90 protein-coding genes and 1 pseudogene (2 of these 91 only partly in view) are annotated in these 115,343 nt (G+C 63.0%); 33 read left to right on the forward strand and 58 right to left on the reverse strand.

Going from position 1 to position 115,343, the window contains the following annotated elements:
- The 10 genes from AC07UX_RS11085 to AC07UX_RS11130 all read right to left on the reverse strand — a co-directional run.
- On the reverse strand, positions 1–72 hold the 5' end (the start) of the coding sequence (locus tag AC07UX_RS11085) for a glycosyl hydrolase 53 family protein (protein WP_495192054.1). It extends 1,122 nt beyond the left edge of the window; only the first 72 of its 1,194 coding nucleotides appear in the window; the start codon lies at positions 70–72; the stop codon falls past the left edge of the window.
- 67 nt (positions 73–139) lie between these two features.
- Positions 140–895 (reverse strand): 2-dehydro-3-deoxy-D-gluconate 5-dehydrogenase KduD, encoded by a 756-nt coding sequence (gene kduD, locus AC07UX_RS11090; RefSeq protein WP_495192055.1) that lies wholly within the window; start codon positions 893–895, stop codon positions 140–142.
- A gap of 49 nt (positions 896–944) precedes the next feature.
- On the reverse strand, positions 945–1,784 hold the full coding sequence (kduI, locus tag AC07UX_RS11095; protein ID WP_495192056.1) for a 5-dehydro-4-deoxy-D-glucuronate isomerase: 840 nt from the start codon (positions 1,782–1,784) through the stop codon (positions 945–947).
- Between the two features lie 99 nt (positions 1,785–1,883).
- Complete coding sequence (locus tag AC07UX_RS11100) at positions 1,884–2,849, reverse strand: glycoside hydrolase family 43 (protein WP_495192057.1); 966 nt, start codon at positions 2,847–2,849, stop codon at positions 1,884–1,886.
- A gap of 52 nt (positions 2,850–2,901) precedes the next feature.
- Positions 2,902–4,410, reverse strand: coding sequence for an MFS transporter (locus tag AC07UX_RS11105; protein ID WP_495192058.1), 1,509 nt, complete (start codon positions 4,408–4,410; stop codon positions 2,902–2,904).
- 98 nt (positions 4,411–4,508) lie between these two features.
- Entirely contained in the window at positions 4,509–6,983 is a 2,475-nt protein-coding gene (locus tag AC07UX_RS11110; RefSeq protein ID WP_495192059.1) for a glycosyl hydrolase 115 family protein, read from the reverse strand.
- Between the two features lie 25 nt (positions 6,984–7,008).
- On the reverse strand, positions 7,009–8,124 hold the full coding sequence (gene bglB, locus AC07UX_RS11115) for a beta-galactosidase BglB (RefSeq protein ID WP_495192060.1): 1,116 nt from the start codon (positions 8,122–8,124) through the stop codon (positions 7,009–7,011).
- 154 nt (positions 8,125–8,278) lie between these two features.
- Positions 8,279–8,593, reverse strand: a complete 315-nt coding sequence (locus AC07UX_RS11120) for an L-rhamnose mutarotase (protein WP_495192061.1) — start codon at positions 8,591–8,593, stop codon at positions 8,279–8,281.
- Positions 8,594–8,668: 75 nt separating this feature from the next.
- Entirely contained in the window at positions 8,669–10,186 is a 1,518-nt protein-coding gene (locus AC07UX_RS11125; protein WP_495192062.1) for a rhamnogalacturonidase, read from the reverse strand.
- A gap of 5 nt (positions 10,187–10,191) precedes the next feature.
- Positions 10,192–11,394: a rhamnogalacturonan acetylesterase gene (locus AC07UX_RS11130; protein WP_495192063.1), complete on the reverse strand. Its 1,203-nt coding sequence runs from the start codon at positions 11,392–11,394 to the stop codon at positions 10,192–10,194.
- Between the two features lie 327 nt (positions 11,395–11,721).
- On the opposite strand from AC07UX_RS11130, the gene AC07UX_RS11135 reads away from it, so the two are divergent.
- On the forward strand, positions 11,722–14,673 hold the full coding sequence (locus AC07UX_RS11135) for a TonB-dependent receptor (RefSeq protein ID WP_495192064.1): 2,952 nt from the start codon (positions 11,722–11,724) through the stop codon (positions 14,671–14,673).
- Between the two features lie 200 nt (positions 14,674–14,873).
- Here the strand turns inward: AC07UX_RS11135 and AC07UX_RS11140 are convergent, their stop codons facing one another.
- Positions 14,874–15,656, reverse strand: coding sequence for an IclR family transcriptional regulator (locus tag AC07UX_RS11140; protein ID WP_495192065.1), 783 nt, complete (start codon positions 15,654–15,656; stop codon positions 14,874–14,876).
- 186 nt (positions 15,657–15,842) lie between these two features.
- On the opposite strand from AC07UX_RS11140, the gene AC07UX_RS11145 reads away from it, so the two are divergent.
- On the forward strand, positions 15,843–17,318 hold the full coding sequence (locus tag AC07UX_RS11145) for an MFS transporter (protein WP_495192066.1): 1,476 nt from the start codon (positions 15,843–15,845) through the stop codon (positions 17,316–17,318).
- A 204-nt stretch (positions 17,319–17,522) separates the two neighbouring features.
- On the opposite strand, the gene AC07UX_RS11150 is transcribed toward AC07UX_RS11145, so the two are convergent.
- Positions 17,523–17,780 (reverse strand): hypothetical protein, encoded by a 258-nt coding sequence (locus AC07UX_RS11150; RefSeq protein ID WP_495192067.1) that lies wholly within the window; start codon positions 17,778–17,780, stop codon positions 17,523–17,525.
- Between the two features lie 127 nt (positions 17,781–17,907).
- On the opposite strand from AC07UX_RS11150, the gene AC07UX_RS11155 reads away from it, so the two are divergent.
- Positions 17,908–18,588, forward strand: coding sequence for a CDP-alcohol phosphatidyltransferase family protein (locus AC07UX_RS11155; RefSeq protein ID WP_495192068.1), 681 nt, complete (start codon positions 17,908–17,910; stop codon positions 18,586–18,588).
- Between the two features lie 256 nt (positions 18,589–18,844).
- Here the strand turns inward: AC07UX_RS11155 and AC07UX_RS11160 are convergent, their stop codons facing one another.
- From AC07UX_RS11160 to AC07UX_RS11170, 3 genes are read right to left on the reverse strand one after another with little or no spacing between them, the layout of a single operon-like run.
- Complete coding sequence (locus tag AC07UX_RS11160) at positions 18,845–20,212, reverse strand: efflux transporter outer membrane subunit (RefSeq protein ID WP_495192069.1); 1,368 nt, start codon at positions 20,210–20,212, stop codon at positions 18,845–18,847.
- Complete coding sequence (locus tag AC07UX_RS11165; protein ID WP_495192070.1) at positions 20,209–23,376, reverse strand: efflux RND transporter permease subunit; 3,168 nt, start codon at positions 23,374–23,376, stop codon at positions 20,209–20,211. Before AC07UX_RS11165 ends, AC07UX_RS11160 begins: the two co-directional genes overlap by 4 nt.
- A gap of 10 nt (positions 23,377–23,386) precedes the next feature.
- Positions 23,387–24,517, reverse strand: coding sequence for an efflux RND transporter periplasmic adaptor subunit (locus AC07UX_RS11170; RefSeq protein ID WP_495192071.1), 1,131 nt, complete (start codon positions 24,515–24,517; stop codon positions 23,387–23,389).
- A gap of 354 nt (positions 24,518–24,871) precedes the next feature.
- On the opposite strand from AC07UX_RS11170, the gene AC07UX_RS11175 reads away from it, so the two are divergent.
- Both AC07UX_RS11175 and AC07UX_RS11180 read left to right on the forward strand, forming a co-directional pair.
- A complete protein-coding gene (locus AC07UX_RS11175) occupies positions 24,872–25,603 on the forward strand; it encodes a response regulator (RefSeq protein WP_495192072.1) in 732 nt (243 codons plus the stop codon).
- On the forward strand, positions 25,600–26,967 hold the full coding sequence (locus tag AC07UX_RS11180; protein ID WP_495192073.1) for an ATP-binding protein: 1,368 nt from the start codon (positions 25,600–25,602) through the stop codon (positions 26,965–26,967). Before AC07UX_RS11175 ends, AC07UX_RS11180 begins: the two co-directional genes overlap by 4 nt.
- Here AC07UX_RS11180 and AC07UX_RS11185 read toward each other — a convergent pair.
- From AC07UX_RS11185 to AC07UX_RS11195, 3 genes are read right to left on the reverse strand one after another with little or no spacing between them, the layout of a single operon-like run.
- The gene (locus AC07UX_RS11185) at positions 26,964–27,284 is read right to left on the reverse strand and encodes a DUF3325 family protein (RefSeq protein ID WP_495192074.1); all 321 of its coding nucleotides are present in this window, start codon (positions 27,282–27,284) and stop codon (positions 26,964–26,966) included. The two genes, AC07UX_RS11180 and AC07UX_RS11185, sit on opposite strands and share 4 nt — an antisense overlap.
- A complete protein-coding gene (locus tag AC07UX_RS11190; RefSeq protein WP_495192075.1) occupies positions 27,281–28,789 on the reverse strand; it encodes a PepSY-associated TM helix domain-containing protein in 1,509 nt (502 codons plus the stop codon). The genes AC07UX_RS11185 and AC07UX_RS11190 overlap by 4 nt, the downstream gene beginning before the upstream one ends.
- Positions 28,786–29,094, reverse strand: coding sequence for a ketohydroxyglutarate aldolase (locus AC07UX_RS11195; protein ID WP_495192076.1), 309 nt, complete (start codon positions 29,092–29,094; stop codon positions 28,786–28,788). The genes AC07UX_RS11190 and AC07UX_RS11195 overlap by 4 nt, the downstream gene beginning before the upstream one ends.
- A 371-nt stretch (positions 29,095–29,465) precedes the next feature.
- On the opposite strand from AC07UX_RS11195, the gene AC07UX_RS11200 reads away from it, so the two are divergent.
- From AC07UX_RS11200 to AC07UX_RS11230, 7 genes are all read left to right on the forward strand, one after another.
- Positions 29,466–30,944: a carboxylesterase/lipase family protein gene (locus AC07UX_RS11200; protein WP_495192077.1), complete on the forward strand. Its 1,479-nt coding sequence runs from the start codon at positions 29,466–29,468 to the stop codon at positions 30,942–30,944.
- A gap of 11 nt (positions 30,945–30,955) precedes the next feature.
- Complete coding sequence (locus tag AC07UX_RS11205) at positions 30,956–31,717, forward strand: SDR family NAD(P)-dependent oxidoreductase (RefSeq protein WP_495192078.1); 762 nt, start codon at positions 30,956–30,958, stop codon at positions 31,715–31,717.
- 204 nt (positions 31,718–31,921) lie between these two features.
- Positions 31,922–34,006, forward strand: coding sequence for a TonB-dependent receptor (locus tag AC07UX_RS11210; protein ID WP_495192079.1), 2,085 nt, complete (start codon positions 31,922–31,924; stop codon positions 34,004–34,006).
- A 4-nt stretch (positions 34,007–34,010) separates the two neighbouring features.
- Positions 34,011–35,414 carry an FAD-binding oxidoreductase gene (locus tag AC07UX_RS11215; RefSeq protein ID WP_495192080.1) on the forward strand — a complete coding sequence of 468 codons (1,404 nt, stop codon included), beginning with the start codon at positions 34,011–34,013 and terminating at the stop codon, positions 35,412–35,414.
- 44 nt (positions 35,415–35,458) lie between these two features.
- Entirely contained in the window at positions 35,459–36,781 is a 1,323-nt protein-coding gene (locus tag AC07UX_RS11220; RefSeq protein ID WP_495192081.1) for an MFS transporter, read from the forward strand.
- A 57-nt stretch (positions 36,782–36,838) separates the two neighbouring features.
- Positions 36,839–37,606 carry a helix-turn-helix domain-containing protein gene (locus tag AC07UX_RS11225; RefSeq protein WP_495192082.1) on the forward strand — a complete coding sequence of 256 codons (768 nt, stop codon included), beginning with the start codon at positions 36,839–36,841 and terminating at the stop codon, positions 37,604–37,606.
- Positions 37,603–38,322 carry a FadR/GntR family transcriptional regulator gene (locus AC07UX_RS11230; RefSeq protein ID WP_495192083.1) on the forward strand — a complete coding sequence of 240 codons (720 nt, stop codon included), beginning with the start codon at positions 37,603–37,605 and terminating at the stop codon, positions 38,320–38,322. The genes AC07UX_RS11225 and AC07UX_RS11230 overlap by 4 nt, the downstream gene beginning before the upstream one ends.
- 156 nt (positions 38,323–38,478) lie before the next feature.
- On the opposite strand, the gene AC07UX_RS11235 is transcribed toward AC07UX_RS11230, so the two are convergent.
- On the reverse strand, positions 38,479–39,564 hold the full coding sequence (locus AC07UX_RS11235) for a helix-turn-helix transcriptional regulator (RefSeq protein ID WP_495192084.1): 1,086 nt from the start codon (positions 39,562–39,564) through the stop codon (positions 38,479–38,481).
- 86 nt (positions 39,565–39,650) lie between these two features.
- Here AC07UX_RS11235 and cysD point away from each other — a divergent pair, with 86 nt between their 5' ends.
- The 5 genes from cysD (at position 39,651) to AC07UX_RS11260 (ending at position 47,112) form a co-directional block, all read left to right on the forward strand.
- The gene (gene cysD / locus AC07UX_RS11240; protein WP_495192085.1) at positions 39,651–40,562 is read left to right on the forward strand and encodes a sulfate adenylyltransferase subunit CysD; all 912 of its coding nucleotides are present in this window, start codon (positions 39,651–39,653) and stop codon (positions 40,560–40,562) included.
- A 101-nt stretch (positions 40,563–40,663) separates the two neighbouring features.
- On the forward strand, positions 40,664–42,589 hold the full coding sequence (cysN, locus tag AC07UX_RS11245; RefSeq protein WP_495192086.1) for a sulfate adenylyltransferase subunit CysN: 1,926 nt from the start codon (positions 40,664–40,666) through the stop codon (positions 42,587–42,589).
- Complete coding sequence (locus AC07UX_RS11250) at positions 42,586–43,368, forward strand: 3'(2'),5'-bisphosphate nucleotidase CysQ (RefSeq protein WP_495192087.1); 783 nt, start codon at positions 42,586–42,588, stop codon at positions 43,366–43,368. The genes cysN and AC07UX_RS11250 overlap by 4 nt, the downstream gene beginning before the upstream one ends.
- Positions 43,369–43,471: 103 nt before the next feature.
- Complete coding sequence (locus tag AC07UX_RS11255) at positions 43,472–45,124, forward strand: M28 family metallopeptidase (protein ID WP_495192088.1); 1,653 nt, start codon at positions 43,472–43,474, stop codon at positions 45,122–45,124.
- A gap of 89 nt (positions 45,125–45,213) precedes the next feature.
- Positions 45,214–47,112 carry a bifunctional sugar phosphate isomerase/epimerase/4-hydroxyphenylpyruvate dioxygenase family protein gene (locus AC07UX_RS11260; protein ID WP_495192089.1) on the forward strand — a complete coding sequence of 633 codons (1,899 nt, stop codon included), beginning with the start codon at positions 45,214–45,216 and terminating at the stop codon, positions 47,110–47,112.
- Positions 47,113–47,264: 152 nt separating this feature from the next.
- Here AC07UX_RS11260 and AC07UX_RS11265 read toward each other — a convergent pair whose 3' ends face one another.
- From AC07UX_RS11265 to AC07UX_RS11305, 9 genes are all read right to left on the reverse strand, one after another.
- The gene (locus AC07UX_RS11265; protein ID WP_495192090.1) at positions 47,265–48,566 is read right to left on the reverse strand and encodes a carbohydrate porin; all 1,302 of its coding nucleotides are present in this window, start codon (positions 48,564–48,566) and stop codon (positions 47,265–47,267) included.
- Complete coding sequence (locus AC07UX_RS11270; protein WP_495192091.1) at positions 48,563–49,456, reverse strand: shikimate dehydrogenase; 894 nt, start codon at positions 49,454–49,456, stop codon at positions 48,563–48,565. Before AC07UX_RS11270 ends, AC07UX_RS11265 begins: the two co-directional genes overlap by 4 nt.
- Before the next feature lie 24 nt (positions 49,457–49,480).
- Positions 49,481–50,833, reverse strand: coding sequence for an MFS transporter (locus tag AC07UX_RS11275; protein ID WP_495192092.1), 1,353 nt, complete (start codon positions 50,831–50,833; stop codon positions 49,481–49,483).
- A 165-nt stretch (positions 50,834–50,998) separates the two neighbouring features.
- Positions 50,999–51,919: a LysR family transcriptional regulator gene (locus AC07UX_RS11280; protein ID WP_495192093.1), complete on the reverse strand. Its 921-nt coding sequence runs from the start codon at positions 51,917–51,919 to the stop codon at positions 50,999–51,001.
- A gap of 61 nt (positions 51,920–51,980) precedes the next feature.
- Entirely contained in the window at positions 51,981–54,122 is a 2,142-nt protein-coding gene (locus AC07UX_RS11285; RefSeq protein WP_495192094.1) for a TonB-dependent receptor, read from the reverse strand.
- Between the two features lie 109 nt (positions 54,123–54,231).
- A complete protein-coding gene (locus AC07UX_RS11290) occupies positions 54,232–55,383 on the reverse strand; it encodes a hybrid sensor histidine kinase/response regulator (protein WP_495192095.1) in 1,152 nt (383 codons plus the stop codon).
- Positions 55,380–55,955 carry a chemotaxis protein CheB gene (locus tag AC07UX_RS11295; RefSeq protein WP_495192096.1) on the reverse strand — a complete coding sequence of 192 codons (576 nt, stop codon included), beginning with the start codon at positions 55,953–55,955 and terminating at the stop codon, positions 55,380–55,382. Before AC07UX_RS11295 ends, AC07UX_RS11290 begins: the two co-directional genes overlap by 4 nt.
- On the reverse strand, positions 55,952–56,791 hold the full coding sequence (locus AC07UX_RS11300) for a CheR family methyltransferase (protein ID WP_495192097.1): 840 nt from the start codon (positions 56,789–56,791) through the stop codon (positions 55,952–55,954). Before AC07UX_RS11300 ends, AC07UX_RS11295 begins: the two co-directional genes overlap by 4 nt.
- The gene (locus AC07UX_RS11305) at positions 56,776–60,219 is read right to left on the reverse strand and encodes a response regulator (protein WP_495192098.1); all 3,444 of its coding nucleotides are present in this window, start codon (positions 60,217–60,219) and stop codon (positions 56,776–56,778) included. The genes AC07UX_RS11300 and AC07UX_RS11305 overlap by 16 nt, the downstream gene beginning before the upstream one ends.
- A 230-nt stretch (positions 60,220–60,449) precedes the next feature.
- Between AC07UX_RS11305 and AC07UX_RS11310 the strand changes: the two genes are divergently transcribed.
- Positions 60,450–62,567 carry an ATP-binding protein gene (locus AC07UX_RS11310; RefSeq protein WP_495192099.1) on the forward strand — a complete coding sequence of 706 codons (2,118 nt, stop codon included), beginning with the start codon at positions 60,450–60,452 and terminating at the stop codon, positions 62,565–62,567.
- 76 nt (positions 62,568–62,643) lie between these two features.
- On the opposite strand, the gene maiA is transcribed toward AC07UX_RS11310, so the two are convergent.
- Positions 62,644–63,309, reverse strand: a complete 666-nt coding sequence (maiA, locus tag AC07UX_RS11315) for a maleylacetoacetate isomerase (RefSeq protein WP_495192100.1) — start codon at positions 63,307–63,309, stop codon at positions 62,644–62,646.
- Between the two features lie 192 nt (positions 63,310–63,501).
- Between maiA and ppk2 the strand changes: the two genes are divergently transcribed.
- Positions 63,502–64,419, forward strand: a complete 918-nt coding sequence (gene ppk2 / locus AC07UX_RS11320) for a polyphosphate kinase 2 (RefSeq protein WP_495192101.1) — start codon at positions 63,502–63,504, stop codon at positions 64,417–64,419.
- Between the two features lie 51 nt (positions 64,420–64,470).
- Here the strand turns inward: ppk2 and AC07UX_RS11325 are convergent, their stop codons facing one another.
- From AC07UX_RS11325 to AC07UX_RS11355, 7 genes are all read right to left on the reverse strand, one after another.
- Complete coding sequence (locus AC07UX_RS11325; protein ID WP_495192102.1) at positions 64,471–65,439, reverse strand: transporter; 969 nt, start codon at positions 65,437–65,439, stop codon at positions 64,471–64,473.
- A gap of 64 nt (positions 65,440–65,503) precedes the next feature.
- Positions 65,504–67,120, reverse strand: coding sequence for an inorganic phosphate transporter (locus AC07UX_RS11330; RefSeq protein WP_495192103.1), 1,617 nt, complete (start codon positions 67,118–67,120; stop codon positions 65,504–65,506).
- A 135-nt stretch (positions 67,121–67,255) separates the two neighbouring features.
- A complete protein-coding gene (locus tag AC07UX_RS11335; protein WP_495192104.1) occupies positions 67,256–67,750 on the reverse strand; it encodes a Csu type fimbrial protein in 495 nt (164 codons plus the stop codon).
- 11 nt (positions 67,751–67,761) lie between these two features.
- The gene (locus AC07UX_RS11340) at positions 67,762–70,068 is read right to left on the reverse strand and encodes a fimbria/pilus outer membrane usher protein (RefSeq protein WP_495192105.1); all 2,307 of its coding nucleotides are present in this window, start codon (positions 70,066–70,068) and stop codon (positions 67,762–67,764) included.
- A complete protein-coding gene (locus tag AC07UX_RS11345; protein WP_495192106.1) occupies positions 70,049–70,792 on the reverse strand; it encodes a fimbrial biogenesis chaperone in 744 nt (247 codons plus the stop codon). Before AC07UX_RS11345 ends, AC07UX_RS11340 begins: the two co-directional genes overlap by 20 nt.
- 25 nt (positions 70,793–70,817) lie before the next feature.
- A complete protein-coding gene (locus AC07UX_RS11350; protein WP_495192286.1) occupies positions 70,818–71,315 on the reverse strand; it encodes a Csu type fimbrial protein in 498 nt (165 codons plus the stop codon).
- A gap of 154 nt (positions 71,316–71,469) precedes the next feature.
- Positions 71,470–71,766 (reverse strand): hypothetical protein, encoded by a 297-nt coding sequence (locus tag AC07UX_RS11355; protein ID WP_495192107.1) that lies wholly within the window; start codon positions 71,764–71,766, stop codon positions 71,470–71,472.
- 272 nt (positions 71,767–72,038) lie between these two features.
- Here AC07UX_RS11355 and AC07UX_RS11360 point away from each other — a divergent pair, with 272 nt between their 5' ends.
- Complete coding sequence (locus AC07UX_RS11360; protein WP_495192108.1) at positions 72,039–73,055, forward strand: LLM class flavin-dependent oxidoreductase; 1,017 nt, start codon at positions 72,039–72,041, stop codon at positions 73,053–73,055.
- Between the two features lie 60 nt (positions 73,056–73,115).
- On the opposite strand, the gene AC07UX_RS11365 is transcribed toward AC07UX_RS11360, so the two are convergent.
- The 5 genes from AC07UX_RS11365 to AC07UX_RS11385 all read right to left on the reverse strand — a co-directional run bounded on the left by AC07UX_RS11365 (position 73,116) and on the right by AC07UX_RS11385 (position 80,508).
- Positions 73,116–74,045 (reverse strand): diguanylate cyclase, encoded by a 930-nt coding sequence (locus AC07UX_RS11365; RefSeq protein WP_495192109.1) that lies wholly within the window; start codon positions 74,043–74,045, stop codon positions 73,116–73,118.
- Complete coding sequence (locus tag AC07UX_RS11370) at positions 74,042–76,867, reverse strand: response regulator (protein WP_495192110.1); 2,826 nt, start codon at positions 76,865–76,867, stop codon at positions 74,042–74,044. The genes AC07UX_RS11365 and AC07UX_RS11370 overlap by 4 nt, the downstream gene beginning before the upstream one ends.
- Positions 76,864–77,103 (reverse strand): hypothetical protein, encoded by a 240-nt coding sequence (locus AC07UX_RS11375; RefSeq protein WP_495192111.1) that lies wholly within the window; start codon positions 77,101–77,103, stop codon positions 76,864–76,866. Before AC07UX_RS11375 ends, AC07UX_RS11370 begins: the two co-directional genes overlap by 4 nt.
- Before the next feature lie 290 nt (positions 77,104–77,393).
- Positions 77,394–77,927 (reverse strand): GAF domain-containing protein, encoded by a 534-nt coding sequence (locus AC07UX_RS11380; protein ID WP_495192112.1) that lies wholly within the window; start codon positions 77,925–77,927, stop codon positions 77,394–77,396.
- Between the two features lie 148 nt (positions 77,928–78,075).
- The gene (locus AC07UX_RS11385; protein ID WP_495192113.1) at positions 78,076–80,508 is read right to left on the reverse strand and encodes a membrane-bound PQQ-dependent dehydrogenase, glucose/quinate/shikimate family; all 2,433 of its coding nucleotides are present in this window, start codon (positions 80,506–80,508) and stop codon (positions 78,076–78,078) included.
- A gap of 373 nt (positions 80,509–80,881) precedes the next feature.
- Here AC07UX_RS11385 and AC07UX_RS11390 point away from each other — a divergent pair.
- From AC07UX_RS11390 to AC07UX_RS11420, 7 genes and pseudogenes are all read left to right on the forward strand, one after another.
- Positions 80,882–81,226: pseudogene (locus AC07UX_RS11390) on the forward strand (nicotinate phosphoribosyltransferase); the annotation flags it as partial.
- Positions 81,227–81,302: 76 nt separating this feature from the next.
- A complete protein-coding gene (locus AC07UX_RS11395; protein ID WP_495192114.1) occupies positions 81,303–81,890 on the forward strand; it encodes a hypothetical protein in 588 nt (195 codons plus the stop codon).
- The gene (locus AC07UX_RS11400) at positions 81,891–82,532 is read left to right on the forward strand and encodes a glutathione S-transferase (protein WP_495192115.1); all 642 of its coding nucleotides are present in this window, start codon (positions 81,891–81,893) and stop codon (positions 82,530–82,532) included.
- A gap of 206 nt (positions 82,533–82,738) precedes the next feature.
- A complete protein-coding gene (locus tag AC07UX_RS11405) occupies positions 82,739–83,602 on the forward strand; it encodes a methylenetetrahydrofolate reductase (protein ID WP_495192116.1) in 864 nt (287 codons plus the stop codon).
- 29 nt (positions 83,603–83,631) lie between these two features.
- Complete coding sequence (gene purU, locus AC07UX_RS11410; RefSeq protein ID WP_495192117.1) at positions 83,632–84,489, forward strand: formyltetrahydrofolate deformylase; 858 nt, start codon at positions 83,632–83,634, stop codon at positions 84,487–84,489.
- A gap of 3 nt (positions 84,490–84,492) precedes the next feature.
- Positions 84,493–85,350: a bifunctional 5,10-methylenetetrahydrofolate dehydrogenase/5,10-methenyltetrahydrofolate cyclohydrolase gene (locus AC07UX_RS11415; RefSeq protein WP_495192118.1), complete on the forward strand. Its 858-nt coding sequence runs from the start codon at positions 84,493–84,495 to the stop codon at positions 85,348–85,350.
- Positions 85,350–85,700 (forward strand): dihydroneopterin aldolase, encoded by a 351-nt coding sequence (locus tag AC07UX_RS11420; RefSeq protein WP_495192119.1) that lies wholly within the window; start codon positions 85,350–85,352, stop codon positions 85,698–85,700. Before AC07UX_RS11415 ends, AC07UX_RS11420 begins: the two co-directional genes overlap by 1 nt.
- Here AC07UX_RS11420 and AC07UX_RS11425 read toward each other — a convergent pair.
- The 5 genes from AC07UX_RS11425 to AC07UX_RS11445 all read right to left on the reverse strand — a co-directional run bounded on the left by AC07UX_RS11425 (position 85,697) and on the right by AC07UX_RS11445 (position 91,710).
- Positions 85,697–86,533: an HpcH/HpaI aldolase/citrate lyase family protein gene (locus AC07UX_RS11425; RefSeq protein WP_495192120.1), complete on the reverse strand. Its 837-nt coding sequence runs from the start codon at positions 86,531–86,533 to the stop codon at positions 85,697–85,699. The genes AC07UX_RS11420 and AC07UX_RS11425 overlap by 4 nt on opposite strands.
- Positions 86,530–86,982, reverse strand: coding sequence for a MaoC family dehydratase (locus AC07UX_RS11430; protein WP_495192121.1), 453 nt, complete (start codon positions 86,980–86,982; stop codon positions 86,530–86,532). Before AC07UX_RS11430 ends, AC07UX_RS11425 begins: the two co-directional genes overlap by 4 nt.
- A gap of 134 nt (positions 86,983–87,116) precedes the next feature.
- Positions 87,117–88,961: an acetyl/propionyl/methylcrotonyl-CoA carboxylase subunit alpha gene (locus tag AC07UX_RS11435; RefSeq protein ID WP_495192122.1), complete on the reverse strand. Its 1,845-nt coding sequence runs from the start codon at positions 88,959–88,961 to the stop codon at positions 87,117–87,119.
- Between the two features lie 5 nt (positions 88,962–88,966).
- Complete coding sequence (locus AC07UX_RS11440; RefSeq protein ID WP_495192123.1) at positions 88,967–90,568, reverse strand: carboxyl transferase domain-containing protein; 1,602 nt, start codon at positions 90,566–90,568, stop codon at positions 88,967–88,969.
- The gene (locus AC07UX_RS11445) at positions 90,565–91,710 is read right to left on the reverse strand and encodes an isovaleryl-CoA dehydrogenase (RefSeq protein ID WP_495192124.1); all 1,146 of its coding nucleotides are present in this window, start codon (positions 91,708–91,710) and stop codon (positions 90,565–90,567) included. The genes AC07UX_RS11440 and AC07UX_RS11445 overlap by 4 nt, the downstream gene beginning before the upstream one ends.
- Before the next feature lie 79 nt (positions 91,711–91,789).
- Between AC07UX_RS11445 and AC07UX_RS11450 the strand changes: the two genes are divergently transcribed.
- Together AC07UX_RS11450 and AC07UX_RS11455 are read left to right on the forward strand one after the other, a co-directional pair.
- Complete coding sequence (locus AC07UX_RS11450; RefSeq protein WP_495192125.1) at positions 91,790–92,650, forward strand: LysR family transcriptional regulator; 861 nt, start codon at positions 91,790–91,792, stop codon at positions 92,648–92,650.
- A 144-nt stretch (positions 92,651–92,794) separates the two neighbouring features.
- A complete protein-coding gene (locus AC07UX_RS11455) occupies positions 92,795–93,715 on the forward strand; it encodes an ROK family protein (RefSeq protein ID WP_495192126.1) in 921 nt (306 codons plus the stop codon).
- Positions 93,716–93,817: 102 nt separating this feature from the next.
- Here AC07UX_RS11455 and AC07UX_RS11460 read toward each other — a convergent pair whose 3' ends face one another.
- A complete protein-coding gene (locus AC07UX_RS11460; RefSeq protein ID WP_495192127.1) occupies positions 93,818–94,747 on the reverse strand; it encodes a LysR substrate-binding domain-containing protein in 930 nt (309 codons plus the stop codon).
- Between the two features lie 247 nt (positions 94,748–94,994).
- On the opposite strand from AC07UX_RS11460, the gene AC07UX_RS11465 reads away from it, so the two are divergent.
- The 4 genes from AC07UX_RS11465 to AC07UX_RS11480 all read left to right on the forward strand — a co-directional run bounded on the left by AC07UX_RS11465 (position 94,995) and on the right by AC07UX_RS11480 (position 101,839).
- Positions 94,995–98,192: an efflux RND transporter permease subunit gene (locus AC07UX_RS11465; RefSeq protein ID WP_495192128.1), complete on the forward strand. Its 3,198-nt coding sequence runs from the start codon at positions 94,995–94,997 to the stop codon at positions 98,190–98,192.
- Positions 98,185–99,378, forward strand: coding sequence for an efflux RND transporter periplasmic adaptor subunit (locus AC07UX_RS11470; RefSeq protein WP_495192129.1), 1,194 nt, complete (start codon positions 98,185–98,187; stop codon positions 99,376–99,378). Before AC07UX_RS11465 ends, AC07UX_RS11470 begins: the two co-directional genes overlap by 8 nt.
- The gene (locus AC07UX_RS11475; protein WP_495192130.1) at positions 99,368–100,780 is read left to right on the forward strand and encodes an efflux transporter outer membrane subunit; all 1,413 of its coding nucleotides are present in this window, start codon (positions 99,368–99,370) and stop codon (positions 100,778–100,780) included. The genes AC07UX_RS11470 and AC07UX_RS11475 overlap by 11 nt, the downstream gene beginning before the upstream one ends.
- A gap of 291 nt (positions 100,781–101,071) precedes the next feature.
- Positions 101,072–101,839 carry a Ros/MucR family transcriptional regulator gene (locus tag AC07UX_RS11480; RefSeq protein ID WP_495192131.1) on the forward strand — a complete coding sequence of 256 codons (768 nt, stop codon included), beginning with the start codon at positions 101,072–101,074 and terminating at the stop codon, positions 101,837–101,839.
- Between the two features lie 58 nt (positions 101,840–101,897).
- Here the strand turns inward: AC07UX_RS11480 and AC07UX_RS11485 are convergent, their stop codons facing one another.
- From AC07UX_RS11485 to AC07UX_RS11535, 11 genes are all read right to left on the reverse strand, one after another.
- Positions 101,898–103,769: a bifunctional sugar phosphate isomerase/epimerase/4-hydroxyphenylpyruvate dioxygenase family protein gene (locus tag AC07UX_RS11485; protein ID WP_495192132.1), complete on the reverse strand. Its 1,872-nt coding sequence runs from the start codon at positions 103,767–103,769 to the stop codon at positions 101,898–101,900.
- A gap of 21 nt (positions 103,770–103,790) precedes the next feature.
- Positions 103,791–104,663 (reverse strand): shikimate dehydrogenase, encoded by an 873-nt coding sequence (locus AC07UX_RS11490; protein WP_495192133.1) that lies wholly within the window; start codon positions 104,661–104,663, stop codon positions 103,791–103,793.
- Between the two features lie 71 nt (positions 104,664–104,734).
- Positions 104,735–107,692: a TonB-dependent receptor domain-containing protein gene (locus AC07UX_RS11495; protein WP_495192134.1), complete on the reverse strand. Its 2,958-nt coding sequence runs from the start codon at positions 107,690–107,692 to the stop codon at positions 104,735–104,737.
- Between the two features lie 198 nt (positions 107,693–107,890).
- A complete protein-coding gene (locus AC07UX_RS11500; RefSeq protein ID WP_495192135.1) occupies positions 107,891–109,189 on the reverse strand; it encodes an MFS transporter in 1,299 nt (432 codons plus the stop codon).
- Positions 109,186–109,644, reverse strand: a complete 459-nt coding sequence (locus AC07UX_RS11505; RefSeq protein ID WP_495192136.1) for a type II 3-dehydroquinate dehydratase — start codon at positions 109,642–109,644, stop codon at positions 109,186–109,188. The genes AC07UX_RS11500 and AC07UX_RS11505 overlap by 4 nt, the downstream gene beginning before the upstream one ends.
- Before the next feature lie 98 nt (positions 109,645–109,742).
- Positions 109,743–110,840, reverse strand: a complete 1,098-nt coding sequence (locus tag AC07UX_RS11510) for a hypothetical protein (RefSeq protein WP_495192137.1) — start codon at positions 110,838–110,840, stop codon at positions 109,743–109,745.
- Positions 110,837–111,355: a DUF3237 family protein gene (locus AC07UX_RS11515; protein ID WP_495192138.1), complete on the reverse strand. Its 519-nt coding sequence runs from the start codon at positions 111,353–111,355 to the stop codon at positions 110,837–110,839. The genes AC07UX_RS11510 and AC07UX_RS11515 overlap by 4 nt, the downstream gene beginning before the upstream one ends.
- Positions 111,356–111,360: 5 nt before the next feature.
- A complete protein-coding gene (locus AC07UX_RS11520; protein WP_495192139.1) occupies positions 111,361–112,965 on the reverse strand; it encodes a carboxylesterase/lipase family protein in 1,605 nt (534 codons plus the stop codon).
- Complete coding sequence (locus AC07UX_RS11525) at positions 112,965–113,960, reverse strand: alpha/beta fold hydrolase (RefSeq protein WP_495192140.1); 996 nt, start codon at positions 113,958–113,960, stop codon at positions 112,965–112,967. Before AC07UX_RS11525 ends, AC07UX_RS11520 begins: the two co-directional genes overlap by 1 nt.
- Positions 113,961–114,146: 186 nt before the next feature.
- Positions 114,147–114,803 (reverse strand): TetR/AcrR family transcriptional regulator, encoded by a 657-nt coding sequence (locus AC07UX_RS11530; protein ID WP_495192141.1) that lies wholly within the window; start codon positions 114,801–114,803, stop codon positions 114,147–114,149.
- Positions 114,804–114,920: 117 nt separating this feature from the next.
- Positions 114,921–115,343 carry the 3' portion of a TonB-dependent receptor domain-containing protein gene (locus tag AC07UX_RS11535; RefSeq protein WP_495192142.1) on the reverse strand. 1,542 nt of this gene lie beyond the right edge of the window, so the window shows 423 of its 1,965 coding nt (coding positions 1,543–1,965); its start codon lies off the right edge, out of view — the gene reads right to left on this strand; its stop codon occupies positions 114,921–114,923.

A 115,343-nucleotide genomic window follows, 5' to 3' on the forward strand; every position in this document is an offset into this window, starting at 1 on the left:
ATTCCTGGTCCTGCCAAAAAGCGGCTGCGGCAAGGCTATGCCTATCGCCGCAAGGCCGGTGGCGCTCAACATAGTCCGACGATCGGGCATGTCTCTCTCCTGTTGCTATGCGAAAAGGGGGTTGCTCCCCCGTCTTATGTCAGCGCGCGAGCCACCCGCCATCGACGGCCAGCACATGCCCATGGATATAATCGGCGGCGCTGGACGAAAGGAACACGGCCGCGCCGGCGATGTCGCTGGCCTTGCCCCAGCGCCCCGCCGGAATCCGCTCCTGTATCTGCCGGTTGCGCGTCTCGTCTGCCTGTAATGTGGCGGTATTGTTGGTCGCGATATAGCCCGGCGCGATCGCATTGACGTTCACGCCCTTGGCCGCCCATTCGTTCGCCAGCAGCTTGGTCAGCCCCGCCGCGCCGCTTTTGGACGCGGTATAGCTCGGCACCCGGATGCCGCCCTGAAACGAAAGCAGCGACGCGATATTCACGATCTTCCCGCTGCGTTGGGCGATCATATGCCGCCCCGCCGCCTGGCACAGGAAGAACAGCACTTTCAGGTTGGTATCGATCACCGCGTCCCAGTCCGCTTCGGTGAAGTCGATGCTGTCTGCGCGGCGGATGATCCCGGCATTGTTGATCAATATGTCGAGGCCACCCAGCTTCCCGACCGTCTCGTCCACCACCCGCTGCACCGGCCCGATACTGCTCAGGTCCGCCGAAATAATCTCCGCCCGGCGTCCAAGCGCGCGGACCTGTGCCACCGTCTCTTCCGCCGGGGTGCGACCCACCGCCGCGATGTCCGCCCCCGCAGCCGCCAGCGACAGCGCGATCGCCTGGCCGATGCCGGTATTGGCGCCCGTGACGATCGCCACCTTGCCGGTCAGATCGAAGATAGTGCTCATGTCAGGACTCCCCGGCCCCTCCCGCGCGCGCCGGAGGGGCGATAAACCGTTACGCCAGCTGGCAGATATCCAGCACATTCATGTCGGTATAATCCTGATTCTCGCCCGCCATCGCCCAGATGAAGGCATAGGCCTTGGTCCCTGATCCCATATGAATCGACCAGGGCGGCGAGATCACCGCTTCCTCGTTGGCCATGACGATGTGCCGCATCGCCTCGCCTTCCCCCATATAGTGGAAGACGCGGTCGCTCGGCCCGTCCAGCTCGAAATAGAAATAGACCTCGCTGCGCCGCTCGTGGATGTGCGGGGGCATGGTATTCCAAACCGAACCGGGCTTCAGCACCGTCAGCCCCATCACCAGCTGCGCGCTCTCGCAGATGCCGGGAATGACCATCTGGTAGATGGTCCGCTCGTTCGATTCCTCCAGGCTGCCCCGCTCCAGCGCGGTGGCATCGGCGACCGAGATCAACTGCGTCCTGAAGCCCTTATGCGCCGGGCAGGAGGCGAGGTAATAGCGCGCGCCGGCCCCTGCAAATGTCACATCCTTCGCGCCCATCGTCACATAGAGGCAATCCTTGTTGCCCAGCGTGAAGACTTCGCCATCGACCGTCACCGTGCCCTCGACATTGCCGACATTGACGATCGCCAGTTCGCGTCGCTCCAGAAAGGGGTGGCCCGCAGCCGAAGCCGGCTCGCTCTGATCGGGCAGCTTGACGGGCGCTTCCGCCACCGCCACGCCGCCGATCACGAACCGTTCGGCATGGGTATAGTTCAGCACGCATTCCCCGTCGCGGAACAGCCCGCCGATCAGATAGCGATCCCGCAACTCCTCGTTCGATACGCACTCCATCATGTCCGGGTGGGTCGCGTAATAGGTTTTGTCGAACATCGAAATCTCCTTGGGACTTTGCCCTTTTATAGCGCCCATACCATCAAAAGGAAGGATTTATTCCCTTAATGTGGAATGATGTCCTAATATGCGGTTATGTTATGGCGTCAGCCTGACATGCACCGGCGCCTCGCGATCCACGCTGATGATGCCGTCCTTTTCCGTCAGTTCGGCGATCTGCAACACGCTGCGCCGCTTCCAGTCGAAATCGGCCCTGGCCGCATCCTCGCCGTCCTGATGCACGAAATAAAGGATATAGGCGCGTTTCCCCGCAACGATGATATCGGGATGCTGCCCTTTGGCGCGATCGGTCGGCTGCGATCCCGGCGTCGCCAATATATGCCCCGGCTGCGTCGTCCAATGCGCCCCATCGTCGGATCGCATCACCAGCAACCCCTTCCACGCATCGGAAATCAGCCAATATCGCCCCTTCCATCGGAACGCCTTGGGCCCTTCGCCCGGCGTCCGGGTCAATCGATCCTTGACCGTCCAGTGGATCAAATCCTTGCTGTCGGCAGTGACGATGGCCTTGTTCTGCCGTTCGTCATTGAAGAACAGTCGATAACCGCCTTTCGGTAGCGCCAGCACGCTCGCGTCGATCACGCGATCGGACCCCAGCTCCAGCCGCTCGCCACAGGTCCAGCTTTTCAGGTCCGGGCTGGTCAGATGGACGATGAAGCGCGGCGCGTTCCAGTCGCGGAATATGCCCGGCACCACCGTCAGCCACATGTGCCACTGGCCCGCCAGCCATTGCACTTCGGGCGCCCACAGCGTTTCGCCGGTGCAGGCCCTGGGAATGGTGGCCGTCCCGCCATAGGCCCAATGCGCCCCGTCCTTCGACCGGGCGACGCCGATCGCCGTGCCATGGACCCAGCGCACATCCTTGGGGTCGTCCATCGGCAGGTCGGCGCGCCGATTGGTGTAGAACATCACCCACTCGCCCGTCTTGCGATCCCGAACGGTGGAGGCGTCGGCCGCCCCGTCATGCACCGGATCGCGGAACAGCGGTTTTGGCGCAATCGGCCCGTTCGCGGCGGCGGCCATCAACGCCAGCGCCGCAATCATCGCGGCACCCTCCGGTTGGACGCATGGGCTGGCATCCGCACGATCCCCTCGCTCATGCCGCTGACCGGGCGACCGGATTGTTGCCCCATAGCTGTTCGTAGCGCCAGCCGGACAGATCCTCGACCACCATGGCGGCGGCGGGGGAGGAGGGGGTGGTGGCGCCGCTGCGCAGATGCTCGATCTCGCGCATCAATATGTCATGGGTCGCGGGGCTCAGGCGGAAACGGCGCGAAATGAAAATGCCGAAGGCCAGGCAACCGACCGTCCCCACGCCCAGCAACAGCGCCATGGTCAAGATCGCACCATGGCTCTGCGCCTGTGCGCCCGACACGAACCCGCCGGCCTGCATGATGAAGCCCACGGCCACGACGGCGGCGGCCTGCGTTGCCTTGCGCACGAAGGTCATCACGCCGGCAAAGCTGCCCTCGCGCCGTTGGCCGGTAACGATCTCGTCCACGTCCGCCATATAATTATAGGTCGCCCAGGGAATGTAATTGAGCGCCCCGCGCCCCAGACCCACCAGCACGATCGGCAACCATATCCACGGTGACGTCGCCGGCACGCCCAGCAGCCACAGCGCCAGCAGCGCGAATACGCCCAGGGCGAAATCGGCGGCTGCGACCTGATAGGCCTTGGCGGGCGACGCGCGCAGCGCCAGGTTGATCGCGATGATGACCGCCACGAACTGCACGATATACATCGTGCCCAGCAATCCCGACGCGATCGCCATCGACCCCGACAGCGCGAAGATCACGAAGAAGGTGAAGGCCGCGTTGAAAATATCCTGGCTGATATAGCCGCCCAGATACATGCCCAGATGCAGGCGGAACGCCCGGATGCGCATGGTCGAAAACAGGTTGCGATACAGCGCCTTCAACGCCTGCCCAGCGCCGCCCGCACTCTTGCGCTCCGGCGTCGCGTCCACTCCTCCGGGCATATGCCGTTCCCAGCTGAACAGGTAGAGCAGCCCGGCCGTCACCATGAACAGCGCGGCAAAGATCAGGCCCATGTAGAAGAAGGTATCGGCGCTGTCCCGGCCCAGCGCGTTGATAAGCCACAGCGGCAGAAAGCCCGCCAGGATCGCCGACGCCTGCCCGAACAGGATGCGCGATCCTGCGAATTTCGCCTTGGTCCGATAGTCGGTCGACATTTCTGCGGCCAGCGTCTCGAACGGGATGATCTCCATCGCATAGACCAGCTCGAACAGCACATAGCTGACCAGATAATAGTAGAAACCCTGTCCCGGCAGCCACATCAGCGCGAAACTGGGCAAAAGGGGTATCGCGGCCAGAATGAAGAAGCGGCGCCGACCGAATTTCCGTCCCAGCCAGGTCGATCCGAAATGATCGGAGATATAGCCGATCATCGGCGAGGCAAAAGCGTCCAATATGCGCGCCACGGCAAAGATGGTCGCTGCCTGTCCGGCGCCAAGGCCGCAAAATTGCGTGTAGAAAATCAGCACCCAGCCGGAAATGACCGCCATGGAACCGGCGCCCAGAACGTCGTTGGAACCATAGGCGAGGTAATTTTGCAGGCGGACGGGTCGGGTTGTTTCAGGCACGTTCAATCTCATCCTCGCCTTGGATCGCGCCTGTGATCCTTATCCTTCGGCGCGGACATTAAATGCCACATAGTGGACGTTTATCACGCAATATGAAATTAATGCAAGGCGCCATCGGTCTCGGCTCGCAGGAACCGCACCGCCTCGATCATCACGCCGCTATCGTTGGCCGCCACCGTCAGATCATGCCGGCCACCCGCCAGTGCACCGGCTAATGTCAGGCTCAGCCGATTGTCCAGCACCCCCATCGCCCATGCCCGGCTACCCGTCTCGCGCGGAATGACCTGGGCATGATCCACGCCATCGACCCGCACCGTCAATCGCAAGGGGTCGCCATCGCGGTCGGCATAGGCAGGCAGCAGGTCCACCACCATCTGCCACTGTCCGGCGGGCAGGGTAACGGTGACCTTGGCCACGCCGCCCATGCCATTGACCGCCAATAGACTGCCCTGTCGTCCCAGCCCTTCGACCAATCGCCATCCCGTTTCGAAGGCGAAGTCGCGTGGCGCAACGACTGTCCAACTCGCTGTCTCACCGGCGGACCGCTTGCCGGCTCCTGGCGGCGCTACAGCATTGATCGGAGGCAGGATCGGCGGGATCAACCGGTAGCTGCGCCATTGCCCGTCGGCCGGTTCCACCGCCATCATGCCGCGCCATTTGCCACCCGCGACCACCCGATTATAGTGCCGGGTCAGCGCCCCGATCGCGGCATCGGCGTCATGCGCCGCCTGCGCCCGCCGCATCGCTTCGGCCAGGTCGCCGTCGCGCAACCGATCATGCGCCTCGGCCGCGAAGAAGCGCCGGTTCGCCGCCGCAGATGCCCGCACCGGATAAGCCACCAGTTCGAAAAATGCGTCCTGCCGTTCAGGTGCAACAAGAGGCTCGATCCGCCCCACCGCCTCTTCCATCGCCGCGAAGGCCGCCAGCCGCTTGTCCGCTTCGTCGATCGTCAACGGGCTTTGCCGCGCCTTCTCGCCCGGCAGATGATATTGCAGATGTTCCGGCCGTCGCTCGAAATTCAACCGATGATAATCGCGCAATATCCCCGCGATCGGCCGCGCTACCGCCGTGCCGATCATGTCTGCGGCCCATCGTTCGACCCACCGGCCGATCGGCTCGGCGCGCGTCCCGTCCACATCCCACGCCATGCGCAGGAAATAGTCTGTACCCAGTTCCGCCGGCTTCAGGTCGCCGACATTGACCACCCACATCGTCCGCGCGCCCTTGTCCCAGGCCCGGCCCATTTCCTGCCGGATCAGCGCGGGCGGCGTGGTCGACAGCCAGAGGTAGGAGAGCGGCGCGCCCAGATAGGAAAGATGATAATAGACGCCCGAACCGCCCTTGCGCGCGCGCTCGGCGGCATCGGGGAAATGGCGGATATAGCCGAAATTATCATCCGGCCACATCAGCGTCACATCGTCCGGCACCTTCAGCCCCGCCCGATAGACGTCCAGCACTTCCTTATAGGGCGTAAAAACCTGCGGCGCCCCGGAAATCCCCGCCTTGCCCAGCATCAGCCGCTGGTCGGCAAATATCCGTTCCAGCGTGCTGCGCCGCTCCTCGACCGTCTTTGGCCCCACCATCCCGCTGTCATGGATGCCCCGCATCCCCAGCGTCCAAACGCTTTCATATCGCGCGTTGGCCGTCACCCGTTCGCCCCAATAGCGACGCACGCCGTCGGGGTTCTTCAGATAGTCGAAATCCGCCGCCGGTGCGCTCCATTCCCCCACATTGTTTCGTAGCATCGGTTCGGCATGGCTGGATCCCATCACGATCGCATAGCGATCCGCCAACGCCGCATTGGCCGGGTCGGCGTTGAACGGCCGGGTCATCTTGTGCATCGCGGGCCACAGCAGATTGGCCTTCAACCGCAGCAATAGTTCGAAGACCTTTTCATAGCTTTTGGGCCCGAGCGGCTTTTCGCCGGGCGCATATGTGCCGGCTGCCCAGGGCACCAGCCCCCAGTCCTCGTCATTCAAAAATATGCCGCGATATTTGACCGAAGGCGGCCCGAACCGCTGTACGCCTTTCGCCACATACAGGGCATCCCGGTGCAGCGGCGCGACGTCCGCCCACCAGTGCCAGGGCGACACGCCGATCGCCCGTGACAATTCATAGACGCCATAGGCCGTACCACGCCGGTCGCTTCCTAAAATCACCAGCGCCTGCGATACGCCAGGCACCGGCCGATCGACGGTGACGATCAGGAAACTCTCCCACGCGCCCTTCAGCATGCCGGCGTCGATCCGCTTGGCGGCCACCAGTCGGTCGATCGCGGCATTATGCCCCAGCGTCCCGATCCATATTTGCGCCGTACCGCCTTCGGCCGCGCCGCTGACCGTGGCGATATCCCGGCGCAGGTCGGCAGCGGCGATCCGCACCACGGCATGGTCCGCCGCATCGGTGACCAGCTTTGCAGCGATCCCGTTAGCCGCCAGTATGAAATCGCCCGCCCGCGCCCGATCATGCACCCATTGTTCGGCCAGCGCCGGCGTCCCCAGCAAAAATGCCGCCAGCCCGATCAAGCCGGCGGCATTTTTGCGCAACAGGCGAAAGAGGCCCAGTCCTTCCACAGCCGTCCCCTTGTCACCCCTTGCCTCAGATATAGGTCCGCAAAAACTCGCCCAGCGCGCAGATGGCCAGGCTCTGGCCATAGGGCATGGAGGTGAGCGCAATATCCTTGTAGAATTGCTGGGTGTCGCCCATCGCGGTGCCGAAACTCACCTGCTGCAACTCGCCCGCCTCGTCGATATTGGCCAGCACGCCGCGCACCGCCTTGATCCCGACGTCCTCATAGTGGCGCGGCAGATAGCCCTTCCGCACGCCCTTCAATATGCCATAAGCGAAACCGGCGGTGGCCGACGCTTCCAGATAGCTGGTCGGATCGACGATCAGCGTGTGCCACAGGCCGGTTTCCGCGTCCTGCGTCTCGGCCAGCGTCTTCACCTGCGCCGTCAGCGTATCGATCAGGAAGGTGCGGAAGAAATCGCCTTTCGGCAGGTCCAATATCTCGATGATTTCCGGGATCGCGATCGTCACCCAGCAATTGCCACGCGCCCACAGCGCCTCGGCGAAATTGTGGCGACCGTTAAAGTCCCAGCCGTGGAACCAAAGGCCGGTTTTCGTATCGAACAGATATTTGATATGGACCAGGAACTGCCGCTTGGCTTCTTCGATATAGGCCGGGCGATCCAGCAGCAGGCCGATCTTGGCCAGCGGCAGGACTGACATCATCAGCGTATCGTCCCACATCTCGCCGGGATTTTCGTCGTTATAGACGATATGCTGGAACCCGCCTTCCTCGGTCTTGGGCAGGCCATCAGGCGCCATCAGCCATTCGGCCCATATGTCCAGATAGGGGATGTAGCGCGGGTCCGGCTCATATTCATACAGATAGGCCAGCGTGATGAATGGGGCCATCGTATTGATGTTCTTGGTCGGCGTGCCTTCGGCAAAGCGATCCTCGAACCACTGCTTGATGATCTCCAGCGCCTTGTAATCGCCGGTCTGCTCGAAATAGCGCCACATGCCGAACAGGCCGACGCCATGGGTCCATTCCCAACCGGCCCACCCCTTGGTGTCGATGATGCGACCATCGTCCAGATGGAGCAGGAATTCGCCCGTCTCGTCCTTGATATTGACAAGATTGTCCATCAGCCGGTCGATGGACAAGACGACCTCGCTGCGTGGGACATCATGATGGATAGCGGCCACTTACTTATTCTCCTTAAGGTCTGAAGGCATTTGGCGCGGCAACCATCTGCACTGGCAGACCGCCTTTCATCGGGATGGGATAGCGCGGCATGGGCGTTTTGGATCGGCATCGATCTTTGCCCTTTTGCCGTCCGCCATCAGCGCACGCATGGCGTCAGTCCATGTGGAACAGCATAGGGAGCGCCCATTCCTTGGGCTGGTTGCTCGCCTGCACCTCCATCAACGGCGCCATATAGTCCCACCAGCGCTGCATCACCGGATGATCGGGCAGCGTGTCGCGGCTGTTGTCGTCACGCAGCTTCAGCACTGCGAACAGGCTCAACGTCTCTTCGTCCAGGAATATGGAATAATCGTATATGCCCGATTGCGATAACAGGTCGGACAATTCCGGCCATATGGCGTCATGACGCTTGCGATACTCGTCCACCACACCGGGCTTCAGCTGCATCTTGAAGGCATGGATAGACATTTTTCCCCAATCCCAAATCATAGCCATATTATGGAACGCTATACCTATATTTGGTAGCATCGTCCCATATATGCGTCAACGCCAGAGCGGGCTGTTCCGCACCGAAAAATGGCGCACCTGTTCCATTGCAATGGGGGCGCGCAGATCGGGCGTCATTGTCTCGGCCGTCAGCCGCTCGATCGCCAGGCCGTCCACATGGCGCGCCCACAACGCCCAACTGGGCAGCACGCCGAACATGCTCGGTTCCGGATAGGCGTCAGGCAGCTCGGCCGGTACGCGCGCCGCGTCCGCCACCGTCCCGCCGCCCCGATAGGATAGATGCACGTCACGCAGCGTCACATCGCGGATCGGATGTCCCGGCAAACCCGCGATCGTGGCACAAAAGCGGTGATCGATCCCGCGCGCATCCACCTCGCGGATCGTCACGCCTTCGATCGCGCCTATTCCCGTGCCCGCCGGCCCCCGTCGCCGATCGCCCAGCCGCAGGAAGAGCGGCGCGGTGGTGACGTCGCGCATCGTCAGCCGCTGCGCCACCACATGCTCCATGACGCCACCGTCCACGGACTCCAGCGCCAGCCCCCTGCATCGGGCGAAGCGGCAATCCTCGATCCGCACATTGCGATATCCGCCGTTGCTTTCGGTGCCCAGCTTGATCCGGCCCGTCACCCGGTCGCGATCCGGAGCCATCTCTTGGCGGGTTCGTTTCGTGCCATCCACCAGCGATCCCATATCGTAACCGGACACATCGCAGTCACGGATCAGGATATTCTCCGCAGCGATCGCCCGACCCAGGGCAAGGCTGCTCTTCATCACGATCGCGTCATCATTGGGCGAATTGACCCGGCAGCGTTCCACCACCACGTCACGCACGCAGTCCAGGTCGATCCCGTCCCGCTCGGTATCGATCGTCAGCCCCTCGATCCGAAGGCCGCGCGTACCTGTCGCCAGGATCGCGAAATGCCCACCCTTCAATATCGTGAAGCCGGACAGATGGATGTCGCGCCCATTTTTGAACGCGATCGCCTTGTTGCCTTGCCCCTGCATCGCCGCAGCGGCAGGTTCCAGTTCCGCGATCTGCGCGTCGGTCATGCCCTGCATCGACAGCGGACGCTCGCCAGCTTGGCGTTTCCACCGCGCGCCCGGCCCGTCGCGGGTCAGGCCGATCCCGTGGATCAACCCCGGCCCAATAATCGCCACCTGCTCGACATCCTCGCCCCAGATCAGGCTGTTGTGCCAATGGCTGTGCCCGAAATCCTGATAAAGCTGGTCGATGCCACCTTCAGGAAGGTCGTACCGCCCGCCATGCCGGGCCGGATCGGCCGCCTCGATCACCGTGCCTTCGGCCAGCAACAAGGTCACCCGGCTCTTCAACCGGATCGAGAAGCAGAGATAGCGGCCACGTGGGAGAATGACGGTGCCGCCCCCGGCGCGCGACGCCGCTGCGATGGCCGCATTGATCGCGCCGCTGTCGATCGCGATACCATCACCCTTCGCGCCATGATCGCGCACATCGAACCGCCGTGCCGCATGCGCAGGAAAGACCGGCAGTACCAGCGCAGCGGCAGCGCCCAGCATCAGGTCGCGGCGGCCCATGCGCATCAATTTCCCGCCGGTCGCTGATTGCTGCGGATCAGGCTTGGAACGATCGCCACCCTGTCCAACTGCGGCCGACCCGGTACGAAGGTCGGGGCGACGACATGGCCAGCCAGCGTAGGCACCTGCGCCTTGATCCGCTCCGCCACCGCCCGCGCCAGCAACCAGGCACCGGCATTATTATGATGCGTCTTGTCCTTGCCGCCATCGTTGAAGATGGCTGGCGCCACATCGGGGCCCAGCGCCTCATAGATGGCCCGGCTGTCGGCATTCAGATCGATCAGCGGCACCTGCTCCTCGGCCGCAACCTTGCGCACTGCCGCCGCATAGGTGCCCAGCGTGTCCTTGATCCGCCCGGCCTCATCGAAATTGCGTCGTTCGGGCGACGTCACCAGAACCGGTTGCGCGCCGCGCCGTCGTGCTTCGGCAATATAGGCGCGTAAATAGGCGGGATAGGTCGTTGCGGCATCGGCGTAGGTCTGCGGCCATTCGGCTTTCTGGTCGTTATGGCCGAACTGGATGAACAGCCAGTCGCCCGAATTCATCCCCGCCAGCAATTTGTCGAAACGCAGATCGGTCAGGAAGGATTTGAGGGTGGCCCCCGATTTGGCATGATTGGCGACCACTACTTTATCGTCCAGCATCCCCGGCAGCATCTGGCCCCAACTAGCGGCCGGCTCGGCATATTGATCGGTCACGGTCGAATCGCCGGCGAGAAACACGGTCGCCGCATGGACGGTCTCTATCCGCACCGATCGGACGACCGGCTTTCCCAGAAACTCCAGCGTCAGCTTCTCGTCCCACGTATAGTCCTGAGCGTCGCGCGCATCGATCCGCACTGTGCTGCCGCCCGGCGCATTGGGCGGTGGAGGCGTGAGGGCTGGTCTGCGGATATTGACCAGGAAACTGCGCTCGACCGTCTCACCCCTGCGTGTGAGGACATGGTTCAGCATCAGCCGCCGCGCCTCCGCCTTGACCGTAGTGTCGCCTGCCTGCGCGCCGCCCAGTGTCAGCGTTACCCGATAGTCGCCCGCGGGCAAGGCGACGGAAAAAAGGAAAGCGTTGTTCGATGCACCCGGCTCCATACCATGGCCGCCTGCCTCATAAGGCTGTCGGCGTTCCGCCGACTCGGCGCGCAAATCAAAATCGGCCGACGCAGAAAGCGATGCCGCGGTCATCATCAGGACAAGGGCGGTGGACATCGGCATGCGGGCAACCATCCGATCAGGCATGAAGAAAAGGGGGAGCGCGACAGCGCCGTGGCGCTCCCCCAGATAGACCGCCCGTGCAGGGGCGGGTCGAACCTATAATCCCGTTAAATAGATTTATGATCCATATATAGGGACATAAATATTCGTCAATGGATTTCGTGGCGAAACGCCGCCGAAACGGTCCACAATATGGAATATAAAATCACATGATGATTTTTCTGGCTTTTGTCCGACCGCAGGGATAGGATGATACAAGAGTTCACATAGTGGAACCATCGATCGACCTCCGGGGAGGAGGCGGTCAGGACATTGGGGAGGATATTTATGCCTGTACGTTCCGCATTTGCCCGCCGCAGTTCGGCCCTTGCGATCGCTTCGACCCTATTGGTCGCCCTTCCTGCCATGGCGCAGGAACAGCCCGTCGCCGATCAGGCCGCAGCCGATCCGGGTGTCGCCGACATCGTCGTCACCGGTTTCCGCGCCTCGCTCAACAGCGCGCTCGGCATGAAGCGACAGGAAGCAGCCGCCGTCGATTCGATCGTGGCAGAGGATATCGGCAAGTTCCCGGACTCCAATCTGGCGGAATCGATGCAGCGCGTGCCCGGCATTGCCCTGGCCCGCGGCGATGGCGGCGAAGGGCGTAACATTTCCGTCCGCGGCCTTGGCGCCGGTTTCACCCGCGTCCGTATCAACGGCATGGAAGGCACATCGCAGACCGGATCGTCCGACATCTATGGCGCGGGGAATAACGGCCGCAGCTTCGACTTCAACGTCTTCCCGACCGAAATCTTTTCCGCCCTGTCGGTGCGCAAGACGACGTCTGCCGATGTCGAGGAAGGCTCGCTGGGCGCAACGGTGGACCTGAGCGCCCCCAGGCCGATGGATCAGAAGGAAGATTTCGTCCTCGCCGCCACTGCGCGCGGGGTCTATAACGAATTGTCGAAAATGGTCGATCCGCGCGCCTCGCTGCTCATCTCTAAGAAGTTCGGCGACAGTGGCTTTGGCATCCTGGGTTCGATCGCCTATCAGAAGCGCCATCTCCGCGAAGTCGGCTATTCGGCGGTGGATATCCTGTCGGCCAATGCCAATGGCGGCTTTTGCTCGCCGCTGGGCGCGCCTATCAACGCCGCCGGGCAAAATGCGGGCCAGCTCGCCTCGCGCGGTGTGACGGCGGCAAATTGCAGCACGAACAATCCTCGCACCAGCAACGCGGCCGCCTATCAGGCAATTCAGGATTTGCGTCGCGACGATCTGGCCGGCACGCCGGGCAGCGGCGCCTTCCTGCCGCGTCTCCCCCGCTATTTGAACAGCCAGCAAAATCAGGAACGCATCGGCGGCTCGCTGACGCTGCAATTCCAGCCGGATGACGCAACCGACATTTCGGTCGATTTCCTCTATTCGCGGTTTGAAGTCACCCGCCGCGACAATTACATCGCGGCTATCTCGTTCGCCCGCAACGCTTCCAATCTCGGACAGCCGATGACGTCGGTGCGGGACATCGAATTTGATGATAATGGATCGCTGCTCTATGGCCTGTTCGACGGGGTCGATGTCCGATCCGAAGGGCTGGTCGATCATTTCGTCTCGACCTTCAAACAGGCGAATGTCAACTTCAAACGTCAGTTGAACGACAGCCTGGAAGTCAGTGGCATCGTCGGCTTCAACCGTTCAATCTGGGACGGGAAGAAGCGGCTCCAGACCTTCATGGACGCGATCGACACCAACGGCTTCTCGATCGACTTCCGCGACGGTGGCAGCACGCCCAAGCTGGGCTTTGGCGTGGACGTCAGCGACCCGGCGAGCTTCAATTACGCGCCCACCCTGGCCAACGGCACCGTGCTGGGCGGCTTCAGCTTCCAGGGCAAGCCGTCCAAGAACACCACCGACAATATGACCGCCGAAACCAATTTGAAATGGACGGTCAGCGACGCTTTCTCCATCCGGGCGGGCGCCCAATATCGACGCAGCAACTTCCTCTCCACCTTCCTGCGTCCCTATAATGCGGATACGGTGGTCCGTGCCCTGCCGGCCGGCACCACGCTGGCGGATCTCACCACCACGATCACTGGTGTCGACAAGCTGTGGGGCAATGGTGCACCGTCCAGCTGGGCCGCGATTGATCCCGACAAATGGGCCAGCACCTTCGGTTTCGATGACGTCCGCTATTGCGGCGTGGAATGTGGCGCCGGGCGCAGCCGTGTCGTGGAAGAAGTTTCCAGCGGCTATCTGATGGCGAACTTCGATCTGGAGGAAGCGTTGGGCGTCTCCATTCGGGGCGACGCGGGTGTCCGCTATGTCAAGACGGACATGGTGGGATCGGGCTATATCAACATTGCCAGCGCGTCATCCCCCACCGGCCTTGCCGGCCAGTATAAGGCCGTCCGCAACAGCTATGACGACTGGTTGCCGTCGGCCAATATCGTGATCGAGCCGATCGATAATCTTCTGCTTCGTTTTTCTGGTGCAAAGGTATTGTCGCGGCCTGAACTGGGTGTGCTGACGCCCACGGTCACGATCAATCCCACCACCCGCGTCGGCAGCATCAGCAACCCGCTGCTCAAACCCATCCGGGCCAATACGTTCGACGCCGCGGTCGAATGGTATTTCCGGCCTGGCTCGCTGTTGTCCGCCGCATTCTTCTACAAGGATATCAAAAGCTATATCCAGAATGTGAACAGCCAGATCAACTTCAACGAGCTGGGTTTGCCGGACGCGCTCCTGATCGGCGGCACAGCCGTGCCCACCGATCCGTTCACCATATCGCAGCCGTTCAACACGCCGGGCGGCAAGCTGAAGGGTATTGAAATCAACGCACAGATCCCATTCACCTTCTTCAATGGCTTCTTGAGCAATTTCGGCCTTCTGGCCAACTACACCCACGTCACATCGAAGATTAACTACATTCTCGCCAGTACAGGTGGCGTCCCCACCGTAACCACCACCGCCGATCTGGTCGGCCTGTCGCCCAACACCGCGTCGGCCACGCTCTATTATGAGGATGACAAGTTCAGCATTCGCACGACCGGCAACTTCCGCGACCAGTTCATCCGTGGCATTCCGGCCTCGCCCGGCAGCGATCTTCAGGGCAATGCCAAGACCTTCTACATGGACGCATCGGCCAGCTATAACGTGACTGATCGCCTGAAGGTCATTCTGGAAGCGACCAACCTGACCGACGAACAAAACCGTCTCTATATCGATAGCACACGGCAGGACACGCTGTTCGAAACCCGGATCGGCCGCACCTTCACCTTCGGCGTCACCTACCGGATGTGATCTGAACCTTATCCTCTCCCCCAAACTGAAGGGCGCGGCCACTGCGGTGACCGCGCCCTCATTGTACCGGCCTGTCCTATTGGACATGGTTTTGATATCATGGTGCTACGCCGGATCGGAGCGCACCATAATTTCCCATTTTTGTTCGGAAATATCCGAATTGGCGGGAAATGTGCGAAGTTAAGCGCGCGATCTCCTATTCAGCGCGGCCCGCTATAGCCCACTGCACCGCTGATCAGCTCGGCCGATCGCATCACCTGCTCCGCCAGACCGGGGCGCAGGTCGTCGGTCAGATAATGCGCGGCGCTGGCGATCGAAATGGCGATGCAGATCTGTCCCTTGGCATCGCGAACCGGCACCGCGATCGACCGCACGCCGTCGCCCAGTTCGCTGTCATGCAGCACTTCGCCCCGCGCCTTGTGCCCGCGCATCTCCGCGACATGGGCCTGGATTTGCGCGGCCGTCACCTTGCCGTCCTTGGCTTCGACGTAGAGCCGCTCCCATGTCGCCTCATCTTCGTCCAGCAACAGCGCCTTGCCAAGACCCGTCTCCGCGATCGGACGGCGATCGCCTGGGGCCGTGGCGACGCGCAGTCGCTGCGTGCCGGTCACGCGGTCCAGATGGCGCGACCAATCGCCTTCGCGCTTCCCCACGAACACGCAGAAACCGGTCCGTTCGGACAGTAATTCCATAAAGGGGCGGGCGACCCGCACATAGTCGATCTGCTCGGTCGCCAAGACGCCTAGCTGCAACAGCTTGGGGCCAAGGGCAAAGCCATCGCGCGTCACCGACAGATAGTTGCGCGACTTGAGCGCCTGTACCAGTCGATGGGCAGTGGTCTTGCTCATGCCCAGCTTGCGGGCCAGGTCCGCGGCCCGGATCGGCCCGTCGATCACCTCATCCATGATGTCGAGGGCCCGCATCAAGGTCTGCGTCCCCTTGACGGTTTCGCCTCCCTCTTTCCTGTCGTCGCCGTCCTGCATATCAGCCTGCCTATCCTGCCGCCCCATATAGAGGGACGTTCCATATAGAGGAAAGCGTATCGGCTATATTGGACCTTTTGTCAGCCTCTTTGTTGATGTGTGCACCCGCAGGCGTATTCGTATGCACACTTGCCCGATCGACCCGGCCATGGCAGCGATAGGCACCAGGAGAGGGGACCAGCATTTATGGACAAGCCGAAACAGGGCTTTGCCGGTTTATGGAATATCAGCTTCGGCTTTTTCGGCATCCAGATCGGTTTTGCATTGCAAAATGCCAATATGAGCCGCGTCTTCCAGTCGCTTGGTTCCAGCATCGACAATCTGTCCGTCCTATGGATCGCCGCGCCCCTGACCGGCTTGCTGGTACAGCCCATCATCGGCCATCTGTCAGATCGCACATGGCTTGGTCGCCTTGGCCGCCGGCGCCCCTATTTCCTGCTAGGTGCCATCCTTTCCGCGTTGGCGCTAGTGGGCATGCCGCGGAGCGACAGTCTGCTGATGGCCGCGTTGCTGCTCTGGTTGCTCGATGCCAGCCTCAATATCTCGATGGAGCCGTTCCGCGCCTTTGTCGGCGACATGCTGCGCAAGGACCAGCATACGGTCGGTTACGCGGTACAGACCGCCTTCATCGGCGCGGGCGCAGTGGTGGGATCGCTCTTTCCCTGGCTGCTCGACCATCTGGGCGTCGCCAATGTGGCGCCAGCGGGGCAGGTGCCGGATACGGTACGCTTCAGCTTCTGGGCGGGCGGGGCGGCGCTGTTCGCAGCAGTGCTATGGACAGTGGTCACCACGCAGGAATATTCGCCCGACGACATGCGGGCCTTTGCCGATGCGGAAGAGGCGCCCGGAGCAGCGCCAGATCTGTCCACCCGCGCCGTTACGCCCTGCCTAGCCTGGATCGGTGCGGGGCTGATCGTCGCTTCGCTGGTCGACCATTGGGGCATGGAGAAGGAAGTCTATCTGCTGGCCGTGCTGCTCGCGGGCTATGGCACCGCCAGCCTGGCCGCGATCCTGCTGGCGCGGGCAGGGCGGGGCGCGAACATGCTGGCGCATATCGTCGGCGATATCGGTGGCATGCCGCCGATCATGCGCCGCCTGGCTCTGATCCAGTTTTTCAGCTGGTCGGCGCTGTTCATCATGTGGATTCATACCACACCGGTCGTCGCCCAATATATGTTCGGATCGGCCGATCCCGCCAGCGCCGCCTATCAGGCCGGGGGCAATTGGGTGGGGGTGTTGTTTTCCGTCTATAATGGCGTGGCTGCCGTCGCTGCGCTTACCCTGCTGCCCTGGATCGCGGCGCGGATCGGCCAGGCCCGCACCCATGCGCTCTGCCTGGTTGCGGGCGCCGCAGGGTTCGGCAGTTTCCTGGTGCTGCGCGATCCCCAATTGTTGCTACTCAGCGAAGTGGGCATCGGCATCGCCTGGGCCTCGATCCTCGCCATGCCCTATGCGATGCTGGCCTCCAGCCTGCCGCAGGCGAAGCTGGGCGTCTATATGGGCGTGTTCAACATCTTCGTCGTGGTGCCGCAACTGCTGGTTGCCACGGCCATGGGATCGATCATGAAGGCGTTCTTCCCCGGCGATCCCATCTGGACAATGGCCTTTGCCGCCGTGACGCTGCTGCTGGCGGCGCTGGCGACCCTGCGGATCAGGGGTTGAGGAGAACAGGACCGAGTCGCGCGATATGCACACCGGTCCAGCTCAGTTGGGATGCTTCTGCGCCTCGACACCTTACGCTACGGAAAGCGTTGCATTGCGCCACGCATGCAATTTTTGCAACTGCGAGAATCTTGTTCGCACTTGCGGGAAAAAGTCAGGTCGGTCACAAGGAACGTGCCTTTCAGGCATCCTCTCCTAAAAACTTTACGGGCTGGTCTTCGGATCGGCCCTTTTTTTGTCTGCGTCGGTCGGGCTATCGTCCAGCCCCTGCGGCATACGCCAGGTGACGCCTTCGTCCAGATAGGCCTCCAGTTCACGCCAATGCCGGTCCCAGCCGGGACCGCGCCGAGCAGGCGGCACTTCCTGCTCCACCATCAACCGCGCGCGCCGCACCGGATTGGACGGCCGCTGTTCCATGCGCGTGACTATGTCGCGTAGATCCTGGGGCCGGTCATTGCTCATGATATTCTCCGCGAGACTCCGATCCCGTAGGCCGCCTTTGCCCCCGAAGCAGCTTGAGAGGCAATGGTCTTGCCGCGTGCGATGCAACGAATATTGTTTTACTGTCATGCTTCCGTCATAAAGCCCCATGTCATTGCCATCCGGCCCAACGGCCCCGCCCATCGCCCGTATCCAGCAAAATGTGTTGGCCGTCGGGGAACGTCATCTTCTCAACTGGCTTTGCGCTCGCATGCCACGCTGGGTCACGCCCGATCTGCTGACCGCGTTCGGCATGGTCGGCGCCTTCGCCATCTTTGCAGGCTATGCTGCCAGCAACTGGGGTGTCGACTGGCTGTGGCTTGCCATCGCCGGCTATGCGATCCAGTGGTTCGGCGATTCCATGGACGGCAGCCTGGCCCGCCACCGCAAGATCGAACGCCCATCCTACGGCTATTTCATCGACCATAGCTGCGATGGACTTGCCACCTTGCTGATCCTGGCCGGCATGGGCGCCAGCCCCTATATTCGCATGGACGTCGCGCTGGTGGCGCTGGCCGGCTATCTGCTGCTGTCCATCCACGCCTATCTGTCGGCTCGCGTGCTGGGCGAGTTCAAACTCTCCTATCTGGCCGCCGGTCCCACGGAATTGCGGATTTTGCTGATCGGGCTGACCGTGGCGATGATGCTGCTCGGCTATGCGCCGGGCCTGTTCGGCGCGGTGTCGGGCTTCGACCTGTTCGTGGGTATCGTCGGCGCAATATTGGTGCTGCTCTTCATCAAGCAGACGCTGACGACGGCCAAGCGCCTGGCATTGGCCGAACGCCGCTGATCCAAGCCGATCCGGGCGGAGTCTGGCCGATCCATGCGGGATCGGCCGGCCTGCCGTCACGGGTGACGACGTTCCCGCGCGCCGCAGCGTGAAATCAACTGGTTAAGGCGCACTTCGTCCTGCGCGCCCGACGCAAATAATTGGCAAAACCAATCCAGACACCGTGCCAATAAAAGCATGGTTCCTCTCCCTTATTATCCGCGCAGCATAACAGATTCGCGGCGCCGCGAAAGAGGGAGAGAAATGTCGTAAATGCTTACTGATCGGCGCCGATCACCCGATAGAGCAGCACCCGATTGCTCACCAGCGCCAGATCCGTGGCGATGGCCGATTGCCGGGCGCTATAAAGCGAACGCTGACTGGTGAGTGCGGCCAGGAACGTGTCGATACCCGAACGATAGCGTTGATCGGCCAAAGCGTAAGCGCGTTGGCTGGCCGTTACCAGTCGGCGCTGCGCCGCCTGCTGGGCGTCGATGGTGCCGGCCCGCGCGAGGCCATCGGCGACTTCCTGAAATGCGGTCTGCACCGCCTTTTCATATTGGGCGACATAAAGGTCGCGCTGCGCCTTGCTATATTCCAGATTGCCGCGATTGGCGCCGCCGAAGATGGGCAGGCTGGCCGACGGGCTGGCCGACCAGGCAAATCCGCTACCGGTGAAGAGCGAGGACAGCGCCGAACTGGCCACCCCGATCGCCGACGTCAGGCTGATGGTCGGGAACATCGCGGCGCGCGCAGCGCCGATATCGGCGTTGGCCGCCTTCAACTGATGTTCGGCCTGCAACACGTCCGGCCGTTGCAGCAGAACGTCGGAAGTCAAGCCCGCCGGTACCTTCGCCACGCCCGCCATCAGGCTGTCGAGCGACTGGGGCAGCAATGCGTCCTCGACCGGCGCGCCGACCAGCAGGTCGAGCGCGTTGCGGTCCTGTGCGACCTGCGTGACATTCGCGGCGACATCCGACGCGGCCTGTTCCACCGTGGTTTCGGCCTGATAGACGTCCAGCTTTCCAGCCAGGCCAGCGACGTTGAGCGAGCGGGTGAGATCCAGCGTGCGCTGGGCGCTCGCCTGTGTCTCGCGCGACAGGGCCAGCAATTCCTGATCCGCCGCCAATGTCGCATAGGCAGTCGCGGTTTCGGCAATCAGGGCTATGCGCGTGGATCGCGCGCCTTCCTCGGTCGCCAGATAGGTTTCCAGCGCCGACTGCGTGAGGTTCCGCACCCGGCCGAACAGGTCAATCTCGAACGCGCTAAAGCCAAGATCGGCGCTGTAGCTGTTTTGACGATTGTCATTCTGGCGAGCGAAGCTGGCGGCGGCGTCAGCGGTAAGGGTCGGCAACTGGGCGGCCCGCTGCACCTTATACAGCGCTCGCGCCGACTGGACATTGGCGATCGCGGCACGCAGGTCGCGATTATTGGCCAGTGCCCGTTCTATGACTGTGTGCAGCCGCGTGTCGATGACCAGTTGCGTCCAGGGCAAACCCGCTTTTTCGGCGGTCTGCACCGGGGCATAGGCTGCTCCGCTCGGCAGCGCCGCCGGCACTGGCATCGCCGGACGGACATAGGTCGGCGCCATATTGCAACCGGCCAGCGCCAGCAGCGACGCGGCGGAAAGAAATGCGCGCATCATGCCGGAACTCCTGAGTCGGGCGCCGGGGCGGACGGCTTGGGGCCGGTGTCCCTATGCTGGGTCTTGTCGCTGCCGAACAGGCGGGCGATGGTGAGGAAGAAGAGCGGCACATAGAAGATCGCCAGCACCGTAGCCGTCGTCATGCCACCGATCACCGCCGTACCGATCGCGACGCGGCTCTGTGCGCCCGCACCGGTGGCGATCGCCAGCGGTATCACGCCGGCGATGAAGGCCAGCGACGTCATCAGGATCGGGCGGAAGCGCAGCCGTGCCGCCTCCAGCGCGGATGTCCATGCATCCTTGCCTTGCTTGTGCGCCAATTCGGCAAACTCGACGATCAGGATGGCGTTCTTCGCGGCCAGACCCATGGTGGTGAGCAGGCCGACCTGGAAGAAGATATTATTCTCCAGTCCCCGCGCCCAGACCGCAAGCACCGCACCGATCAGACCGAGCGGAATGACCAGCAGTACCGCCAGCGGGATCGACCAGCTTTCATAGAGGGCGGCGAGGCATAGGAACACGACCAACACCGACAGGCCGTAGAGAAGCGGTGCCTGGCCGCCGGATAGCTGCTCCTGATAGGACAGGCCGCTCCAGGCGTAGCTGGTGCCGGCGGGCAGTTGCTTTTGCAATTCGACCATGCGGTCCATAGCGTCGCCGGAACTGGCGCCGGTACCAGCCTGCCCTTGAATCTCGAAGGACGACAGGCCGTTGAAACGGGACACCGTGCTTGGCCCCATGGTCCAGTGGGTGGTCGCAAAGGCGGAAAAGGGCACCATTTCGCCGGTGCTGGTCGATCGCACCATCCAGTTGTCGATATCGGTCGGCAGCGCCCGATAGGGCGCATCGGCCTGCATATAGACCCGCTTCACGCGGCCACGATCCACGAAATCGTTGACATAGGTGCTGCCCCAGGCGGAACTCAGCACATCGTCCACATTGGCCTGGGTCAGGCCCAAGACAGCCAGTTTCTCATTGTCGATATCGACCTTGAGCTGCGGCGTATCCTCCAGAGAAGCTGCGCGCACGCCAGCCAGCAACGGGTCTTTCGACGCCGCCTCGATCAGCTGGTTGCGCAGTTCCAGGAAGCGCGCGCGGCTCAGGCTGCCATTGTTGAGCAGTTCAAAGGTAAAGCCGTTCGATTGGCCAAGGCCGCGGATGGCCGGCGGCGTCATGCCCAGCACCTTGGCATCGCGAATCGCGGCCAATTGCTTGGTCGCGCGACCGGAGATCGCAGTCGCGGTATTCGCCGCACCCTTGCGATCGTCCCATGGCGACAGGTTGATGAAGCCTTGGCCCACATTTTCACCCTGTCCCTGGAAGCTGAAGCCGGTCATGATGAAGGCGAAGGCGACATTGTCCTTCTCGTCATTCAGGAAATAATTCTGTACCTGGTCGATGACGGCCGCGGTGCGGCTGGACTTGGCACCAGCGGGCAGGGTGACCTGCACCATGACCTGCCCCTGATCCTCGACCGGCAGGAAGCTGGACGGCAGGCGCACGAATACCAGCACCAAAAGCGCCAATATCAGGACATAGACGCCCCAGAAAAGCTTTCGGCGGCCCATCACCTGCTCGGTACGTCGAACATAGCCGTTCGTCATCCGATCGAACCAGCGATTGAACTTGCCGGCCCAGCCCTTGTCGCGATGCTCCTCGCTCGTGGACTTGAGCAGGGTGGCGCAAAGCGCAGGCGACAGGATCAACGCGACGACCACCGACAAAAGCATGGACGATACGATGGTGATGGAGAATTGGCGGTAGATGACACCGGTCGAGCCGCCGAAAAAGGCCATGGGCAGGAGCACCGCCGACAGGACCAGGGCGATGCCGACCAGCGCGCTGCCAATCTCCTCCATCGACTTGATCGTCGCTTCACGGGGGGAAATTCCTTCCTCATCCATGATGCGCTCGACATTTTCGACCACGACGATCGCGTCGTCGACCAGCAGGCCGATGGACAGGACCATGCCGAACAGGGTCAGCGTGTTGATCGAATAGCCGAACAGGGCGAGGATGCCGAATGTGCCAAGCAACACTACCGGCACGGCAATGGCGGGTACCAGGGTCGCGCGCCAGCTTTGCAGGAAGACGAACATCACCACCACGACCAGCGCGACAGCTTCTAGCAGGGTCTTGATGACCTCCTCGACCGACAGCTTGATGAAGGGGGTGGTGTCGCGCGGATAGACGACCTTGTAGCCATGGGGCAGGCTGGACGAGAGTTCGGCAACCTTGGCCTTGACCAGTTCGGCGGTCTTGAGCGCGTCGGCGCCCGGCGCCAGCTGCAACGCGATGCCTGACGCCGGATGGCCGTTCAGCCGCGCTGCGGTCGTGTAACTTTCATTGCCCAGCTCAACCCGCGCCACATCGGACAGGTGGACGATCGACCCGTCGGTCTGGGTCTTGACGATGATATTGCGGAATTGCTCCGGCGTCTGGAGGCGCGCGCGCGCCGTCACCGTCGCGTTGATCTGCTGACCGGCGGGCGCGGGATCGGCGCCGATCTGGCCGGCGGACACTTCGACATTCTGCGCCGAAATCGCGCTCTGCACGTCGGACGGCATCAGCTTGACGGCGGCCAGCTTATAGGGGTCCAGCCACACCCGCATCGCATATTGCGATCCGAAGATCTGGGTCGCGCCGATGCCGTCGATACGGGCGATCGGGTCCTGGAAATTATTGACCAGATAGTCGGCGATATCGGCCTGCGTCGCCGTGTCGGTCTCGTCATATAGGCCGACCAGCATCAGAAAGTCGGTCTGCTGCTTGGTGACGGACAGCCCCTGTTGCTGCACGGCATTGGGCAGACGGCTCAACGCCTGCTGCACCCTGTTCTGCACCTGCACCTGAGCGGTGTCGGGATCAGTGCCCTTCTGGAAGGTGACGGTGATGCGCGCCTGCCCCGTCGCAGTGGACGAGGAGGAGAAATACATCAGGCCATCAATGCCGGTCAGTTGCTGTTCCAGCACCTGCGTGACGCTGGTTTCGACGGTTTCGGCCGACGCGCCGGGATAGGTGGCGCTGATGCCGACGCCGGGCGGGGCGATATCGGGATATTGGGCGATCGGCAGCGATAGCATCGCCCCCAGGCCCGCCAGCATGATGCCGATGGCGATGACCCAGGCGAAGATCGGACGTTCGATGAAATAGCGGCTCAACAAGGGACGGCTCCTACTTCGTCGATTTGACGGCGACGGGCTTGACGACGGCGTCGGGCTGCACCTTGTCGGTGCCCTCCACGATCAGCCGGTCGCCGGCCTTGAGGCCTGCCGTGATCAGCCATTTGTCGCCGATCGCCTGAGCGGCGGTCACGATGCGGCGTTCGACCTTGTTCGCCTTGTTCACGACGAGCGCGGTGGCATTGCCCTTGGGATCGCGGCTGATCCCCTGTTGCGGGGCCAGGATGGCGCCGGGCACTACCGACTGCGGCGCGACGACGCGCACGAACATGCCCGGCATCAGCATCCCGTCAGGGTTCGGAAAGCGAGCACGCAAAGTGACCGTACCGCTGTTCACGTCCACGATCGGCTCGGCAAACTCGATCCGGCCTTCCTGCGGATAATCGCTGCCATCGTCCAGTTTTAGCCGGATGGTCGCGCTGGCGGGTAAAGTCTTGCCCGCCGCCAGCGACCGGCGCAGCGCCAATATCTGCGAACTGGACTGGGTCACATCGACATAGATGGGGTCGAGTTGCTGGATCGTTGTCAGCGGATCGGTCTGGCTGGTCGTCACCAGCGCGCCGGGGGTGAAGAGCGTGCGACCGATGCGGCCGCTGATCGGCGCGCGGACCAGGGTGAAATCCAGATTGACGTTGTTCGTCTGAAGGCTGGCGCGCGCCTGCTGCACCGCCGCCTGTGCCTGCCGCGCGGTCGCGATCACATCGTCGCGATCCTGCGCGCTGACCGCTTCGGTGTCGCCCAGGGTGCGGTAACGCTGCGCCTTGGCCTGCGCCGCTGCCGCCGTTGCCTGCGCGCTCGCCAGACTGGCCTGCGCTTCGTCCCGCGATGCGCGATAGAGACGCGCGTCGATTTGATAGAGCGGCTGGCCGGCGGTCACCATCGCACCTTCGGTGAAGAAGCGCTTCTGGATGAGACCCGCCACCTGCGGGCGCACTTCCGACATCATCGTCGATACGGTGCGACCGGGCAGTTCGCTGGACACCGTGGTATTTTGTGCGGTCAGGGTCACGACGCCCACCTCCACCGGTCCTTTTTCCGGCGGCTTCTGCTGCCCACATGCCGCAAGGCTCAGGGCCAGGGCGATCGGTGCGACCCGAAGATTGTGCAGGGTGGCAATAGGCATGGTGTGACGCTTTTTCCTCGACGACGGGCCATATCGGCCCCTGCGATGCCCGCCAGTGCAGCGGTGGAACCGGCCCGGACGCACGAGGGGGAGGGGAACGTGCATGATCGGTCGGTCCGCTGCGCCGGTTCCCCGACCATCGTGGCAGGGATAGGCATCGCAAGGACTCTCTTGTGTCGGCGGGGGGAGCCGACAGCGCCCTCATCGCGGCTTAGCCCGTCTCGTGGTAGAGCGACTTATTTTCCGATTGCCACGATGGGTTGCACCGCCCCTTATCTGCGTAACGCTTTGTATCAGCCTGTATCAGGGGCGAAGAGGCGCAGACTTTTAACGGATCGCGCGCTACGAAAGGGCATGGCCGATGCACCATCCTCCTGTCCTGCCACCGTGCTCGTGGTCGATGACGATGCCGATATTCGCGATCTGATCGTGGGCCAGTTGCGGCAGGAAAATTATCGGTTGCTGGCCGCTGCGAACCTTGCCGAACTGCGCCGGACGCTGCGCGAAGAGGATATCGACCTGATCGTCCTGGACCTCAACCTGCCCGATGGCGACGGCCTTTCGCTATGTCGCGAATTGCGGGCGGATGGGTCGGACGTACAGATCATCATGGTGACGGCACGGGGCAGCGCGATCGACCGTGTATTGGGGCTGGAACTGGGTGCCGACGATTATCTGACCAAGCCGTTCGAGCCGCGCGAATTGCTGGTCCGCATCCGCAACCTGCTGCGCCGGGCGCGGACCGGGCCAGCCAACCGCCCCGCCACGACCATGCGCTACGCCCATATCGGTCCGTGGCGGGTCGATATGGTGCAACGGCGACTGGTGGCGCCCGATGACCGGCTGGTGATGCTGTCTTCGGCCGAGTTCCGCTTGCTCAGCCGCTTCATCGACGAACCCAATATCGTGCTGGACCGCGAAACGCTGCTCCCCGAACGCCGCGCTACCGCCGCCTTCGACCGGTCGATCGACCTTCAGATCAGCCGATTGCGACACAAGCTGGCGACACTGCCTGGTGGCGAAGACCTGATCCTGACGGTGCGGGGTGAAGGCTATGTTCTGGCCTGCACGGTGGAGCATTCATGATCCGTCCGGCGATCGGGCGCGCCCGCAACTTCTTCCGGTCGATGGCGGGGCAGATTTTCCTGATCCTGACGCTGGGCATGTCGGTCGCGGCGATCGTGGCCCTGCTGGTGGCGGAACAGACCCGCCATCATGATTTCGAACGCCTCCGTCGTCAGCGCGTGTTGGCCAGCGCGCTGGATGTCGCAGAGCGTTTTCGCCGTGATCCGCGGCGGATCGAGACGATGATGGCGACCCACAATATCATCGGCGCCTTCCCTGCACCCGAAGGCATCAGCCTGAACGAGCAGGATTCGGACCTTGAATCCCTGCTACAAGCGCGCCTCGGGCCACAATCCCGGCCCGAAGCGGGGCAGGTGCCGATCGGCCTTTGTTATCCCGATCGCTACAAGACGAAGGAGTTGCTCGCCGGGCTGGTCGATGCGCCGCGTCCGGATTGCTGGGTGGTCCGCTATACCGACGGGATCGGGCAACGCCGGGCCATCGCCCTCAACTTCCCGCGCATGGAAAAACCGCCCAGCACCGTCTTCAATCCACTTTACCTGATCGTCATCATCGCGTCTTCGGCGGGGCTGGCCATATTGGTGGCTCGCATCGTGTCGAAACCGCTGCGCCGTTTGGAGCAGGCAGCAGAGGCCTTCTCGGTATCGCTCGATCCGGAGGAAATTCCCGAAAAGGGGCCAGAAGAGGTGCGCGCCGCCCTTTCCACCTTCAACCTGATGCAGCGGCGTGCGCGGGCCGGCTTTGCTGAACGGACCCAATTGCTGGCGGCGATCAGCCATGATCTCCAAACTCCGCTCACCCGGCTGCGGCTGCGGCTGGAACTGGTGGAGAATGAGGAATTGCGCGCGCGCCTGCTGGCCGACCATCAGGCGATGCAGACGCTGGTGCGCGAAGGGCTGGACCTTGCCAGCAGCATAGAGGCGCGGGAGGAATGGTCTTCGATCGATATCGATTCCCTGCTGTCCAGCATGGCCGAGGATGCACAGGAACTGGGTTCGCCGGTCCGCGCAGTGACAGGGTGCGGTGGTACGGTGCGGGTCAAGCCCAACGCCCTGACCCGCTGTATCGCCAACCTGGTCGATAATGCCGTCAAATATGGCGGCAATGCGGAAATCAGTTGCACGCGCGCTGGCGGTCGCGTGATGATCCATGTGCGCGATCATGGCCCTGGCATTCCCACCGACCAGCTGGACCAGATGTTCGAGCCTTTCACGCGCGGCCCCAGCAGTCAGCCGGGCGGCCGGCATGGTACCGGTATCGGCCTCACCATCTGCCGATCGCTGGCGATGAGTTTCGAAGCTTCGGTGCGATTGCGCAATGCGGACGATGGCGGCCTGATCGCCACCATCGACATGAAGGATTAGGCGAGCAATCCCGCGACCAGAAGGATCGCCGCGACCGGGACACCCGCGCGCGGCACTGCGGGGCGATAGGTCATGCCCAGCACGACCGATCCGGCCAGCAGCGGCAGCAGCCCGGTCCAGGCCACCAGTGCCATGCCGATATCCGCCCACAGCCACAGGCTGAGCAAGGAGAGGCCAAACAGCGTCCAGCCAGCCAGTTCCAGATGGGATATGAAGCGCCGCTTTTGCCAGGATCCCAGCAGCACGGGCCGATGTCGCTGCATCCGGGCAGCCAGCGCGAACAGCGAAAGATACAGCAGGCCGATGGTCGTCATCATGCCGGCACCGCCCGCCGGCGGGCTGAGGCAGGAGCGCTGCGGCGCCCCACTTGTCTCCACACCAGCAAGCTCAGCGCTATAGCGATCGCAAGCAACATCGCATTGCCAGTCGCCAGCACGACGTCGCCGGCCCAGATCGGCCCCAGCAAGGCGGCCAGCGCACAGAGCAGCGCGAGCAGGCCCAGCAACAATGGCCAGCCCAGCGCCGGGGGCAGGACTAGCCCCAAAAGCAGGGCAGCGCCTGCGCTCCACAATGCGACGGACACTTCCGCTTCGGCCCGCGCCGTCAGTCCCAACGGCAGCAGGCGATTGGCGATGAGGAAACCCGCCATGCCGACGGGTACGCCGGCAAGTCCGCCGACGTTCAACCGCTCTAGCAGCCGGTTGCCGATCGACAGCGGCGCCCGCTCGCGCCGCTTGACGATCCACAGCAGCATCCCGCTCGCAATCGCCAGCGTCAGCATCGCGCCGCCCAGGAAATAAAGCCACCGGGTCAGGAGTGGCGCGAAATGCGCCATGTGCAGCCCGTAAATGGTCTGATAGGCGCGGATCGCCGGGCGCCGCTCCGTCCAGGCCTTCAACACGTCACCGGTTGCGCCGTTAAAGCTGATCTCTGCCGGCAAATAGCCGATCGACGCAGTTTCGACGGGATAGACGGTGACCACCGCGCCCGCGTCACCCGGATTGAATATATAGACCCTTCCCACCGGCGCGCCTGCGAAATGACGCTGCGCCTGCACCAGCATCGGTTCGATCGGCGCCAGCGGTGCCTTTGATCCCGTCGGCGCCTTCGTCACGGCACCGGGGGTCAAGTCGCTGTACAGCGCCATCAGATCCTTGCCATAGGCCGCCGTCATGCCCCAGGGCATGTTGAGCGATGCCAGCGTGAGCAGGCCGGTGAAGGTAATCATGATATGGAAGGGCAGGGACAGGACGCCCAGCGCATTATGCCCGTCCAGCCAGGATCGTTGTCCCTTGGCGGGTCGGAAGGTGAAAATGTCCTTGAAGATGCGCTTGTGTGCGATGATGCCGGTAATGATAGCCACCAGCATTAGCATGGCCGCAAGCGACGCAAGCAGCCGACCCCAGGGGTAGGGCAGTTCCAGTTCGAAATGCAGGCGATAGAAAAATTCACCGCCCAGCGTGTCACGCGCGACCGGCGCGCCGTTCAGTGGTTCGAGCGCGCGGCTGAAATAGGCGCCGCCGCTGTCATAGGTGGCCTCCACCACGTTCGACCGCCCATCGGGAGCGGACAGATACCAGCCGGTCGATCCGGTCGTGTTCGCCGACAGCCATTGGGTTGCGGCGGTGATTGCCCGGACCGGATCGGCCTGCCCGCTGACCTCCGGCCGCATCCATCGGCTGATTTCCGGCTTGAAGACGCTGAGCGTGCCGGCGAGGCACATGATGAAGAGGATATGGCCAAGCAGCAGTCCGGTCCAGCCATGCAGCCAGGCCATCGCCTGCCGCGCGCCGTCGCGCACCATGGCGCTCGCCCCGCTCATGCTGGTTGCCCTGCAATCCAGCCGATGCCGCCGAGCAACAGCGCCGCGATCCCCACGCCGGCCAGCGCGCGGAACGGCCCACGCGCCAGAAAGGCCCAGATGGTGACGGCAGGCGCGATCAGATAGGCAATCAGGGTCGCGATCGTCACCGCTTCCACACGCGCCATCGGCAGGGTGCGGGCCAGCGCCGCCGCCGCCAGTGCCGCCACGCCATAGGCGCCGACCGTCCCGGCCAGAATGCGCAGCGCGACATTGCCGCGATAACGCCAGCCGCTGCGGCGGGGACGGGCGGCCGTCTTGCTCAACCCGACAGGGTCCGAAATGGGGCCAAAAAGGATCGGACAGAAGCGGGCATCATCGCGATTTCCATGGGTGCTTCGCCCCGGTACCCGAGCAATCCGATGCAAGTCAATTGCATTAGCGAATACTATACCAGTCTCTGCGCATCATCCGCTCGGCAGTGCGGTCGTGCGCTCCGGCAAAGCCATTCTTGTCCCCTGCGCATTCTTTTCACTCTAGAGCGTTTTCTAAGCAGGTGGAATCACCTGCTGACCCGGAAAACGCGGTAAGCCAAAAACTTAGAGCAGCCGTGCCGATGCAATCGGATCGGAACCTGCTCTAAAATGTCGGAAAATTCGGCCGTCCGAGAGGGCCGAAGGTGACAAGGAGTGGATGGATGGAGATGATCGTGCCCACGCGGGCTGGGCTGGTGCGTGGCGCCGTCCATAATGGCGTCGCCCGTTATCTTGGCATCCCCTACGCGGCGCCTCCGATCGGCGATCGGCGCTTTGCCCTGCCCCAACCGGTGCCATCTTGGAATGGCGTGCGCGACGCATTGGAGCTGGGGCCCAATGCCCCGCAGCGGGTGCGCGCCGTACCGGGCATAGATGTCGAGGCGCTGGTGGGCAGCGGCTGGCGCCAGGGCGACGATTATCTGACGCTCAACATCTGGAAGCCTGCCGGCGATGCCACGGGCCTGCCGGTCATGGTCTTCATCCATGGCGGCGGCTTCGTGGTGGGGAGCAAGGATGCGCCGGTGCAGGATGGCAGCGCCTTTGCCCGCGACGGCGTGCTGCTGGTGGCGATCAATTATCGTCTTGGCGTAGAGGGCTTTCTGCCCATTCCCGGCATTCCCACCAACCTTGGCCTGCGCGACCAGATTTTCGCTTTGCGCTGGGTCCAGGATAATATCGCGGCCTTCGGCGGCGATCCCGCCAATGTTACGGTCTTCGGCGAGTCCGCCGGGGCAATGTCGGTCGCCAACCTCATCACCTCGCCGCTCGCCAAGGGGCTGTTCCGCCGCGCCATCGTACAAAGCGGCCATGGCGCGATGACGCGCGATATCGGCGTGGCGCAGCGGCTGGTGAAGGCGCTGGCGAAGCGGCTCGGGATCACGCCCGATGCCGACGGCTTCCGATCGTTCGCGCCAGGCGACATGCTGGACGCAATCGAGAAGGTCAGCCAGCCGACGGCGCGCATCGACCTGCGCGACGCGGACGGCCGCGAGCCGGTGTTCGGCATCAGCCGCTTCGTGCCCGTCCATGGCGACGACGTCCTGCCGCACCAGCCGCTATCTGCGTTGAAGGTGGGCGTGGGCGCGGAGGTCGATCTGTTGATCGGCACCAATGCGCAGGAGATGAACCTCTATTTCGTTCCCACAGGCGTGCGGGAAAAGATCGGCCGACTGCTCGCGACCTGGTTCGTGCACAAGCATCAGCCCAAAGCGCGCAAGCTGCTCAAAGCCTATGGCATGGGAGCAAAAAGCGTGAAGCCCGGCCATGCCTTTACCGACGCGATGCACGATCTCGTCTTCCGCTGGCCCGCCCGCCGCTTTGCCGAGGAGCATCGCGGGCGCACGCACATGTATGAATTCGAATGGCGCTCGCCGCTCTTCGGCGGGCTGGGCGCGGCCCATGCGATGGAACTGCCCTTCGTCTTCGATACGCTCGCCAGCGTCACCGGGCCGGAGGGGATTTGTGGGGAGGCGCCGCCGCAGGCACTGGCCGACCGCGTGCATCGTATCTGGGTCGATTTCGCCACCGATGGCGGCCTGCCCTGGGCGTCGTTCAACCGTGACGAACGGCTGATCTATCACCTCGCGGCAGGGGAAACGGTGCATGAACCGTCCATGCCCGCCGCGCCCTATCTGCCCTGAAGGACAAGGCCATGTATCTGGAACGACTGAAACTGGATGGCCGGCGCGCGCTCGTGACTGGCGGGGCGAGCGGCATCGGCCTTGCCTGTGTCGAAGCGCTGGGCGAGATGGGCGCTGCGGTGACGATCGCCGACCTGAAGCCCGATATTATCGACGCGGCGGTTGCTTGCCTGCGGGACAAGGGGCTGGACGTCGATGGCGCGGTGATGGACGTGACCGATAGCGGCGCGGTGACGACCATCGCGGACCGGATCGGCGCCATCGACATCCTCGTCAACAACGCCGGCATCGCGCGCAGCGACACGCCGGCCGAGATGGTGGCGGACGAACATTGGCGCCATGTACTGGACGTCAATTTGAATGGCACCTTCTGGTGCGCCCGCGCCTTTGGCCGGCACATGCTGGAGCGGGGGCGGGGCAGCATCGTCAATGTCGGGTCGATGAGCGGCTTCATCGTCAACCGGCCCCAACCGCAAAGCTATTACAATGCGTCCAAGGCGGCAGTGCATCAGTTGACCAGGAGCCTGGCGGCGGAATGGGCGGACCGGGGCGTGCGGGTCAATGCGGTGGCGCCCACCTATATCCGCACGCCGCTCAACGAGTTCGCGGACAAGGAAGGGCCGATGTACCGGCGCTGGATCGATTCGACGCCGATGGCGCGGCTCGGCGAGGTGGAGGAAGTCGCATCGGTCGTCGCCTTCCTTGCGTCCGACGCGGCCAGCCTGATGACCGGCAGCATCGTGTTGGCCGACGGCGGCTATAGCTGCTGGTAAGCATTGCGTATCTCGCTGTTACGGGAAATATCGGGCGATCGACGCGACAGCGAGTTGGACAGATAAATGGATATCCGATCGGCGAAGTGATCGACCCGGACGGCATAATCGACTATCTCCTCAAACCTATCTGAAAGCTGTACCTATCAGATAGGCCCACAGCGATCTGCCAGACATGATTCTGCCGGACGAGGGGAGGAGAGGATGATGAACTTGAAGGCTTTGCTATGTGCCGGCGTCGCGGTCGCGGCGTCTCTTCCTGTCGTAGCGCAGGCGCAGCAGGCGCCCGCCGCTGAAACGGACGGCAATTCCGACATCATCGTCACGGCCCGCAAGCGGCAGGAAACCCTGCTGGACGTACCGGTCGCGGTGACGGCGATCAGCGGCGATACGCTGGCCAAGCAGAATATCAATTCGGTCCGTGAGGCCGCCGCTTTGTCTCCAGGCCTCAACATCTCCAGCGACGGCGCCGGTCGTGCCTTCGTATCGATCCGCGGCGTCGGCGTTACGCTGGTGCAGACGGTGCAGCCGGGCGTCGGCCTCTTCATCGATGGCATCTATCGCCCCAATACCGCCTATCTCAACAACCCGTTGCTCGATGTCGAACGGATCGAGGTGCTGCGCGGGCCGCAGGGCACGCTCTATGGCAAGAATACGCTGGGCGGCGCGATCAACGTCATCACCCGCCAGCCCGGCAACGATTTCGAGGCGCGCGGCGCAGCCAGCTATGCCGGCCCGGACAATAGCTGGCTGGTATCCGGCTCCGTCTCCGCTCCGATCGTGCAGGACAAGCTGGCCATCCGCATCGGCGGCGCCCATCGCCAGCAGGACGGTTTCATCCGCAACACCACGGTCGGCGGCCACAGCAACAGCCTGAACACGGACTCGGTCAGCGCTACGCTGCGCTTTACGCCGGGCAACGACGTCGTTGTAGCCGTCAACGGCTATTATGACTGGATCAAGGGGCATAATGTCCCCTACGCCTGGGTCGCCGGCCCGACCGATTATTCGCGCAATAATAATTTCAATACCACCGGCATCACCACCTACAGATATCGCGGCGTCAATGCCCGGATCGAAGCGCCGATCGAGGCGATCGACACCCGCGTCACGCTGCTCGCCGCCTATGATGCGCGCGACACGCACTCGCCCGACAGCGATGGCGATTTCGGCCCGGCCAATGTGGTCCGCTCGGCCGGACGGGATCAGTTGCGCACCAGGACGGTGGAACTGCGGCTCGACACGACATTGAACGCGCAGCTATCGACCCTGTTCGGCCTCTTCTACAGCCGGGAGACGTTCGATGCGGCGGGCGCCAATACCATCGTGCCCTTCGGGCTGGTGCTGCCGTCGTCCGACCATCGGGTCGGCGACACCTATGCGGCCTTCGGCACCGTCTTCTGGAAGCCGACCAGCGATTGGGAAGTCGCCCTCGGCATGCGCTACGATCACGAGAACCGCCGGGCATTGGGCGCGCCGCGCCTGAAATCCAACGAGGTGGAACCCCGACTGTCGATCACCCGGCACTGGAACCCAAGCCTGATGACCTATGCGTCGGTCGCGCGGGGCTATCGGGGCGGCGGCTTCAATGCGCCGACCGCCCCGGTCCGGACTTATCAAGGGGATAGCGCCTGGACTTATGAAGTGGGCACAAAATATGCGACCAGCGCCTTCAGCCTGTCGGGCGACATCTTCTTTAGCGATTACAAACATTATATCGGCCTGAACAGCGTCGCGCCGAGCAGCGCGGGCGGGCTGGTGACGGTCGATCTCAATGCCGGCCACGTCCACAGCTATGGCGCGGAACTGGAAGCGCGGGTGCGGCCGACCGACAATTGGACCATCTCCAGCGGCCTGACCTACATGCATGCGCGGCTTGTGGATTCTTCGGAATATACCGACGTCACCAACCGGACCCTGTCGAGCGACCATCTGACCTTCCAGCCCGACTGGCTCTACAATATCAGCAGCGACTATGTCGTGCCGCTGGGCGACAACAAGCTGACCTTCAACGCCAGCCTGAACGGCAAGAGCAAGCGGCTGGCCGCGACGCTCAACCAGACGACGCCGACCTTTCTGAAGGGCTATGCCGTGGTCAACGGTTCCATCACCTTCGCCACGGCAAAGGGCATCGAGTTCGCCGTGTTCGGGAACAACCTGTTCAACAAGAAATATTTCGATGCCTATATCGAAAAGACGACCCTACAGCTGGCGGGGCTGCCGGCTTCGGACCTGGGCATCATCGGCGACCTGCGCCGCTATGGCGTCCGCGCCAGCTTCAAGTTCTGATCCGATGAGCGCCCACACGCCCTTGCTGCCGCGCCAACCCCTGCCGGACGGATTTCTCGATCAGGTTGCTACCCTTGTTGGGGACCGGCTGGCCACCGGGGAGGCAATCCGCCTGCAACATGGCCAGAGCGAGGCGCATTTCGCGCCGGTATTGCCCGACGCGGTGGTCTTCGCCGCAACGACGCAGGAAGTGGCAGCCCTTGTCAAGCTGTGCGTGGCGGCGGGGGTGCCGATCATCCCCTTCGGCGCAGGTACGTCGATCGAGGGTAACACGATCCCGGTCATGGGTGGAGTCACCATCGATCTCAGCCGGATGGACGCCATCATTGAGGTCAATCAGGAAGATTTCGATTGTACCGTGCAGGCCGGCGTGCGGCGCGAGCAGCTGAACGAGCATCTGCGGGACCAGGGCCTGTTTTTCCCTATCGATCCAGGCGCCAACGCCACCATCGGCGGCATGGCGGCCACGCGGGCTTCCGGAACGAACGCCGTGCGTTACGGGACGATGCGCGAAGCCACTCTAAGCCTGAAGGTGGTGACGCCCGACGGCAGAATCATCCGCACCGCGCGACGCGCGCGCAAGTCTGCGGCAGGCTATGACCTGACCCGGCTGATGATCGGCAGTGAGGGGACATTGGGCATCATCACCGAAGTGACGCTGCGCCTGCATGCCATTCCCGAAGCGATCTCGTCTGCCGTATGCAGTTTCGACAGCTTGCAGGGCGCGGTCGATACGGTGGTGCAGTCGATCCAGATCGGCGTGCCGCTGGCGCGGGTGGAGATATTGGACGATGCGCAGATGCGCGCGGTCAATCGCTGGTCGAAACTCGACTATCCGGAGCTGACCACCTTGTTCTTCGAGTTCCACGGGTCGCAATCCTATGTGGACGAGCAGGTTCGAACAGTGGAAGAGATCGCCGCCATGCATGGCGGGGGTGAATTTCGCTGGTCGAACCTGCCCGAACAACGCTCCAAATTATGGAAGGCCCGGCACGAGGCTTATTATGCCGCCGTCAACATGCGGCCCGGCGCGATCGGATGGGCGACGGATGTCTGCGTGCCGATCAGCCGGCTGGCCGAATGTATCACCCGGACGCGCGAGGATCTGGACAAGGCCAGCATGCCTGCGACCATATTGGGCCATGTCGGCGATGGGAATTTCCACGTCATCTTCTCGATCGACCCGAACGCGCCCGACGAAATGGTGGAGGTGGAAGCGCTGAACCAGCGGCTGGTCGAGCGGGCGCTGGCGATGGACGGCACCTGTACCGGCGAACATGGCATCGGCCTTGGCAAGCAACATTGCCTCATTGATGAACTGGGCGAAGCGGTGGACCTGATGCGCGTGATCAAGCGCGCGATGGACCCACAGAACCTGTTCAATCCCGGCAAGATTTTCGCTGTCTAGCCAGAGATGTCTAGCCCCCCGGCTGTCACAGGAAGAGGATGGTCATGACCAGTCTGCCGATCGTCGATCCGGTGCCCCATCCCATGGCGGGCGCCGACAACCCATCCTTCTTGCGCATCCTGCCATCACTCCTGATCCTGGCGTTGGCGATGGCCGCCGGCTTCACCATGATGGGGTCGTTCAGCATGGTGCAGGAGGGCGCGAAGGCCGAAATGGCGCTGAGCGATTTCCAGCTCTCGCTGGTGCAAGGCGTGGCCGCCGCCGTACCGCTGTTGCTGTTTTCCATACCCATCGGGTTATTGGTGGATCGGACCAACCGGCTGTGGCTGTTCATCGGCCTTGCCATGGTCTGGACGGTGGGCACCCTCCTGACCGCCATGGCGCAGAGCGTCCCCATGCTTTTCATCGCCCGCATGCTGGCGGGCATCGGCACCACCGGCGCGCTGACCGCTGCACTCTCGCTATGCGCCGATTTCTGTCTGCCGCATCAGCGCGGCAGGGCGCTGCTGATCGTGACGTTGGGCAAGGCGTTGGGCCAGGCGGGGGCCTTTGCGCTGGCGGGTTGGCTGCTCAGCCTGTTCCTGCACCGCGCCGCCGGCGGCCTGTTCGCCAATGTCGCCCATTGGCGCGCCACCCATTATGCGCTGGCCGCCATCAGCGCTGCGCTGGTCCTGCCGATGTTCCTGCTGCGGGAGCCTGCGCGGCGGGAAGTGGCGGCGGGGATCCATGCCCCCTGGCGTGTCGTCGTTGCCGAACTCTGGTCGCGTCGCGCCTTCCTCGCGCCGCTCTTCGTTGGGCAGGTCAGCGTAGTCATGGCCGATGCCGCTGCCGCCATCTGGGCCTCGCCCGTTCTCTCGCGCAGCTATGGTCTGGCTCCTCCCGATTTTGCGGGCTGGATGGGTAGCCTCATCTTCCTGACCGGGGTGGTCGGATCGGTGCTGGGCGGCGTGGCGGCCGATATCGGACAGAAGAGCGGTCGTCGCGGCGGCCTGCTGATCGGGGCGGTGGTCGCCGCCGGCCTTGGCATTCCCGCCGCGCTGTTCCCGATCATGCCGGGCATAGGCAGCTTTGCGGTCGCGCTGGGTGCGCTGATGTTGTGCGGCACGATCACCGGTCTCATCACCTCGGTCGCGCTGACCGTACTGCTTCCTAACGAACTGCGCGGCCTGTGCATCGGCGCCTTCATCGCGCTGGCCGGCTTGATCGGCTTTGGCGTCGCGCCCACGCTCGTCACCGCAATCAGCGCATTGCTTGGCGGGGAAACGCATCTGGGCGAAGGCCTGGCGGCCGTCGGCGTGACCGTCAGTGGCGTATCGCTTGGTGCCTTCTGGCGGGCCATGAAACAGGCACCCCGCAAACCTATCTGATAGCTATTGCCAAAAGCTATCGGATAGGTCAAGAATCTGGGCCAGGAGAGAATGTCCATGGACCGAATCATCATATCGCCCGAAATGATTGCTCTGGTAGGGTCTGGCATCGCCATGCCGGCCAATGAGGCGGGCCTTACCACAGCCTTCATCCTGGGCTTTGGTGCGGCGGGGCAGGCGGCATCCTTCCGACTGGTCGATGGCCCCGCCCATGACGATCTCAACGACGGGCAGGCCAATCGCCTCATCCTGCTGGTATCGCCCGATGCCTGCGCGCGGGTGGCGGACGGGGCCGTGCCGCTGACGCCGGGTGTCGTTTATTATCTGCCGGCACCTCTGCGAGCCATCGCGCTCGCCATCCGTGACTGCTCATTGCATGAAGCGGCCGCCACCCCCTATCGCCTGGCCAAGAGTATCGAGCTATTCTGCGATCTGCTGCGTGTCGGGCGAGAAGAGGGCTATGTGCCGATCGGGCAGGATGCGCTGCTCTCCCGCGCCGATACCGAACGACTGCTGACCGCGCGCCGCATGATCGAGGATCGCTGGGCGGAGAAACTGACCCTGGACGGCATAGCGCGCGCCTGCGGCCTCAATCGCGCCAAGCTGACCCGCGGTTTTCGCGACATGTTCGGCAGTACGGTCGCCGACGCGATCATGGCGCAGCGACTGGATCGGGCGGGCGCGATGTTGCTCGCCACCGAATTGCCGGTGTCGTCGGTCGGCTATCGCTGCGGCTATTTGAACAATGCCAGCTTCACCCGCGCCTTCGCCCGCCATTTCGGCGTTGCGCCGACGCAATATCGCGCCCACAGGCTGGCGGCATGATGGCGACGCGCGCGGGACAGGCAAGCGGGGGCGAAGACGGTGGCTCCCTGGTCAACCGGGCCATTCAGGCCGTGCGCGACCATATTCGCGATCATGGCATGAAGGTTGGCGACACGCTGCCGGGCGAGGGCAGCTTCGCCATCGATCTGGGGGTCAGCCGGGCGGTGATGCGCGAAGCCTTTGGCGCCCTGGCGGCATTGCGCCTGATCGACGTCGGCAACGGCCGGCGCGCGCGGGTAGGGGCGATCGACGGGTCGGTCATGGGCGCCTCGCTCGACCATGCGGTATCGACAGAGCAGGTCAGCGTTGCCGATGTGTGGGACGTACGCCGAACGCTGGAACTGCGCATCGTCGCGCTCGCTGCCGAGCGGCGCACCGACGAACAGGCAGCCCATATTCTTTCGATCGCCCAGGCGATGGCAGATGGATGCGACGATATGGACCAGATCACCCGTCATGACATCGCGCTGCACAACGCCATTGCCGAAGCGGCATCCAATCTGCTCTTCTCGCAGATCATGCGGTCTTTCGAACCGCTGATGGAAACGGCCGTGCCCCGCGCCTGGGAAACGCGGCAGACCGATCGGCAGCGGCAGGATATCCTGGCCTGTCACATGGATCTGGCGCAGGCCATCGCCCGGCGCGATCCCGCCGCGGCGGCGGCGGCGATCGACCGGCATTTCGATACGTCGATCGGTCAGATGCTCGGCTCCTGAGGGGACGCCGGACGATCCCTCATTTCTCCGATATGAGTACAGGCCTGACCATCGCGGCGCCGATGAGAAAAGCGCGATAATATATATTATGTTAAACAACCCATCATTCCGCTATCGCGTAGGGCTGTCCAACTCGCTGTCTCACGCGCAATTTTGTCAGGCGATCGCCAGCACGCTGCTCAGGATGATCCGCACCAGTTCCGCCTGACCGCGCGCGCCCATTTTCGCATATATCTTCTTGGAGTAATTGCGCGCCGTTTCGACCCTCAGGTTGAGGTTGGCGGCGGCTTCCGCGATCGGGATGCCCTGAGCGATTTCCCAGGCGAGCCGCGCCTCGCTCGGCAACAGGCCGAACAATTCGACCAACTGCTCGCATCGGTCCGCCTGGGACGACCGATCGCCACTAAGATAGACGATCGCCACCGGCGCATTGCCCGTCGCGACCGATCCGCCCCGGAACGGCGCCACCAGCATGTCCATCCGGGGATCCCTGCTGAGATTGATCGCGTGCGGCCGCGCATCGGCATCCTGTGCGAACCGCTTGACCAGCGCGGTCAATTCCCGGTCCAGTTCGGGCGATGCCGGCGTAAGCCGACCATAACGGCCGCGCCGCAACAGGCCATTGCGCTGAAACAACTGATCGACATGCGCCGTCATATCCAGCATGCGGCATTGCGCATCCAGCGTCAGCCAGCCGAAATTCAGGCGCCCGAAGGCTTCAGACGCCAGGCTGGACCGCAGTCTCTCTCGCTCCAGCGCGACGAACCCGCGCATCGCGATCCGCAGATGTGGTGCCAGCGCAGTGAGCAAGGATGTGGCAGAGGACGACATAGGCCGCCCGCCGCAACTGAGCCAGGCGTTGACGCCGCTCGCTTCGGCAACACGAACCGCCCGCAAATCTTCTATGCCGACCGGTAGAAGTTCTTCGTCACGCCAGGCAGTGAATCCCAAGTCGTCGGCATCGATCAGTTCATCCAGCGCATAAACGCGCCCTTCCCGCATCGGTCGGCGCAGTACAGCGGCGTCAACCTCATACTCGGTAAAAATATATCCTAGATTCAATGGTTTTGTTGGACCGACATGCAGTTGAACCACCCCGGTTTCATGCGGCGGGCAATAGGCCAGACCGGCATAAACCGTCTGCAATCGCCCGCGCAAACGCTCCAGAAAATCATGCCATAGCGGTTGCTGAAACATGCCATCATGCAGGCTGGCCAAGAGGCTGGAATCATCCAATCGCATGGACAGCGGCATAGGCCCTCCCATATGGGAGGTCCAATGATTGTTGCCCGGTGCCAATGCAGCGCGCAAGACGATTGCGAGGATAGATGGTGGACGTAAAGACCCTGACCCATTTGGAGCGGCTCGAAGCCGAGAGCATCCATATCCTGCGGGAAGTGGTGGCCGAGGCCGACAAGCCGGTGATGCTCTATTCGGTGGGCAAGGACAGTGCCGTGATGCTCCATCTGGCGCGCAAGGCCTTCTACCCCTCGCCCCCGCCTTTCCCCTTGCTGCATGTCGATACGACCTGGAAGTTCCAGGAAATGTACAAGCTGCGCGACCGGATGGCGCAGGAAAGCGGCATGGAATTGCTGGTCTATCAAAACCCCGAAGCCGCCGAGCGCGGGATCAACCCGTTCGACCACGGCCCGCTACACACCGACATGTGGAAGACGGAAGGGCTGAAGCAGGCGCTCAATCTCTACGGCTTCGACGCGGCCTTTGGTGGCGCGCGCCGCGACGAGGAAAAGAGCCGCGCGAAGGAGCGTATCTTTTCCTTCCGCACAGCCTCGCACGGCTGGGATCCCAAGAACCAACGGCCCGAATTGTGGAACCTCTACAACGCCCGCAAGAACAAGGGCGAAAGCATCCGCATTTTCCCGATCAGCAACTGGACCGAGCTGGATATATGGCAATATATCCACCTGAACGACGTGCCGATCGTGCCGCTCTATTTCGCGGACGAACGTCCGACGGTGGAGCGCGACGGCATGCTGTTGATGGTCGATGACGATCGCTTCCCGCTGCAACCCGGCGAGGAGCCAGTGATGCGTTCCATCCGCTTCCGCACGTTGGGCTGCTATCCGCTGACCGGTGCGGTCGAAAGTACGGCCAAGACGTTGCCGGAGGTGATCCAGGAGACGCTGTTGACCACCACGTCGGAGCGTCAGGGCCGCGCCATCGACAAGGATGCGGGCGGCGCCGGCATGGAGAAGAAGAAGCAGGAAGGTTACTTCTAACGAGGTTTCCCTCCATTCGGGCCGAGCTTGTCGAAGCCCCGCACCTTTCTTCAGAAGAACAGCCCTTCAACAAGCTTGAGGGCGAACGGATTTGGAACGACATGACCGACATCATCGCCGACCCCACCTACAAGACGGACGCCCTCATCGCGCAGGATATCGACCAGTATCTCAAGGTGCATGAGCATAAGACGATGTTGCGTTTCATCACCTGCGGATCGGTGGACGATGGCAAGTCGACGCTGATCGGGCGGCTGCTGTACGACAGCAAGATGATCTTCGAGGATCAACTGGCCGCGCTGGAGGCGGACAGCAAGAAGGTCGGCACGCAGGGGCAGGAGATCGACTTCGCGCTCCTCGTCGATGGGCTTGCCGCCGAGCGTGAACAGGGCATCACCATCGACGTCGCCTATCGCTTCTTCGCGACGGAAAAGCGCAAGTTCATCGTCGCCGACACGCCCGGCCACGAACAATATACCCGCAACATGGTGACCGGCGCATCAACCGCAGACCTCGCCGTCATCCTGATCGACGCGCGCAAGGGTATCCTCACCCAGACCCGCCGGCACTCCTACCTCGCCCACCTGATCGGCATCCGCAACATCGTGCTGGCAGTGAACAAGATGGATCTGGTCGGCTATGATCAGGCGGTGTTCGACAAGATCGTGGCCGACTATGCGCTATTCGCCCGTTCGATCGGGATCACGGCGTTCACCCCCATGCCGATCTCCGGCTTCAAGGGCGACAATATCACTGGCCCCAGCGCGAACACGCCCTGGTATAAGGGACCGGCGCTGATCGAGCATCTGGAAACGGTCGAGGTCAACAGTGCGGCCGACGCCGACAAGCCGTTTCGCATGGCCGTGCAGTGGGTCAACCGCCCCAATCTGGATTTCCGCGGTTTTTCCGGCCAGATCGCGACGGGCAGCGTCAAGCCCGGCGATGCCATCCGCGTCCTGCCATCGGGCAAGACCAGCACGATCACCCGCATCGTCACGCTTGATGGCGACCTGGATGAAGCCTTGGCCGGCCAGTCGGTTACGCTATGCTTAGCCGATGAGGTCGATTGCTCGCGCGGGGATGTGATCGCCGCATCCGACAATCCGCCCCAAGCCGCCGATCAGTTCGAGGCGACGATCGTGTGGATGGCAGACGAGGAAATGCTGCCCGGCCGCTCCTACTGGCTCAAGATCGGGACCCAAATGGTGACGGCGACGGTCCAGCAGCCAAAATATCAGGTCAACGTCAACGATGCGGGCGGTGCGGGGTCGCATCTCGCCGCCAAGACGCTGGAGTTGAACGCCATCGGCGTCGCCAACCTGTCCACCGACAAACAGATCGTGTTCGAACCTTATGCCGCGAACCGCACGCTGGGCGGCTTCATCCTGATCGACAAGCTGACCAATGCCACGGTGGCGGCGGGCATGCTGCACTTCAGCCTGCGCCGCGCGCAGAACGTCCATTGGCAGGCGACCGACATCAGTCGCGATTTCCATGCCGGCCTGAAGAACCAGAAGCCGGCCGTGCTTTGGTTCACCGGCCTGTCGGGCGCGGGCAAGTCGACCATCGCCAATCTGGTGGAAAAGAAGCTGGCGCGGATGAACCGCCATACCTTCCTGCTGGACGGCGACAATGTGCGCCATGGCCTGAACAAGGACCTGGGCTTTACCGATGCTGATCGGGTGGAGAATATCCGCCGCGTGGGCGAGGTGGCGAAGCTGATGACGGACGCTGGCCTGATCGTCATCACCGCTTTCATCTCGCCTTTCCGCGCCGAGCGCGACATGGTGCGCAGCATGATGCAGCCGGGCGAATTTATCGAGGTGCATATCGACACGACGCTGGCGGATGCCGAGGCGCGCGACGTCAAGGGGCTGTACAAGAAGGCGCGGTCGGGCCAGCTCAAGAATTTCACCGGCATCGACAGCCCCTATGAAGCGCCGGAAGATCCGGAAATCCGGATCGACACGGCGGTCATGACGGCAGAGGAAGCCGCCGATGCGATCGTTGCCAGGCTGATCCCATGAGCGAAGGGCCGTCCGACAGGGCCGTAGCCGACGCCACGCTGGCGGCCCATCTGGCCGAGATAGCAGGCCGCCTGCTGCTGGACGTCCGCGCCTCCGCGCTGTTCAGCCCGAAGGCGCTGGGCAAGGCCGGCGACCAGACCGCCAACCAGTTCCTCTGCCACGCGCTGCGCGAACAGCGGCCCGACGACGGACTGCTGTCGGAGGAGGAAAAGGACAATGAAGAGCGGCTGGCCAAGAGCCGCGTCTGGATCGTCGATCCGGTGGACGGCACCCGCGAATATGGCGAGGAGCGGACCGACTGGGCTGTGCATGTGGGCCTAGCCATCGACGGCATTCCCGCCATCGGCGCGGTCGCCCTGCCCGGCTTGGACGGCGGTATCATATTGCGAACCGATCAGGTCCGCACTTTGCCGCCCGCGCCCGAAAAGCTGCGCATGGTCGTCAGCCGCACCCGACCCGCCGCCGAAGCGCTGGCAGTGGCGGCGGCGATCGACGCGGAGCTGGTACCGATGGGGTCCGCCGGCGCCAAGGCAATGGCAATCATATTGGGTCAGGCCGACATCTATCTGCATAGTGGCGGCCAATATGAATGGGACAGCATGGCGCCGGTTGCGGTCGCGCGTGCGCATGGTCTCCACTGCTCGCGCATCGACGGATCGCCGCTCGTCTATAACCAGGCGGACGTCTATCTGCCCGACCTGCTGATATGCCGGCGGGAACATGCCGACGATGTGTTGCGGCATGTTGCGCGCTATGATCAGAGCGTCCCCAGGGCCTGAGCAGCCTCCCTTCCCTGCCACCTGCAATAAAGCCGGTCGACATTGGCCGTACGATGGGCATGATCCCGACTCGCCCGCGCAGTCCTGCGCCAAGGAGTTGATTATGTTGCCCTCTTTATCGTTCGTCCGTCCCTTGATGCTGGCCGGCCTCCTGTCCACATCGACCATCGCGCTGGCCGCCCCGCCCAGCTTCGACGTTGCCCGCGTCAGTCAGGATATCAAGACGCTGGCGAGCGACGCATTTGAAGGACGTGGCCCGGCGACCCGCGCCGAGGTGAAGACGACCGACTATATTTCCGCGCAGATGAAGGCGGCGGGACTGAAGCCGGCTGGCCCCAAGGGCAGCTGGTTCCAGGACGTGCCGCTGCGCATGTCCAACATCACCGGCACGCCGACCCTGTCGATGACCATCGGCGGCGCTACGCAACCCTTGTCGCAAGGCAGCGAGATCGCCGTGCGGGCTGCCGAGACGGGCCAGACGGCGGTCAAGTTCGCCGACCTGCCTCTGGTGTTCGTCGGCTATGGCGTGAAGGCGCCGGAGCGCGGCTGGGATGATTTCAAGGGCGTGGACCTTAAGGGCAAGATCATGGTCGTTCTGGTCAACGACCCGGATTTCGAGGGTGGCGAAGGAGATTTCGGCGGCAAGCTGATGACCTATTATGGTCGCTGGACCTACAAATATGAAGAAGCGGCGCGGCAGGGCGCGGCGGGCGTGCTGGTGGTGCATGAAAGCGAGCCGGCCTCTTATGGTTGGGCCACCGTCAAGAACAGCAACACCAACACGATGTTCGACATCGTCCGCGCCGATCCCAAGGCCGCGCATACCCAGATGGAAGGGTGGGTGCAGAAGGATCTGGCGGCGAAACTTCTGGCCGCGTCCGGCGTCGATTTCGAGGCGGCCAAGGCAGCGGCGCGCAAGAAGGATTTCAAGCCCATCCCCTTGAAGGCGACGATGAGCGCCGACTATGCGGTGAAGTCGGAGATCATCACCTCGCATAACGTCGCGGGCCTGGTGCCAGGCAGCAAATATCCCGACGAAACGGTGATCTATTCCGCGCATTGGGACCATCTGGGCATTGGTGCGCCTGACGCGAAGGGCGACACCATCTATAACGGCGCGAAGGACAATGCGTCGGGCACGGCGGCACTGCTGGAGCTGGCCCGCGCCTATGCCAAAGGGCCCAAACCTGAACGCACCGTGTTGTTCCTGGCAGTGACGGCGGAGGAAAAAGGGTTGTTGGGGTCCGAATATTATGCCGATAATCCGCTGCGGCCGTTGGCCACCACGGCGGGAGTCGTCAATATGGACGGGCCGTTCGGGATCGAGAAGACCACCAATTTCAGCATTTCGGGCGCGGCAAAGCTGGACCTGCTGACCACGCTGACGCAGGAAGGCGAGAAATTGGGCCGCCATTATACGCCGGACGCGCGGCCGGAAGCCGGCAGTTTCTATCGTTCCGACCATTTTCCCATGGCCAAGCGCGGCGTACCGGCCATTTCCTTCAATCCGGGGCGCGAGCTGGTCAATGGCGGGGCCGAGCGGGGCAAGCTGTTGCAGGACGCCTATACCAAGGATCGCTATCATCAGCCGGCCGACGAGTATGACGCCAATTGGGATACGAGCAGCTGGGTCGGCGATCTGACGCTGCTCTACAATGTGGGGCGGCGCGTGGCGGACAGCCATGAATGGCCCAACTGGTCGGCGGATAGCGAATTCCGAGCGACACGCGATGCCACCGCAGCGCAGCGAAAATAGTATAACCCCATGCTATGCCCCGGTCAGTTCGGCCCGATTGCCGATGCTGACCGGGGTGAGGATGATGGCTGCCCTGTCGAGGAGCCGTCATGACCATCACCCGATCCCTGAACGCCATCGCCACCGTATCATTGCGCGGAACGCTGGAAGAGAAGCTGAAGGCCGCGGCTGCGGCGGGTTTCGCCGGGGTCGAGATTTTCGAGAATGACCTGATCGGGTCGGCGCTTTCACCCAAAGAGGTGCGGGCGATGCTGGACGATCTGGGCCTCGCCTGCATGCTCTATCAGCCCTTCCGCGATTTCGAAGGATTGCCGGGCGATCTGCGCCGCCGCGCCTTCGACCGGGCGCGGGCCAAGTTCGACCTGATGGAAGAACTGGGCACCGATCGCGTCCTCTTTTGTTCCAGCTGCCATCCCGCCGCGCTCGGCGAGCGGGCGCGGATCGTGGACGATTTCCGCGAACTGGGCGGGATCGCGCAAGAACGCGGCATTATCGTGGGCTATGAGGCGCTGGCCTGGGGCCGGCATGTCAACGACCATCGCGACGCCTGGGCCATCGTGGAGGCGGTCGATCAACCCCATATCGGCATCATCCTCGACAGCTATCATTCGCTCTCGCGCCAGATTCCGAGCGAGAGCATCCGGGGGATACGGGGCGACAAGATTGCCTTCGTGCAACTGGCCGACGCCCCGTTGCTGGACATGGACCTGCTGTACTGGAGCCGCCATTTCCGTAACCTGCCGGGACAGGGCGGATTGGATGTTGCGGGCTTCGTGGCGGAGATATTGCGTACCGGCTATGCTGGACCGCTCAGCCTCGAAATCTTCAACGACCGCTTCCGCTCCAACGCCGCGCGGCTGGTGGCGGAAGACGGGCATCGCTCGCTCGACTATGTCCGCGATGCCGCGCAACGGCTGATCGACCAACCGACCGCCATGCCCGCGCAGCAGCCAGTGCTGGGATGCGAGTTCGTGGAGTTTACCGCCGATGGCAGCGATGCCGCACGGCTGGGCAGCAGCTTTGCCTCGCTCGGTTTCACGCTGGTCGGCGAGCATCGCCAGAAGAAAGTGACGCGATGGCGGCAAGGTGGCGTCAACCTGATCGTCAATGCCGAGCCGAAGGGCTTTGCCAGCGCCTATCGCGCAACGCAGGGAACATCGATCTGCGCCATCGGGGTACGGGTGAAGGACAAGGCGGCGGTGCTGGCCCGCGCCGCCGCGCTGGGGATCAAGGCCTATAGTCCCGAAGGCCGGCCGGGGCGGATGGCGATGCCGGCGTTGCGCGGGGTGGGTGGCAGCCTCATCTACCTGATCGACGATCATGAAGTCGAAGGTCTTTGGGCGCGCGAATTCGACACTGTCGAAATGGATGCGGATGCCATCGGCGCGGATGTGCGCCACATCGACCATCTGGCCGCCGTCGTCCATAATGACGAATTTCTGTCCTGGCAGCTTTACTGGCGTTCGCTGTTCGGACTTGAGGCGCGAGCGGCGCAGGATGTGATCGATCCTTCGGGGCTGGTCCACAGCCAGGCGTTGCAGTCGGCGGACGGCGCGTTCCGGGTGACGATCAATGCGTCCGATGCGCGGGAAACCTTGTCCTCCCGGTTCCTCGACCATGGCCTTGGTGGGGGCTATCAGCATGTTGCGCTGACCACCGACGATATTTTCGCCACGGCCAGGGGCTTGCGCGACAACGGCGCGGCGATGCTGGAGATACCGGGCAATTATCATGCCGACCTGGCCGCGCGTTTCGACCTGGACGATGCGCTGGCGGCGCGGATGGCGCAGGATGGCGTCCTGTATGACGAGGATGGCGATGGCGCGGGCTATTGGCAGATGTATAGCCGAGCCTTCGACAAGCTGTTCTTCTTCGAATTCGTCCAGCGCACACAGGGCTATGGCGGTTATGGCGCGCCCAATGCCGGCGTACGACTGGCGGCGCAGAACCGGTTCCGGCCGGACGCGATCCCGGCGGCGACCTTGTAGGGAAATGGGCGCTTAACTTCGCACATTTCCCGCCGATTGCGACATTTACGAACAAATGTTGGAAATAATAGGATCGGGACACATCATGGCGAGCGTAGCGAAGGAAAGACGATATTCGCATATATCGGCTGCTGTAGGACAGCGCCCTGCCCTTACAGGATGAGTTTGATCGTCGCCCCCGCCACCAGCGCGTCGGGATAACGATCGGTCGCGCCGACGCGGTGGATATATTGCAGGTTGGGGCGTAGCAGCAGCTGCCGGGTCGTCTGCCAGCCATAGAAGATTTCGCCGCTCATCTCGTGCGTCTGCACCGCGACATCCTGCCCCATCGCGACCTGGTCCCGCTGGCGGTCGGCGATGCGCGGATTGACGCGGGCATAGACCAGCCCGAGGCCGAAATTGTCCTTCGGCCGGCTATCCCACAGACCGCGCGCGACGAAACCGCCGCTGATGAAGGTTGGCACGCGCGCAGTGTGGCGATCCGACAGGGTCAGCGTTCCGAACAGGCTGAGGCCACGATCGCCCGGCCCGAAGCGGACGATCATCTGTTCGCCCATGGCCCAGGCGCTCCACCTCTCCTGCCGCATCGCGGGCGAGAGGCCGGACAGCACGTAAGAATCGCCGTTGATGTCGTCGCGCACATCCGCGCGATCGGTGGTGTCGACCAGCCCGCCGATGCGCAGCAGACCCGGCAGGCCGCCCGGCTTCTGACCCGTCTTGAGCCCCAGTTCTACGGGCAAGACGAAGCTGTCGAAGCGGGGGGCGAGTTTCCACCCTGCCCCGGTCTGGGCGCGGAAGGCGTTGACCTCAAAACCCGCGACGGTGACGCTGAGGTTGGGCGCGATCTCCTGCCGGACGCGCAGGCCCCAGCGCGGGATCGGGAAGCCCGAAAAGCCGCTATTATAGAAAAGCGTGGTCGGGCGTGGACAGAAGGCGAAATTCTGAAACTGGCAACCGCTGGGCAAGGTCGCGAAATCGTCGCCCGTATGATAGAGGCCGAATTTCAGCGCGGTCCTGCCGCCGTTCAATTTCTGTTCGTAGCTGAGCTCAGCCGGACGCAGATCCTGGCCGCCGCCGAACAATTCCTGTACTTCGAACAGGTTGCCAAGGCGGGTTGCGGTGAGATCCTCCCCCTTGCGGTGGATGATCGTGGCGATGATCTTGCCGCCGTCGAGGCCGAACGCTTTGCCGGTGTCGATCGAGGCGGAGGCTAGCAATTGCTGTGTGTACGCCGCGCCGCCATCGCGCCCGCCAGTGATGCTGGCCGCGCTTTCGGAGACGTAGGAGAAAGTGAGATCTACCCCCTTGTCCTTTAGCCGCGTACGCCATCCGGGCTTGTTGGCTGGGGCCGGTGGCGCAGTTTGCGGTCCGGCCGGCGGCCCCTTCAACTGCGCGGCTTTGGCCAGCACGATAGGCGCAGGCACGACTATGGCGGGAGGCGTGTCGGCGATCATGCGGCGGCTCCTGCGCTGGCGCGATCGAAATCGCGGAGCATCCGCGCGGAATCCGGTTCGGTACCCGTAAACAGGGCGAAGGCGTGGGCTGCCTGCATCACCGCCATGCCGCCGCCGGTCAGCGTCGCGCAGCCCTTCGCCTGCGCTGCGGTGAGCAAGCCGGTCTGAAGCGGGAAATAGATGATGTCCGACACCCATTGATCGGCCACCAGCAGATCGGGATCGAAGGGCAGGCCGGGATGGCTGAGCATGCCGATGGGTGAGGTCTGGACGACGCCATCGGCACCGCCGATGGCGGCCTGCGCCGTGGCGGCGACCGTCACCTGCGCGGCGGGGAAGAGCGCGGCGAGGCGATCGGCCAGCGCCTGCGCCCGGTCCTGCGCCGGGTCGAACAAAGTGAGGCGCGTGGCGCCCAGGTCGAGATGGGCATAGCCGACCGCCGCTGCGGCGCCACCCGCGCCGATCATCGCGACATGGGCGCGCTTGTGCTGGCCAAGGCCGGTGAGGAAATGGGCGCGATAGCCCGACCAGTCCGTATTGTCGCCATAGGTCCGACCGTCCTCGAACAGGATGGTGTTGACCGCGCCCAGCGCCTTGGCCGCAGGCGACAGGCTGTCGAGCAGCGGCATGACGTCCTGCTTGAAGGGATGCGTGACGTTGATGCCGTCAAAACCCATCGCCGCCAGCATGGGGATGAGGCGTGGCAGGTCCGCCGCGTCATAGTCCATCATTTCGCCGTCGAGGATGCGATAGACCATCGGCAGACCGAGCGCGCGGGCTTCGCCTTCGTGCATTTGCGGGCTGCGCGATCCGGCGATGCCGCTGCCGATCAGGCCGCAGAGAATGGACGCGACCGGTCGGCCCGTATTCGATACGGGGGCTTGGAACATGGGACTTGTCCTTGATCGAGAGGGTCAGGCGGCCTTGGGCAGGCGGATGAGCGAAGCGCACAGGCCCGCCAGAACGACCGGCACCGCAAATATGCCGAAGATGATCGGCAGCGACACCTTGGCCGCGAGCAGGAAGCCGCCCAGCATCGGGCCGATCACCGCGCCGATCCGCCCGACGCCCATGGCCCAGCCGATACCGGTGCCGCGCGCTTCGGGTGGATAGAGGCTGGCGGCGAGCGGATAGCAGCCGTTGAAGCCGCCTTGCACGAAGACGCCGATCAGGAAGGCGGTGCCCAGCGTCAAGGCAAGCGGCATGGCGACCGATCCGAACAAAGTAAGTGCGGCCGCAGCCAGCGCCATATAGACCAGGATCAGGCGGCGTAAATCGAAGCGCATGGCGACGAGGCCGATCGAGGAGGTGCCGATGAAGGCGCCAATATTGTAGATGGCGCCAGCATAGATGGCGTCTTTTGCCGGCAGGCCGGCCTCGACCGCCAGCTTGGGAATCCAGCTGATGACGAAATAGAGGGTCATGAAACTGAAGGTGATGGCCAGCCAGAGCAGGACGGTGCTGGGTGCACGCCCTTCGCTCAGCAGGCCGCGCACGCCGGCGTTACGGGCTTCGCGCTGTGCAAGCGGCGGCAGTGCGTCCAATTGGGGCTGACCGATCGAGGCGAGCAGCTTGTTGGCTTTCACCAGAGCGCCCTTGGGTTGGCGGCTGAGCAGGAAGGCGATGGATTCGGGCAGCAACAGCCAGACCAGCGGAATGGCGGCGGCGCACAGGAAAGCGGCGCCGAGCAGCATCGCCTGCCAGCCATGGGTGGTGACATGGCTGGCTACGACGAACCCGGTGATGGTCGCGCCCACGGGATAGCCGGCCTGAAGGAAGCCGACCGCGAAGGTGCGATGCTTTTCAGGCGCATATTCGGCGGTGAGCGCGGCCATACTGGCGAGCACGGTGCCGATGCCGATGCCCACGACGAATCGGCTGGCAATCAGTTCGGGGATGGAGGCGGCGATGCCCGACGCAAACATCGCCGCGGCCATCATGATGAGCGAAGCCAGGATCAGCTTGCGCCGACCGAAGCGGTCGGCCAGCGGCGCGATGAGCAAGCCACCGGCGGCCATGCCGGCCAGCCCCGCGCTGAACACGACGCCCAGGCTTTCGGGGCTGACCTGCCAGTCGGAAGACAGTGCGGGCGCGATGTAGGATAGGATCAGCACATCCATGCCGTCGAGCATGTTGAGGATGAAGCAGGTGGCGACGACCAGAATCTGGCGCGTGGTCCAGTTGCCGTCGGACGACTGGGCTGGAGCATTGTCCACGGTTACGTAGGGCCGCACGGACACGGTGCCGCTGGCGGAATAACTGGCCATCTCGGAAAACGCCTTTCATCCTCTCGGGAGCCATCGGCCCCTTCGCATCAACCAACCCGGTGCCCTATGTGGTTCTATTCTGCGGGTCCGACCGCTATGTTGCGAACGATCCTTGCTTTCCATCATGCCAAATGCGCTTTGTCATGCCTTTATGTTATGGCTTGCTTATGGGAGTTTGGGCCGTGGCAGTGCCAGCAGGACCGAACGCGCGATTTCCTCGAACGTCTCGCCGATGATGGCGCGGGGCGATTCCAGATTGCGGTTCATATAGACCGGCAGCACGCCCGGCTCCTCAAACTCCAGGAAGCGTACGGTTTCGGCATGGGCCTGCATCGCGGTGAAACTGTCGACCAGCGCCACGCCCATGCCGTTGGCGACGAAGGCCACGGCGGTTTCGGCAAAGCGGATATAGGTCGCGACCTCCAGTTCCTGCCCCGCCCGTGCGAACATGTCGGCGATGATGCGGCCATGCGGCGTGTCCGGGCGGAAGGATTGCAGTTGTTCGCCGGCGATATCCGCCACGCTGATCCGCTCCCGGTCGGCGAGCGGATGGCTGGAGGGGACGGCGCAGACCATGCGCCCGGCGCCGATACGGCTGGACAGGATGTTGGGATGATCCAGCGGAAAGGCGGTCAGCGCATAGTCGCCGCGCTGGAGCGCCAGATAATCGGCCGCCTGTTCGACCGAGAGAATGTCGAACTGGATGGTGAGGCCGGGATAGTTTGCGGTGAGGCGCGCGAGCATCTGCGGCACGACCGAATGGCCGAGCGAGGGCGAGGCACCGACACGGAAGGTCCGGTCCTCCCCCTTGGCCAGTCGCTTGATGACATGGTTGAGGTCTTCGAACCCCTTATAGACATGCTCGATCTCGTCGAACAGGACGCGCGCCTCATGGGTGGGGACCAGACGGCCGCGGGTGCGGTCGAACAGGCGGAAGCGCAGCTTGTCCTCCATATGACCCAGCATGCGGCTGAGGCCGGGCTGCGACGTGCCGAGCATCTGCGCGGCGGCGCTGACCGTCTTGGCGATCATGATGGCGCGGAAAATCTCGATCTGGCGCAGGGTGAGCATGGCGCCCTCTACCACGATTTAAGCGCCTGTGGACATGGGATCGGAAAACGCCCTGCTTTCCGATCCGATATCGGCCTTAGAAGCGATAGTCCCAGGACAAGGTGAAGTTGCGCCCGCGCCCCGCGAAATAATGGGCGTTGTCATTGGGGCGGACGGTCTGGCTGTAATAGTCGATATAGAAGGTGTCGAAGATGTTCTGCGCCGCCAGTGTAAAAGCACCAAAGCCGGTCTGGTAGCGCAGCGACAGGTCGGTCACGTCATAGCCGTCGAACCGGTAGAGCGGGTTGTAATTGCCTGGTGCGCGTTCGAACTGGCGGGCAAGGAAGAATTGGGTCTGGATGCGCGCCGAAATCGGACCATGCGCATAGCTGGCCGCGACGTTCAGGCGATCGGGCGAGATATTGGCGCCATCCAGGTCGCGATCAACCACATCGACGCCATTGTCCGACCCATCGGTGCGGCCGATCAGATGGGCGTAACCGGTGGACAGGGTCAGGCCCGGCAGCGGCGTCTTGACGCTGAGATTAAGTTCCAGACCCTGAATTTCCACGCGCTGGCGCTGGATTTCGAAGGGTGCGCCGATCGCGGTCTGGACCAGCAGCGATCCATTCTTGCTGGTCGACCAGAAATAAGCGACGCTGGCGTCGACCGGACCACGCTTCACTTCCGCGCCGATTTCGCGATTGTTGGATACGATCGGTTCGATATTCACATAATCATCGATATCCACGCCCGCCGTGCCGACTGCGCGGGCGATGCGGCCAACGTCGGGGACGGTATAGCCTTCGGCATAGCTGGCATAGGCCCGGATGCCGGCCCATGGCTCCAGGATCACGCCGCCATTGACCAGCGTGTCGCTGAACCGTGGGGTGCCGCCCGATACCGCAAAGCCGCCATAGCTGGCGAGCGTGGTATAATCGTCGATGCTGATCTTCACATCTTCATGACGGACGCCCGCCGCGATCCGCAGCTTCTTGTCGAAAAGGGCCAGGTTCGCCTGCGCGAACGGCGCGATGCTGCGATAGTCTGTCGGCGGGACCCAGCTGCGGCCGGTGGCAATCAGCCTTTGTTCGGTAAGGTCGTAGAGCGCATCGACGCCGACGATGGCGGTCAGCGCCTCGAAGCCGGGGATGGTGCGTTCATAGCTGAGCTTGCCGCCATATTTGCGGCTACGGTTCTGCGACTGGTCGAACAATGTGCCGCCGGGCACGATCTGGAAAGTTGCGATAGGCGCGATTTCGCCGCCATAAGTATCACGCGAGCGGTTGAAGAAGATTTGCGCGATCAGATTGCCGCCGGCCAGATTAGTGTCGGTCAGGGTCAGCGCCGCGCTTTCGGTACGGCTGGTGGCCGGTACGCCGGGCGGCGTGCCGCGCACCGATGTCGTCGGCAGGTCGATGCGATAATTGCCGTTAGACGCGATATAGTCGCCCTCCCCCTTCAACTGGAAGCGGCTCATGGTGAGGTCTAGGCGTGCCGTGTCGCTCAAAGCATAGCCGAAGCGGCCAAACAGCGACCAACTGCGGCTGTCCTGCGTTTCGCCCTGGGTCAGGTCGGTGCCGACGCGATTGCCGTGGCCGTCATAGAAGGTGCCACGCTTTTCATAGGCCGCGCCGACCATCGCATCCCAGCGGCCACCGCGCCAGGCGAGCAGGCCCGCGACCTTGCCCCCAATGCCGTCGCCATGGAAGCCCGTGTCGGCATTGCCCTGCACCAGCATACGGCCAGACAGGCCGTCGCGTTTGGGCGGGGCGGCCGTCACCTGATTGACGATGCCGCCGGTCCCGCCAATGCCCTGCAAGGCGTTGGAACCGTAGATCAGTTCGACCCGATCGACGAAGAAGGGGTCGATAGTGAAGCCGTCGCGTGCGCCGTCGCGCAGCGGTGCAGTCTGCGGAATGCCGTTGATGGCGTAGAGCGGTGAGCGGCCGCGCAGCGTTTCGCCCGCGCCCGACAGTTTCTGGCGGGTGGGCGAGAAGGACGGGGTCAGCGTAGAGACAGCATCGACGATCGATCCGCCGATCGCCACCTGCTGATTGAGCGTTTCCTGATCGATGACGTCAATCGTGAGCGGCAGTGCGTTGGCCGGCAGGACCGAACGGGCCGCCGTGACGACGATATCGTCCGCGTCGGCGGCATGGGCGACCGGCGTAATAGCAGCCACGCCGGCGATGGACAGCGTCGTCGAGTTGAGCAGGATGGCGGCGCGACTTTTCATATTCCCCCCCTTTAACGGATGCGCCGGTCCGTTAGAGGAGAGGTTGGGCTGTTGCAAGTCATTAGCATATTCGTGTGTAATGGAGGCGGCAGACTGTTGCCTAAAAGGTTCAGACGACGAGCGCCTCCATTGTAGGCAGCCGCACCTGGAAGATGCTGCCCTCGCCCGGCACACTTTGCTTGAGCGAGAGAGCGCCGCCGTGCAGCGCCACCAGTTGCCGCACCAGCGCAAGGCCGATGCCCAGTCCCTCCTGCGGATCGCCATTGGGTTTCTTCACCTGGGCGAACAGGTCAAAGATGCGGGCCTGCATGTCGGCGGGAATGCCGATGCCGGTGTCTGCCACCTCTATTTCCACCCACCCATCGACGAGTCTCGCGGTCAACCGGACCTCACCGCCCGCCGGCGTATATTTGGCCGCATTGTTGAGAAGGTTCGAAGCGATCTGAACGATGCGGGCATAATCGGCGTCCAGCCAGACCGGTATGTCGGTAATGTCGAGAACGAGTCGATGCTGCGCTGCCTCGATCGCCGGCTGGCAAGCCTCCACCGCGAAGCCAAGCGCGTCCTGGAGCGAAATGCGCTGCGTCTTCAGGGAAATCTTGCCTTGGTCGATGCGGGCGATGTCCAGAATATCCTCGATCAGGCGGGACAGATGCTGGACATGGCGATCCATGCGGCCGCGTATCTCGCGCACGGCGTCCGTGCCCTCGCGCCGCTCCAGCAAATGGAGGCCGGCGGCCAGCGCAGCGATCGGATTGCGCAGTTCATGGCCAAGGATTGCGAGAAATTCATTCTTGCGCCGGTCGGCTGTCTGCAAGGCGGCGGCGAGCTTGGCCAGTTCGTCGCGCTGCGCGACGATCTGACGCCGCTGATCGTGCAGGTCGAAGAAGACGGCAGCCTTGGACCGAAGGATGTCCGCCTCGATCGGCTTCTGGATAAAGTCCACCGCCCCAGCCTCATAGCCGCGAAAGCGGCGTTGCAGATCGGTGGTGCCGGCGGTGACGAAGATGATCGGAACATGGCGGGCACGTTCGTTGCCGCGCATATATTCGGCCAGTTCAAACCCATCCATGCCGGGCATCTGGACGTCGAGCAGGGCCAGCGCGACATCATGGACCAGCAGCAGTTCCAGCGCCTCCTCGCCCGATCGGGCCTTGAGACAGATCAGGCCGTCGCGCTGAAGCAGTGCTTCCAGCGCGAGCAGATTTTCCGCCAGATCGTCGACCAGCAGGCAGTAGATGGGATGCGTTTCGCTCGTCATGTCGTCGCCAGTGCCAGAAGATAAGGGATAAGATCGTCCAGGGTCATCACGCGCGCGGATGGACAGGCCGCATGTGCCGCCTCCGGCATGGTGGCCACCTGCGCATCGGCGAAATCCTGTACAATGGCTGTCCCGCCGCCGGCGCAAACCGCTTTCAGCCCCGCCGCGCCGTCATGATTGGCACCGGTCAGGACGATGCCGGCCAGCGCCGGGCCGTAGGCGTCGGCTGCGCTTTCCAGCAGCACGTCTATGGCGGGGCGGCTGTGATTGACCGGTTCGTCCATCGACAGCGACAATGTCCGGTCCGCCTCCACGAGCAGATGATAGTCGGATGGGGCGAAATAGACGGTGCCGGGCCGGATCGGCTCCTTATCCTCCGCTTCCCGCACGGCGACGCGGCATTTCGCCGCGAACAGGGACACCAGCGCATTGCTGCGATCGGGCGGCACATGGACGACGATGAACAGCGGGACCGGAAAGTCGACCGGCAGTGCGGGCAGGATGCGCAGCAGCGCTTGCACCGCGCCTGCCGATGCGCCGATGGCGATGGCTTCGATGGGCGCCGCACTCATGCGTCCTGCCTCTGATAGATTTTCTCTTCACGCACGAAATCGGCAAAGGCGGGGGCATGGGCGGAAAAACGCAGGCTTTCCTTCGAACCGAGGCCAAGGAAGCCCTTGCGCGCGAGAGAGTCGCGAAAGAGACCAAGCGCCCGGTCCTGCAACGCGCGGTCGAAATAGATGAGGACGTTGCGGCAGGAAATCAGGTGCATTTCGGCAAAGACGGCGTCTGTCACCAGACTATGGTCGGAAAAGACGACTTGCGAACGCAGACTCTTGTCGAAGACCGCACGGCCATAATCGGCGGTATAATAATCGGACAGCGACGAGCGCGCGCCCGATTTTTGATGATTCTCGGTGAATTTGCGGATCTGGTCGAGCGGGTAGATGCCGGCCTCTGCCGCCCTGAGCGCATCGGGATTGATATCCGTCGCGTAGAACAGCGTGCGCTGGTCCAGCCCTTCTTCGCGGAACAGGATGGAGAGTGAATATAATTCCTCGCCATGGCTGCATCCGGCAACCCAGACCTTGAGCGATGGATAGGTGCGCAGATGCGGGATCACCTTTTCCCGCAATGCGCGGAAATAGGAGGGGTCGCGAAACATCTCGCTGACCTGTACGGTCAGATAGTTGAGCAGGCGCGGGAGCGTAGCGGGATCGTGCAGCACATGATCCTGCATCGCGGAGAAGCTGGCGAACCCCAACTGGCTGCGCGCCTGGAGCAGGCGCCGCTTGATCGAGGCACGCGCATAATGACGGAAGTCATAATGATAGCGCTGATAGAGCGCCTCCAGCAACAGCTGGATTTCGATATCCTCTACATTATCCAGCACTAGCGCGGCATCCATACGCGCACCAGCGAAAGCAGTTTATCGACGTCGATGGGCTTTGCCATATAGTCGTTGGCGCCCGCCTCCAGACAGCGTTGCTGATCGTCGGGCATCGCCTTGGCCGTCAGCATCAGGATAGGCAAGCCTGCCAGCCGCGCGTCGGCACGGATCGCGCGCGCGGCGGTGAGACCATCCATCACCGGCATCATCACGTCCATGAGGACGAGGTCGATGGTCTTGGCCGGATCGTCCGACGCGGCGACGAGCGCATCCAGAGCCTCTTGCCCGTTGCGGGCGATCTGTACCGAAGCGCCGCGCGGCTCCAATACGCTGGTCAGCGAATAGACGTTGCGCACGTCATCTTCCACGATGAGGATGCGGCGGCCCTCCAGCGCTGCATCGCGGTTGCGCGCCTTCTGGATCATCTTGCGCTGCTCTGGCGGCAGTTCCGACACGACCTGATGCAGGAAGAGGGACACTTCATCCAGCAGGCGCTCTGGCGACTTGGCGCCCTTGATGATGATGGAGCTGGAATAGCGACGCAGGCGCTGTTCGTCATCCGGCGAGAGGTCGTGCCCAGTGTAGACGATCACCGGCGGGAAGCCATGATCGCCCTCCTCGCTCAGCGTCTCCAGCAGCTTGAATCCGGACGTGTCGGGCAGCGTCAGGTCCAGAACCATGCAGTCGAAGGTCTGGCGGCGCAGCTGCTCCAGACATTCGGCCGCGCTGCCGACGCCGACCGTTTCGACGTCGTCGGTCAGCAACAAGCGGGAGACAGCGTCGCGCTGGACCGGGTCATCCTCAACAATGAGGACACGGCGAACGCGGGTCGCCAGCTTCGCCTGCAATCCTTCCAGTACCTCGGCCAATTGCTCGCGCTTCACCGGCTTGACCAGATAACCGACCGCGCCCAGCGATAGCGCCGCCTGGCTATGATCGGAGGCGGAGACGACATGGATCGGGATGTGACGGGTCGCGTCGTCATGTTTCAGGCGATCCAGCACGGTCAGGCCCGACTGGTCGGGCAGGCCAAGGTCAAGCACGACGGCGCTGGGCATATAGTCGCGGGCGAGACGGACGGCTTCCTCCGCCGTGCCGGCGATGATGCACTGGAACCCCATGTCGTGTGACAGGTCGCGCACGATCGAGGCAAATACCTCGTCATCCTCGATCACGAGCAGCAGGCGGCGTCCTTCGGCAAGGGCGGCGCGGTCATCCTCCAGGGCCCACTCGGGCGCAGAAGCACTGCGGACGGGTGCAGGATTTACCGTGGGGGCGGGCTGTGTGGCTTCGGCACGGGCCGGTACCGGAGCTGCGCGCGGCGCCACGGTCGAGGGATCATAGGCCAGCGGCACGGTCAGGGTGAAGAGGCTGCCCTTGCCCGGTTCGCTTTCCAGCGTGATGGCGCCGCCCAGCAGGCGGGCCAGCTGGCGCGAGATGGAAAGGCCAAGGCCGGTGCCGCCATAGCGGCGACTGATGGTTCCATCGGCCTGATGGAAAGCCTCGAAAATATGCCCCTGCTGTTCAGGCGACATGCCGATACCGGTGTCCCGCACGGCCAGCGACAGTCGGCCACCTTCGTCGGGAGACAGGGTCAGGCTGACCTTGCCCTGCTCGGTGAATTTGAAGGCATTGGACAGGAGGTTCTTGAGGATCTGCTCGATCCGCATCCGGTCCGTTTCGATCGCGCGGGGGCAATCGGAAGCGATATCGATCTCGAACGCCAGCGATCGACTTTCGGCGATCGGCTGGAACATCTGGCGAATATCGCCCGCCAGCCGCTGGAGCGGCACGGTTTCGGGCTGGACCTGGATATGCCCCGCCTCGATCTTCGACAGGTCGAGAATGTCGTTGATGAGCGTGAGCAGATCATTGCCCGATGATTCGATCGTTCGCGCAAACTTGACCTGCTCGGCGCTCATATTGCCTTCGGGGTTGTCGCCCAGCAGCTTGGACAGGATCAGGAGCGAATTGAGCGGCGTGCGCAGTTCATGCGACATGTTGGCAAGGAAATCGGACTTATACTGGCTGGCCTGTTCCAACTCGCGCGCCTTGACGGTGAGGTTGGCGGCGCCGCGTTCCAGTTCGTCGCGCTGGCTTTCCAGGGTCTGGGCCTGTTCCTCCAGCTGGCTGTTGGTCTGTTCCAGTTCGACCTGCTGCTGCTCCAGGCGGACCTGCGATTCCTTGAGCGCGCGCCCCTGCTCCTCCAATTCCTCGTTGGATACGCGCAATTCTTCGCTCTGCGCCTGCAATTCGCCGGACTGGCGCTGCGTTTCCTCCAGCGCGTCCTGAAGCCTGGCGCGGAAACGCGCAGAGCGCAGCGCAATGCCGATCGCGGGCGCCGCCTGTTCCAGCAACATCATCGTGGCGCTATCGACGGGCTGGAAAAAGCCCAATTCCATGACGGCGTTCACGACCTCGTCCGCCTTCGCGGGCACGATGACGAGATGACGCGGACGGTCGCGGCCCAGCGCCGATCCGATCGTCAGATAACCATCGGGAATATCCTGAAGGACAAGCGGCTGGCCGTCCGCCGCGACCTGACCAAGCAGCCCTTCCTTGACCAGAAAACCGTCGGGCACGACAGCGTCGGCGGGAATACCGAGCGTCGCGGCACGCTGAAACCGCCCGCCCTCGCCCTTGAACAAAGCGCCACCCTGAAAGCCGAGATAGCGGGCGAAGAAGGTGAGAATAGACTCCCCAAGCTCCTCGATGGACTTTTCGCCGCGCATGGCAGCGGACAGCCCCAATTGCCCCGCCTGCAACCATTGCTGACGGACGCGGGCGCGATTGGCGATACGCATCAGCATGAAGAGGGCGAGTGTCAGGCCCGCACCGATCAGGCTGGTGACGATGCCGCTGGTGATCGCGGTTTGCGACGCAGCCGCCATATCCTCCAGACGGATGGCGCGCAGGCGCAATTCTTCCTGCGCCATATTGTTGAGTTGCGCCCGGATCGCATCCATCTCGATCTTGCCGCGATCGGTCGTGACGATCTCCAGCGCGGCGGCGATGCCCCTGTTTCGGCGCAGATCGACGGTTTCGCGCAGTTCGGCCAGTTTCGCGTCCACATGACGCTTCAACACGGTGACATTGGCCTGCTGCGCGGGATTGTCCTGCGTCAGCGTCGCGACATTGTCCATTCGTGCGGTCAGATCCGCAACGGCGCTATTATAGGGCTCCAGATAGGCCTGCGTGCCGGTAAGCAGATAACCGCGCTGCCCGGTTTCTGCATCCTGCGCGGTCGAGAGCAGCTCGTCGAGCGCGATCAGAACGCTATGGGTATGGCGGACCGCCAGGTCGCTTTCTCGCAGGGTCTGGACATTGCGATAGGCGATCGTCCCGCTGATCGCGAAAAAGCCGATGCCCAGCAAGAGGCCCAGTGCGGACCAGAAAGAGCCGCGCGTAAGGGTGAGAGAGCCGAAAGCGGTTTTGATCGTTGCCATGGCCCCTCGCCTATACAGGTGTCGCGGCCCCGCCTAGCGGTTGTTTCGCTCCCAGTGCAAGGACTGTCCTACCCGGCTGACACAATCCTGATCTGCATCAATGCGTTTTGTCCCGCCTTGGCCGTCGAAACGGTGGGGCGTTTAAATTCCATTATCTCCATGGCGTTATACAGCTTTGCGGATCGCCTTTTCCGGCAAATGTCGGTAGAAGCGGGTGAATGGGAGTGCATATGCCAGACGGATCGTCATCGTCGAACCGGGATGTATCCAGCGCGCAATCCTTTCTGATCGAGGCGAGCGAGCGGTTGGCCGCCGCCAGATCCATGACCGAAGTCGTGGAAGTGCTGCGCCAGACCGCCCGGTCCGCAATCGGGGCGGAAGGGATCGCCGTCGTCCTGAAGGACGGCGACCTGTGCCATTATGTCGCCGAGGATGCGATCGGGCCGCTTTGGGCCGGCTCTCGCTTTCCTGCCGAGAGCTGCGTGTCGGGATGGGCGATGCGCCATGGCCAGACAGTCGTTATTTCCGACATCGCTCTTGACGATCGCGTGCCGCAGGATGCCTATCGCCCGACCTTCGTCCGCAGCCTGATGATGGCGCCGATCGGACGCCCGGCCCCCGTCGCGGCACTGGGCGCCTATTGGTCCAAAGCCGGCGTACATGACCAGGCGACGATCGACCGGCTGGAAGGGTTGGCCCGCCTGTCCGCCATCGCGATCGAAAATGCCCGGCTGATCCACGAAATGGAAGAAAGCGGTCGGCAACGGTCGTTGATCCTGACGGCAGGACGAATGGGCGCATGGACATATGACATGGCGACCGGCGTGCTGGACGCTTCGGCATTATGTCGTCGCAATTTCGGCCGCGATCCGGCGCAGCCGTTCAGCTATGCCGATTTGCAGGCAGCGATCCATCCCGACGATCGCGAGCGGGTGAATGCCGCGATCCGCGAGAGCCTGAACAGCGGTTGCGATTATGACATCGAGTATCGGATATTAACGCCGGAAGGCGAAGTCCGCTGGATCGCGGTGCAGGCGCAACCGGCGCGGCTGGCGGACGGCGCGACCACGGGCCTGGCCGGCATTTCCATCGATATGACCGATCGCCGGCGGATGGAGGATGCGCTGCGCACGTCGGCTGCGACGCTGGAACATCTGGTCGAGGAGCGGACGCGCGAACTGGTACGAACGCAGGATGCGCTACGCCAGTCGCAGAAGCTGGAAGCGATGGGTCAGTTGACCGGCGGCGTCGCACATGACTTCAACAATCTTCTGACGCCGATCATCGGCAGCCTGGATCTACTCCACCGACGGCAGGTCGGTGGCGAACGGGAACAGCGGCTTATCAGCGGGGCACTGGATTCAGCCGACCGGGCGCGTACCTTGGTACAAAGGCTGTTGGCCTTTGCCCGGCGACAGCCGTTGAAGCCGGAGCCCGTCAATCTGGCAGCGCTGATATCGGGCATGGCGGAATTGATCGGCACGACGTTGGGACCACAGGTTCGGGTGCGGCTCGACCTGGCTGCGGACCTGCCATCGGCGCTCGCAGATGCGCATCAGGTGGAAATGGCACTGCTCAATCTGGCCGTGAACGCCCGCGATGCGATGCCGATCGGCGGCGAGTTCGTGATGTCCGCACAGCTTGCCGAGCAGAAGAAAAAGCAGGTCGATGGCGTCAAGCCAGGCCATTATGTCGTCGTGAAAGTTTCGGACACCGGGACGGGCATGGACGCCGATACGCGGCGCCGCGCGATAGAACCCTTTTTCTCGACCAAGGGCGTGGGTCGTGGCACAGGGCTGGGCCTCTCGATGGCGCACGGGCTGGCGATGCAATTGGGTGGAGCGCTCAAGATCGAGAGCGAGCCGGGACATGGAACGTCGGTGTCGCTCTGGCTGCCCGTAAGCGAAAGACACGCCGTCGCCTCACCCGATAGCATAGCCGCGCAAGGCGCTTTCAGCGGCACCGCTTTGTTGGTGGATGACGAGGATGTGGTGCGGGCCAGCACGGCAGACATGCTGGTGGATCTGGGCTTCAAGGTGTTGGAAGCACGATCGGGCACGGAGGCAATCGATCAATTGCGGCTGGCAGGCCATATCGACATCATCGTCACCGACCATATCATGCCGAACATGACCGGCGTGGAACTGGCGCAGGAAGTGGCGCTCATCAACCCTACGCTGCCGGTGCTGATCGTATCGGGCTATTCCGATGCCGTGGGCCTGGCGGCGGGCCTGCCGCGCCTTGGCAAGCCATTCCGCCAGGCCGACCTGGCCGCAGCACTCACGGGCGTCCGCACCAATCCGCTGTTCGCGCCGCTCAGCATGTCGCCAGAACCGCGTGAGACTTAGCGCATGATGAAGCGCATCATGCGCTAAAGAGCCTTTTGCCTTCCGCATTTTACGATCCGTCATCCGTTCAAGATGACTACATGATGCCCTGATCCGCGTCCGGCTGCCTGTCGGGATGGGCGGCGGCGACGGGTGGTTCGGCGCGGATGCGTTCGACCGTTTCGACAAGGCGAGGAAAGGCGCTCAGGTCCACGCCGAACCGCTCCGCCGAATAGAGTTGAGGCACGATATGACAATCGGCGAGCGTGAGCCGATCACCGAAGCAGAAACGACCGCCGTGACGGGCCATCAGCGTTTCGAGCGCTTCAAAACCCTGGCCGATCCAATATGCGATCCAGCTTTTCACCGTCTCCGCTGAAGCGCCAAGATCGTCGCGCAGGCGGTTGAGGACGCGCACATTGTTGAGCGGGTGGATGTCGCAAGCGACCAACATCGCCATACTGCGGACCACCGCCCGGTCTATCATCCCGGTGGGCAGCAGTGGCGGATCTGGATAGCGTTCGTCCAGCCATTCCATGATGACGCTGGACTGGGTCAGGATGTGGCCTTCGACCTCCAGCGCGGGGACCAGCCCCTGCGGATTGAGCGCCAGATAATCGGGCGCACGCTGCGCGCCGGTGCGCAGGTCGTGGCTGATCTGATCGTAGCGCACCCCCTTTATGTTCAGCGCAATCCGGGTGCGGTAGCTGGTGCCAGACCGCCAATAGCCGTGCAGGATCAGGGCGGCGTCATGTGTCTCCATGAACACAGGATAGCGGGTGGCCGGCTATTAGCCAAGGATGGGTGCTGGTGCATATGGATATGACCGACGATTACGACCGCCGCCCCTTCCCGCTCTTGCGAGACCAGTTCTTTGCGAAGCTGCATCAGCGTCAACTTACTGTCATGGCAGGGTGCGAAGACACAGTATCGCCATCGCACCGAAAGTGACGCCATGACCTTCGACGACCCCAGTTTCGCCATGGACCGGATCAAGGCGGAGATCGCCGACAGTTTCGATGAGGAACTGGAGATGGAAATTGACGAGGATCGGCTGGAAACGATGCTCGCCGACATGGAGGCGCATCCCGATCGAGAGCAACTGGAACGGCGCACCTATTTCCGTGAATTGTTCCGCCTGCAACATGAACTGATCCGTTTGCAGGATTGGGTGGTGCACAAGGGGCTGAAGGTCGTCGTCCTGTTCGAAGGCCGCGACTCGGCGGGCAAGGGTGGGGCGATAAAGCGTATTACCCAGCGGCTGAACCCGCGCGTCTGCCGCGTGGCCGCCCTGCCCGCGCCCAATGAGCGCGAGCGGAGCCAATGGTATTTTCAGCGCTACGCCGCCCATCTGCCGGCGGCGGGCGAGATCGTGCTGTTCGATCGCAGCTGGTATAATCGCGCTGGTGTGGAGCGCGTCATGGGCTTCTGTTCGGAAGGGGATGTCGAGGAATTTTTCCGATCCGTCCCGGAATTCGAGCGGATGCTCGTGCGGTCAGGCATCATCCTTGTCAAATATTGGTTCTCCATCACCGATGAAGAACAGCAGTTCCGCTTTGCCATGCGCATCCATGACCCATTGAAGCAGTGGAAGCTGTCGCCGATGGACGTGGAGTCGCGCCGGCGCTGGGAGGATTCCACGCGCGCCAAGGAAACGATGTTGGAGCATACGCATATTCCCGAAGCCCCATGGTGGGTGGTCGAGGCGGTCGACAAGAAGCGTGCCCGGCTCAACTGTATCGCGCATCTGCTGGAACAGATTCCTTATGAGGATGTCCCTAAAGCGCCCGTGGTGCTGCCCGACCGGGTACGTAACGCGGACTATATCCGCCATCCGGTGCCGGACGACATGATCGTGCCGGATCGCTATTGACGGCAGGGCGCGCTGTCGCGGGGCGGCGGCCTGGGAAGCAGCGCAGGCCATTCATCGTCGCATGAAGCCCATGTGCCGCAGGAGCCAATAGGTTATGCCTGCCGCGCCGCCCGCGATCAGGGTGGCGACCAACGTGCCATGCGGCCCGTCCGCGAGCGGCATGCCGCCGGTATTCATGCCGAACAGGCCTGTCACCAGTGTCGCAGGCAGCATCAGCGCGGTGATGATGGAAAGGATGTAGAGATTCTGGTTGGTGCGTTGCGCCGCCTGAATATCCACCTCATCACGCAGGAGACGCAACTGGCCCTGAACGCCCAATATATCGGCGTCGATCGCCTGTAGTCGCTGCGCCAGTTTCTCCACCGTGGGGAGCAGTATTTCGGGCAGTTCTTCATCCTCCTCCAGCCGCTGGAAAACGCCGCGCATGCCAGTCAGCAATCGGTGTATTTGTGCAAGCCGGCGGCGGATACGGATCAGGTCGCGCGGCTCTGGCGGATGATGGCCGTCAAGAAAGGCATCTTCTGCGCCCTGAACGTCGTGGCTGAGCGTGCGGGCGATGTCCGCGATATTGGCGGTGATCGCGCCCACCAGAAGGTCCAGCGCCTGGCCTGGGCCATTGACGGTCGCGCCGCCGCCGCGCTCCAGCCGGTTGCGCGCGATATCGGCCGATCGCAGCGGATGCAGTCGCGTCGTCAGCATGAGCGTCGGCGTCAGCGCGATGCGCAGCGCACCGATCCTTTCTGTGTCGGCAACATCGAAGTCACGTTCGAAATCATGCAGGACGCAGCCCACACCCTCCCCATCCACCAGCGCGCGCTGATGCGTATCGGGTGCCAGCAGCAGATCGCGTATCTGCGGCGAGAGCTGGTCGGAGGCCGCGATCCATTGCCGCGTCCCATGATCGGCGAGGTTCAGGTGCAACCAGCGGAAACGACCGCCTATATCTGCATCGCAGCGGGCGACAGGGCTCATGCCACCGTCGCCCGCAAAGTCCAGGCCCCAGATCAATCCAGGCCCCATGCCCTGAACGGCTATGGGGGGCTGAAAAAGAGGAGGCTGATCAGAGGCCGTATTCCCGCTCCCGTCAGAATATCTGGGAAAAGAGCATGTACAGGCCGCCAGCCAGCCCGATCGACACAGGCAGGGTCAGCACCCAGGCCATGAGCAGGTTGCGGATCGTGCTCATTTGAAGGCCCGACCGATTGGCTGCCATGGTTCCCGCCACGCCGGACGAAAGCACATGGGTGGTCGATACCGGCAGGCCCAGATGGTCAGCACCGAAGATGGTGCCCATCGCGACCAGTTCGGCCGAAGCGCCCTGCGCATAGGTGAGGTGCGACTTGCCGATCTTCTCACCCACGGTAACGACGATCCGTTTCCAGCCGACCATCGTGCCCAGACCGAGTGCGAAGGCGACCGCGACCTTCACCCAGGTCGGAATGAAGCGCGTGCCGGCGTCGAGCGACTTTTTGTAGGTCGCAAGCGTTTCGTTATTGGCGGCGGTCAGATGGGCTTCCTTGTCCTTGCCAAGGCGTTTGATCGCTTCGGAAGCCAGATACATGTCGTTACGGATGTTACTGACTGCCGCGGCAGGCACCTGCGCCAGCGAGCCATATTCGGCGACCTGACGATCAACGTCACGGATCACCGTCGCAAGGCCAGGGATGGTGGCATCCGACAGCGTCTTGTCGGCGATATAGGTCGTGACGGCCTTGCGCGCTTCGACGATGTCGCTGCCCCCGGCCGGGGCGGCGCCCAACACCGTGGCGGCAGCGACGCTGTTCTGGTGAAATTCGACGGTGTAGCGTTCCGGCACGGCGCGGTTGAGCGCATAGGCGGTGGGCACGGTTCCGATCAGGATCAGCATGATGAGGCCCATGCCCTTCTGACCGTCATTGGAACCATGAGCAAAGCTGACGCCGGTGCAGGTGAAGATCAACAGCGCGCGAATCCAAAGCGGCGGCGGCACGCCATCCTTGGGTTCCTGATACAGCTCTTCCTTCCGGATCAGAACTTTCATGGCGACGAACAACAGGGCCGCGACACCAAAGCCGATCAGCGGCGAGACGAGCAGGGCCTGGCCGATTTCGGTGGCCTTGCTCCAGTCGACGCCGGCTGTGCCGCTCTTGCCGTGCATCATGGCATTGGCGACGCCGACGCCGATGATCGAGCCGATCAGCGTGTGGCTGGAGGAGGAAGGGATGCCCAGCCACCAGGTTGCAAGGTTCCAAAGTATCGCCGCAATCAACAGGGCGAACACCATGGCAAAGCCGGCGTTCGATCCGACCTGAAGGATCAGTTCGACGGGCAGTAGAGAGACGATGCCAAAGGCGACCGCGCCGGTCGACAGCAGCACGCCGAGGAAATTGAAGAAACCGGACCAGACCACCGCGACATTGGCAGGCATGGCATTCGTGTAGATCACCGTCGCAACGGCATTAGCGGTGTCGTGGAAGCCGTTCACAAATTCGAAGCCCAGTGCAATCAGCAGGGCGATGAACAAGAGGATGAAAGGCAGATAGGTGGTCGCCTGCACCCCGGCCGAACTGGCGTCGGCATAGATGCTGTAGGCGACATAGAGCAGCGCGGTCAGGATGGCGGCACCAAAGCCGATCGTGCCGACCAGCCCCAATCCCTTGTCAAGATCGGGTCGATGGGGGCTACCCTCCATGGCACCATCTATGGCTATGGTAGCATTCATCCGAATCGTCTCCCTGTCCGGGCAAAATGTGAATGAATTCTTGCTAGGCCGCGTCCGTGACAGCTTGGTTGCAGCGTCCCGCCCGGCAGCCAACATTGTGCAGCCAACATTACGGGGCCGGGATGAAGGGGGCCATTAGAAGACGATCGTGACCAGGATCGTGTCCGCATAGCCACCGGGCGCCACATTCTGACCCGCTGGCACCCGGCCATAGACGGTGGTGGTCTGATCGACGCTCAGCAGAGCCGTAAATGTGTTGGTTACGGACAACGATCCGCCGGTCCCGTCGCCCCATATCTGGTTGCGCGCATTGCTGGTGTAGAGATTATAATGCAGCGTTGATGGGCCGCTGGTCATCGTGCGCTGCACATAGGTGGAGGATGATCCGCGGCTAAGCTGGATCGTGTAACTGCCAGCCAAAGCGAGGACGAGATTACAGCGCACGCGAACCGTACCCGAACTGACATTGTCCGCAACCGCGACGGGGTTATAGCTGCCGAAATCCACACCCGTCGCCGAAACGGTACAGGTACACAAAGCCAATATGTCGCAAGCGGCCTGTGCCGGCTCGGGCATGACGATCGCGGACAGCGGCAACGCGATCGCGCCGAAATAGAAGCGAACGCCCATCCTGTTCCTCCTCACTGCACGCATGGCAGCGGCCCTATGGTGGGTAGCACCTGATCGGGCAGGACGTCGAGCCTGACATGGCATGGACCGCCCGCCGCATCTATGGTCAGGACCATGCCGATATGGAGATTTTGAAGAAAGACCTCCCCTTCATTGCCGACGAAGGATTTTTCCAGGTGCGTCGATACGCTGCTGCCCGCCGCGACTGGCTTGCCGTCCGGCATGAAGACGATGATGGTGCCGGGTCGCTCCTTGATCGCGACGAAATGCGCGCTGACGGCGCCGCGATAGCGCGGGACCACGAGCAGCTGATCTTCCGGCATGCGCACGTCGATAGGAATGTCCGCCGCTGAAATGCTGAGGCGATTGACTTCATAGGGGCGCAGGTCCGGAATGATCGCCGTGCCACGCCCGTTGGTCCGGCCGACCAGACGATTTTCCTGATACACGCGCACGTCAGCCTGATCGGGCACACGCACGACGGCAAAGCCGCTTTCCATCTGGCGCGTCGGGAAGACCGCGCCATCGGCGATCAGCAGCCCGCCGCGACCCGTGATGCGCATGCCGGTCTGGCCCCCGGCATGATCGACCTGGGCCGTCATTTCGCCCACATCGCCGCGCCACTGCGCTTCCGCCTGCTGACGCGCATTATTGCCCGTCGTATTGGCCAGCCGATAACCCCAGCCGCCACTGACCGGTGGCGTGCTGCGCACCTCCGCACGGGTGCCGTCCGTCCCGCCCTGAAGATAGGCGCTGCTGCGCGGCCCGAAGGGCACGGTCAGGTTGAAGCCCAGGCTGGTATCGCGGCCGGTTTCCGAAAAGCGACTGTGGATCGCATAGATGCTGACAAAGGCCCGGTCGCGCACCGACAGGCTGTAATTGCCCGACAGCAGTTGCGCACTCTGTCCATCGGCATAGGTCAGGCTGGTGTAGGAAAGGCCGGCCGTGCCCATGCGGCCGAAAGTCAGGCCGCCGGCCGCTTGTATCTGTTCAACAATGCGTTCCGATGCCCGCTCCACGCCGATCTCGCGATAGTTACGGCTGGCCCGCTGATAGCTGAGCGCGATATTCCAGGTCGGGGCGTTACGATTGAAGGCAGCACGATAGAGGAAGCCCTGTCCTTCCTTCGCGTTCGACCCGGCCGCCGCCAGGCTGAATTCGCCGAGCGGCACCATCACCATGGTGATGCCGCCACCTGCCATTTGCGTGTCACCGCTCGCTTCCCCCCGGCCTTCTATCGTGACCCAATCGGTCAGGCCTCGGCGATAGGTACCCGCGACGAAGGGATCGGCATAACGAAAGCTGCGCAGGCCATAGTCGCGCCGTTCGGCACCGGCTTCAGCGGACCAGGCGGTGAGGCCCGCACGCAACAGGCGGCTGCTGACATAATAGGAGGATTTGATCCGCCGCTCTACGCCCAGCGGATCGCGGACCACCAGCGTCACCTCCCCCGCACCGGTGACGAGCGGCACCTGGTTGATCGAAAATGGCCCCTGGTCGACATCGGTCTGGAAACGCTGGGTACCGTTGACCAGCAACTCGACATTGGATGGCACGGCGGCACTACCCGCCAGCGACGGCGTCGGGAAGGTCAACAGGCTGGGCTGTAGCGCAAATTCTGTGCCGAGGCGCACGCCCCCGAAACGGACCTGGCGCGACCAGTCGCGTGCGTCGGTCACGCTGTCGCCCACCACCATCCGGGTCAGATCGATCGGATCGTCGCGCATATAATAGCTGTCGAGCCGCGTCGCGCGGCCATAGACGGTGCCATTGCCCAGCAACATGCTGTTCGACACCACGCCCCAGTCATCGGAGATACCCGCTTCGACGAAGGCGCCGACCCGCGCCTTGTCCGCATATTCAAGCGAGAGATTATAGTTGAAGAAGGCTGCAAAGGCGCTTTCTGTAGGTTGTGGCATGGCTTGCGTGGCCGATACCCGGTTGGCGCGGAAAGCAGCTGGCGGCGCGGTGACTGTGAGTGATTGTTGCAAGGGGTCGAACGCAGCCGTCACGCCAGCGATTGCGGCCAGCGGCACGAAACGCTCGCCGTCGAGCTGAAGGGGTTCTACCGGGGGCGGCCGAAGGCGCCAGGCAACGAGGTCTTCCACCCGGATCAAAAAAGCCTGACCGCGCCGTGCGACCAGATAGGTATCGGGCTGAGTCCGGCCATTGATGCTGACGGATACCAGCAGCATGGCGGGCGCGGATTCCGAGCCAGCAGGCAGACCAGCAGAAAAGGCCTCCTCGGACCGGGCGATGCCGCCAGAGCCAAGGATGCCGAGCGACAGTAGCGCCGCCCTAGCGATCCCCGTCGCCATGCGATCCCGCCTGGCTGACGAGATTGACAGATAGCCTCTGCGCATCGCTGGTGGCGTCAAGCGTCAGCTTTTCGCCTGCGGCGATCGGGCCGGGCGTGTCCAGCAGGAAGCTGCGGGTCGCGCCCGGCAGAATATAGACGGATTCCTGCCGCGCGGTCAGCGCGGATCCATCAGCGCGCTTGATATCGATCCGGTTGAGATGAATATGCGCGCCGCCCGTGTTGCGTGCCGTCACCATGACCTGCTTGGCGCCGGCCCCGGACAACTGCCAGTCAAGCGATGGTTGCGTCCCGGGCACAGGCACGAAAATCGGGATGCTCACGCGCAGTAATGTGCGCACTTCGCCCGGCGCCATGGGCCGCTCGGTCGGGATTTCTTCCAAGAAGATGCGATAGCTTTTCTCGGTCGCGCCGGCCGTGGTGCGCAGGCCGAAACGGGCGATCTGCTGCGCTCCGGCCGCAACTTCGAACAAGGGCGGATTGGCCAGGATATCGCGTGTATCTTCGAACATATCCTGGCCGTTTTCCTGTCGCCAGGCGAGGACGCGCACCTGCATGCGGGCCGGTGCGTCGCTGCTATTTTCGATCGTCATCGTCTGGACGGGGGTCTTGCCGTCCAATTGTATCAGTACCGGATAGATTTTCAGCGTCGTGCCTTGGGCCATCGACGGGACAGCCAGGGCCATCAACGCCGCTATCGCGCCGCACAGGAGAGGATGCCGCATGCCAGTCTCCCCCACAGTCGCTACGTCAATAGACGACGTTGACGGTGATCGTGTCGCTGTAGGAACCGATCGGCACATTCTGCCCCGCCGCGATCCGACCATAGACGGTCAGCGCGGTGGCGCCCACCGGCGCCGTTGCGGCGACCGTGTCGGTGCCGGCCGTGTTGCCCCAATTGGTCGTGCGGCCGGTTTCCTGATACAGCGCATAGTTCAGCAGGTTGGCGCCGTTGGACATTTTGCGCGTGGTCACGGTCGCGCCGGACGCCGTGCCCTGGGTCAGGCCCACCGTGTAGGACGTGCCAACGGTGCAGAGTACCGACAGGGTCGAAGTGGCGTCGTTCGGCGACGAGGCGGTAGGATCATAATTGCCGAAAGCCAGCGGCGTCGCCGAGACGATGCAAGCCTTGATGACGGTCGCAGTCACGGGGAAGGTCGTAGTAGCGGTAGCGGCAAAAGCGGTGCCGCCGGTCGCGATCATCAGTGGAGCGGCAAAGAGCGCCGCAACTAGTCGGGAACGGGACATCATACTCTCCGAGCTCAACATAACTTGCTGCGGAAAGTATCGCTCCGGATCGTTAACGGAATCTTACTTTTGCTTTTAGACTTTCGTCGAATCGTCCACTACGGATTCAACCGCAAGATATTGCGTCGCAGCAAGACCAAATCATGACTTGTTATCAGAATTCATAGTCAATGAATGATCCATGCCGGACTGAGGCATGCCCATCTGGCTCTGTATCACTAATGGTAATTTGCACAGGGGCTTCAGAAATCGTCTTGCGAATATTGGTATGGCATGAATTTTTATTGTCATGGTCCGAAACAAGGCAAGGCTTCACGACTGTGGCGCCCACCGTCATGGCCGACTTTGCCGGCACCTGCCCCCCCGCCGCAGTTGCCATCATGGCAAAAGGCATGCAGCACATAGCCAGCATGACACGATCAAACACAGTAAAAACCCCCGCTTTGGCCATGTGCCCTTATGCGCGACCCGCCAGATACAGCCCCCTTGGCCGACCGGTCACAGACACTCATTCTAGCGTAGCGCCATGCTGGTGGAAAGTTGAATAATCGTTATCGGACACGGACCGATGCCATGGCGCACGCTATCGAGACCCTGTCTCAAAATGCGCACGATCCGTTTCTTCATCGTTGAAATGGAAACTGTCCAGTTCCGATCCTGCGGTTGCGCTTCGCGGGGGCAAGGGCCAGTTCCTTTGCAACAGAATGAATTGGAAGGCTTGCGATGAAGAAGATCGGTTTCCTGTCCTTTGGCCATTGGTCCGAAGCCCCCTATTCCGCCACCCGATCGGCGCGTGACGTCCTGCTCCAGTCCATAGATCTGGCTGTCGCCGCGGAGCAGTTGGGCATGGACGGTGCCTATTTCCGCGTCCATCATTTTGCCCGGCAGCTCAGTTCCCCCTTCCCGCTACTGGCGGCGGTGGGCGCGAAGACCAGCCGGATCGAGATCGGCACCGGCGTGATCGACATGCGTTATGAGAACCCGCTCTACATGATCGAGGATGCCGGCGCCGCCGATCTGATCAGCGGCGGTCGGTTGCAGTTGGGGATCAGCCGCGGATCGCCGGAACAGGTGATCGACGGGTGGCGCCATTTCGGCTACGCGCCACCAGAGGGACAGAGCGATGCCGACATGGGTCGGCACCATGCCGAAGTCTTTCTGAAATTGCTAAAAGGTGACGGTTTTGCCAGGCCCAATCCCAGCCCCATGTTTCCCAATCCGCCCGGATTGCTGCGCCTGGAGCCTTATTCGCAAGGGTTGCGCGAACGCATCTGGTGGGGGTCGGCTTCCAACGCGACCGCCGTCTGGGCAGCCGAAAAGGGCATGAACCTGCAAAGCTCCACGCTGAAGGCCGACGAGACGGGCGAGCCCTTCCATATCCAGCAGGCCAGGCAGATCAGAGCCTATAGGGATGCATGGAAGGCCGCAGGTCATGCGCACGAGCCGCGCGTGTCGGTGTCCCGGTCCATCTTCGCGCTGACGAACCAGGAAGATCATGATTATTTCGGCCGTGGCGACAGCAGCGACCAAGTCGGTATCATCGACAATATGCAGGCGGTTTTCGGGCGCTCCTATGCGGCGGAACCCGACATATTGATCGAGCAATTGAAGGCCGACGAGGCGATCGCGGAAGCCGATACCCTATTGTTGACCGTGCCCAACCAGTTGGGCGTCGCCTATAATAGTCACGTGCTCGAAGCGATATTGACGCATGTGGCCCCCGCGCTCGGGTGGCGTTGATAATTCGGCGGCGGAAGCGAGCCAGCCGTGCCGGCTCGTTTCCGCTGCGGTTGCGGCGGGTCAAGGGGCACAACAGGCTTCTTCATTGCCGAACTGCTTGAGCGCTATCCGGTTGCGCCCTTCCCGCTTGGCGGAATAAAGCTGTTGATCGGCTTCGGCTATCCAGCGCTCCACATCCAATCCCGCCGTACAGCGCGCGCTTGCGACGCCGATGCTTACAGTGATGAACGGGCTGATCTGCGACAATTTGTGGGGGATGTTGAGCGACTGGACCTGCAACAGAATTTCCTGTGCGACGAGTTCGGCGCCATGCGGATCGGTGCCAGGCAGGATGCAGGCAAATTCCTCTCCCCCATAACGGGCCGACAAGTCCCCCGCGCGCTTGACGGCACGGGTCAGGGCGGCCGCTACCATGGTGATGCAACGGTCGCCGGCGGGATGGCCGTAGGTATCGTTGAACTGTTTGAAGAAATCTATGTCCAGCATGGCGACCGACAGCCATTCGCCGCTGCGGGACAGACGCGCCGCTTCCTCTTCCAGCGATCGTTCGAGGTGGCGACGGTTGCTCAATCCCGTGAGGGCGTCCGTCACCGCCATGGCGGCCAGTTGATCGCGCAAACGCTTGAGTTCGACATGATTGCCAACGCGCGCGCGCAGAATAGCCGGCTGGATCGGTTTGGTGACATAGTCGATCGCGCCCAGCGCCAGCCCGCGCATTTCGTCTTCGGTATCGCCCAGGCCGGTGGTGAAAATGACCGGGATGTCCGCCAACATGGCGTCCGACTTCATTCTCTGGCAGACTTGGAAGCCGTCAAGATCGGGCATCAATACATCAAGCAGCACCAAGTCCGGCTGCGCTATGCGCGCGGTTTCCAGTGCCTGTTCGCCAGAAGTCGCGAAGCAGACTTCATAATCCTCCTCCAGCAGCGCATTCATGATTTCGATATTCGCGATCTCATCGTCGACGATCAGGATTCTGGCTTTGGTCATGACAGAGATTCCGTTTGCATGGCCGGCATATCCCCTGGTCCATCGATCCAGTTCAAAGCGGCTTCATAATCCAGTTTTTCCAGGGCTTTATAAACCGGATGCGCTGTCCGCATCTGATCGGACAGGCCCTGAGCATCAGCGAAAGCCTGAAAACCCGCGCGTGCGCGCAGACTGCGACAGCGCAGCAACTCTCTAAGCGCCACGCGCGCGGCAAGCGCCTGTTCCCCATCCATGGGCATGAGGCTGGCGGGTGCGACCTGTACAGGTTCGATCTTCAGGCTTCGAGCCGCAGCAATCGCCGGGGCAATCGCCTGCTCCAGCGTATCGACCGCATCGCGGGCGGACTCGATCAAGCCGTTGGCCAACATACGCTCAACTTCTGATGCAACCGTCTGAACCTCATCCAATCCTAGCGACCCGGCAACACCCTTCAAGCTGTGCGCCTGACGCCGTGCGTCAGGCAGCAGGCCGGTGGAGATATGGACGCGCAGATCTTGCGCGACGTTGGCATAGGTTTCGCCAAAGGTGACGATCAGCTTTTGCAACAGCGCAGTCTTGCCATTGACGCGCACCAGTGCCGCTTCGATATCGAAAGGCGGCAGACTGTCAGGCAAAGTGCCGGTGGTCGCCATGCGCTCGACGATCGCAGATGCCGGTGGCACTATCGACACAGGCATTTTGAGCCAACTATCCAGTGTCGCGACCAAGTGAGCAGGGTCGACTGGCTTGGCGATATGGTCGTTCATGCCTGCGTCCCGACAACGCGCCTTTTCTTCCGCATAGGCATGCGCGGTCATGGCGATGATCGGCAGGCGTTCGGCCGAATGGCTTTTCCGGATGATGCGTGTGGCGGTGATGCCATCCATCTCGGGCATCTGCACATCCATCAATATCGCCGCATAGGCATCCGGCCGACGTTCCACCATGTCGCAGGCGACCTTGCCATTGTCCGCCCAATCCACGGACAGTCCAGCATCGCCCAGCAATTCCAGCGCGATCTCCCGGTTGATGTCATTATCCTCGACCAGAAGAACGGAGAGGCCGGCAAATTGCGGGGATACACGCGGCAGCGCCAGCGGAGCCTGGCCATCGGGCGTCAGACCGGCATTGTCCTGGGCAAAGATAGTGCTGATCCCTTCCAGCAGCATGGCCGGAACGATAGGTTTGGTCAGGAAAGCCGCGACATCGCCTTCATGCCCGCCCTGTACCAAGGCATCGGCACCATAGGCGCTGACGATCACCGACTTGGGCGGCCTGGATCGATAGGTCGTCCTGCCTATGGCTTCGATCGCCTGCATGCCGTCCATACCTGGCATCTTCCAGTCCAGCAGAACGAGGTCGTAGGGCTTGTCACTTTCGTCGGCGGTCTGGATCGCCGCCAACGCCTCATCACCAGAAGCGACGAGATCGATCGCGATGCCCCAGCCGGCAAAGATATCCTGCAAGATCTGGCGCGAAGCCGGATTATCGTCGGCAGCAAGGACGTTGAGCTGGCGGATATGGTGCGGAACCGTTGCATCCAGTCCAGCCGGCTCGTCGGGATGCCCCATGCGCATCAGGCATGTGAAACTGCTGCCGCCGCCCGGAACACTGTCGACGCGGATCGTCCCGCCCATCTGCTCCACGATCTGCCTGCATATTGCAAGGCCAAGACCGGTACCGCCAAATCGACGTGTGGTCGAACTGTCTGCCTGAGTGAAGGATTGGAAAAGCGACGATTGCTGATCGAGGGTCATGCCGATACCCGTGTCCTGCACGACCATTTCCAGCATGACATGGTTGTCGCGATCTTCCGCAAGGGCAAGGCTGATCGTCACCGATCCGCCTTCCGAAAATTTGACGGCGTTGCTGAGAAGGTTGAGCGCGACCTGACCAAAGCGCAATTCATCGCCGGAGAGGCGATCTGGAACATCGCCCGCAATGCGCGATACCAGCGCGACTTGCTTGGCCTTCGCCGCATCTGCGACGAGCAACAGTTGGTTCTCCACCGCACGCCGCAGATCGAAGGGTCTCGCTTCCAGCGTGAGCTTGCCCGCCTCATTCTTGGAAAAATCGAGAATGTCGTTGATCAACCGCAGCAAGGACTGGCCGGCATGGTTGATCTTGCTCACATAATCATGTTGCCGGGTATCCAGTCCGGTCCGCAAGGCGAGGTGGCAAAAGCCCAAGATGGCATTCATGGGCGTGCGAATTTCGTGGCTCATATTGGCAAGGAAGAGGGATTTGGCCTGGTTGGCTTCCTCTGCCTCCTTGGTGCGCGCCTCCAGCGCCTCATTCTTGGCCAATATCTCGTCGCCCATGCGCTGGTTGCGTGCGAAACTGTCCACCAGCTTGTCGCTGAGCCAGGCCAGCACGGCCGTCTGGAAGGCGACGATGCCTGCATGTAGCAGGACACGCTCCAGATTGCCCTCACCGGGGAAGACGGCATAGGGTAGCAGGTAAAGCAACAGCAGATGATGCACCGCCGTTGCCGTGGCGGCGACCAGAATGGCGCGCTTGTCGCACCAGGCGATGGTGAGGGCCAGCATGGCGAAGAAATACATATGCATGTCCATCTGCCACGGGTGACCGCGTAGCAGCAGGAGCAAAATCGCCGGTTCGCCTATCAGGGCCACGGCGGAAAGATAGCGGGTCGAAGGCGCGATAGCGTTCTGCGACCATGCCATGTGATAGGCGGCCGCCAACAACGCACCGCCAAGCCCGGCCCAAATAGGCGAATGCCCCGTCAACAGCGCCACAGCCGCCAGCAGCGGAACATGCGCCCAGAACAGCGGTAGCAGAAACTTGCCGAAGTGGAAGCGCAGCTGGTCCAGCTGTGTCATGATACGCCCTTCCGTGGTGAGGGATCAAGGCAACCGCCGCTTGGGGGAGCGGCGATCGCAAGCCAGGCGCCCGCATGCCGCACCGCGACTGCAAAATCGGGCCGATCCGAGCCGGCGATGACGATGTTGGAGAAGCGTCCAGCCTGAACGAGCCGTCCATCGGTGTCCCGAACAAGGTTGATGGTATCGGCGAGCGTGGTTCCAGGTGCAGTGAATATGATATAGCGGCCGTTCACGCCTGCATCCGACAAAGACGCACATGCCAGTCCAAAAATTCCAATCGCGCAAAGGCAACAAGCGGAAAGATACGGCCTGAACCGGGAACTGCCCGCTCGGCGCTTGTCGGCAGGATCGGAACATCCATGCCGATGGATGTGCGATCTGTTTTGCCTGAAAGAATATGCCCCCAATCTCATGCGAGAGATAGTTGACGATGTGAATTACGATTCTCTAAAAATATCTGCGATTGTTCAGATCACTGGTCCGATATGGACAGTTTATTTCAACGTCAGGCCGGATCCGACAGTCATCGCTCCATGCGCCGCGCAAGCCGTTCATTTTCAAGCGCGACGGAGGCCGATCGCGCCAGGGCTTCCAGGAGAGCGATCTCATTGTCGGTCGGCTGTCCTGCTTCCGACCAGTAAGCGCCGATCGCCGCAATGGCCTCCCCCTGGCCGATGGGCACCATCAGCATCGATCGGACGAACGTCGTGCGATAGGCGTCCACAGGCACGCGCGGATCGTCGAAAATGTCACCGATGACGGCGGTCTGTCGATGCTCCATCGCCCATCCGGACACGCAATGGGCCGCCGGGAAATATTGCCCCTCCCACAAAGGCTCCATCGCATCTTCAGCGATATAATGGCATTGGTCGCCATCCCGCAGCACGATCGCAATGCCATCTGCGCCGACCGAGCGGCGCGCGAAAGCGCGCAACACATGGACGACAGCATCCAGCGACCGGGTGCCGGCCAGTGCCTCTATCGCTTCAGCAGCGCTGCTCCACCGCGCCGCCAGCGCCTTATCCTTGGAATAATCCCCTGGAAATGTCTCACCCATCAACACGTTTCCCGTTCTTCCTGAACACTGGCTATCATCAAATGTGCAGAGGAAGAAGCGTCCATGCCCGGATGAGTTGCATGGAATGCTTGCCATCGCCTTGATTCCATGGCCAGCGCAGAACCATTCGACGCTGGCCATGGCGGGATCAGCCCTTGTCCGGCAGCGCCCAGGCGATCACCTGGTCGCCAATCGGCGTCTTCATGAAATGATGACCGCCGGTCATCAGCACCACATATTCGCGTCCATTTTGTTCATAGACCATCGGCGTGGCCTGACCGCCTGCCGGCAGGGCCTGCTGCCACAGGATCTTGCCAGTCTTTAGGTCGATGGCCTTGAACAAATCATCCGTCGCCGCGGCGATGAAGATGATGCCACCCGCGGTAACGACCGCGCCGCCATTATTGGGTGTGCCGATGGTCAGCGGCAGATAGCTGGGAATGCCGAAGAGACCATTTTTGCGCGCCGAACCGAAAGGGCGATCCCACAACGTCTTGCCGGTGGCGATGTCGATCGCGCGGATGCCACCATAAGGCGGTTGTTTGCACAGCATCCCGGTAAAGGGCATCTGCCAGCCGGCATTGACGTCGATCGCGTAAGGCGTTTCCGCCTGCGGATCACCCGCACCTTCCGCATGGGGCTTGTCGCTGCGACTGGCATTGCCGCCCTTCTCGGTTTTCATCGATGCCTGAGCCATCGCCGCCTTTTGCTCGCGGGTGTACCAGCCCTTCCGGTTGGCATCGGCGCGGGGAACGAGGCGGACATAATTGGGCATGTCGTTATAATTGGCGACGATGACGCCGCGTGTCGGATCGACCGCGACGCTGCCCCAATCCGTGCCGCCGTTATAGCCCGGATATTCGATCGAATGGCGATCGGTTTCGGGCGGCGTGAAGAAGCCCTTGTAGCTTGCCCTGCGGAAGTTGATGCGGCAGATCATCTGGTCGATCGGCGACATCCCCCACATATCGGATTCGGTCAGGGGCGGTTTGCGCAGGGTCTGCCAGAGGGAGACGATCTGCGTCGGTGCGCGCTGCTGTGGCTCGACGCTGCCGCCGGGCACACGGATCGTGCCGATCGGGGTCAACGGACGACCCGTTGCCCGATCCAGCACGTACATATCGCCCTGCTTGGACGAAACGAGCAACGCCGCCTTGCCCTTATAGTCGATCAGGGTCGGCTGGCTGCCGAAATCATAGTCCCAGACGTCGTTCTTGACCGCCTGGAACTTCCAGCGGGGCTTTCCCGTCGTCACGTCCAGCGCGACGATGGAGGTGCCGAAGCTGTTTTCCACCGGCGACCGCATGCTGCTCCAATAATCGACAGTGCTGTTGCCCATGGGCAGGTAAACAAGGCCCAGTTTCTCGTCGCCGCTGGCGATCGTCCACATATTGGGGGTGCCGCGCGACCATTGTTGTCCGGCGGGCGGGTAGCCATTCCAGTCCGGGTGCATCATGTCCCAGGCGAAGCGCAACTTGCCGGTGACGGCGTCAAAGCCCTGGATGACGCCGGACGGCTCCCAACGCTGTTGCCCATCGAGCGTTTGATGCCCGGTGACGGCTATGCCGCGAATGATGACCGGCGGGGAGTTGATGGAGACCAGGCCTGGAAAGACCTTCCCCATGCCGACCTTGGCATCGACCTGGCCATTAGTGCCGAAATCGCTGCACGGACGACCCGTTTCCGCGTCGACGGCGATCAGGCGCGCGTCCAGCGTGCCTTCGATCAGGCGGCGAGCGCAAAGCGTATCGGCTTTGGCGTTGGGGACCGCATAATAGCTTACCCCGCGACACGCAGCCGTGTAGGGTATCCACTCATCCTTCACCTTGGGATCGAAACGCCACTTTTCCTTGCCGTTGGTGGCATCGAGCGCGATCATCACATTCTTGGCCGAACACAGGTACAGCATATTGCCCACCTTGAGCGGCGTGGTTTCCGCCCCATATTGCGCGGCGGCCGCTTGCGTCCGGGGCATGTCCCCGGTGTGCGCGAGCCACGCCTGCTGCAAGTGCGCGACATTGCCCGCGTTGATCTGCGTCAGGGGTGAATAGCGACGGGCGGCCCCCGTGCCGCCATAAGCCGGCCAGTCGGCGCCGGTCACCATGCCCGACGGATCGGCCATCCCCAGCGAATTTTGCGCTGGCAGGGCAGCGACTACACTGTCCCTGGTGCCAAGGAAAGTGAACAGGAGTGCGGTCGCGACAACGACCGCACCCACGCCGAGCGCAGCGTTACGCCATTTGTGAGGCGCCTGTGTCAGGGTGGGCATGACAAGGATCGCGACGATCAGCAGGACGATCGGCGCAAAAATGCGGGGCACCAAAGCCCAGGCCAGATTGCTCTGTGCATCGAGGAAGGCCCATAGGATGGTCACGGCGACGATGGCGATATAGAGCCACGCCCCCGCCATGCGGCCGCGCACCAGCAGATAGCCGGACACCAGCATGGCAAGGCCGGCAGGCAGATAATAGAGCGAGCCGCCCAGCGTTGCGAGCCACGCCCCACCGACGGCAAGAATAGCACCTATCAAGCCCACGACTATCCCGAAGAAGAGGGCGGACCAACTGCGTCTTCCTGCCATATATACCATCCTTGCTACACCGCAGGGCAGTGTAATGGCCGGCCTGCGGGAATATTGTTTCCCCAGCGAACCGAAACCGCCAGTCTTGTTTCTGTTCCGTTGCAAATTTGTAATGTTGCAGATGGGCAGGGTCGCCCTGCGATTGCATGGATTGCAACCGCCATGGCTCGCTTCGCATTTGCGCGGAGGCGTGGAAAAAGCGAACGAGGTGGCGCCTTTCAGGCATCCTCTCCTAAAAACTTTCAAGGCTGGTCGGCGACGATCAGCCTTTCTTTTTTGCCTGCGGCATCCCGCCACGCCAAAGGCAAACGTCGCCTGACAAGCGCGCCTGCCATCCCTATGGCCGGCAGGGCACAGGCTGGACGGAGATTGCATGGTTGTCACCGACATAGCGACGCGGACCTACAATCATAACTGGCGCCTCGATCCGATCGTGCGCAGCCTGCTCGACACGGATTTCCACAAGCTGCTGGTGCTCCAGATGGTCCGGCACGTCTATCGGGACGTCGAAGCGACCTTCGCCCTGATCAATCGCACCACATCTGTCCAGCTGACGGACGTCATCGATGAGCATGCGTTGCGCGCACAGCTCGACCATGCCCGCTCGCTGCGCTTTGGAAAGAAGGAGTTGATCTGGCTTGCCGGAAACAGCTTCTACGGCAAGGCGCAGATGTTCAGCCCCGAATTCATCGATTGGCTCGCTGGCTTCGCCTGCCCGACTCTTGGCTACCGGGTCAGGCTCTACTATGGGACAAGCCCGCCCTTCCCCTCTACCGCGACGAATGAGAATGACGATGCCCGCCCAAACTGCTCTCGCCAATCTGGGCCAATGCATCGCCGCAACGCATGGATGGCCAGCGGCCAAGGCGTTCAAGGCCTATGTCTGGAGCGAGCAGGACCGCGCCGGAATTGCGGCCTGCGCGTCGGATATCTTCAAACTGTTCCCGGTGGCGGGTCAGGAAGAATCTCTGACCGCGACTTTAGCCTTCCAGCTCCAGCGCCGTCTTCAGGCGCCGGTTCACCTTATTGCCGGAACGCTGCGGGTCGAGGGGCTGACGGTATGCGAGGGACGATTGCCCGCCGATGGATCCAGCCCCTTCGCCGCAAATGCGCCGGTGTGGCGTGGGCATTTGTGGATCATGGTCGGACCGCATGTGGTCGATGCCTCGATCTTCCGGATGGCAAACGCGCCCGACTGTCCGCCCGCACTTGCGCGTCATGTCCATGCCCTGTTCGGCTCGGACAAGGGGCTTTACGCCGATCACTGGCGGCATGCCCGGCGGATCGGGCTGGACTATGATCCGCAGCATGTGCTGAGCGAAGAGGATATGGATTTCCTCCTCAACGCCGCCTATCGCCTAATCAAGGATGGCGCTGGCTAGGTGCTGCCGGTCCTCTACAGCTTTCGCCGCTGCCCCTATGCGATGCGGGCCAGACTGGCTCTGGCGATCAGCGCCACGACTGTAGAACTGCGCGAGGTCAAGCTGTCGGCGAAGCCGGAAGCGATGCTTGCCTCCTCGCCCAAGGGTACGGTCCCGATACTCGTCCTGCCCGATGGCACGGTCGTCGATCAAAGCATCGAAATCATGCGTCTTGCATTGGCCCGCAATGATGCCGAGGGCTGGCTGACGCGCGACGATCCTGCCCTGATCGCCACCAATGACGGCCCGTTCAAGCATGATCTCGATCGCTACAAATATCCCGAACGCCACGGATCGAACAGTCATAGCCATCGCGACAGCGGGCTTGCCTTTCTCCTGGAAATAGAAGAGCGACTGGCGAGCGCCGCGTATCTGTGCGGCGACGAGCGCGGCATTGCGGACGCCGCGATCATACCGTTCATACGGCAATTCGCATCCGTCGATCCGCACTGGTTTTCGGCCCAACCGCTTGGCCGCGTCAAACATTGGCTGTCGGCCTACCTGACCTCGCATCTGTTCGAAACCATCATGGTCCGCCTGCCGCCCTGGTCGCCATCGGACAGGCCCGTGGAGGTTCATTGGTCCGACTCGATCGGGCGTTGATCGACATTCTGGCCAGGCTCTCTGTTGCCCATCCCATCCCTGGCCCGTTGCATATCCTTGTGCAGCAGCCTCTTCGCTTTTGGACGCAATTCTCCGCCCGAACCCGAACCTTTAATAGAATTTCGTATCTATGAATATTTCATCTATGCGAATTTAATCCGATGCTTTAGGAGGAGTCGCAAGAAACAAAAGGCTGGAAGGATATTATGCCGGTCATTCACCCGAATTGGGAACGTCCGCCCGTCAATATGGTCGATGGCTATTCGCTGGAAATGACGGCGAAGGACGTGGAGTCGCTGCGAGAGGCTGCACCGGCAATTGCACGCGAGACGCCCGTTGCCGTCACCTTCCTGCCCGGCGAGGATTTCGCTGCGCGGATAGCGGCCACCAAGCTCGTCCGCAGCCTGGGGTTCGAACCGATGCCGCATTTTTCAGCGCGCCGGATCACCTCCACCGCCGAATTCGAGGATTATCTGGCGGCCGCCGTGGCGGAGGCGGATGTGCGCCGCTGCTTCGTGATCGCGGGTGACCCGTCCGAACCGGAAGGTCCTTATTTCGACAGCAGCGCCCTCATCGCCAGTGGTGCGTTCGAACGGGCCGGAATAAGCGCCATCGGCATTGGCGGCCATCCCGAAGGTCATCCCAATATGACGCCGGAACAATGCTGGTCGGTGCTGACCGGAAAATGCAGCGAGATCGAAGCGCGCGGTATGGCGCCGTTGATCGTGACCCAATTCGTGTTCGATGCCGATGCGGTCCTGGCTTGGCTCACCGAATTGCGGACCCGCGGCATCAGCGCGCCGGTGCGCATCGGCGTGCCGGGGCCGGCCGGTATCAAGACACTGATGCGCTTTGCCGCGCGCTGTGGTGTCGGGGCGTCGGCTTCCGTGCTCGCAAAATACGGAATTTCGATTACGAAGCTGATCGGATCGGCCGGTCCTGACAAGCTGGTCGAACGGTTCGAGCGGATGCTGGGGGAAGAGCATGGCAAGGTGCGGCTGCATTTCTATCCCTTCGGCGGTCTGGAAAAAACGGTGGCCTGGATCAACGACTATGCCCGCGCGCACTGACGCAGATGGGTGAGCGGGAGGAGATTGACGTGACGACTATCTATACGCTGCGACTTCAGTGCGACGACAAGCCCGGCCTTGTGGCCAAGGTCGCCGGCTATCTGGCGGCGCGTGGCTGCAATATCGTCGATGCGCAGCAATTCGACGATGCGATGAACAATACCTTCTTCATGCGCGTCGCGTTCAAGCCGGGCGCGGGCGAAACGCTCGACGGCCTGCGTGACGGGTTCGCGCCCATTGCGCAGGATGCAGAGATGGACTGGTCACTGACCGATCAGGCCGCGCCCAAGAAGGTCGTACTGATGGTCAGCAAGTTCGACCATTGCCTGGGCGACCTTCTCTATCGCCAGCGGATCGGCGAACTGCCGATGGATGTGGTCGGCATCATTTCCAACCATCCGCGCGAAGTGCTGCACACCTCGATGATCGGCGACATGCCCTTTTACCACTTCCCGATCACGAAGGACACGAAGGCCAGCCAGGAGGCGCGCATCAAGCAGGTGGTGACCGAAACCGGCGCGGACCTGATCGTCCTGGCCCGCTATATGCAGATTTTGAGCGACGATCTGGCGGCTTTCCTGTCGGGCCGCTGCATCAACATCCATCACAGCTTCCTGCCCGGTTTCAAGGGCGCCAAGCCCTATCATCAGGCTTATGAGCGTGGCGTGAAGATGATCGGCGCGACCGCCCATTATGTGACCGCAGACCTGGATGAAGGCCCCATCATTCACCAGGATGTCGAGATGATCGGCCATGCCGACGTGCCCGACGAACTGGTGCGGCGCGGACGCGACATCGAACGGCGCGTGCTGGCCGAAGCGGTGCGGCTGCATTTGCAGGACCGGGTCTTCATGAACGAGACGCGCACCGTCGTCTTCAGGGGCTGATCCATGGTCGCGCTGATCGATGGGCGTGCGATGGCGCATGCGCTGGGCAAGCGGACCGCGCAGGCCGTGGCCGGGCTGAAGGCCGACGGCGTCGAACCGGCGCTGGCCGTGGTGCTGGTGGGTCATGATCCCGCCAGCGAAATCTATGTCCGGCGCAAGATCGGCGAATGTCGCAAGGCTGGCATAGGCTCCATCGAAAGGCGGCTGGCGGCCGATTGTGGCGAGCAGGTGCTGCTGGACCTGATCGACGCATTGAATGTCGATCCGGCCGTGCATGGCATATTGGTCCAGCTACCGCTGCCCGCCGGGATCGATGCTGCGCGGGTGCTGGACCGGATATCGCCAGCCAAGGATGTCGACGGTTTTCACCCCGTCAATGTCGGGCGGCTGTCGACCGGGTCGAAGGGGTTGGTGCCCTGCACGCCGCTGGGCATCATGGTGCTGCTGGACAGCGTGATCGACGATTATCGCGGCCTCAACGTCGTAGTGATCGGCAAGTCCAATATCGTCGGCAAGCCCGTCGCCATGCTGTTGCTGGAGCGGGAAGCGACCGTTACCGTCACCCATATCGAGACGCGCAACCTGCCCGATATCGCCCGCGCCGCCGACGTGATCGTGGCGGCGGCCGGCGCCCCGCATCTGGTGCGCGGCTATTGGGTGAAGCCGGGCGCGGTGGTGATCGACGTCGGCATCACCCGCGTGGTCGATCATGACGGAAACAGCCGCATCGTAGGCGATTGCGCGACCCATGAACTGGACCATGCCAAAGCCGTCACGCCGGTGCCGGGCGGCGTCGGCCCCATGACCATCGCCTGCTTGCTGAGCAATACCGTCACCGCCGCGCAGAGGAGCATGGGCTGATGGCATCCGTCACCACCAGAGTGCGGGTCAAGGACCTGCCCTTATTGGCCGATATCGGCATCAATCCGGACGAGATCGGCCGGCGCCAGCCGCTGGTCATCACCGTCCAGTTGCTGTTGGATGGCGGCGCGATAGAGGGGATCGGCGAAACGATCGACTATCGCCGGATCGTGCGCGCTGCCGAGGCCATGTCGGAAGTGCATATCCCGCTGATCGAGACATTTGCCCAGCGGCTTGGCGAGGAATGTCTCAGTTGGCCGGGCGTGGTCGAGGCCTGCGTCAATATCGACAAGCCCTTCGCCCTGACGCGCGGGCTGGCCGGGGTGGAGGTCTTGGTTCGGCGGGACTAAGCCCCTGCCCGGTCCAGGATGCGGCGCGCCTGCACCAGATGCGGGCGGTCGATCATCTTGCCGTCCAGCTTCAATGCGCCCACGCCGGGATTAGCATCGAACGCATCGACGATCGCACGGGCATGGGCCAGTTCGGCAGATGTCGGCGTGAAGCCCGCATTGATCTTGGCGACTTGAACCGGGTGGATCGCCATCATGCCGGTGAAGCCGTCGCGACGGGCGCGGGCGACATAGGCGGCCAAGGCTTCGGGCGCGTCGATGCGCGGGAAGACCGTTTCGATCGCGGCGGTGGCCGCTGCATGGGCGCCGAACAGGGTGAGCGACCGGACCATTTCATAGGGCGGCGTATAGCGGCCATCCTCCTCGCGCGATGTCGCTGCGCCGATCGCGGCGGGCAGATCCTCCGCCCCCCAGGTGAGGCCGGCCAGATGCTTGCCTACGCCAGCATAGCTGCCCAGTTGGAAGATGGCGGCAGGCGTCTCCGTCGCGATCGGCAGGATCGGCAATCGCACGTCGCCCATCAGGGCGAGCAGCGCCTCCACGCTTTCGGCCCCCTCCGCCTTGGGCAGCAACAGGCCGTCGGGTTGGCCCGGCAGGATGGCGGCCAGATCGGCTTGCGTCTGGTCGCCATCCAGCGGATTGACGCGCACGAAGGTCGGGACAGACCGATCCCCTGCGAGCCATTCGGCCACGGCCGCGCGAGCCGCCCTCTTGCGTTCGGACGCAACGGAATCCTCCAGGTCGAGGATCAGCGCGTCCGCACCGCTGGCCGCCGCCTTGGCGAAGCGTTCGGGCCGGTCACCCGGCACGAAGAGCAGCGAGCGAAACGTCATGCGTCCGACCTTTTGAGCAAGGCCATGCGCAGGCATTGGCAAACGACCTGATCGCGCTGATTGTAAAGGCGGTGAGTGAAGGTGACGATGCCGGCGCCGGGGCGCGACTTGCTGGGCTTGAGATCGGTGACCTCCGTTTCGCAGCGCATCGTGTCTCCGATAAAGACCGGATTGGGCATGACGAGCTTGTCATAGCCCAAGTTAGCCACCAGCGTGCCGAGCGTCGTATCCCCCACCGACAGACCCACCATCAGCGCAAAGGTGAAAGTGCCGTTGACGAGGATCTGGCCGAATTCGCTGGCCTTGGCCGCTTGTGCGTCCAGATGCAGCGGCTGCGGATTATGGGTCATCGTCGTAAAGAGGAGATTGTCGGTCTCTGTGACGGTGCGGCGGATATCATGGACGATCCGGTCGCCCACCTGCCACTGGTCGAAAAATTTGCCTGCCATGTCTTCGTCCCTTAACTTCGCACATTTCCCGCCAATTTTGACATTTCCTGTCAAAAGCAGGACATTATCGAACAAGCCTCATCCCGGCAGATGCGGCGGCCAGTATAAGCCGAGGCGCGTCCTGTAGGACAGGATCATTCGTCCTTTTCGATCCGCGCGAGCAAGGCGCCCTCGCTGACCTGACCGCCTTCAGCCGCGTTGAGTTCGGCAACGGTGCCGTCGAACGGCGCGACCAGACTATGCTCCATCTTCATCGCTTCCAGGGTCAGCAGTTTCTGCCCCTTGGCGACCTTTTCCCCGGCCGCCACGGCAACGGCGATGATGCGACCAGGCATGGGCGAGAGGATCGCGCCATCGGATGCGGCGCCGCCCGCGCCGCCTGATGCGCGCCATGGCGCCAAGCGCCAGACCTGTCCGCCTTCGGCGATCAGCACATCGTCCAGCGCTGCATCATCATCCGTGCCGGCGCGTGGATCGAAGCGGATCGTGACCGCTTCGCCGTCGAGCAGCAAGGTCGCCCTCGTCCTGATCGGGGCATTGAGGCGGAAACCCGACAAGCCATCGCCTGACACCAATGCCGACGCCGCATCGGCCAGCGTCTCGTCAGACGGATGGGGCGGCGGGAGCAGCGCGTCTCCCTTCCGCCCGATCAGGCCCGTGTCCAGTTGTGCCGCGACGAAGGCGGGATGCTCCAATGCCTTGACGAGGAAGCCCGCATTGGTGCGCAGCGGCCAGATGGCCGTATCGTCCAGCGACCCGGCCAGCGAGCGGCGCGCTGCATCACGAGTGGGGCCATGGGCGATCACCTTGGCGATCATCGGGTCGTAGAAGGGCGAGATTTCCGCGCCCTGCTCGACGCCGGTATCGATGCGGCACCCCTGCCCCAGTTCAAACCTGTCGAGCCGCCCGATCGACGGCAGGAAACCCTTGGCCGGATCTTCGGCATAGAGGCGCGCTTCCATCGCCCAGCCGTTGATCGACAGCTCCTGCTGCGTTTTCGGCAATGGTTCGCCCGATGCGACGCGCAATTGCCATTCGACCAGATCCTGCCCGGTAATCTCTTCCGTCACGGGATGTTCGACCTGAAGCCGGGTGTTCATTTCCATGAACCAGATGCGGTCGGCGCGCAGACCGTCGCTGCCGTCGGCGATGAATTCGATCGTGCCGGCGCCGACATAATCCACCGCCTTCGCCGCATTGACCGCCGCCAGACAGACGGCCGCGCGGGTTTCGGAGTCCATGCCCGGTGCCGGCGCTTCCTCTATCACCTTTTGATGGCGGCGCTGGAGCGAGCAGTCGCGTTCGAACAGATGGACGACATTGCCATGGCTGTCGCCAAACACCTGCACTTCGATATGGCGCGGATTGGTGATCCATTTTTCCAGCAGCACGGAATCATTGCCGAAGCTGGAGGCAGCTTCGCGCTGGCAGGAGATCAAGGCGTCGGCGAAGTCGGCGGCATCATCCACCTTGCGCATGCCCTTGCCGCCGCCGCCCGCGACCGCCTTGATCAGGACGGGATAGCCGATCGCATCGGCCTCCGCCATCAGTCGGGCAGGCGACTGGTCCTCCCCCAGATAGCCGGGGGTGGTGGGAACGCCGGCGTCCTGCATCACTTGCTTGGCCGCGTCCTTGAGGCCCATGGCAGTAATGCTGGCGGGATTGGGACCGACCCAGATGAGGCCGGCATCCTGCACCGCCTGCGCGAACTGCGCATTTTCGGACAGGAAGCCATAGCCCGGATGAATGGCCTGCGCGCCGGTCTGCTGCGCGGCGGCGATGATGCGGTCGCCCCGCAGATAGGATTCGCGCACCGGCGAGGGGCCGATATGCACGGCTTCGTCGGCGGAGCGGACATGCAGGGCGTTGGCGTCCGCGTCGGAATAGACCGCGACGGTGCGGATGCCCATGGCGCGCGCGGTACGGATGATGCGGCAGGCGATTTCGGCGCGATTGGCGATGAGAAGGGACTGGATCATCGTCATTACATCCTGAAAATGCCGAATTGCGCGCGGTCTTCGACCGGTGCGTTCAACGCGGCGGCGAAGGCGAGGCCGAGGACGTCGCGGGTCTGGGCCGGGTCGATGACGCCATCGTCCCACAGCCGCGCGGTCGCATAATAGGGATTGCCTTCATCCTCATATTTGCGGCGGATCGGCGCCTTGAAGGCTTCGGCCTCCTGCGCGCTCCATTGGGCGGCGTCGCGGTGGACGGTTGCCAGAACGCTCGCGGCCTGTTCCCCGCCCATCACGCTGATGCGGGCATTGGGCCAGGTGAAGAGGAAGCGTGGCCCATAGGCGCGGCCGCACATGCCATAATTGCCCGCGCCGAAGCTGCCGCCGATCAGCACGGTGATCTTGGGCACCTGCGCGGTGGCGACGGCGGTGACGAGCTTGGCACCATTTTTGGCGATCCCTTCCGCCTCATATTTGCCGCCGACCATGAAGCCGGAGATATTCTGGAGGAAGAGCAAGGGGATGCGCCGCTGGCAGGCGAGTTCGATGAAGTGCGCGCCCTTCAAGGCGCTTTCGCTGAACAGGACGCCATTATTGGCGAGGATCGCGACGGGCATGCCCCATATATGGGCGAAGCCGCAGACGAGCGTGGTGCCGTAAAGCGGCTTGAATTCGTGAAATTCGCTGCCATCGACGATGCGGGCGATGATTTCGCGCACGTCATAGGGCGCGCGAACGTCGTCCGGGATGATGCCATAAAGGTCGGCGGCGTCGAATTTGGGCGGACGGGGATCGCGCAGGTTGAGATCGGGACGGCGATCGGGCTGGAAGGTCGAGACGATGTCGCGCACGATGGTGAGCGCATGATCATCGCTTTCGGCGACATGATCGACCACGCCGGACTTGCGACCATGCAAATCGCCGCCGCCCAGATCCTCGGCGCTGATGACTTCGCCGGTCGCGGCCTGCACGAGCGGCGGGCCGGCGAGGAAGATGGTGCCCTGATTTCGGACGATCACCGTTTCGTCGGACATGGCCGGCACATAGGCGCCGCCCGCCGTGCAGCTGCCCATGACGCAGGCGATTTGCGGGATGCCGCGTGCGGACAGGTTCGCCTGATTGTAGAAGATGCGGCCGAAATGGTCGCGATCCGGGAAGACCTCCGCCTGGTTGGGCAGGTTCGCGCCGCCGCTATCGACCAGATAGATGCAGGGCAGCCTGTTTTCGAGCGCGATTTCCTGTGCGCGCAGATGTTTCTTGACGGTCAGCGGATAATAGGTGCCGCCCTTTACGGTGGCGTCGTTGCAGCCGATCATCACCTGACGGCCGGACACGCGGCCGATGCCGGCGATGAGGCCGGCGCCGGGGACTTCATCGTCATATAGGCCGTTGGCGGCAAGCTGGCCAATTTCCAGGAAGGGCGAGCCGGGATCGAGCAGCCGTTCGACGCGATCGCGGGGGAGCAGCTTGCCGCGGGCGACATGCTTGTCGCGGGCGTTGGCCGAACCGCCCTGAGCGGCGGTCGCCACGCGATCGCGCAGTTCCTGCGCCAGCGCGCGATTATGCGCGGCGTTGTTGCGGAAGGCATCGCTGTCGGGCGATAATTTGCTGTCGAGGACGGGGGCGCTCATGCTCCGATCAGCTCCCGGCCGATCAGCATGCGGCGGATTTCGTTGGTGCCAGCGCCGATGTCCAGCAATTTGGCGTCGCGCATATAGCGTTCGACCGGCCAGTCCTTGGTATAACCCGCACCGCCCAAGGCCTGCACCGCCTCCAGCGCGACCTTCATCGCATTTTCCGACGCCAGAAGGATGGCGCCGGCGGCGTCGAAGCGGGTCGTTTTGCCAGCGTCGCAAGCACGGGCGACGGCATAGACATAGGCACGGGCCGAATTGAGCGCGACATACATGTCCGCGATCTTGGCCTGCATCAGCTGGAAGGCGCCGATCGGCTTGCCGAATTGCTTGCGCTCGCGAATATAGGGCAGGACGGTGTCGAGGCAGGCCTGCATGATGCCAAGCTGGATGCCGGCCAGCACGGTGCGCTCATAGTCGAGGCCGCTCATCAGGATGCCGACGCCGCCGTTGAGCGGTCCCATGATATTTTCTTCAGGCACTTCGCAATCGTCGAACACCAGTTCGGCGGTGGGCGATCCGCGCATGCCCATCTTGTCGATTTTCTGGCCGATCGAGAAGCCCTTCATCCCCTTTTCGATGAGGAAGGTGGTGATGCCCTTCGACCCCTCCCCCGTCTTGGCATAGACCACAAGGGTGTCGGCATAGGCCGCGTTGGTGATCCAGAATTTGGTGCCGTTGAAAATATAACGGTCGCCCTTCTTCTCCGCCTTCAGCTTCATCGAGACGACGTCGGAGCCGGCACCGGCCTCCGACATGGCAAGTGAGCCGACATGCTCGCCCGAAATCAGCTTGGGGAGATATTTTGCCTTTTGCTCGGCATTGGCCCAGCGGCGGATCTGGTTGATGCAGAGATTGGAGTGTGCGCCATAGCTGAGGCCTATGGAGGCGGAGGCGCGGGCGACCTCCTCCTGCGCGACGACATGCTCCAGATAGCCAAGGCCCAGGCCCCCGTCTTCCTCTGCCACGGTAATGCCATGCAGGCCCAGTTCGCCCATGGCCGGCCATAATTCGACCGGGAACCAGTCCTTCGCGTCGATCTCTGCCGCCAGCGGGGCGATGCGGTCGGCCGCGAAACGGGCCGCGCTGTCCCGGATCATGTCGGCATTGTCGCCCAGCGCAAAGTCGAAATCGGTCATCGGCGTCTCTCTCCTGTTATCGCCTTCTTAGCGCAGCCGCAGTCGGCTGGAAAATTGACAGTCCCATATCAGTGTATAGATGGGACCTATGATAGAACGCTATCTTCTCCGCTATTTCCTGGCCGTGGTCGATCAGGGCAATTTCTCCCGCGCGGCGGTGCATTGCAACGTGTCGCAGCCGACCCTGTCGGCGGGCATCTCCAAGCTGGAGAACGCGCTGCAACGGCAACTGTTCACCCGGACCAACCAGCGGGTGCAATTGACCCAGGCCGGCACCCGATTCCTGACCCATGCCCGGCGCATCGAGCGGGAGTTCAACATGGCGCTGGGCGCGATGGCCGACACGGCGCAGGCGCGGCCGATGCGGATCGGCGTGCTGAACAGCATAGCAGGCACGATCGTGGCGCGAGCGGCGCGGGCCTATCGCGCAGAGGGTGGCGGGCCGGTCGAGATCGCCTTTGCGAGCGAACGCGAATTGACGGCGATGCTGGCGCGAGACCGGATCGACGCGACCTTCAGCATCATCCGGCCGGGCGCGCAGTCGCCGACCCAGCACGTCGTGGCAGAGGAAGGCTATGCGATGGTGATGGCGAGCGACCATGTGCTGGCCCATCGGACGCAACTGGATGCAGAGGATCTGCGGCAGGAGACGATGATTGTGCGGCGCCATTGCGAATTGCTGTCGCAGACGAGCCGGCATTTCCTGGAACGCGGCGTGCGGCCGCATTTTTCGTTGCGCACCACCAATGACGAGCGCGCGCTACAGTTGGTCGGCGCGGGCATGGGCGTGACGGTGATGCCCGATTGCTATCGCAGCGCCGACGTTGCCCATGTGCCGCTGGCCGGCTTCGACCATCGCCGGACATTGGGGTTCACGCTGGCGGACGAGGGATTGTCGGACCATGGCCTGCTGCGCGCGCTGGCTGCGGCATTTGTGTAGCGGATGTGCCGATCGGCAGTTTCATGGGGCATGGATTGGCGCGAACTGGCGGGATGGGATGAGCTTGCCTATGATGGGCCGGAATTTCCATTTTCGGGCGCCCAGCATCATGTCCTTCCTTACTCTCCTTCCCGGTATCGCCGCATGAGTGCCCTGCCCTGTCTGGCCGGTGTGGAACTGGGCGGGACCAAGATTTTCGTGTTGCGGGCGCGGGGGCGGACGATCGAGGAGCGGGTGATGATCCCGACCACGACGCCACAGGAGACGCTGGGTGCTGCGGCGGCGATTTTGCGGCGCTGGCATGAGGAGTCGCCGTTCGAGGCATTGGGTATCGGATCGTTCGGGCCGCTGCGGCTGGACCGGGCGGCGGCGGATTTCGGCCATATGCTCCCCACACCGAAACCGGGCTGGACCGGCGCGGACATTTATGGCGCACTGGCGGGCGTGCTGCCCTGCCCTGCCGCGATCGACACGGACGTCAACGGTGCGGCGCTGGCCGAGGTGCGCTGGGGTGCCGGGGCGGAGGGCGACAGGCCGTCCGACTGCCTGTGCTACATCACGATCGGCACGGGGCTGGGCGCGGGCTTTGCGCTGCAAGGCCGGCCGCTCCATGGCGCGATGCACCCGGAACTGGGACATATATTGACCCGCCGGGCGGCGGGAGACGGTTTCGAGGGTTCCTGCCCTTTCCATGGCGACTGTATCGAGGGGCTGGTGTCCGGTCCGGCGCTGGCGAAACGGTTCGGCGTTCCGGGCGACCGGATCGCGACCGACGATCCCCGCTGGGACCATGTCGCTCATGATATCGCGCAGCTGATCGGCACGATATTGCTGACCACGGCGGCGAGGCAGGTACTGATCGGCGGCGGCGTGGGCATGGGCCGGACCGACCTGCTGGACCAGGTGCGGGCGAAGGTGGTGGCGCAACTGGCCGGCTACCTGCCCTTCGTCACCCAGGAGACGATCGGCACTATCGTGCGGGCGCCGGTGCTGGGCGATCAGGCCGGGCCGCTGGGCGCTGTTGCACTGGCGATGGATGCACTGGAGACGGCCAGGCCGCGCTGACGCGACAGCGAGTTGGACAGGTAAAAGCCAGCATTAAAGTCGCGCTTCTGACTTCAGGGCATTGAACGAGGGATATATTGCCACGTCAGTCCACAAGCGATCCTATGGCTCCGTGTCCTGCATAGCGTGTCGCGGATCCAAGACCCCGCCTGCCCGCAGGATCGCGTCCTGGAAGGCACGGGCGGTGGGGGGCAGGTCGCTCCTGTGGATCATCCACAGCCGGGTGCGGACGGTGGGGAAGAGTGGACGCAATATCACCTTGTCCACATGCAGACGTGACAGCGAACGCGACAATATGGTGGCGCCGAAGCCGGCGGCCACCAGCCCCAGCAACGTCGCGAAACTGCCGACCTCCAGCGTGATGCTGGGGCGAAATCCGGCCTGTTCGCACAGGGCGAAGAAATGGTCGTTGAAATCGGCGCTACTGGCCGTGGCGTAAAGGACGAAGGGCACGCCAACCAGGTCGGCGATGGAAGGCTCAGCGTCCCGTCGGGCGAGGGCATGATCCTGCCGCAGGGCGAGCAGCATATCCTCCTCCAGCAACCATGTGGCGCTCAGGCCATCGGGCAAGGTGGGCGACGCGACGCCGCGGATGATGCCGATGTCGAGATCGCCCCGCTCGATCAGTGCGACCTGATCATCGCGACCCAGTTCCTGAACCCGAAGATCGACATCGGGGAAAGTCTGACGAAAATCATAGAGTGCATCGGCGATTTGCGGCACGAAAGGCGCCGAGGCCGTGAAGCCCAGTGCAAGACGCCCCAGATGGCCACTTTGGGTGTTGCGGGCGACCTGTGCGGCATGATCAGCCTGCGCCAGGGTCTTGCGCGCTTCGGGCAGGAACAGGCGCCCGACTTCGGTCAGGGCGACGCGACGACTGGTCCGGTCGAACAGGCGCGCCCCCAGTTCCTCCTCCAGTGCCCGGATCTGCTGGCTGAGCGGCGGTTGCGACATGCCCAGGCGTCGTGCGGCGCGGCCAAAATGCATCTCTTCCGCCACGCACAGGAAATAACGCAAATGTCGCAGGTCCATAAGATCAGGTCGCCATAGATATCAATCATGCTTTATTAGATATTGGACACAAAATAGACAACTGCCCATAGCGCCTGGCAAGGGTGGCGTTTTGAAACCATAGTGAACGTCTTCGCACAGCATGACGCACCAAATGGCGGGTACGCCGGCTCGATGCGTTGTTCTCCCATGCGGCCCTGATTGAACGGAGAGGCGAATTTTCACGACCGGCGGTTCGGGCCGGTGTGATGAGTGCGGGAGTCCTGGTTTGATCGGTATCGTCAAGGTTGCGCTGCATCGGCCGCTGACCTTCATCGTCATGGCGATCCTGATCGCGATCGTCGGCATCATGGCGGCGGTACGTACCCCGGTCGATATCTTCCCCAATATCCGCATCCCGGTGATCGCCGTAGCCTGGCAATATGCCGGCCTGCCCCCCGAAGACATGGCGAACCGGATCGTCACCCCCTATGAGCGGGTGCTGACCACGACCGTCAACGATATCGAACATATCGAAAGCCAGTCGATGCAGGGCATCGGCGTGGTGAAGATCTTTTTCCAGCCGGGTGCCGACATCCGCACCGCCACTGCGCAGGTGACATCCGTGTCGCAGACGGTCCTGCGCCAGATGCCGCCGGGCGTCACGCCGCCGCTGATCCTGAACTACAGCGCGTCGACGGTGCCGATCCTGCAACTCGCTTTGTCGGGGCAGGGCCTGTCCGAACAGCAATTGTTCGACCTGGGCCAGAATCAGGTGCGTCCCTCGCTCGTCACGATTCCGGGCCTCGCCATGCCCTTCCCGTCGGGCGGCAAGCAGCGGCAGATCCAGATCGACCTCAATCCGGTCGCTCTCCAGTCCAAGGGGTTGACCGCGCAGGATGTGGGTACCGCGATCGCCGCGCAGAACCAGATCAACCCGGCCGGCTTCGTGAAGATCGGCGCGACCCAATATAGCGTAAGGCTGAACAATGCGCCCGGCACGATCGAGGCGCTGAACGACCTGCCGGTCAAGGTGGTGAACGGCGCGACCATCTATATGCGCGATATCGCCTATGTTCGCGACGGCAACGGGCCGCAGACCAATGTCGTGCATGTCGAAGGACGCCGTTCCGCGCTGCTGACCGCGCTGAAGAATGGCGCCACGTCGACGCTGGCGATCGTCGACGGCGTGAAGGAAGCGTTGCCCAAGATCAGCGCGACGCTGCCCGACAGCCTGAAGATTCTGGTGATCGGCGACCAGTCGCTGTTCGTGAAGGCGGCCGTTGAGGGCGTGATCCACGAAGGCGCGCTGGCCGCGGCACTGACGTCGCTGATGATCCTGCTGTTCCTGGGCAGTTGGCGATCGACCGTCATCATCGCGCTGTCGATCCCGCTGGCCATTTTGGCGGCGGTCGCGGCATTGGCCGTGTTCGGCCAGACGCTGAACGTCATGACGCTGGGCGGGCTGGCGCTGGCCGTCGGCATCCTGGTCGATGACGCGACGGTGACGATCGAAAATATCAACTGGCATCTGGAACAGGGAAAGGGGGTGGTTGAATCCATCCTGGACGGCGCGGCGCAGATCGTGACGCCCGCGTTCGTATCGCTGCTGTGCATCTGTATCGTGTTCGTGCCCATGTTCTTCCTGCCGGGCGTTGCGGGCTTCCTGTTCGTGCCCATGGCGCTGTCGGTGGTGTTCGCGATGATCGCGTCCTTCATCCTGTCGCGTACATTGGTGCCGACCATGGCCATGTATCTGCTGAAGCCCCATGTGGAGCATGGCGACGCGCACATGGCGGGCGACACGCAATCGCGTAATCCGCTCGTGCGGTTCCAGCGCGGGTTCGAGCGTCGGTTCGAGAAAATCCGCGACGGCTATGTCGGATTGCTGCGCAGGGCCCTCAATGCGCGCAAGCCCTTCCTCCTCGGCTTCATGGGCGTGGTCATCCTGTCCTTCGGTCTGCTTCCCATGCTGGGCAGCAATTTCTTTCCGGCGGTGGATTCGGGCCAGATCGCCATGCACGTTCGTGTGCCGGTGGGCAGCCGAATAGAGGATACGGCCGCACGCTTCGAGCGGATCGCCAGTGCCGTCAAGGATATGGTGCCTGCCCAGGAGCTGGGGTCGATCACCGACAATATCGGCCTGCCGGTCAGTTCCATCAACACCGTCTATAATAATAGTGGCACGATCGGCCCGCAGGACGGCGACATGATGATCGCGCTGAAGCACGGCCATCGCCCGACCGACGAGATTGTCGGCAAGCTGCGCGAGGAGTTGCCTCGCCGTTTCCCCGGTACCAGCTTCGCCTTCCTGCCGGCCGACATCACCAGCCAGATCCTGAACTTCGGCGCGCCTGCCCCGATCGACATCCAGATCGCAGGCAAGGATGCCGCCGGCAACCGGGCCTATGCGCAGAAGCTGCTCGCCAAGGTCGCGGTCATTCCGGGGCTGGCCGACGCGCGTATCCAGCAACCTGGCCGGTCGCCGCAGCTGGACGTGGATGTCGATCGCAGCCGTGCAGGCCAATATGGGCTGACCGAGCGCGATGTGACCACCAGCCTCGCCAGTTCGCTTGCAGGCACCGCCCAGACCGCACCCGTCTTCTTCGTCGATCCCAAGAGCGGGGTATCCTATCCCGTCGTCGCGCAGGCGCCCGAATATCTGGTCGGGTCGATCAGCGACCTGTCCAACGTGCCGGTGTCGGCGGCGGGCGCAAGCAACGGAGCGGTACAGCCACTGGGCGGCCTCGCCACGATCGAACGGTCGAACACGGTGCCGGTCGTGTCGCACTATAATATCGCGCCGGTGCTGGACATATACGCCACCGTGCAAAGCCGCGACCTGGGAGCTGTCGCGGCCGACATCAACGCCGCCATCAAGTCGCTGGAGAAGGAAGAGCCCAAGGGCGCGACCATCACCATGCGCGGCCAATATGCGACCATGAACACGGCCTTTTCGGGTCTTGGCTTTGGCTTGGCCGGCGCGATCGTGCTGATCTACCTGTTGATCGTCGTGAATTTCCAGAGCTGGGTCGATCCGTTCGTCATCATCACCGCCCTGCCCGCCGCCCTTGCCGGTATCGTGTGGATGCTGTTCGTGACCGGCACCACATTGTCCGTCCCGGCGCTGACAGGTGCGATCATGTGCATGGGCGTGGCCACCGCCAACTCCATCCTGGTCGTGAGTTTCGCACGGGAGAAACTCGCGGAACTGGGCGACGCCACCGCCGCCGCGATGGAGGCGGGCATGGTCCGCTTCCGCCCGGTCCTGATGACCGCACTGGCCATGATCATCGGCATGGGTCCGATGGCGCTGGGCCTGGGGGAAGGCGGCGAACAGAATGCGCCGCTGGGCCGCGCGGTGATCGGCGGCCTGGTCTGCGCCACCATCGCCACGCTCCTTTTCGTCCCCGTCATCTTCAGCTTTGCCCACCGCCGCCACAAGGCCGCCGACCCCCAGATGGAAATGCAGCCCAGCCATGTCTGATAACACGCCAGAACAGAATTCCGCCGCGAGCGGCCCGGACAATCGAACGCTCAAGCGCGTGGGCATCGGCGCCGCCGTGATCGCCATCGCGGTCGTAGGCGTTGGCATGGCGACCCGGATCAGCGCGACCAACGAGTTGCGCGACACGGCCGAAAAGGCGGCCATCCCATCCGTAGCGACCGTGTCGCCCAAGCAGGATGGCAAGGGTGGCGCGCTGGTGCTGCCAGGCAATGTCCAGGCCTATAACAGCGCGGCCATCTATGCCCGGACCAACGGTTATGTCAGTCGCTGGCTGGCCGATATCGGCGATAATGTACGCGCTGGCCAATCGCTCGCGGTGCTGGACGCGCCGGAGATCGACCAGCAGCTGGCTGCGGCGCAAGCGGATTACCAGACCGCGCTTGCCCAGCAACGTCTTGCCGAAACCACGGCCAGGCGCTGGGCGACGATGCTGGCCAAGGATGCAGTATCGAAACAGGAATCGGACGAGAAGAACGGCGATCTGGCCGCGCGGTCGGCCGTCACCAATGCAGCGATGGCCAATGTGAAGCGGCTGCGCGCCTTGCAGGGCTTTACCCGGCTGGCGGCGCCCTTCGATGGCGTCGTGACCAGCCGCGCGGCGCAGATCGGCGCGCTGGTGGTGGCGGGCAATGCGGCATCGCAGCCGCTGTTTACCGTGTCCGACGTCCACCGCATGCGCATCTATGTCCGCGTACCGCAGGGCTATTCCGCGCAGGTGAAGGCCGGCATGCCCGCAACCTTGATGCTGCCCGAATATCCGGGCCGGACCTTTACCGCCAGATTGACCAGCAGTGCCGGCGCCGTCGATGCACAATCGGGCGCGGTGCTGGTACAGTTGCAGGCCGAAAATCCCGATCGGGCATTGAAGCCGGGCGCCTTTGCGCAGGTCAGCTTCAATGTCGGACAAGGCGGCGGGAACGGGATGTCCCTGCCGGGCAGCGCCATCCTCTATGGCAATAACGGTCCGACCGTCGCGGTGGTGGGCAACGACAATCGCGTCACCGTGCGTCCCGTCACCATCACCCGTGACGAAGGCGCAACCGTATTGGTGACGGGCGGCATCACGGTGCGCGACAAGGTGATCGATTCGCCGCCGGATTCGATCCAATCGGGTGACAGAGTGAGCGTCGCATCGGGCGGCAAGGGCACGGCGCATGCGGGGTAAGATGGTGCGGCGTGCGCTGACGGCTTTGGGGCTGTGTGTGTTGAGCGCCTGTTCGATGGCGCCGGCCTATCAACCACCGCAGATCGCCGCGCCGCAAGCCTATAAGGAGATGGAAGGCTGGACCCAGGCGACGCCTATGGACGCCGCGCCGCGCGGGCCGTGGTGGAGCGCGTTCGACGACCCCGTACTCGACGATCTGGAAACGCAGGCGGAGGCCGCCAGTCCGACATTGGCGGCGGCGCTTGCCCGTTACGATCAGGCGCGCGCCGTGGCGCGGGTCGAGGCTTCGGACCTGATCCCGACCGTGGGCGTGGGGGCCGATGCCAGCCGCCAGCGCGTGTCGGGCAGGCGGTTCCAGGGCAATGGCAATGCGCAGACCTATGATGATTATGCGGTGGGTGCGTCGCTGGACTATGAACTGGACCTTTGGGGGCGCATCCGTAACAGTGTGAAGGCCGCGCGGGCCGACGCGCAGGCGAGCGAAGCCGATCTGGCCGCTGCGCGCCTCAGCCTTCAGGCTTCGGTGGCCGATGCCTATGCACGGCTGCGCGGCCTGGACGCGCAGGCCGACCTGCTGCACCGGACGGTAAAGGCGTTCGACCGTGCCTATCAGTTGACCAGCACGCGCCATGAGGGCGGCATTGCGTCCGGAATCGACGTCAATCGCGCGCGCACGACGCTCAGCAATGCCAAGGCGCGGATTTCGGCGGTCGCCAATGAGCGGGCGGCAACTGAACATGAACTGGCGGCGCTGACCGGGGCCGTGGCCTCCAGCTTTTCAATAGCGCCGAAAGTGCAACCACTCACTGCGCCCGACATGCCGATGGGGGCGCCATCCACACTGTTGCAGCGCCGGCCCGACGTGGCAGCGGCGGAACGGCGCATGTTCGCCATGAACGCCCGCATCGGCGTGGCGCGCGCGGCGTTCTTCCCGTCGCTGACGCTGGGCCTGAGCGGCGGGTGGCAGACGACGCATGGCCAGTTGCTGTCCACGCCGACCAGCGTGTGGGGCCTGGGGCCGCTGGCAGCGGCATTGACCCTGTTCGATGGCGGGCGGCGCAAGGCGCAGGTGAAATTGTCGCGCGCCGAATATGACGAGCAGGCTGCCGGCTATCGCGACACGATATTGGGTGCTTTCCGCGAGGTGGAAGACGGCATCGCCGCCCTGCGCCATCTGTCGGTGCAACTGGTCGACCAGCGCGATGCGGCACAGGCGGCACAGCAGACGAGCGACCTCGCCTTCACCCGCTATCGTGATGGCGCGTCCGACTATCTGGAGGTCGTGACCGCGCAAACCGATGCGCTCGATGCGCAGAGTGCGCTGCTGAATGCAGAAATTGCGCGGATGCGAGCAAGTATCGCACTGGTCAAGGCACTGGGCGGGTCGAGCAGCCCAGCCTGAATGCAGAACAGGTGATCGGCCGCTCGGATGGTGGCGGCCGTTTACGACAATGTTCCGCTGATTTTCTACTGTACGGAACAATATAAGGGCCGCCCGGTTAACCACGGCAACTGACGAAGTCGATATATTGTGCAGTGCGAAATGATTACGCCTGCACGATGTATAAGGGTACACCGAAACGGCATTTTTCAGTCGCGCTTTGACAACTGCGACAGATGGCGGCAAAAGGACAGGCGGCCCGCATATGATGTCGGATCTTTCAGGGCCGAATTGTCTGCATAGGATATCAATATGGCCGATACTGAACAGCCCGATTATACGAGCCTGACCGTACAGTTGTTGAGCGCTTATGTTGCCAACAATAGGGTCGCAAGCGAAGATCTGGCAATATTGATTCAGTCGACCCGTGCTGCGTTGATAGCAGACACTGTTCCGGCCGAACCGGAAGCGATCGAGCATGTGCCCGCCGTGAGCGTGCGCAAGAGCATTGCGTCGCGCGACCATATTCTCAGCCTGATCGATGGCCGCCCTTACAAGACGCTGAAGCGCCATCTGGCGACGCATGGCCTGACTCCGGCCGACTATCGTGCGCGCTATGGCCTGCCCGAAAGCTATCCGATGGTGGCGCAGGCCTATTCGGACCAGCGCCGCGCCGTGGCGCAAAAGCTGAGCTTGGGACAGCGCGGTACGCAGGCGCGGGTCGCCGCTGCGGCGGCCGCCAACGGAGCCAAGCCTGCAACCCCAGCCGTCAAGGCGAAGGCAGCTGCGGCACCTAAAGCCGATGCCGAAAAACCAGCCAAGCCCGCCGCCCCGAAGAAAAAGGCGAGCGCAAAAGCGCCGGCCAGCGCGCCTGTCGTTGCCGAAACCCCGGCGGCAAAGCCCGAAGCCAGGAAAGCGGCCAAGGTTGCGGGCAAGCCCAAGGCGGACGTAGCGGCAAAGGCTGCACCTGTCGCCGCAGAGACAGCCAAACCGAAAAGCGCCGCTGCCAAGGCGCCGGTTGCACCGAAAGCACCACGCAAGAAGCTGGGCATCAAGGCTGAGGCCGGCACCAGCACCTGATGAGCATAGGCGCTGCATGCCATAAGGATGCAGCGCCTGTCAGGCCGTTTATGCCCTGTCAGCCCGGATCGAGCGGCGCATATTTATAGCGTTCCTGCGATGCCAGACGGATGCTGGCATTGGGCGCGCCATAGCCTTCATAATCGTGGCGTTCGACAAATTCGAAGAAGAAGCGCTTGTGGAAGGCGCGGCTGTAGAGTTGGAGATAGTCGCCGCCAGTGCCATCGGCATCATAGAAGATGTTGGCTTGCGCCAATGCTTCGCGCCGATGATCGTCAAGCCCGAAGCGCGCCGCGACATCGTCATGATAGTTGGCGGGAACCGGCAGTATCTCTGCACCGCTTCGCGCCATATTTGCCGTCCGTGCCAGCAAGTCCGGCGTGGCGAGTGCAATATGCTGATAGCCGCCACCGACATTATGCTCGACGAAGCGCGACGACAGGGTACCGAGCGCTTCGGATGCATTGAGCGTGACCCGCAGCGCGCCGTCGGCCGATTGCAGAGGCTGGCTGAGAACCAGGCCCGACGGGTCGATCACATCCGCCTGGAAACTTTGTTGCAAGCCAAAGAGCGAGCGCCAATAGAGTTGCCAGGACAAATATTCCTCGATCCGCACGACCGCGGCAAGATGGTCGATGGATAGCGGTGTCTCGTCGATGGGCGCGCCCGTGGGCGCAAACTCGCCATCCCACATGGCATCGACCTCATCCGCCCCGATGAGATAGACCAGACTGCCGCCAATGCCGCGCAATGCGGGAAAGGCGAGGTTGCCGGGCGCATCACCATCGTCCACCGTGCCAATGCTAAGATGCGCCGCGCGTGCAGCGACGGCATCGCGGTCAGGGACCACCAGTCCCACGGCACAGATGGACGGGCCATGGGCGACGCGGAAATCATGGCCGAAGCCTTCCCCCTGCGCATTGACGACCAGATTGACCGAGCCCGCCTGCCAGCGACTGACCGCTTTGGTCCGGTGGATGCCGGTGCGCACGAAACCCAGTGAGCCGAACATGCGTTCGAGCGCCGGAACATCGTCGTCGCCTACCGCAAATTCGACGAATTCGGGCCGGACATGGGGCGGCGGTGCGGGCGCGTCGGCAGAGCGATCCAGCAACCGCAGCGCCGCATCCTCAACATGACGTAGCGAGCGCAACCCGTCGGCCGCGATCAGGCCCGCCGACCAACCCCGAAAACGATCGTTGAAGATTTCGAGCGAGAGCGGTCCTGTGTAGCCGGTCGCCAATATCTCGGCGACATAGGCTTCGACGGGAAGACCCCCCTGCCCTGGAAAGTTGCGGAAATGGCGGCTCCAGTAGAGCAGGTCCATGTCCAGTTTCGGCGCGTCGGCCAACTGGACGAAGGCGATCTTGTCGCCGGGAATGGCGCGGATGCTGTCGCTGGGGATGCCGCGCGACAGGGAATGGAAACTGTCGAGGATGATACCGACATTGGGATGATCGACCTGTTCCACGATGGACCATGCGTCGCGATGGTCGAAGACATGCCGGCCCCAGGCCAATGCCTCATAGCCAACGATGATGTCATGGCTGGCGGCCAATTCGCCCAATTGCTGAAAATCGGCAACGATGCGGTTGCGTTCGCCCAGCGCATGGGGCGAGCAGTTGGAACAGACAAGGATATGGCGAGCGCCCAGTTCGCCCATAAGATCAAACTTGGCCGCCGCCCGGTCGAAGGCGCGCTGGCGCATGGCGCCCGGCATCCCCTCAAAATCACGGAAGGGCTGGTACAGCATGCACGAGAGGCCGAGATCGTCCAGCATTGCGCGCACTTCGCGCGGGCGTAGAGGCGAGGCGATCAGGTCATTCTCGAAAATCTCCACCCCGTCGAAACCGGCGGCCGCCGCGGCGCGCAGCTTTTCCTCCAGCGTGCCGCTCAAGGACACCGTGGCGATGCCGAATTGCAGGGTCATGGCTTGCCTCTCCTTATGTGGTCAGCCCGCAAGCGCGGCATGGAAATTCCCGCGCATGCGGGCGGGATCGGCGGTCAGGCCGGTAAAATGCCCGAAGGCGCCCACTGCCTGGAAAATGGTCATGCCGCTCCCGTCGAGCGCGGTGCAACCGACCTCCCTTGCTTCGCGGAGCAATTGGGTTTCCAGCGGGAAATAGACGATGTCGGTCACCCATAGCCGGGGTTCGAGCAAGGTGCGCGGAATGGCTGATCCGGGATGGACGGCCATGCCCATGGGGGTCGCGTTGACGATGCCGTCCGCCTGCGCGATCGCCGCGGCAAGATCCCGCCCCACGATCGCGCGACCGGCGCCATGGGCGACACAGAGCGCTTCCGCCAGAGCGGTTGCGCGATTCAAGTCGGAATCGAACAGGGTCAGTTCCGCCACGCCTAGTTCCATCAGCGCATGGGCCGTCGCTGCCCCTGCCCCTCCGGCGCCCATCTGCACCACGCGGGTGGTGGCGGCGCCGTGCGGCAGGCCGGAGCGGAGATTTTCGGCAAAGCCGGTGACGTCCGTATTGTAACCGATCCGTCGACCATCGCGGAAGACGACGGTATTGACCGACCCGATCTGCGCCGCCTGGGGCGAGAGGTCGTCGAGATGAGAGATGACTGCCTGCTTATAGGGATGGGTAACGTTGACGCCGGCAAAGCCGGCCAGTTGCAGCGCGTCGAGCAGGCGGGGCAGATCATGGCCGTCCATGCCGTCGGCCGCGAAATCGAAGAGGCGATAGATCAAGCGGACGCCCTGCGCATCTGCCTCACTTTCATGCAGGCGGGGCGTCAGGGATGCCTGAATATCCCGCCCGATCAGGCCAGTCAGGTAGCGGGCGGGGACGGAACGAGGCTGGGTCAATGTGAGATCATCCGATTGGGAGAAAATATCCCCGCCGCCCGATAGGCCGAGCGGCGGGACAGGCGGAGAGATCAGAATTTGAACTTCGCGCCTACATAGAAAGACCGGCCGACCATGTCGTAGGTGCCGGCATCGGTACCGTTCTGCGAACTGGCGACGAAGGGAATGCCCTTGTCGAACAGGTTGGTGATGCCACCGCGCAGCTGCATATTGTCGTTGATGTCCAGCGTGGAGAAGACATCGAACAGATTATAGGGCTTCACCCCGACTTGTTCCGCCGCTGGCGTGGTGATTGCGCTGATGTCGCGCAGCTTGCCCTGATAGCGCCAGCGCAGGCCGATGCCGAAGACATCGGAGCTGTAGCCAACGGTCGTCAGCGCTTTCCACTTGGGCAGCGGGCGGCCCGGCGTGCTGGTGCCGACGAAATCCTGCGCCGCAGTGCCGGGCAGGGTCTGAACCTTGTAATGGTTCAGCCAGCCGATGGCGGACGAGGCATAGATTTTGCCCGAGCCGTCACCAATACCGGCGTCGGACAGTTTGAGCGACCAGTTGACCTGCATATCGACGCCGTCAGTGTCGAGCGCGCCCAGGTTCAGATAAGGCTGAGCGATGGCGACCAGCTGACCGGTCGGATCGCGCTCGACCAACTGGCAGAATTCGTTGCTGTTGGAATAGCTGCTGTTCGATCCATCCAGATTATAGCATTTTGCAAGGACGGTCAGGCCATTGATGGTCGAGATGACGTTGCTGATCTTGATATTATAATAGTCGACCGAGAAGGAGAAGCCCGACAGCCAGGGCGACGACAGCTTCGGATTGAAGACGAAACCGACATTGAAGGTGTTCGCCTTTTCCGGTGTCAATGCGCTGTTGCCCTGAATATTGCCGCCCGTGGCGGTGGTGGCGAACTGATAGGCGTCGATCGCCGCGGCGGGGATGCCCTGCGCCAGGCAGAGGCCACGCACCTGCGCACCATTGGCCCCGGTCCGAGCCGCAGAACGGACGTCGCAAGGATCGCCAATGGCGGCGGGCGGCGTGCCGATCGCCAGCTGCGATCCGGTTACGGGCGAGAAAAGCTCACCAATATTGGGCGCCCGCACCGCGCGCTGGTAGCTGCCGCGGATCAGCAGCGCATCCACCGGCTGCCAGCGGGCATCAAATTCGTAACTCTTCACGCTGCCGGTCGTATTATAGTCCGAATAGCGGAAGGCCGCGCCGACGCCCAGTTCATGAAAGAAGGGCGTGTCCGACAGCAGCGGCACGTCGATCTGCGCGGCGAATTCCTTGACGCTGATGTCGCCCTGCGCCGGATTGGAACCGACGACGGATTCGACATTGTTCGACACGAGATCGGGGCTGGGATCATATTTATACGTGTTTTTTCGATACCCGGCGAGCAGCGCCAGTTGCACGGGACCGGCCGGCAGGTCGAACAGCGGGCCGTTGACCTGACCCTGAACCTGCGTCTGGGTCAGCCGTTCGCGGCTGTTGATGGTGGCGGTCATATATTGCTGGCACGCGCGCGACAGGCTGGTCGCGTTGATGATGCCAAAGGGATTATAGCCGCCCGCGCACAGCGACGCGCCGCCGTCGGCCGCATTGAGCAGGTTCTGGACGCGCGATTTCAGCACGGCGTTGAACATCGACTGATTATGGACCGTTTCGTCATAGGCGACGAAGCCGTCGAACTTCCACGACCCCGCAATCGTGCCCTTCAGGCCGCCCAGATATTGCTGCACCTTGTAATTTTCGTCCCAGCCCTTGTCGCCGATCCCGACATAGCGGGCGCTCCAGCGGAACGGCGCGTTCGGATCGGTGCGAGAGGCCAGCAGCGTGCGCAGGTCATTGGGGATGAAGGGGTTGGTGACCGGAATGGTGGTGAAGGGCGCGAATTGCGTCAGGCTGCCGCCCGCTTCAGTGGTGACGGTGGAATCGACATAAAGGAACTGGCCATAAGCAGTCAGCGATTCCGTCAGGTCGAATTCGCCCTTGGCAAAGGCGGACTTGCGTTCGAAGGCATTTAGAACCTGAAGCTGCGGGCCGACCGGCATGCGGACATTGCCGCCGACCACGGCATAGGCGCCATCGCGCGGCCCCTTGTAATTGACAGCGCCGGTCTGGACGAACAGCGAGCCGTCATTGTTGAAGCCCAGGTTCAATGTCCGGTTGATGGGCGTGGTGACGCCATATCGGGCAAAGACGCCATTCAGAGCCGCCTGGCTGGGCAGGTTGAGCGCGTTGGGCACGAAGGTGCCGGTGCCGATGAAGGAAGACGGCACCTTGTCAGAGAAGAAGCCGCGCTGCGAACCGGAGAGCGGATCGCGCTGGCCGTAGCTTAACGCCAGCATCAGTCGGCCGCGATCGTCGGCGAATTTGGTGCCCAGCGCGAGCGAGGCGTTGAACTTGCCATAATCGCCACGGAAGCTGTTGCCGTTCTGGATATCGGCGCGGATGCCATCGAAATATTTGTCGGTCTTGAAATTGACCACGCCGGACATGGCGTCAGACCCGTAGATGGCCGACGCACCACCGGTGATGACATCCACCGAACCGATGATCGATTCCGGCAGGATGTTGATGTCGACATTGCCGTTAATGTCCGACAGCGGCAGGCGGCGGCCGTCGAGGAGGACGAGGTTGCGGTTGGAACCAAGGCCACGCAGGTTGAGCGTAGCGCGGCCACCCGCGCCCTGCCCGCCGGTCCCGGCATTGCCCGATGGGGTGAAGCCCGGCAGCTGGTTCAGCGAATCTTCGAGCGTGATCTGGCCGCTCTGCTGCACCAGTTCGTCAGACACGGTGACGATCGGGCTGACCGCGACATTGTTCGGGCGGGCGATCAGCGATCCGGTGACGACGATGTCCGCATTCTGCTGCGCGGCGGCGTCAGTGGCCTGCGGGGCCAGCGCGGCGGCGGCCGCCTCCGCCGGTGCGGCCTGATCCTGCGCCCAAAGCGGCGATACGCAGGCGCTCAAGGCGATCGCGGCAAGCGATCCGCCCAGGCGCAACTGCATGGTGAAACCTGTCTTCATTCCATCCTCCCATTTTTATTACTAACTAGTTCGTACATAATCTTGCGCGACCAGAGGCTCTATTGGCCTTTGGATCATCATCCGACCCTATTTCATCGGATGATGTCCTCACTCTCATTTGCTCCTGGCGTTCCAGGAGCTGACAGCCATTTCCCGACGTCCGAGCGCTTTGGCGACATGGCTGTGTCCAAATGTCGTTCAGTCCATTTCCACTCGACGTACATCCCCCACGATGAAGACATAAGCAGCGGCCCCGACCAGCGCGAGCACCCCGATGAAGGCCAAAGCGCCGTAGAAGGAGCCGGTCTGCCCCACGATCACGCCCACCACGATCGGCGTCACGATGCCCGCCAGATTGGCGCACAGATTGAAGACGCCGCCGGTCAGGCCGACAAACTGGCGCGGTGCGACGTCGGAAATCAGCGTCCAGCCCAGATTGACCATACCCTGGCCGAAGAAAGCGATCGACATGATGGCGATGACCAGCGTGTTGCTCTGAAAGAAATTGGCCGCGACGATGGTGGAGGCCAGCAACAGGCCGACGACGATCGGCAACTTGCGGCCGATATTGGCGGAGCCGGTGCGGCGGATCAGCAGATCGGACACTTGCCCGCCCAGCAAAACGCCGGCCGATGCGGCGATATAGGGCAGCACGGCGAAGGTGCCGGACTTCAGCCAATCCATGCCGCGCTCGGTCGCCAGATAGGTCGGGAACCAGGTCAGGAAAAAGACCAGGGTCGAATTGCCGCAAAACTGGCCGATCGATGCGCCCAATATCTGGCGCTTGCTCATCAGCTTGCGCACATTGGCCCAGGAAAAGGGAATTTTCTCGTCCGTCTTCGTCACGGTCAGGCCGCCGCCCGCCTGGATATAGGCCAGTTCGGCGGCGTTGATGCGGCTGCTTTCGCCCGGATCGCGATAGCGGGCATACATGAGCAGGCCGAACGCCATGCCCAGCGCCCCGGCGATCAGAAACAGGGCGCGCCAGCCGAAGCTGCCCACGACCCAGAACAGGACCGGCGCGAAGAAGGCCAGGCCCGCATATTGCCCCACGGCATAGACGGAATTGGCCCGCGCCCGTTCATCCTGCGGGAACCAACTGCTGAGAATGCGGCTGTTGCACGGGTAGCAAGGTGCTTCCGCCATGCCCAGCGCCAGGCGGAAACCGAACAACATTGCCACATTGCCGGCTATGCCGTGGAGCAAGGTGAAGAAGGACCAGAGGATCAGCGACCCGGCATAAGTAATGCGCGTGCCGAGCCGGTCGAGCAGCAGCCCGCCTGGAATTTGTGACGCGGCATAGGTCCAGGAGAAAGCCGAAAAGATGAAACCCATCATTTCCGGCGAAATCCTGAGTTCGGCCGTCAGCGAGGGCGCGGCCACGCCCATGACGGCGCGATCCATATAATTGAGCAGGGTGGCGACGCTGATGAGCGCCAGCACGCCGATACGCGCACGGGTGGGACGCAACAGCGCGGCAGGATCGGCCGCCTTCATGCCGCGTTCCGCCGCTGATCGAGGAAGAGCAAATGACGCACGGCCAGCGCATAGCCGTCCGTCCCCATGCCTGACAAAATGGCCGTGGCAGTGCGCGTCACGATGGAACGGGTACGCCATTCCTCGTCCCGGCGATGGATATTGGAAATATGAACCTCCACGATCGGGCAGTCGCACATCTTGAGCGCGTCCAGCATGGCATAGCCCGCATAGGAAAAGGCGGCGGGGTTAAGTATGATGCCAATGGCACCGACCCGCGCTTCGTGCAGCCAGCCGACCATTTCATGTTCGGCATTGGTCTGGCGGAAAATCAGGTTCGCGTCCCAGCCTTCTGCCTCACGCCGACAGGCCGATTCGACATCTGCAAGCGTTTCGGACCCGTAGATATGCGGCTCTCGCACGCCCAGATGGTCGAGATTGGGGCCGTTCAATATATAGATGTTACGCTGGCCCATGACTGGCCCGATCCTCCCCCTAAGACGGAATATGTTTCCCGATCTTGTAGAATCATATTTACGCGCAACAGGAGCAGCATGCAAGCGAAATGTACTAACTAGTTAATACCATTTTTCGCCAGACGGCGGACGGCGATCCGGTCGGCCTGATAGGAACCGAGCCAGAGGTCATTGCCGATCAGCACGGCCGCCGACACGCCGTTGAAGGCAGGATCGGGCGGGCCATAGGCGATCAGCGAAAAGCGGCGGCTTTCCGGGTCGAGCTGCGCCACGGCATAGCCGCGATGGCAGAGCATGCCGTCAGCGACGCCGTTGACGATCTTGCGCAGGCCGCCGCAGGCCGGTTCATCACGCACCATGCCGGCGAGCAGCAGCCGGTCGCCGTCCCAATGGATATTGTCGGGCATGAATTCGGGCGCCTGCGCGCGCCAGAGCGGATGGCGCGTGTCTTGCCGCGCATAGGCGACGACGTCGCGCAGGCCGAAGGCGATGACGTAGAAGCCGCGGTCGTCGCGCGCTGTTTCCAGCCCGTTATTACCCGGCAATTCGGTGCCGGGCAGCAAGCGGAAGGCGCGATCCTGCGGGCCGCGTTGATAGACGCCGCCGGTCGCGCGACCGCGCACGAAGTCGGTGATGCTGGTGCCTGGATGCGTGAGCACCGTGGCGAGCACAGTACCGTCGCTGTAGGAGGCGACGGCGTTGGCGACATGGCTGGCGGGCATGACGAAGCAACCCTGCCAGCGCAGGGTCGGCGGCGCGGCGCCATCGCGCGCGTCGATGGCGAAGACCTCGATCGCTTCACGCCCGCCATGATTGACGACCAGCAACCTGCCCTGCCCCAGCCCGGTCATGCGCAGGCTAAGACCTCGCGCAGTGAAAAGCGCCGGATCTGGCGGCGTGGCGCAATCGGGATAGGCCGGGTCTGGCGCCACCTGATCGGCGGCGGCAGTGAACCAGAAGCGCGCCTGTCGGGTGCGGCTGTCCACCAGTTTCAGCCCGGCCCCGGTCGCAAAGCCGCTGGCGACGATCCAGGGCGTATCGGGGATATGGGCCAGGTCTTCCGGCTTGTTCGCGCCGCACACGAAACTGAATTGCGCGGTCGCCGCGCAGGCTTCGTCGGCCCGCTGCATGGGCGATGTGGTCGCACAGCCCGTCAGCGCCAGAGCGGCGGCGGCCAGGATGGAAGGATGGTTCATGAAACGCGATAGACCCGGATGCGTACGGCGGGTTTGGGCGCGTCTTCGGGTGGCGGGCCGATCGTGCCGATGAAGATCGCCTGATTGAGCCAGTCGTGCGGGCCGATCGGCGCTTCGAAACTGGGGACGGTGCGCAGATAACGGTTCGCCGCGCCCGGCACCCGGCTGTTGGTCAGGCCGACATTGCGGACATGGATGGGCGTGCCATCATCAGTGCGCATCATATAATCGGCCTCTATGACGGTCCAGTTGTCGGCACGCTGCAACTGCCAGTCCGCGCCGCCGGCGACCACCGTGCCCCGGATGCGCGGGCCGGAGAAAGTGCCGCCGGTAATCGGGACGCGGCGGCGGGTGCCGATCGGGGTCGGGCCGATTTCTTCGGTCGGTTCCAGCGTGACGATCGCTTCATAGACGAAGTCCAGGCCGGGCGCGTCCGTATTGGCCGCCCGTCCCGGCACCGCCCAAAAAGCCATCGCGCCACCGATGCCGGTCAGGACATCCCGTCTTCTGGTCATCGCCATCAATCCCGAACCTTGGGCCGCTCGGCCGGTGGGGGCGCATCGCCGAACAACGACCAGTCGGCGAAATGCGGCCAGGGAATGGCGCTGCGCGTCTCGCCCAGTTGCAGCACCACAGGCTTGCGAGGCATGAAGGCGGGCCAGTTCGCGCCCGGCTTGCCGGTGCGGGCGAAGGCGACCAGATGATCCATCATCTCGGCCGACAGTGCCTGATCCACCGGCGTCCAATCGCGGGTCTTGCGGAACAGGTTGAGGCTGTCCAGCGTCCCCAGCCAATAAGGGATATCGGCGCTATGATAGGCGCCCACCGTTGCCGGATCATGATCGGCGAAGGTCACACCGGGGCGATAGGGGTGGACGCGGGTGAAGAAATAGGCGTGCACGGGCGACTTGCCGGTGGCCGCCTGCCCGACGGCCCATTGCGCCATCTGCATATTGAGGGTGGAATCCCGCTCGATATCGCGCGTTTGCCGTTGCGCTTCTTGCAGATCATGGGCGGGATAGCGTTTCAGGATCGCGGCGGCAATGGCAGGAAAGGCACGGCGCACGGCCGTCTCATAATCGGCGACCGACGCAATGGGGCCGAGCGACCGAAAACTTTCGTCGCGGGTGAAGCCCAGCAGCAACGGCACGTCATTCTGGCGTCCGGCGGCAAAGGCGGCAGCGGGGGTTTGCGTCACGACCTCCCCATCGATGGTGATCGCCCTGCGGCGGACCGGCGCGGCGAGCGCGATCAGCTTGTCGGCAGGCATGTCGCGCATCTGATCGATCGACTGGACGCCCAGCGCTTCCTGTACGGCGAGCCCTTCGGCTTCCGCTTCCTTCAGCGGTGCCGGGGCGCCGACGCCGCCAAAGGCGCCACCGCTCATGCCGACGGCGCGCTGGAACAGGCCCTTCGTCGCGGGGCTAGCCTGTAGCAGCGAAACGGCCATCGATCCGGCAGATTGGCCCGCGATCGTGACATTGGCCGGATCGCCGCCGAAACCGGCGATGTTTGCCTTGATCCAGCGCAGCGCCGCCACCTGATCCTTCAGGCCGTAATTACCCGACCTACCGCCATTTTCGGCGCTCAATTGCGGGTGGGCGAGAAAGCCCAATGGCCCGACGCGATAGGCGATGGCGACATAGACGACCCCTTTGGCCGCCAGCGCCTCCCCCGCATAATTGGCCATGGAGGCGGAACCGATATTGAAGCCGCCGCCATAGATCCAGGTGACGACCGGATAGCCGCCCGCCGGCGCAGGGCCGGGCGGCGCCCAGATATTGAGGTAGAGGCAATCCTCGCTGGTCGCTTCCTCGCCAAAATAATGATTGAGGTTGCGGGCGCGCAGCGGCTGGATACATTCGGGCGCGGGGCGATCGGCATGCCAGACGCCGTTCCAACGGGCATGCGGTTGCGGATTGCGCCAGCGCAGCTCGCGCACCGGCGGCGCGGCGAAGGGCACACCCAGCCAGGCGCGCACGCCCGACGCCAGCGTCTTGCCATCAACCAGGCCCGCATCGGTGCGAACGGGATCGCCGGCCGATCGTGCGACGATTTGCGCCGGCGCGGCCGATGAAAGGAACAAGCCCAGAAATACGCCGGGCGCCAGCAGCAGCCGGCGCATTATTTCCGGCCCTTGAGCTGCGTGTCGAAGAAGCGGAAGGTCAGGTCCAGCGCCCGCAGCGACGCCGCGCGGGTTGACGCTGCATCCGCGCCGATCCAGCTATGGCCAACGCCGGGGATGATCTCCAGCGTGACGGGGACACGGGCGGCCTTGAGCGTAGCGGCCAACTGGCGCGACTGGTCGGCGGGCACGACCTTGTCCTCCGTCCCGTGGATCAGCAGCATCGGCGGATCCTTCGCATCGACGTGGGCGGCGGGGCTGGCGGCCTTGATGCGGTCGGCCGGGCAATCAGGCTTTATGCAGTCGAGATAGGCATTCTCCGCCCCGGCGATCGCCTGCGGCATGGTCGCAAAATCATAGACGCCATACCAGCCGACACCCGCCTGCACGCAATCGCTCTCAGCCAGATTGCTCTTGTCCTCACCGGTCGCCGCGCTGCCGCATTGCAGCGCGGCGAGCGCAGCAAGTTGGCCGCCGGCAGAGCCACCCCACACGGCGACGTGGTTGCCATCCAGCCCGAAGCGCTGCGCGTTGGCGCGCAGATAGCGGATGGCGGTGCGCACATCGTCGATCGCGGCCGGGAAAGGCGCTTCCTTCGACAGGCGATATTCGAGCGAGGCGACGACATAGCCGCGCGCCGACAGGTCGGCCAGCACGGCGGGAAAGTCGCTGAATGCGCCCGACTGGCGAGTATGGCCGTTCGCCCAGCCGCCACCATGAATGTAGATGACCAGCGGAAGCAGCCCGGCCTGCTGTGGCGTGCTCTGCTGTGCCGGGCGATAGAGATCGAGGATGATCGGGCGATAGCCCGAAATGGTCGAATAGGCGATGTCGGCATTGACCGTGACGCCGTTTGCCAGCGTCAGGATGCGGTCGGGCATCGGATCGCCGAGCGCGGGTTCTGGGGCGGTAGCAGGAGATGGCGGCTGAGCCTGTGCCGGCATGGTGGGCCCAAGCAGCGCCAGACCCAAAGATAGCGTGATCCGCTTGCGCATAATCCTCTCCCGTTCGCGATTCTTGTGCTAACTATTTCGTACATTGATATCATCAGCGATGGGCAAGGCAAGCGCGATGACGATGCGCCAGCGACTGTATCGCTTTTCGCGGACCGTCATTCCGCTTTCGCGCAAGCGGGAAGGCGTTGTCCTGATCAGTCTTCGTCAAAATCCATATGGCACCCTTCAGGCGCGGCACCAGCTTTCGACGATATCGACCACATTGGCCCGTCGCCGCGCCAATATCTTGGGCGCGGTCACGTCGCGTTCGAATCCGTAGGAGACCGTATAGCGGTTGGAGACGTTGTAGAAGCAGAGCGCGCTGATCGTCATGTGCAATTCCAGCGGGTCAATGCCTTCGCGGAAATGGCCGCTGGCGACGCCGCGCGCCAATATGTTGCGCAGCTGCTCCACCACCTTGCGATTGCGTTCCCGGATGCCGGGAATTTCGCCGATATGCGCGCCGCGCAGGATATTTTCGTTCATCACGAGCCTGACGAATTCGGGATGCTGATGATGATAGTCGAACGTCGCACCGACGACGTCGCGCAGCGCAGCGTCCGGAGCCAGGTCGCTGCGTGTGTTGTCCGCGTCTATTTCTCGCACCGCCGTATAGGCGCGCTCCAGAACGGCGCGGTACAGGCCTTCCTTGCTGCCGAAATAATAATAGATCATCCGCTTGGACGCATCGGTCCGTTCGGCGATTTCGTCGATGCGCGCGCCGCTCAGCCCCTTGTCGGCAAATTCCAATGTGGCGACGTCCAAGATGTTGAGGCGGGTCTCCTCCGCTTCGCCGGCCCGTCCACTCGCCTTGTTCAGCATATTCGTCGGCGATCTGGCCACGCATCCATCCTTCTCTGTTTGGGACCGGCATAGCTTGCCAGCGCCGCGCCATACAAGAGAGGATGCACGCGAATGACAAGGTGCCGCCCGTCAACGAACGCGCAGCACCTTCATAAATCAGAAGCGGACGCCTACGCCCATCCAGATGCGGGCCGGGTCGATCACATAGCCCGACGCATCATAGTCCAGCCGCTTGTCGAACAGGTTCTGCACGCCGCCATGGACGGTGAAGGCCGGCGTGATCTTGTAGGATGCGCCGATATCCACCACTGTATAGCTGGCGGCGAAGATGTTGCTGCCGCTAATCTGTGCTTCGGTCACGGCTTCCTTGCCGCGATAGACGGCGCGGGCATAGGCCGACAGGCGCTGGTCGGGCTTCCAGTTCAGCGAAGCGCTGGCCTGCTGCTTGGGCGTATCGTTGAGCGCCGCGCCCGCCGCCGCGCCACTTAGTTGTTCGGAATCGGTAAGCGTGCCGGTCGCGTTGACCCGCAGCGTACCGGTCAGCGGGAAATCGACCGCGATTTCGATGCCGCGCACCTT

It is taken from the genome of Sphingobium sp. GW821-FHT02B05, assembly GCF_059421905.1.

Excerpts from the sequence above, each read along its gene's own strand:
- AC07UX_RS11325 (WP_495192102.1), bottom strand. The coding sequence starts at position 65,439 with ATGGGGCCTGGATTGATCTGGGGCCTGGACTTTGCGGGCGACGGTGGC.
- AC07UX_RS11420 (WP_495192119.1), top strand. The coding sequence starts at position 85,350 with ATGGCATCCGTCACCACCAGAGTGCGGGTCAAGGACCTGCCCTTATTG.
- AC07UX_RS11460 (WP_495192127.1), bottom strand. The coding sequence starts at position 94,747 with ATGGACCTGCGACATTTGCGTTATTTCCTGTGCGTGGCGGAAGAGATG.
- AC07UX_RS11100 (WP_495192057.1), bottom strand. The coding sequence starts at position 2,849 with ATGATTGCGGCGCTGGCGTTGATGGCCGCCGCCGCGAACGGGCCGATT.
- AC07UX_RS11295 (WP_495192096.1), bottom strand. The coding sequence starts at position 55,955 with ATGAGTGCGGCGCCCATCGAAGCCATCGCCATCGGCGCATCGGCAGGC.
- AC07UX_RS11350 (WP_495192286.1), bottom strand. The coding sequence starts at position 71,315 with ATGTCCCGTTCCCGACTAGTTGCGGCGCTCTTTGCCGCTCCACTGATG.
- AC07UX_RS11305 (WP_495192098.1), bottom strand. The coding sequence starts at position 60,219 with ATGGCAACGATCAAAACCGCTTTCGGCTCTCTCACCCTTACGCGCGGC.
- AC07UX_RS11380 (WP_495192112.1), bottom strand. The coding sequence starts at position 77,927 with ATGGGTGAGACATTTCCAGGGGATTATTCCAAGGATAAGGCGCTGGCG.
- AC07UX_RS11385 (WP_495192113.1), bottom strand. The coding sequence starts at position 80,508 with ATGGCAGGAAGACGCAGTTGGTCCGCCCTCTTCTTCGGGATAGTCGTG.
- AC07UX_RS11450 (WP_495192125.1), top strand. The coding sequence starts at position 91,790 with ATGGGACCTATGATAGAACGCTATCTTCTCCGCTATTTCCTGGCCGTG.
- AC07UX_RS11445 (WP_495192124.1), bottom strand. The coding sequence starts at position 91,710 with ATGACCGATTTCGACTTTGCGCTGGGCGACAATGCCGACATGATCCGG.
- AC07UX_RS11525 (WP_495192140.1), bottom strand. The coding sequence starts at position 113,960 with ATGCGCAAGCGGATCACGCTATCTTTGGGTCTGGCGCTGCTTGGGCCC.
- AC07UX_RS11480 (WP_495192131.1), top strand. The coding sequence starts at position 101,072 with ATGGCCGATACTGAACAGCCCGATTATACGAGCCTGACCGTACAGTTG.
- cysD (WP_495192085.1), top strand. The coding sequence starts at position 39,651 with ATGGTGGACGTAAAGACCCTGACCCATTTGGAGCGGCTCGAAGCCGAG.
- AC07UX_RS11175 (WP_495192072.1), top strand. The coding sequence starts at position 24,872 with ATGGCCGATGCACCATCCTCCTGTCCTGCCACCGTGCTCGTGGTCGAT.
- AC07UX_RS11190 (WP_495192075.1), bottom strand. The coding sequence starts at position 28,789 with ATGAGCGGGGCGAGCGCCATGGTGCGCGACGGCGCGCGGCAGGCGATG.
- AC07UX_RS11500 (WP_495192135.1), bottom strand. The coding sequence starts at position 109,189 with ATGAAGGCGGCCGATCCTGCCGCGCTGTTGCGTCCCACCCGTGCGCGT.
- AC07UX_RS11330 (WP_495192103.1), bottom strand. The coding sequence starts at position 67,120 with ATGAATGCTACCATAGCCATAGATGGTGCCATGGAGGGTAGCCCCCAT.
- AC07UX_RS11285 (WP_495192094.1), bottom strand. The coding sequence starts at position 54,122 with ATGAAAAGTCGCGCCGCCATCCTGCTCAACTCGACGACGCTGTCCATC.
- AC07UX_RS11310 (WP_495192099.1), top strand. The coding sequence starts at position 60,450 with ATGCCAGACGGATCGTCATCGTCGAACCGGGATGTATCCAGCGCGCAA.
- AC07UX_RS11225 (WP_495192082.1), top strand. The coding sequence starts at position 36,839 with ATGGACCGAATCATCATATCGCCCGAAATGATTGCTCTGGTAGGGTCT.
- AC07UX_RS11470 (WP_495192129.1), top strand. The coding sequence starts at position 98,185 with ATGTCTGATAACACGCCAGAACAGAATTCCGCCGCGAGCGGCCCGGAC.
- AC07UX_RS11495 (WP_495192134.1), bottom strand. The coding sequence starts at position 107,692 with ATGAAGACAGGTTTCACCATGCAGTTGCGCCTGGGCGGATCGCTTGCC.
- AC07UX_RS11155 (WP_495192068.1), top strand. The coding sequence starts at position 17,908 with ATGTCATTGCCATCCGGCCCAACGGCCCCGCCCATCGCCCGTATCCAG.
- AC07UX_RS11455 (WP_495192126.1), top strand. The coding sequence starts at position 92,795 with ATGAGTGCCCTGCCCTGTCTGGCCGGTGTGGAACTGGGCGGGACCAAG.
- AC07UX_RS11185 (WP_495192074.1), bottom strand. The coding sequence starts at position 27,284 with ATGATGACGACCATCGGCCTGCTGTATCTTTCGCTGTTCGCGCTGGCT.
- maiA (WP_495192100.1), bottom strand. The coding sequence starts at position 63,309 with ATGGAGACACATGACGCCGCCCTGATCCTGCACGGCTATTGGCGGTCT.
- AC07UX_RS11200 (WP_495192077.1), top strand. The coding sequence starts at position 29,466 with ATGGAGATGATCGTGCCCACGCGGGCTGGGCTGGTGCGTGGCGCCGTC.
- AC07UX_RS11135 (WP_495192064.1), top strand. The coding sequence starts at position 11,722 with ATGCCTGTACGTTCCGCATTTGCCCGCCGCAGTTCGGCCCTTGCGATC.
- AC07UX_RS11250 (WP_495192087.1), top strand. The coding sequence starts at position 42,586 with ATGAGCGAAGGGCCGTCCGACAGGGCCGTAGCCGACGCCACGCTGGCG.
- AC07UX_RS11235 (WP_495192084.1), bottom strand. The coding sequence starts at position 39,564 with ATGCGATTGGATGATTCCAGCCTCTTGGCCAGCCTGCATGATGGCATG.
- AC07UX_RS11140 (WP_495192065.1), bottom strand. The coding sequence starts at position 15,656 with ATGCAGGACGGCGACGACAGGAAAGAGGGAGGCGAAACCGTCAAGGGG.
- AC07UX_RS11125 (WP_495192062.1), bottom strand. The coding sequence starts at position 10,186 with ATGGGCCGCCGCGACCTGATGCTGGGCGCTGCCGCTGCGCTGGTACTG.
- AC07UX_RS11255 (WP_495192088.1), top strand. The coding sequence starts at position 43,472 with ATGTTGCCCTCTTTATCGTTCGTCCGTCCCTTGATGCTGGCCGGCCTC.
- kduD (WP_495192055.1), bottom strand. The coding sequence starts at position 895 with ATGAGCACTATCTTCGATCTGACCGGCAAGGTGGCGATCGTCACGGGC.
- AC07UX_RS11435 (WP_495192122.1), bottom strand. The coding sequence starts at position 88,961 with ATGATCCAGTCCCTTCTCATCGCCAATCGCGCCGAAATCGCCTGCCGC.
- AC07UX_RS11360 (WP_495192108.1), top strand. The coding sequence starts at position 72,039 with ATGAAGAAGATCGGTTTCCTGTCCTTTGGCCATTGGTCCGAAGCCCCC.
- AC07UX_RS11370 (WP_495192110.1), bottom strand. The coding sequence starts at position 76,867 with ATGACACAGCTGGACCAGCTGCGCTTCCACTTCGGCAAGTTTCTGCTA.
- AC07UX_RS11405 (WP_495192116.1), top strand. The coding sequence starts at position 82,739 with ATGCCGGTCATTCACCCGAATTGGGAACGTCCGCCCGTCAATATGGTC.
- AC07UX_RS11425 (WP_495192120.1), bottom strand. The coding sequence starts at position 86,533 with ATGACGTTTCGCTCGCTGCTCTTCGTGCCGGGTGACCGGCCCGAACGC.
- AC07UX_RS11160 (WP_495192069.1), bottom strand. The coding sequence starts at position 20,212 with ATGATGCGCGCATTTCTTTCCGCCGCGTCGCTGCTGGCGCTGGCCGGT.
- AC07UX_RS11130 (WP_495192063.1), bottom strand. The coding sequence starts at position 11,394 with ATGCCGATGTCCACCGCCCTTGTCCTGATGATGACCGCGGCATCGCTT.
- AC07UX_RS11290 (WP_495192095.1), bottom strand. The coding sequence starts at position 55,383 with ATGACGAGCGAAACGCATCCCATCTACTGCCTGCTGGTCGACGATCTG.
- AC07UX_RS11515 (WP_495192138.1), bottom strand. The coding sequence starts at position 111,355 with ATGACCAGAAGACGGGATGTCCTGACCGGCATCGGTGGCGCGATGGCT.
- AC07UX_RS11215 (WP_495192080.1), top strand. The coding sequence starts at position 34,011 with ATGAGCGCCCACACGCCCTTGCTGCCGCGCCAACCCCTGCCGGACGGA.
- AC07UX_RS11520 (WP_495192139.1), bottom strand. The coding sequence starts at position 112,965 with ATGCGCCGGCTGCTGCTGGCGCCCGGCGTATTTCTGGGCTTGTTCCTT.
- AC07UX_RS11260 (WP_495192089.1), top strand. The coding sequence starts at position 45,214 with ATGACCATCACCCGATCCCTGAACGCCATCGCCACCGTATCATTGCGC.
- AC07UX_RS11300 (WP_495192097.1), bottom strand. The coding sequence starts at position 56,791 with ATGGATGCCGCGCTAGTGCTGGATAATGTAGAGGATATCGAAATCCAG.
- AC07UX_RS11395 (WP_495192114.1), top strand. The coding sequence starts at position 81,303 with ATGCCCGCCCAAACTGCTCTCGCCAATCTGGGCCAATGCATCGCCGCA.
- AC07UX_RS11475 (WP_495192130.1), top strand. The coding sequence starts at position 99,368 with ATGCGGGGTAAGATGGTGCGGCGTGCGCTGACGGCTTTGGGGCTGTGT.
- AC07UX_RS11430 (WP_495192121.1), bottom strand. The coding sequence starts at position 86,982 with ATGGCAGGCAAATTTTTCGACCAGTGGCAGGTGGGCGACCGGATCGTC.
- AC07UX_RS11180 (WP_495192073.1), top strand. The coding sequence starts at position 25,600 with ATGATCCGTCCGGCGATCGGGCGCGCCCGCAACTTCTTCCGGTCGATG.
- AC07UX_RS11150 (WP_495192067.1), bottom strand. The coding sequence starts at position 17,780 with ATGAGCAATGACCGGCCCCAGGATCTACGCGACATAGTCACGCGCATG.
- AC07UX_RS11270 (WP_495192091.1), bottom strand. The coding sequence starts at position 49,456 with ATGTTCCAAGCCCCCGTATCGAATACGGGCCGACCGGTCGCGTCCATT.
- AC07UX_RS11440 (WP_495192123.1), bottom strand. The coding sequence starts at position 90,568 with ATGAGCGCCCCCGTCCTCGACAGCAAATTATCGCCCGACAGCGATGCC.
- AC07UX_RS11205 (WP_495192078.1), top strand. The coding sequence starts at position 30,956 with ATGTATCTGGAACGACTGAAACTGGATGGCCGGCGCGCGCTCGTGACT.
- AC07UX_RS11505 (WP_495192136.1), bottom strand. The coding sequence starts at position 109,644 with ATGGGCCAGCGTAACATCTATATATTGAACGGCCCCAATCTCGACCAT.
- AC07UX_RS11220 (WP_495192081.1), top strand. The coding sequence starts at position 35,459 with ATGACCAGTCTGCCGATCGTCGATCCGGTGCCCCATCCCATGGCGGGC.
- ppk2 (WP_495192101.1), top strand. The coding sequence starts at position 63,502 with ATGACCTTCGACGACCCCAGTTTCGCCATGGACCGGATCAAGGCGGAG.
- AC07UX_RS11340 (WP_495192105.1), bottom strand. The coding sequence starts at position 70,068 with ATGGCGACGGGGATCGCTAGGGCGGCGCTACTGTCGCTCGGCATCCTT.
- AC07UX_RS11230 (WP_495192083.1), top strand. The coding sequence starts at position 37,603 with ATGATGGCGACGCGCGCGGGACAGGCAAGCGGGGGCGAAGACGGTGGC.
- AC07UX_RS11415 (WP_495192118.1), top strand. The coding sequence starts at position 84,493 with ATGGTCGCGCTGATCGATGGGCGTGCGATGGCGCATGCGCTGGGCAAG.
- AC07UX_RS11365 (WP_495192109.1), bottom strand. The coding sequence starts at position 74,045 with ATGACCAAAGCCAGAATCCTGATCGTCGACGATGAGATCGCGAATATC.
- AC07UX_RS11275 (WP_495192092.1), bottom strand. The coding sequence starts at position 50,833 with ATGGCCAGTTATTCCGCCAGCGGCACCGTGTCCGTGCGGCCCTACGTA.
- AC07UX_RS11355 (WP_495192107.1), bottom strand. The coding sequence starts at position 71,766 with ATGGCCAAAGCGGGGGTTTTTACTGTGTTTGATCGTGTCATGCTGGCT.
- AC07UX_RS11335 (WP_495192104.1), bottom strand. The coding sequence starts at position 67,750 with ATGGGCGTTCGCTTCTATTTCGGCGCGATCGCGTTGCCGCTGTCCGCG.
- kduI (WP_495192056.1), bottom strand. The coding sequence starts at position 1,784 with ATGTTCGACAAAACCTATTACGCGACCCACCCGGACATGATGGAGTGC.
- cysN (WP_495192086.1), top strand. The coding sequence starts at position 40,664 with ATGACCGACATCATCGCCGACCCCACCTACAAGACGGACGCCCTCATC.
- AC07UX_RS11345 (WP_495192106.1), bottom strand. The coding sequence starts at position 70,792 with ATGCGGCATCCTCTCCTGTGCGGCGCGATAGCGGCGTTGATGGCCCTG.
- AC07UX_RS11120 (WP_495192061.1), bottom strand. The coding sequence starts at position 8,593 with ATGTCTATCCATGCCTTCAAGATGCAGCTGAAGCCCGGTGTGGTGGAC.
- AC07UX_RS11170 (WP_495192071.1), bottom strand. The coding sequence starts at position 24,517 with ATGCCTATTGCCACCCTGCACAATCTTCGGGTCGCACCGATCGCCCTG.
- AC07UX_RS11265 (WP_495192090.1), bottom strand. The coding sequence starts at position 48,566 with ATGATCGCCGACACGCCTCCCGCCATAGTCGTGCCTGCGCCTATCGTG.
- AC07UX_RS11485 (WP_495192132.1), bottom strand. The coding sequence starts at position 103,769 with ATGACCCTGCAATTCGGCATCGCCACGGTGTCCTTGAGCGGCACGCTG.
- AC07UX_RS11210 (WP_495192079.1), top strand. The coding sequence starts at position 31,922 with ATGATGAACTTGAAGGCTTTGCTATGTGCCGGCGTCGCGGTCGCGGCG.
- AC07UX_RS11145 (WP_495192066.1), top strand. The coding sequence starts at position 15,843 with ATGGACAAGCCGAAACAGGGCTTTGCCGGTTTATGGAATATCAGCTTC.
- AC07UX_RS11510 (WP_495192137.1), bottom strand. The coding sequence starts at position 110,840 with ATGAACCATCCTTCCATCCTGGCCGCCGCCGCTCTGGCGCTGACGGGC.